Source organism: Nocardia sp. NPDC051052 (assembly GCF_044456045.1).
Lineage (GTDB): Bacteria > Actinomycetota > Actinomycetes > Mycobacteriales > Mycobacteriaceae > Nocardia.
In genome coordinates this window covers 1-115,343 of record NZ_JBITFL010000021.1, presented here as the reverse complement: position 1 = coordinate 115,343, position 115,343 = coordinate 1, and the positions used below count along the sequence as shown (strand labels likewise).

The window sequence follows — 115,343 nt, the reverse complement described above, 5'->3', positions numbered from 1 at the left end:
ACTCCCAGGCAATTGAGGACGTTCGTTCGAATACTTCGGCTTGCTTGCCAGTCCGGTAATCGGCTAGCCACTATCGGATGTTCGCGAGATCGGCTGGCGGCCAACGGCTACGGCGCGGCCGAGTGTCTCGAACGCGGCAGGAGCGGACGTCCGTTGGGTTCGGACATAGGGTGAGACTCATGGAGCCAGACAGCAAACTGGAGGACTTACGGTCAGTGCTCTCGTGCGTTTTCGAGAAGCTCGGTGCCGAGAGCCTTACCGAGCCCGACCAGGTCGAGTTGGTGGCGCGCGCCGAGGTGGTTCAGGACCAGATCGAAGCGATCCAGGACGTCGTCGGCGATGAGGAGCGCATCCGCATGCGGACTACGCCTGTGCCGGAGCCATCGGGTGATCGGTTGTTCTGAGCCGCCGCTGAGCCGCTCGGGTCGGGGCATTATCGGATGTGGCAGCCCCCTGCTCGAACGAGAACCTGTAGCTGGATGAGCGTCGGCCGCTGTGGCACATCGCTGCGGAATTCGGTTGCGGAGCTGCGGCTCCCAGGTGTGAGGTAGGCACCGTGACTGAGCTGCTGATGCCGGTATTGGAGGGCGAAGGGATTCGGTTGCGGCCTTTCGCGACGGCAGACGTGCCCCTGATCGTCGATGCGGGGCAGGATCCGTTGATCCCGTTGATCACCACGGTGGTCGCCCACGGCGACCAGGCTGATGCACAAGCATTCATCCGGCGCCAGCACCAACGGGCAGCGACCGGAGATGGGTGGTCATTCGCCATCTCGAATCTCGACACCAATTCCGCGCTAGGGCAGATCGGGCTCTGGCGACGAGACATCGACCATGGCAGAGCGTCGGTTGGGTACTGGATCGGCCGAGGCTATCGGCGCTGTGGTTACGGCGGGCGGGCTCTGCGCCTGCTCAGTTCCTGGGGCGCGACGCTGGAGGAAGTGTCGCGGCTCGAATTGAATGTTGAGCCTTGGAACGAGGGATCCTGGCGTGCCGCGGAATCGGCCGGGTACCACCGTGAGGGCATGCTTCGCAGGTGGAAGAAGATCGAGGGCGAGCCCCGCGACATGTATATGTATTCGCGCCTTGCCTGACCGGGTCACCACGACGATTCGGGGCGCGGGCTCAATCAGCGGCCGAGCCGTCCGAGCACCAGCCACGCCGGGCAGCCGTCGAGAGCCACCAACCCCGCAGCGCGTCAGTCAGTACTCAGCCAAGATCGCGCGTCATGCGACAGTGAGGATGGTTCCGGTCGCCGTTGGTTCTGCCGACAGCCAAATGCCTGGAAATCGGTGCGGGGCTGGTGATCTGATCGGTGCATGGTGCAGAGCGCATACGACCAGATCGCTGAGTGGTATGAGAACACCTTTCTAGCCGGTCAGCGAGCGCAAGGCAACGGGGATCCGCTGGGTATCCGGCGCGCGCTTGCTGAGCTGCTGGGGAAAGGCGCCGGGCCGTGCCTGGACATCGGCTGCGGCACAGGAATTTTCGCCGGTCAGATAGCTGAGCTCGGGTGGGTACCGATCGGTGTGGATCTGTCCGGTCGAATGCTGAGATTCGCGGTCGGCAGGCTGTCTGTCGTTCGAGCGGATGCTGCCAGGCTTCCGATCCGGGATTCGAGCGTGTCGGCGGCGGTGGCCATCATGGTCCACACCGACATGCCGGACTATGCCGCAGTGCTGTCCGAGGTCGCCCGCATCCTGCGTCCGGGAGGCAGCTTCGTCCATATCGGTGTGCATCCGTGCTTCTGCGGCGGATTCGCCGACCGCAACGATCCTGAAGCCGTTGTCATCCGGCCCGGCTACGCCGAACCGCACTGGACCAGGGCGTCATGGACAGATCTAGGACTCCGCGACAAGGTGGGTGCCTCGCATACGCCGCTACCGCATCTGCTGCGAGCATTCGTCCAAAGCGGACTGATTCTCCGGGACTTCAGCGAAGGCGGCGGCCCAACACCGACTGTGCTGGCAGTGAATGCACACAAGGCGTCCTGAACTTTCAGGACACACGCTCATCGGCATGTCCGGACGTTGGGAAGCCCTACCAGTCCAACCGATCTGACCGAGTGACCAACGCCCGCGCAGCGGCATTAAGCCCCCTGCTCGAGCCGCATGCAGTGGTCGGGCAGTTCGAGACCGCTCCGTGGCGGCCGCTCAAACCAACCAGCTACTGCGTGCCCTGAGCGCCGGACGAACACGATGCCGGTCGCCGCCATACGACGACCGGCACCACCCCGTCAGACGAAAATCAGCCTCCAGCAACACTTCCGACAGCATCCAGCTAAGAGCAACCTGCACCGTGATTCCGAAAATAGTTGTCGCACAACATCATAGAGAGGAGTCGTCGCCACCCACTCAATCCCCGTGCTACGCCTCCATTTATGCAGAGATGCTTGTCCTCCTGGGCGCCGCCGATCGGTTACTCCGAGAGGAGGCGAATGCCCAGGGCAGTGGTGACGTACAGGACGTTGCGCCCCGATCGTTCCCGAGCGACGAGTCCACTGTCGCGCAATACGCGGAGATGTTGCGACACCGCACTGGGTGTCACACCGAACATGCGAGCCAAGTCCGCGGTCGTCGCCGGGGATCGCAAGGATTCGAGCAGGTTGCTCCGCGCTCGACCGAGTAAACGGACCGTACTGCCCGGGGGCGTTTGCTTTCCGGCAGTCCACAGCGCCCCGATGCCCCGTGCCGGATACCGCACCGTGGTCTGGGTAGAGGTGCGGTTCTTGATCAGGACGTCGGGAGGGCCGAGAACGACCGGGATGAGAACGAGCCCACCCGGACCAAGAGTCACTGGACGTTCGGCCTGAAATCGCGTCCGCTGCAGAATCAGTCGCCCGTCGCGCCAATACAGATCCGAGTGCAGATCGGCGAACAACCGCTCGACACCACCGCTGACCAGATGTTTGGCGCGATAGCTGACGTCTGCGTCGAGCACGGCCCGGATACGTGACCAGTGCGGCGCGATGAGCCGATCATGTGCCACCCGCAATTCCGCGGCGATCGCACGCAATCCCTCGATCGGCCGCACGGCGAGCGGGGCAACGCTGTCCGGGGGTGTTTGCCCGAACACGCGGCGAAGGCTAGCCCGCACCTGACCGGCGCTGGTGCGTCGCAGGGCTGCCAGATCATCAGCGATCGACGACTGGGTGCCCACCGGTGCCGGGACCAAAAACTCAGGCCAGGTCGCTCGCCCGCTCGCGATCAGCGGCCAGGTAAATGGAAGATCGAGCGGGTCCGTGGCAAGCTCGTCAGCCGCCCATCGCAACCATGGCAGGTTGCTGGCCTGCCGCTGGCGGCCCGCCAGCTGTTGCAGACCGGAAATCGTCTCCGACAGAGGCGAAATCGCGAAGCGCGTCGCCGCCAACTCGGCAACGCCCAGCTCAATCCGCACCGTCATTACTCGAGTGTGTAGCACTGAGCTAAACAGTGTCGCGATGACGCGTGAACCCAGACGATCTCGACGTGACCCGGACAAACGCGGAACCACGCCTATCTCGCGCCTACTGGCGATCCTGGTGGGCGACAGGTATCAGCAACATCGGTGATGGCGCCTTCACGGCCGCGGTTCCGCTACTGGCAGTGACGATCACGCACGACCCTCGACTCGTGTCGGTCGTGGCTGCCGCGACGTATCTGCCCTGGTTGTTGCTGTCCCTGCAAGCGGGCGCTCTGATAGACCGGCGCGATCCAGTTGGCCTGATGTGGCGCTCGCAGGCGATCCAGGCAGCCATCGTCGGCGTCGTCGCGCTCCTCGTCGTATTCGGTCACGTCGACATCTTTGTGCTGGCCTGTGCGGGTTTCGGGTTAGGGGCATGCGAGGTCGTTTTCAGCATCGCGTCGCAGGCGATCCTGCCCGAGATTGTCGCGAAGTCGTTGCTACACAGGGCGAATGGCAATCAGCAGACGGCGGTAGCGGTCGGCAAGCAGTTCCTTGGACCGCCACTGGGTAGCCTCTTGTTCGCCGTTGCCGCGGCGCTGCCATTCGGGATGAACGCTGCCACCTTCGTTGTGTCCGCCGTGCTGCTATCGACACTGCCCAGGCGACGACGACCAGTGGTCGAGCATCGATCGATCGCGGCTGGCTTGCGCTGGTTGGCCCGTCACCGGCTGTTACGCACCCTCGCACTCCTGCTCGGCGCCAACACGTTCTGCGGCCAAGTCGGCAACGTCGCGCTCATCCTGCTCGCGACTCAGACGTTGCGGGTAGACACCGCCGGCTACGGTCTGCTGCTCGCAAGCGCCGCGATCGGCAGCGTGCTCGGCGGCCTGATCAACGCACGCATCGTCGAAAAAATCGGCGCACTCCCCGCGCTGCTCTGCGCACTCGCCACGAACGTCGTTGTCTTCGTTGGCATCGGGTTGAGCCCGAACGGGTTCGTGCTGGGTACCATGCTGGCCGTCAACGGCTTCGTCGTCACGCTCTGGAACATCGTGGCCGTCAGCCTCCGGCAAGAAATCGTGCCGACCGAACTGTTCGGCCGAGTGAGCAGCGTCTACAAGATGGTCGGGTGGGGATTGATTCCGCTCGGCGCGCTGACCGGCGGACTAGTGGCACACCTGCTCGGACTGCGCGCACCTTATCTCGTCGCAGGCGGACTCCGGGGGATCGCTTTACTGCTCGCGATACCCGCACTACTCCACGCGATGCGTGACCAGCCTCGACACACATCAGATAGGAATTCGGACTCGCCTGAGCCGAAATAAGCTGCCCGTGAATATATCTGAGGAGCGGCCCGCCGTTGTCGTGGCTGCCGTCGACGATGAACTTGTCCCCTATCGCGAGCACCACGCACACCGCTGATCGCCTTTCGACGATCAGCGGTGTCGGCCGTAGTCAGATGGTCAGGCGGGCGGTGTCGGTCCCGCTGACGCTGAGAGTCAGTGGCGCCGGGCGTAATTCGACGGTGTGGGGTGCCGGGTCGACCAGGTCGAGGAGCCGGGGCAGGTAGTCGGTCAGCACGCCGCTGTTGTGTGCCGCCAAATCGGTTTCGGAGGCGTACTTTTCGATCACGGTGAGGCGGAGCGGGTCGGAGTCGGGCTCGACGTAGACGGCGTAGCGGTGTAGGCCCGGTTCGCTGCTCAGCACCGGGGGAATCAGCTCCGACAGCAGCGCGAGAAGTTCCCCGCCCCGCCCCGGCTTGGCCTGCAGACTGGCGATGACGACGATTTCGGACAAGGTGATCTCCTATGTTGTTGTGGCGGTGGATGTTCAGCTACCGAGCACGGGCAGGCGCAGCGCGGACGGTGTCGCAAGGCCGTGGTGCAGGGTGTGCTGTGCGGGGACGGCCTCGTCAAGGGTGCCGAACTCGGGAATGGTGCGGGTGTGCAGGTTGCGGCTGAAGCGCGGGAAGCTGAATCCTGCTATCTGTACGCGGATTTGGTGGCCGATGCCGAAGCGGTGCGCGACGTCGTTGAGGGTGACGGTCACCCGGGCGGGTTGTTCGGTGTCGAGCCAGTCGGTGTCGCCGCCGTCGCGGTAGCGGGCCCGCTGGGCTCCCTCGGCGACGTTGCGGGCGAAGCCGTCGGGCTCGACGTCGACCAGGGTGACGCACACATCCGCGTCCGGGGCGCTGCTGGTGAGGAAGACAACCAGTTCGGGTTGCCCGGCGATGGTCAGCTCGTCGGTCAGGGGATCGCTGGTGTAGACGAGCACATCGTCGCGCCCGTCGACCGCGCGTTGGTCCTGGATGCCCTGCGGCACCGCCGCGAGATCGCCATCGAACATGATCGCTCCGCCGTGCGTGGGGAACGGGTCGTGCGGGTCGGCGGTGAAGACGTCGGAGGTCGCGGCGGCCGTTTCGTGTTGTGCGCCTGAATGTTTCAGCCGCCCGTCGCCGGTGGCGGTACGCGCGTCGCCACCGGAGGCGAGGGCCCATTCTTCGACGGCCGTCGCCGGGGGCCAGGCGGGCGCGTACTCCCAGGTGTTCGAGCCACCCACGAAGTAGGCAACCCGGCCGGGTCCGGACAGGTACCGGGCGGCAGTGGGGTAGGCCGAGCCGTCGCCGCCGCGCAGGTGGCGGTCGAAGAACGCGGCGAGCACCGGATTCCAGGTGGGCACGCCGCCCGCGGCGTTGGGCAGTACGCGGGCACCGACCTCGCCGGCGGGGCCGTAGGTGCCGAAGTGGGTCCACGGTCCGGCGATGAGGGCGGCGTTCTCGTTGTCGGCGAGCTCGGTGGCCAGCCGGAACTGGGTGGGGCTTGTGAAGTCTTGGTAGCCGGTGATCTGCAGGAACGGGATGGTGACGCGTTCGGGTTCGGTGAGCAGCGTGGGCCGGTCCCAGAACGGATCGTGCGGTGAACGCAGCCAGTCGCGCCAGAAGGGCGCGACGCGGCCGTCGTCGAGCGGGCTGATATCGGTCAGCGGCAATCGGCCCACGGTGGCGCGGCGGTCGGCGAAGGCCTCGGTGAGCCACTGGACGACCTGTTCCCGCTCAGCCACGTCCAGTGCGGTGTGGTCGAGGCCCTCGAGGCACAGGCCGAGGCCGTAGGTGGTGAGGAAGCCCAGTTCGAAAACGCCGCCCGGCCGGGCGGTGTGGCGCATGTCGGCGGTGGCGACCAGGGCGACCGCGGCTTTGAGGCGCGGGTTGCGGGCGGCGACGGCCTGCAGGACGGCCATGCCGAGGTAGGACGAGCCGTAGATCCCGACGTTGCCATCGCTCCAGGATTGCGTTGCGGCCCAGTCGATCGCGTCGGAGGAGTCGTCGTATTCCTGTGTGATGAAGTCGAATTCGCCGCCGGACTCGAACCGGCCGCGGGTGTCTTGGACGAGCACCACGAAGCCCTGGCGGGCCAGCCACAGCGGGTCGGCCACGATCCCGGAAACCCGGTAGGGATCCCTGCGGTTGTAGGGGGTGCGGTGCAGCAAGACCGGCCAACGGCCGTCCTCGGCCGGGCGGTAGAGGTCGCCGGTGAGGGTGACGCCATCGCGGGTCGTCATCTCGATTCCTGCGTCGATGCGGGGTGGGTACATGGGTGATCTCCTCGAAGGTCGCTCTCGATCCGGATCGGCTCAGACGAGCCAGGGCCAGGCGTCCGCGGGTGTGCGTCGCCACGGCCTCAGCAAGTGGAGAGGACCGGTCGACCAGGATGTGCAGCTTTCCGCGCGTGATGAGATCGACGCTGTGCCCAGCGAAACGCAGTGCTTTCACGCTCCGACCATAATGCTATCCGTTAGTGTTTTGCAACGGATAGTGTTAAGTTTCTGATGCTACTTTGTATCTGATAGCATTATCGGATGACTGTGCCGACCGGACGTCGTGAGCGCAAGAAGGCCGCGACCCGCCAGAAGATCGCCGATACCGCACTGGCGTTGTTCCTGGAACGCGGATACGACGCGGTGGGCATCCGCGACGTTGCCGCCGAGGCCGACGTGGCCGTCACCACCCTCTTCTCCCATTTCGCGTCGAAAGAGGCCCTCGTCTTCGAGCAGGACGAGGACTTCGAACAAGCTCTCGTCCGAACGGTCACCGACCGGTCACCGGATCAGCCGCTACTGTCCGCGCTGCGCCGCGAGATCCACGCCATCGTGCGGCACTGCGCGTCGCCCGATGCCGCACCGATCTGGCAGATGATCGACCGCACACCCGCTCTGCGGGAATACGAGACGTCTATGCGACTGCGCTACGCGGAGTCGCTGGCCGCGGCGATCGCCGCAGGTCCGGATCCGGCACCCACCATGACGGCCTGCCGGGCGATCGCGAGATTCGTGATCGACGCACATCCGCTGGCCCGTGAAGCGCCAGACCCGGAGGCCGCGGTAAACGAGATCTTCTCGATGATCGAGGCGGCCTGGGAAGTCGCCCTCTCCGCGTGACCGCTCCCCCGGGTTGCCGGGGGCCGAAAACGCCTACGAGCCAGGCGTTTACGATGTCGACCGACACTCAGGCGATGTCCACGAGGACCTTGCCGACCACCCCTCGTTCGACGGCGTCGTGTGCGTTCCCGGTGTCGGTGAGGTCGTAGTGGTGCAGGGGCAGTCCGGCCGGTTCCCCCAACCGCAAGGCACCCTCGGTGAGGGCCTTGGTGATGTCGTCGACGGCCGCCCGTAGCAGCGTCTCGTCCAGGGTGTAGAGCAGGGCGAAGTCGAAGCGCAGATTCTTGGCGAGGGCCGCGCGCACCGGCAGCACCAGATCGGCGCCGCCGTCGTCGGCGTAGACCGCGATCGTGCCGTGGACCCTGGCCACCGCCAGGTTGAGGGCGATATTGGCAGCCGGTGCGACCTCGGCGATCAGATCGACCCCGGTAGGCGCGAGGGCCGATATCTCGGCCGCCGCGTCGCCCGCACGGTAGTTCACCACGTGGTGCGCGCCGGCGGCTCGGGCCAGCGTTGCCTTCTGTGCGGAACTGACGGTCGTGATAACGGTCGCCCCAGCCCAGCGAGCCAGCTGGATCGCCGCGTTGCCCACCGCGCCCGCGCCACCGGCGACGAGCACAATGTGCCCCGCCAGCGCACCGGCCGCGAGCCGGGACACGACACCGGAGGTCAGCAACCGATGCGCGGTGACGAACGGCACCCCCAACCCGGCCCCCAGCTCGAAGGAGGCGTTATCCGGCAGCGGCACAACATGATTCGCCGGTTGCGCCGTCAGTTCCGCGGTGGTGCCGTACGCCCGGCCGTGCCGAGCCATCAGCAGCCACACCCGATCGCCGACCCCGACGTGATCGACACCGGGACCGACCGCCTCGACGATGCCCGCGCCGTCGTGGCCCGGTGCGACCTCGCCGTAGGGATCGCTCATACCCACTCCCGCACGGCGTTTCCAGTCCGTCGGATTCACCCCCGAGCAGACGACACGAACGACCACTTCCCCCGGGCCTGCGGTGGGATCGGGGCGTTCGACGAGCCGCAGGACAGTGGAGGGACCGGTCTCGGAATGAACGACTGCTCTCATCCATCCACCCTAAGACTGACCGTTAGTAAACCGCAACGGATAGCTATTTGTACTCGGTATCATCAGCGGGCCGCTCGCAACCCGCCACACACCGGCTCCGAATACGCAACCGCGGGCTGAGGCCTCGTCAGTCCGCGATGGGGTTGAGCGCGGCCTGTCGTGCGAGATTGTCGATGAGCAGCCCGAGGGCGAAGTCGAACCGTTGGTGTCCGGTGCCCGAGGTCAATTCGGTCACGTACTTCCTGGTGTTCGGGAAGGTGGCCTCGGGCAGAGCGCTGAAGCGGGCCACCAGTTCCTCCGAACTCAACACCCACGTCGCGTCCTGGGATTTCTGCCGCTGCAGGACCAGGGAGTTTTCCAGCGCATAGCCCGCGACATAGAGGGACAGCACATCCATCCCCCAGGCCGCGATCTGTGGCTCGATGCCCGCCGCGAGCAGGATCGAGAAGATCCCCTCGGCCACTCGTAGGGCTTCGAGGTTGGTGGGCACCATCGCGAGCGCGGCCCGGGAGATGCCCGGGTATTTCAGGTACTGGTCGCGCAGCTGGGCGTACACGTCGCGGAGCTGCTCGCGCCACCGGGCCGGATCCGGCGTCGGCAGCACAATCTCGGAACACAGCCTGCCGACCAGCAGGTCGTCGATGTCGGCCTTGTTGACGATGTGGGCGTACAGCGAGGACGGCCCGGTTTCGAGCACGTTCGTGACGCTGCGGATCGTCAACGCGTCATACCCCTGCTCGGCCACCACCTGCAACGCGGCATCGGTGATCCGCTCGACCGTGATGGGCGCTTTCCGTGCCGACTGCCGCACAGCCCCGGCGTCAGGCTGGGCATGCCGGGCCGCCCGCCGCCGCTTGGGATCGCTTGCCATGCTTCGGACTATAGCTCGAAACGATCTAAGTTCGTAATGTAGAACTTAGATCGCTGGAACAGTTGATCGACGACTCCCGTACAGCCGTCGCAACCCTCAGCAGAATGCGCCCCGCGATCGACTCGCGGCTCTCCTCCGGAGAGATACGCGCCTCCACCATGCAGGAGCCAGCGGCCCACTCGCGTCGACTGGCTCGCGAAGACGCGGGAACCCTACTCCTGCAAAGTATCCGACGTGGCCCGGTGCAGATCGGTGCCATCGACTCGACACTCTGACGCTGTGCTGGCCGGCATCCGTTCGAAGTAGTCGCCGACGGCGAACCGCTTGCTGAGGTTGACCGACACTTCGTCGCGATCCTGATATTCCGATGCCTTGATGACCCGAAATTCGAAACTGACCCTAGTCCGGCCGGATGTATTCTTCACATTGCCATGCAAGAGGTCGGTTGCCTTGAAAATAAGAGCCGAGCCGACCGAGACGACGGCCGGTTTGAAGTCGCGGGCTCCGTGCGCTGACTCCAGCCATACACAATTTCGTTCGTTCACAGTGGTCAACGGTATCCAGATATTGGTCTCGCTGGCATGATGTCCGACGTCGCTGTCACGATGCCACTCGGCCACAGCGACATCGCCGGGCAACTGAAAACGAAAATTCGGCCGCGATTGATAAACGAGGCCCTCGCCGAACAATGGTCGAACCCAGTCGGCAACGAATCGGGTATAGACGTCGTAAAATTCCTGGCCGATCTTGTACAGCAGCCGGTGCAGGTCTGTTGCCTGCTCGTTTTCGGACGTCAGTCGCGGCGCATTGTGGTACTCGTGCAGATCTTCCAGTGCCTCGACACCTAGATGTGTGCGCATGAGCTGGTCGAACGGATACTTCCGCATATCGTATGGCAGGTCTTGCCAGGCGCGCTCCGACAACACCCCATGCCCTTCCATTGCCCGAATGCCACCGACACTGGACCCACGTCGGTCGACTACGGGCCGGAGGCAGTCTAACGGACGCTATAGGGCATCCCTGCCGAATCAAACGGGCGCGTCGCCGCGCCTGATCACAGCCGACGACCGATCCCTGCGCGGCCCCTTTGGAACCGCAGCGCCTGCGTCGCGGCACACACGAGGGTACTGACCTAACTATGTCGTCCCACCCGCCGCGACCGTAGCCACGCGGAGTAGTACGGGATACCGAACGGTCGGAACCAAATTTTCTGTACAAAGAACTGCCAGGCGGCGACGGTGACGCCGACCATGCCGATCCCGGTTACCGACAGCACCCACTCCCGGTCATGACTGCGAGCCAAGGCGATCATTCCCATGAGCGCCAGCACCAACGCGGCGAGGAAACCGAAGCCAACCAGGACATCCACTAGGCGGCGACGAAACTTCGCGTTGCGGTGGTGTTTACGGACCTCCTCCATCAACTCATCCGAGAGTGCCGTTTCCGCGATACGGGACGCCAACTTGATCTGGGATGCCGAGATCCACATGGTGGAAGCCAGTATGAGTCCCTTGCCGCGCACCTTCGCCAAGAGCACTGGGCCCCTGTCGCTGTCGGGGCCGTCGTTGTACAGCAACGGTATCCAGTCCGAGCCCCACCAGGTAAACCAGCCGAACCATATCGAAGTCGATATACCGTTGCGCGGGTCGTACCGTATTCCACCCCGCGCCCGCCCATCACTGTTCTTCGGTATGAATTCGTCTGGGACATAACCGAAGATCTCGTGTGGTCGCGGCTTGCACAGGTTCAGCTCGGGGTCCAGCGGATCGGACAGTCCGCGCAGAATCGGATGGTTTTTCCGTGCGCGATCCCGCCGCGCCCTGGTGCCGTGAGCGGTTGCCCGACTGGGCCAGTCGGTGACGACCCGAAGCTCACCCGCCCCGAGCACGGCATCGTAGGACTCTTGCACGGGACGCGACTGGGCCGTCTGCGACTCGATGAAAACGATCGCCTGCCCTTTCATCAGTTCACCCACATGGGCCCTCGCCTGCGTTCGCAAGTACGTCAATGTCGCATCGGACCTGTACAGCGGATCGCCATTGGCCGAGTCCCAGCTGATGACGAACAGCTTCGTCGCAGAGTACAGCTCGGTGGACGTCGGAAAGGTCGTGACAGTGTAGATCTCCGGATCAGGGATCGAATCTTGTGAATCCTCGGCCGACAGCCGAATATCTTTCCAGAAACAATATCGGGATGGCGGCGGATTCCGCATATAGGGAGTAGGTAGCTGAAAATTCAGAATACCTCGCGCACCTGCGGCGGTTTCGCCGGGATCGGCGATGACCACAATCCTCTTGTGTGGCAAATCGGACATACCGTAACCAACCTCCGAAGGGGCGAAGTCCAGCGATAGACTCCGCGGCCATTCAACGAGTCTAAGGCCTGATTGCCCGGCACCGCTGTCGTTCTCGCAGCCGACGCTCGCGACAAGCGACTCAACAGTATTCCAGAAGTGGCGCCAGCAGCCGTTCGCGCAAACCCGCTCCAGGTGCCACAGAATTCAGCGTCAGCGGCAAACTCCGTAGGTGCGGGTTCATAGGCTTGCGGCAAACTTGATATCTAGGGGCGGGCCAGCGCTTCAGCTGAGATAGGGGGCGGTTGGCAACCGGTTGGACAGGTTTCGGACAGTCCGGTCTGTGAAGATGTCTCTCAGTTCAACTGTGACTCCAATGGACTCCGCTATCCGGCCGACGAGGCGCATGACCAGCAGTGAATGGCCGCCCAGGTCGAAGAAGGAATCGTCGATTCCGACCTGGTTCACGTCGAGTACCTCGGCGAATACGGCGCAGAGTTGTTCTTCCCGGGGTGTTCTCGGCGCTCGATACGTGCCAGAGGTAAAGACCGGGGCGGGTAGGGCTTTGCGGTCGATTTTTCCGGTGGTGCCCAACGGGAACGCGTCGAGCACGGTCAGCGCGGCTGGCACCATGTACTCGGGGAGCAGATTCGATACGTATTCCCGTACCGCCGAAACCTGCACTCCCGCATCGTGATCGACCGGTATCAGATAGGCCGCCAGTTGATTGCCGACGTGGCTGTCTCTGGCCGCCACCACTGCCCGCGCCACCGAGGGATGACTGGACAGCGCCGACTCGACCTCGCCGGGTTCGATCCGGAATCCGCGTAGCTTCACCTGGTCGTCGGCGCGTCCCGCGTACACCAGTTGTCCGTCGGGATTCCAGCGTGCCAGATCTCCGGTGCGGTACAACCGTCCACCCGGCCGCACCGCGAACGGGTCGGCGACGAACCGCGTCGCGGTGAGTCCGCCGCGACGCAGATACCCGCGGGCCAATCCGGCACCGGCTACATACAACTCACCCACTACGCCGCGCGGCACCAGGCGCAGCGCGGGGTCCAGCACGTACACCCGCGTGTTGTCCACCGGTCTGCCGATCGGCACCGATGCCGCATCGGGCGCACTGTCGGCCGCTGCCCACGTACTGTCGGCACTGACCTCGGACGATCCGTAGAAGTTCAGTAACCGACTGTCCGGCAACACCTTCGAGAACTCTTCAGCGACCGACATCGGCAATGGTTCGCCACTGCTCACCCACAGCGTGCAGCCGGCCGCACGGCTGATGCGACCGTCGGCCACCATGACGGCCAACAGGCTCGGCACCAACACAATTCGCGTTACCTCGTACCGCTCCATGAGGGTGAGCAGCTCGGCGACATCACGCGCCTGATCCCCGTCGGCGACCACAACGGTGCCGCCGTGCGCCAACGGCCCGACGATTTCGAACAGGGAGTCCAAGAAGCTCAAAGACGTTTTTGCGCAGACGACTTCACCCGGCTGCCACGGCAACATCCGCTGGCACCAGGCCAATCGGTTCGCCACACCGGCATGGGTGCCGACGACACCCTTCGGCTCGCCTGTGGAACCGGACGTGTAGACGACATAGGCCGCGTTGTCCGGATCGACAGATGGCAGGGGCGCCCCATCGGCATGATGGTCGCGCGCCACCGCCATGGACGCTGTGTCGAGCACCGTGACGGGCCGTGCATCCGTCATCATGTATCGGATCCGCGATGCGGGGTATTCCAGATCCACTGGCAAGTAGGCGGCCCCGGCTTTGAGCACGCCGAGCACCGCGATCACCATCTCGGCGGACCGCGGCAACTGCACTGCCACTACGTCTTCGACGGCGACGCCTTGCGCGGCCAGCCAGCGCGCCAGCTGGCCGACCCGGGCATTCAGCTGGGCGTAGGTCAGCTCGACGGCACCACAGATCAGTGCCGTCGCGTTCGGGGTCGCGGCTACCTGCGCGGCGAACATGTCCGGCAGCATCGCCGTCGGCGCTGACGCCGCGGTGTCGTTCCAGGTATGCAACTGCCTGCTCTCGCCGGGCAGCAATACCTCGAGGTCCGACACCGCCATCGCCGGGGCTGCGACGACCGTTTCGAGTACGCGCAGGAATCGGTCGGTAAACAACTCGACCGTCCGCTGATCGAACAGATCGGTCGAATACTCGACCGTACCCGCGTAGCCCGCGCCGGCCTTCTCCGCCAGCGCGAAGAACAGGTCGAATTTGGCGGTTCCGGTGTGTGCCGACACCGGCGAGACATCGACACCGTCGATTTCGAACGTGTGAGACATGTTGTTCTGCAGCGAGAACACGACCTGGCACAGCGGGTGGTACGCCGTCGAACGCACCGGATTCAGCAGCTCTATCAGCCGCTCGAACGGCAGATCCTGATTCTCGTACGCCCGCAACGCCTTTCCCCGCACCTGATCGAGAACATCCTGGAACCGGACTCCCCTGGAGAACTCCACCCGCAGTACCCATGTATTGACGAAGAATCCGACCAGGTCGGCCAACGCCGCATCGGTCCGGCCGGCGATCGGGGTGCCGATCGGAATGTCCTCCCCCGCACCGATTTTGTGCAGCAGAACAGCGAAGGCCGATTGCAACACCATCGACGCGGTCGCTCCGCTCCCCCGCGCCAGCCGTTCCACCGCCGACCGCAACTCGGCACCGACGGCGAACTCGAGCATGCCGCCTCGCGAGCTCGCCACCCTCGGCCGCGGACGATCGAACGGCAACGTCAACTGCTCGGGCAGACCCGCCAACTCCTTGCACCAGTACTCGAACTGCAGCGAAGACACACTCCCCGGATCCGCCGGGTCCCCCAGCAAGTCCCGCTGCCACAACGCATAGTCCGCGTACTGCACCGGCAACTCCGGCCATTCGGCCACTCGCCCTGCGCATCTGGCCGCATAGGCAGCCGAGAGGTCCCGCATCAACGGGCCCAATGAACCGCCATCCGACGCAATATGGTGGACCACCAGAACCAGCACATATTCATCGATGTCGGTGCGGAACACACTGGCCCGCAACGGAATCTCCGTCGACAGATCGAACTGTCGACACGCGGCATCTTGGATCGCCGCTTCCACATCCGCGACATCCGACACGATCGCCGGCACATGAACGTCCGTGAGTGCGCGCTGCACTGGCACACCATCGACCTCGGCGAACACCGTCCGCAGGCTCTCATGCCTGCCCACCACGTCTCCCACCGCCGACACCAACGCCTCGACATCGACCCGCCCGGCCAATCGCACCGCCAACGGCACGTTGTAGGTCGCCGACGCGCCCTCGAACCGATGCAGGAACCACATCCGCTGCTGCGCAAACGACAACGGGACACGCTCCGCACGCGATCGCCCGATCAACGCTGGCCGCAACGGGGCGCTCGCGTCTAAACAAGCTGCCAGCAACGTAGGTGTCGGCGCGTCGAACACCGTCAGCATCGGCACCTCGATCCCCATGACCACCCGAATCCGGCTGACCAGACGAGTAACTATCAGCGAATGCCCACCCAGCTCGAAGAAGTCGTCGTCGGCACCGACCCGCCGCGCACCGAGGACCTCCGCGAAGAGTTCGGCAAGGATCTGCTCGTGTGGTGTCGCGGGCGCCCGATACGGCGCACGATGTGTTGTGCCGGTTGTTAATTGCTCGCTCTCGAGGGTGCCCGGACTGCCGACCCGCTTGAGCGACGCCAGCTCAGCGACCCTCGTCGCCGGATCAGCCACGACCGCTTCCAGCAAGCGCACGAACAGGTCGACGAACATGCGGACGGTGCGTTGGTCGAACAGATCGGTCGAGTACTCGACAACACCTGCGTAGCCACCGGCGTTCAATTCTTCGAACGCGAACAGTAAGTCGAACCTCGAGGTCCCCGTGTCCACCGGCAACGCGTCGACCTCGACACCCGGGAGATCGAACTCGTGAAACATGTTGTGCTGCACGGTGAACATCACCTGGAACAGTGGATGATAGGCCGTCGACCGCACCGGATTCAGCAGCTCGATCAACCGCTCGAACGGCAGATCCTGATTCTCATAGGCCCGCAACGCTTTACCCCGCACCTGATCGAGAACATCCGCGAACCGAACATCCCCTGACACGTCGACTCGCAGCACCCACGTGTTGACGAACAACCCCACCAGGTCGGCCAGCGCCGCATCGGTCCGACCGGCGATCGGCGTCCCTATCGGAATATCCACTCCCGCACCGAGCTTGTGCAGCAGAACCGCATAGACAGCCTGCAGCACCATCGACGCGGTCGTGCCCCGACTCTGCGCCAATACCGCTACCGCCGAACGTAATCCGGCATCGATCGTGAACTCGACGACGCCACCCCGTAAACTCATCGTCTTCGGCCGCGGCCGATCGAACGGCAGCATCAATCGCTCCGGCAGACCCGCCAACTCCGCGCGCCAGTACTCGTACTGCGCCGCCGACACACTCTCCGGATCCGCCGCATCCCCGAGTAGTTCCCGCTGCCACAACGCATAGTCGAAGTACCGCACCGCCGACACCGGCCATTCGGGCGCCTGCCCCGCGCACCTGGCCGCATACGCAACCGAGAGATCTCGGATCAGCGGCCCCAGAGACCCACCATCCGAGGCAATATGGTGCACGACAAGCACTAACACGTGCATATCGGCGCTTTGCCGAAAGACACTGGCTCGCAACGGAATATCGGCCGATAGATCGAATCGATAACCCGCCGCACCCCGCACCGCACCAACCACCTCCGATTCACCGACATCGGACACCTCGACCGCCAGCTCCGCGACATCGAGCACGCGCGGCTCCGGCACACCATCGACCTCGGCGAAAACCGTCCGCAGCGTCTCATGCCTGCCCACCACATCCTCGATCGCCGACACCAGCGCCTCGACATCCATCCGCCCGGTCAACCGCACCGCCAACGGCACGTTGTACGTCGCCGAGGCCCCATGCAGCCGATCCAGGAACCACATCCGCTGCTGCGCAAACGACATCGGAACAGGCTCGGGACAGACGTGTCCGATCAGTGCCGGACGGATAGGCAGACTCGCATCGAGCCGAGTCGCCAACAGCGCGGGAGTCGGCGCATCGAACACCGTCAGAATCGGCACCTCGATCCCCATGACCACCCGAATCCGGCTGACCAGCCGAGTAACCGCCAAAGAGTGCCCACCCAGGCTGAAGAAATCATCATCGGCACCCACCCGGTCCACGCCGAGGATCTCGGCGAACAACTTGGTAAGCGCCAACTCCGGCAACGACTCCGGCGCCCGATACCCAGCACTGGCCACGAACCGTGGCGCGGGCAGCGCCCGCATATCCACTTTGCCGTTGGCAGTCAACGGGAGCTCGCCGAGCACCATCATCGTCGCGGGCACCATGTACGACGGCAGCGCATTACTGAGGGCGGCGCGTACGGCATCGGTGTCGATGGCACAACCCGCGGCCGCGACCAGATAGGCGACGAGTTGATCGCCGAGATGCTCATCGGTGCGGACCACCACGATCGCCTGTCCAACCGAATCCAGCGCGGTCAGCGCTGCCGCCACTTCGCCGGGCTCGATCCGCATCCCGCGTAGCTTCACCTGAAAGTCGTTGCGGCCCAGGTATTCCAGTTCACCGGCTGACGTCCACTTGGCCCGGTCACCGGTGCGATACATCCGTTCACCCGGCACGAACGGATCCGCCACGAATCGACCCGCCGTCAGCTCCGGCCGCCTCACATAACCGCGCCCCACCTGAGCGCCCGCCAGATACAGCTCACCGGCCACCCCCACCGGCACCAACCCCAGACCCGCGTCCAACACATAGGCCCGCGTGTTGGACACCGGACGACCGATCGGCACCGCCAGCACATCCAGCGCGGTCACCTCGTGAGCGGTGACATCTACCGCCGCCTCGGTCGGACCGTACAGGTTGTGCAACCGCGCACCGGTCAGCTCCCGCGCTAGCTGCGCAGTGCCACCTGGCAACGCCTCACCCGAGGCGAAAATGTCACGCAGACTCCGGCATTCAGCGGCCCTGGGCTCGGCGAGGAATACCGCGAGCATCGACGGCACGAAATGCACAGTGCTGACCCGCTGTTCAGTAATGACCCGCACCAGATACCCCGGATCCCGATGCCCGCCGGGCTTGGCGACCACTAGTCGCGCGCCGATCTGCAACGGCCAGAACAGCTCCCACACCGACACATCGAACGTCACCGGCGTCTTCTGCAACACCACATCGTCCTGGCGCAGCCCGTACTCCGCCTGCATCCAGACCAGACGGTTGACTATCGCACCCTGCGACACCGCGACCCCCTTCGGCCGTCCGGTCGAGCCGGAGGTGAAGATCACGTACGCGGTATGGCCCGCCCGCAGTCGCCGCTCGGCGGCGGTGAGCGGCGCCTTGCCGAAGCCGGACAGGTCGAGTTCATCGATGCGGACCTGGCGCCCATAATCGGTCGGTAGGTCGGCGCCCGAGGTCAGCACGACCACCGGACGCGCGGTGTCGAGAATGTAGTCGATGCGTCCAGCCGGATGGTCAGGATCCAACGGCACATACCCGCCGCCAGCAATCAGCACGGCGTATATACCGACCACCAGATCGATAGAGCGCGGCATACCGATGCCCACCAGCGAATCGGGCCGCACACCCAGCGCAATAAGATACCGCGCAAGCTGATTCACCCGATCGGCCAAGTCGCCATAGGACAGCGTGGCCCCCTGGAACGTCACCGCCGCCGCCCCCGGAGTCCGCCTTACCTGCGCCTCAAACATTGATGCCAACGTCGCCGTGCTATCCACCTCGTGCACAGCGTCGTCCCACGCCCGAACAAGCAGTGCCCGCTCACCAGGGTCCAGTATCTCGACTTCGCCGACCGTGATTGCCGGGTTGCTCAGTACGGTCTCGAGCACCAGCATGAACCGGTTGGCGATCAACCTGACGGTGTGTTGTTCGAACAGGTCGGTCGAGTACTCGACAACGCCCGCGTAGCCGCCGGCGTGCTGCTCCTCGAGCGCGAAGAACAGGTCGAACCGGGCTGTCCCTGTGTGGACCGGTATCGAGGCGACATCGATACCGAGGAGGTCGAACTCGTGAAACATGTTGTTCTGCAATGCGAACATCACCTGGAACAGGGGTTGATGTGCGGTCGACCGCATCGGGTTCAACAGCTCTATCAACCGCTCGAACGGCAGATCCTGATTCTCATAGGCGCGCAACGCCTTTCCCCGCACCTGATCCAAAACATCCTCGAAACGAAGACCTCTCGACACATCCACTCGCAGCACCCACGTGTTCGCGAAGAACCCCACCAGGTCGGCCAAGGCCGCATCGGTCCGACCAGCGATCGGGCTGCCGATCGGAATATCTTCTCCCACACCGATCTTGTGCAGCAGAACCGCGAAAGCGGACTGCAAGACCATCGACGCTGTCGCCTCCAGACTCCGTGCCAGTCGCTCTACCACCGTTCTCAGCTCGGTATCGATGGCGAACTCGACGACACCGCCCCGCGAGCTCGCCACCTTCGACGGCGGCCGATCGAAGGGCAGCATCAACCGCTCGGGAACGCCTGCCAGCTCCTTACGCCAGTACTCGAACTGCAGTGACGACATGCTCTCCGGGTCCGCCGGATCCCCCAGCAACTCCCGCTGCCACAGCGCATAGTCCGCGTATTGCACCGGCAACACCGCCCAATCCGGTGCCCGCCCCGCACATCTGGCCGTGTACGCAACCGATAGGTCCCGCGCCAACACCGGCAACGACCCACCGTCAGTCGCAATGTGGTGCAGCACCAGTACCAATACACACTCACCGACACCGTCGCGAAACACACTGGCCCGCAACGGAATATCAACCGCCAGATCGAACCGATAGCAAGCCGCGGCCCGCACTGCCGCGCCGATATCCTCGACCTCCGACACCAGCACGTCGACATCTGCCACCTCGACCACCCGCTGCACCGCCACACCCTCGACCTCGGCGAACACCGTCCGCAGGCTCTCGTGCCTGCCGATCACGTCGCCGAGCGCCGACCCGAGCGCCGCGAAATCGACCCGCCCGGTCAACCGCACCGCCAACGGCACGTTGTACGTCGCCGACGCCCCATGGCACCGATACAAAAACCACATCCGCTCCTGAGCAAACGACAGCGGAATACGCTTCGGACGAGCGAGAGCGGTCAGTGCCGGACGCACGGAAACACCGGCATCGAGACGAGTCGCCAACAGCGCGGGAGTCGGCGCATCGAACACCGTCAGGATCGGCACCTCGATCCCCACGACGACCCGAATCCGGCTCACCAGGCGCGTGGCCAGCAGCGAATGCCCACCCAGCTCGAAGAAGTCATCGTCGGCACCGACCCGATCCACCCCGAGGACCTCGGCGAACAGCTCGGCCACGACCCGCTCCTCCGACGTAACGGGAGCCCGGTAACCATGACTGGAGCGGAACTCTGGAGCGGGCAGTGCACGAATATCCAACTTGCCGTTGGCGATCAGCGGAAACTCATCGAGCACCACCACCGTCGGCACCAGGTGCTCAGGCAACCGATCCTGCGCATAACGACGCAGTGCCGTCGCCAACAGCCGCCCACGGGGATTGCTCGCGTAGCCAGCCGGCGCTTGCAACGGCCCATCCGGCAGATAGACGTCGGTCAGCGGCCCGCGATCGGCCCGGCCGTTAATGAAGACCGCGTCCATCCGACCCTTTCGCGTCGACCAGGTAACTGCCGTCGTATAGCCATACTCGTGGCCGAGCAGGTGTAGTTCTTCGGGCAGCATTCCGAGGGAATCCGTTGGCAGGCCGCCGGTTACGAGGGCGACGGATCGCATATCGCGTCCGATTCCCTCGTGCGGGATATCCGTGAGACGAAACGACCGCGCATCGTCCGCGGCCAGGGCCGATCTCAGAGCGGCACGATCAGCGAACCGGATCCTCGGCTCGGCTGCCAGAGATACAGCGTCCGTTGGCTTTTTGCGCAGCACAACGTCGTATCGGTAACAGGTCAACTCATTGACCACGTTGCCGCGCTTCAACTGGATATCGACGGCTGCTATCTCGTCGACCACCTGCGCGAGGGCACTGAAGTACTCGGGCGCCAGCAACAGCTCCTCTTCGGCCTGCGCGGCGGCGCGGACCCGAGACCGGATGAATTCCGGATCGGCATCGCGATGTCTGGCCGCCTGCACCGCGGTCGAAAACTCCTCCAGAAGAGCCCAATTACGGATGTCGCCGAGGAAGATCGCCCCGCCCGGCGCGAGCAACGCCAGCGCCTGCTCGAGCACTCGGCGCAGGTAGCTTTCGCTCGGAAAGTACTGCACCACCGAGTTCAGGATGATCGTGTCGAACCGGTCTCGTGGCAATCCGCGCGTGTCGTGTGCCGCACGCATTTCCACGATGGCGCGTTCGGCCCACCCGATATCGGCCAATCCCTGCCGCACATTCCGGATCGCCGACTCGGAAACGTCGGTGCCCCAGTACTCTTCGCATTCGAGCGCGAGTTCGGACATCAGCAGCCCGGACCCGACCCCGATCTCGAGCACCCGGCGCGGGCCCAGCGCGCGAATACGGTCGACGGTCGAGTCTCGCCACTGCCGCATATCGTCGATCGGTATCGGCGCATCGGTGTAGCTGTCATGCCATCCCGCGAAGTCCGTACCCAATGCGGCCCCACCACCCGAATACACTTCGTTGTAAAGGCGCTGCCAATGGTCGACCATCTCGGCTTCGACGTTGTCAGCTGAACCGAACGCACCACCGTCCGGATCGACGGTGACATACCCGAGAAGCTGTTGATCGCCATGCCGAGCCTGGACCGTGACCACGGCGCGAGTCACCGCCGGGTGCGCGGACAGTACGGCTGCTATTTCACCGGGTTCGATACGGATCCCCCGAATCTTCACCTGAAAGTCCGTGCGCCCCAGGTACTCCAGTTCCCCAGCAGCGGTCCACCGCACCTGATCCCCGGTGCGATACATCCGCTCACCCACCACGAACGGGTCGGCCACGAAACGTTCCGCCGTCAGATCCGCACGCCCCACATACCCACGCGCCAACTGAACACCCGCCAAATACAGTTCACCGGTCTGAACCGGTCGCAACCGCTCATCCAGCACATAAACCCGGGTGTTGCACACCGGACGACCTATGGGCACCGACACCACATCCGCCGCACTCACCCGGTGATACGTGACATCAATCGCTGCCTCCGTTGGACCGTACAAATTGTGCAACCGAGCGCCGGTCAACGAAACAAACGCCTGCGCCACCGATCCCGGCAACGCCTCACCCGAGGCGAAAACGTCACGCAGACCCCGACATTTGGCCGCCTTCGGCTCGGCAACGAATATCGCCAACATCGAAGGCACAAAATGGGCGACCGTGATACCAGCATCCACGCTCAGATCGGCCAAATACCTCGGATCACGATGCCCACCCGGCTCAGCGACCACGAGACGCGCGCCAACCTGCAACGGCCAGAACAACTCCCACACCGATACATCGAACGTCACCGGCGTCTTCTGCAATACCACATCATCAACGCCCAGCGCATACTCCGCCTGCATCCACATCAGCCGATTCACGATCGCCGCATGCGACACCGTCACCCCCTTGGGCTGACCGGTCGAACCGGAAGTGAACATCACATACGCGACATTCGATGCCCGCAATTCCCCCAATCGCTCCGCATCGGAGACAGGATCCGACGAAAACCCCGACACATCAACACAATCAACCTCCACCACCCTGGCACCCGCATCGAATCCCGCACCCGCCACGACCAAGACGCACACCGCATCCGTCGCATCGAGCACAAATCGACCACGCCCGGCCGGATGTTCCGGATCCAACGGCACACACCCGCCGCCGGCCACCATCACCGCATACATGCCGACCATCAGCTCGAAAGAACGCCCCATCGCCACACCCACCAGCGATTCCGGCCCCACCCCCAGCGAAATCAAATATCGGGCCAACCGATTCACCCGCCCGGAAAACTCCCCATACGACAAAGACGTCCCCTCGAACGTCATCGCGATCGCCCCGGGAGTCCGCGCGACCTGCGCCTCGAACAGCGACACCAACGTCACCACATCGCCGATCGCGCCGTCCCACGATCCCCCGATCAACGCCCGCTCAGCAGGATCCACCATGGGAGATTCCTTCCTCCGCTGCCAGCTCGAGAAGGCAGCGGGACCCTGATCGCATACTCCGGTATGCAACCATTCATCCCTACCCTCGGCCGCGGGTGAAGCCCCGAATTCCTGCGAATATCGACCGCTGATCGGCCGCCGCGGGAATCAGCGGAAGAAGTCCCGCAGTTCCGCCGCGACGAGTTCGGGCTGCTCGTCGGTGAAGGCGGCGGTATGCCCGACACCGGCCAGCGTCATGTACTCGGCATCCGGCAACACGGTGTGCAGTCGATCCAGCGCGTCCCGCAGATAGCCGACACTCTTGCTGCCACCGAGTGGCAGTGTGTCGCAGCGCAGTTCGGCAACCCGGCCCCACTGATCGCCGACACTGCGGACGATCTCGAATTCTGTCGAACGCACTGTATTACTCCGCATGCGACCAGCCTGAACTCCGCCGATTGCATCGCCCTTGCATCGTGATGGCGTCCCGACTACCGCAACATCATGAGCACCATCGCCCTGCGTCGAGTAACACCACACGGACAGAACCGCACCACCGGCGCCGGTAATCTGATTCAAGGGCTGCGATGCCGAAACCGTGTGGGGGTAGTTGATGAACGAGAAAACGGTCCGGCGGCCGAAGGGGCTCGGTAAGCGCGCGTGGGTGACCACGAAACTGGCTCGCCGCGTCCTGCGCGCGCTGGCCTGGTCGAATGTCGTGCGCGTCACCGTGATCGGCCGCGAAGCCGTGCCGAAGACCGGCCCGGTGATCGTGGCCAGCAATCACATCTCGATGCTGGACGCGGTCTTCCTCTGGGGTGCGCTGCGGCGCCGGGCCATCGCCATCGCGATGGCGGAGCTGTGGTCGTGGCCGGTGGTGGGGTGGCTGGTGCGACGGCTCGGCCAGATTCCGGTGTTGCGCCGCGACAGCGAGTCCGGCCAGACCGCGCTGTCCCAGGCCGAGCAGATCCTCCGGCACGGCGGTGTGCTGCTCATCTATCCAGAAGGCCGACTCGTCGCACCCGGCGAGCAGGAGCCCTACAAGCCCGGTGTCGCGAAACTGGCGCTGGCGACCGGAGTTCCGATCATTCCGGTGGGAACCACCGGAACCAATCGTGTACTGCCCATGCGACGCACCCGTGGCAGCGGCCCCGCCTTCGACCGCAGCCAACAGGTGACCATCCACTTCGGCGCCCCCATCGACCCCGCCGACTTCGATGATCCCGAAAAGCTGCTCGACCAGCTGCGGCAGCAGATCGAAAACCTGCGCGCAACGGAATGATGTACCGGCGCAACGCTATTCGTTGGCACTGCCGATCGGCGTCGGCAGGAATCCGGACTTCATGAAGGCGCCGATGTAGGTGTCGAGCACGCTCTCATCGATCGGCAGGCAGCTGATCGCGCTGCCGGCGAGCGCTCGTCGCGTGTTGGCGCAGTCCACCACGAGGTCGGCCGCGCCTGCCGCATAGTTGTTGCCGAGTAGGGCGGCGCGGACCAGGGAGTCGTCACCGGCCAGGTAGCGGGTGTTGGCTTGGTCGGCGAGGCGAAGTCGGACGGTCTCGAGTGATTCGGTCTCGATGGGCAGACCGTGGGTGCGCAGGCGCTCGAAGATGTCGCGGATCGCCAACGGGGTCTCGTTCACCAGGTGATATGCGGTGTCGCGGGTGGAGGCGAGGGATATCTCCACGATGGCGCGTGCCACGTAGGTGACCGGCGCCAGCGAGATCGTCGCGGCACCGACGTCGGGAGCCATGCCGAGAATCGCGGCCGCGCGGATCATGTTCCAGAACGAGTCGTCGGCGCTGTTGACACCGATTTGCAGGTCACCGGAAACCAGTCCGGGCCGGTAGATCCTGGCGGGCACACCACGTTCGCGTGCCTGCAGGACCAGTTGCTCGGCGGCCCATTTGCTGGCCACGTAGCCCTGCGCGGGCAGCTCGTCGGCGCTGATCCGGGTGCTCTCATCGACCGAGGCGCCGGGGTGGACGGTGGAAATCACCGTGTTGATGGTGGAGACGAAATGGACCGGCTTGACCCGTTGAGTTGTCGCCAGGCGCAACACCTCTCGGGTTCCCTCGACGTTGGCGAGACGCAGGCGAGCGTACGGCTCGAGGTGGTTGACGTGCGCCCCGTTGTGGTAGATGACGTCGATCCGTTCGGCCAGCCACGCGTGGTAGGTTTCGGAGAGCCCGAGCGACGGTTTGGCGAGATCGCCGAGCACCGGCATGATCCGCGCCTCGGGCACGTCACCCCACAGCTGGTACCGCTGCAACGCGTGGGAGATCCGTTCGCGCGCAGCGGGAATGGTGTCGGCACGGACCAGACACCAGACGACGGCGTCGGTGCGATCGAGCAGTTCGCGTAGCAGGTACGCTCCCACGAAACCGGTCGCGCCGGTCAACAGCACGTCGCGCGCGGCTCCCTGGCGGATCGGTTCGACGCCTACGCTCGAAACCTCCGGTCCGAGTACCGCGTCCGCGGTGATCATGGCCGGGCTGTGCACCGGCGCATCCGCACCGTCGATGCGCGCGGCAAGGCTGCGCACGGTGGCGGCGCTGAACAGCGTTGCGACGGGCAGCTCGACGCCCAGCCGAGCCGACAGCGCGTGCTGCAGTGTGAGGGTGAGCAACGAGGTGCCACCTCGCGCGAAGAAATCGTCGTCGGCACCGATCTGGCCGACTCCGAGCACCTCCGCGAACACCTCCGCGACGATCCCCTCTGTCCGCGTGGCAGGCGCGCGACAGGTCGCGGCTTCGAAGGTCGGCTCCGGCAATGCCTTTCGATCCAGCTTGCCGACCGGCGTCAGCGGAATCTCGTCGAGCGGCACGATCGCGGCGGGCACCATATGCCGTGGCAAACTACGCTCGGCGTACTCGATGAGCCGATCCGCATCGAGCGCACGGCCAGGCACCGCACGCACATACGACACCAGAACCGTTTCCCCGGTGGCGGTTTCGTGTCCGATGGTGACCGCGAAGTCCGCGTCTTCGTGACCGGTCAGCACCGCGTCGATTTCGCCGAGTTCGATGCGGAAGCCGCGGATCTTCACCTGGAAGTCCGTGCGCCCGACATACCGCAGATCCCAGGGGATTCGCGCGAACGTGGCAGCGTCCGCCCGCTGTTCCGGCGGCGCGTTCCAGCGCACCAGGTCGCCGGTACGGAACATTCGCGTACCAGGCTCACCCCACGGATTCGCCACGAACCTATCCGCCGTGAGTCCGGCACGGCCGTGGTAGCCGCGGGCCAAGTTCCCTCCGGCCAAATACAATTCGCCGGTAATGCCGGGCGGCACCGGATGCAACCGCGCGTCCAGGACCAATGCCGATACACCGTGCACCGGCCCGCCGATGGTGATCTCCCGGCCTGCCGTTTGCGCACCAAGGGTCACGGCGATGGTGGCCTCGGTCGGACCGTAGGCGTTGAGGTATCGGCGGCCTGGCTGCCACTTCGCCACCAACTCCGGCGTCGTGACATCACCGCCGATCAGCAACGTCTCGGTCGGCACACCGGTGGGATCGACGGTGCTCAGCACCGCGGGGGTGGTGCTGCAGTGCGTCACTCGCTCGTCACGCAGCACCGCCGCGAACTCCGGCCCGCCGAGCACGCTGGGCGGCAGGACGACCAAGGTCGCGCCGACCGACAATGTACACAGCCACTCCAAGGCCGCCGGATCGAAACTCGGCGAAACCGAGTGCAGCAGACGATGAGTCGGCTCGAGTCCCAGGGCATCCACGGTGTGCTCGATCAACCCGGACAGACCGGCATGGGTGACCATGACGCCCTTCGGCACACCCGTCGAACCGGAGGTGTAGATCAGATACGCCGGATTGTCCGGGCGCAGTGCGGAGATCCGGTCGGCGTCGGTGACCGGCGCGGCCGATCGGCGCGCGCACACCACCTCGATGGCGGGGTGATCGATCACCAGCCAGGTGACCTCGTCGGGCAGCCGATCGATGTACTCGGCGGTGGTCAAGCCGATCACCACCGCCGAATCGGTCACCATATGCCGCACCCGTTCCACCGGATAGGCCGGATCGACGGGCACATACGCGCCACCGGCCCTGCTGACCGCGAGCGCCGCCGCCAGCATCTGATAGGAGCGCGGGAAGGCCAGCGCGACAAGCCGTTCCGGACCTACCCCGAGGCGGATGAGGAATCGCGCCAGCCTCGACGAATATTCGTCGAGTTCACCGTATGTAATCGAGCGCCCCTGATCACGCACCGCGATCCGGTCGCGCCCGTACCGCACGCCGCGCAGCAGCAGATCCGGCATCGGTGTCGTCGCCGCGGCGCGGTGGACCCGGGTGAGCGCCGCGTACTCGTCCTCGGCCAGCAGTGCGAGATCACCAACCGGCTGATGCGGCCGCGCGACGATCGCCGCGAGCAATCGCACGAACCTGGCGGCCATCACCCGAATGGTGGCTTCGTCGAACAGATCTCGTGCGAAGGAGAACTGTGCGGCCATACCCTCGGCCGTCTCCCGGATCGCCAGCGACAGGTCGAACTTTTCGATGCCGGTCTCGAAATCGACTGCGGCAACGCGCAATCCTGGCAAGTCGAAGGTGGCATCCGGCAAATTCTGGAAGACGAAACCGACCTGGAACAACGGATTACGAGCCGTCGACCGATCCGGGTTCAGCGATTCCACCAGTCGCTCGAACGGGATATCGGCGTGCTCGAACGCCCGCAGATCTACCTCGCGCACCTGCTCCAGCAGCGCACCGAAATTCTGCTGTCCGCAGACCTTGGTGCGCAGCACCAGCGTGTTGACGAACATGCCGATCACCGCGTCGAGTTCGCTCTCGCCGCGCCCGGCCACCACCGTGCCGACCGCTATGTCGTCGGTGCCCGACCAGCGGGCCAGGAAGGTCGCCAGCGCGGTGTGCAGCACCATGAAGACCGTTGCGTTGTGCGCACGGGCGAGCTCGGCCAGTCCGTGCGGTATCTCGCCGTCGATCGAGAACAGCACGTGTCCACCGGCGAACGACCGCAGGGGCGGGCGGGGCCGGTCGAAGGGCAGCTCGAGCTCATCGGGCAACCCGGCCAGCGTGGTACGCCAGTAACCGACCTGCCGCGAGATCAGGCTGTCCTGGTCTGTCTCGGCGCCGAGCGAATCTCGCTGCCAGATGCTGAAATCGGCGTACTGGACCGGCAGCGGAGTCCAATCCGGTACCGCACCGGCCGATCTGGCCGCGTAGGCCAGCATCATGTCGCGGGTCAACGGCGCCATCGACCAACCGTCACTGCAGATGTGGTGCGCGACGAACACCAGCACGTGCTCGGTTTCGGTGTCTGTGTCGACCCGAAATAGGCTTACCCGCAAAGGAATCTCGACCGCAACGTCGAACCCGGCGGACGCCACTTCGACAATCCTCGGCAGCACGTCGGCCACCTCGACAACTTCCGGCGTGAGGTCGACAGCCGCTTGTTCGATGAGCTGGATCGATTGGTAGGCAACACCATTGTGCTGCGGGTACACCGTGCGCAGTATCTCGTGCCGGGCGATCACGTCCCCGATGGCCCTGCGTAGCGCCGCTACCTCCAGAGCACCGGTCAACCGCACCGCGACGGGGATGTTGTAGACCGCCGACTCCTTGTCGAACTGGTTGAGAAACCACATTCGCTGCTGCGCCATCGACAGCGGAATCCGCTCCGGCCGCGGCCCTGCCACCAACGCCCGGCGGCTTCCGGTTCCCAGATGACGCCCTACTTCGGCAGCTAGGGCGGCTACCGTCGGCGCCGTGAAAAGCAGCCGCGCGGGCACCCGTGCGTCCAGTGCCGCACCGAGCCGGGCCGCGACCTGCGTGGCAAGCAGCGAGTTGCCTCCGAGCGCGAAGAAGTTGTCGTCCAAACCGATTCGGCCGACATCGAGCACCGCCGCGAACACGTCGGCCACCGCTTCTTCGACGGCACTCGCCGGCGCGCGGAACACCGCGTTCTCGGCTACCGGCGCGGGTAGCGCCTTGCGATCGAGCTTGCCGTGCGCGGTCAGCGGTATCGCGTCGACGAAGACGAAGGCCGACGGCACCATGTACTCGGGCAACACTCGAGCCACCTCGGTGCGCAACGCCGCCACCGCCGGCGGTCCGACCAGATAGGCCACGATCCGCCGGTCGCCCGGGACATCCTCGCGAACGACAACGGCTACTTGGCGAACGCCTGCCGAGGCCGATACCGCGGCCTCGATCTCGCCGAGCTCGATGCGGAATCCGCGCACCTTCACTTGATCGTCGGCACGCCCCAGATATACGAGATCGCCGTCGGCGTTCCACGAGGCCAGATCGCCGGAGCGATACAGCCGGGACCCGTCGGAGACAAAGGGATTGGCCACGAACCGCCCGGCGGTCAAGGCCGGATTGCCGAGATACCCCCGCGCCAGTTGCGTACCGGAGAGGTATATCTCGCCCGCTACCCCTGTCGGCACCGGGCGCAACCGGGCGTCCAACACCCAGATCCGCAAACCCGGTATGGCAGAGCCGATTACGCTGCGGCTGCTGGCCGAAACACGCTGCATCGTCGCGTGGACGGTCGTTTCGGTGATGCCGTACATGTTCACCAGCTGCGTTCCGCCGTGCCAGGCGCGCCAATCGTCGAGCCGGTGGAACTCCAGTGCCTCGCCACCGAACACGATGTACCGCAACGACAACGGGGCGATATCGGCGTCGGCCGACGTCGCGCGGTCCGCCTCGGCCAATTGATAGAACGCCGAGGGGGTTTGGTTGAGCACGGTTACCCGCTCGTCGCGCAGCAGCTCCAAGAACTGGTCGGCCGCTCGCGAGACGTCGTAGTCCACCACGACCAAGGTGCCGCCGTGTAGCAGCGGTCCCCAGAGCTCCCACACCGAGAAGTCGAACGCGTAGGAATGGAACATCGTCCAGACGTCACGGTGGTCGAAGGTGAACTGCGACCGAGTATTCGAGAAGAGCGTCACGACATTGCGGTGCGGAATCTGCACCCCTTTGGGACGCCCGGTCGAACCGGAGGTGTAGATCACATACGCGAGGTTGTCCGGGTGCAGCGGGCTTGTCCGGTCCGCGTCAGTAACCGGCGAGCCGTCCGAGTCGTTAGAGTCGTGCACCGTGATCGAGGGTGCCGCCGTAGGCAGGGTGATCCCCTGCTGCGTCACCACACACGCGGGCTCGGCGTCGGCGAGCAGGTACGTGATCCGGTCCGCCGGATACGCCGGATCGACCGGCAGATAGGCGCCGCCCGCCCGCACCGTCGCGAGCAGCGCGACCACCAGGTCCAGTGATCGGGGCAATGCCACCGCCACCAGCTTCTCCGGACCGATGCCTAGCGCGATCAGCCTGCGCGCCAATCTGTTTGCCCTAATATCCAATTCGCGGTAGGTCAGGGTCGCCGCGCCGAATTTGACCGCGGTCGCGTTCGGGTGCGCCGTCACCACCTTGTCGAACAGCTCGGTGAGCGTCATATCCCGCTCGACCGACGCGGAGCGCGGGAGCAGGGTGGCGAAGAACTCGCGGAGCGGTCTCGGCGCGTGCCCGTGCGGGCGCGCGACGATCGCGGCCACTGCTGCCTGCGTGACCGGCACAGCGTCGAACACGCCGGTCGAGCCCGCGGTCACGTAAGCGATGTCGTCGTCTTGGATAGGACGCAACCGATCCTGGTACGTCACCGGATCGCCCGACAGCTGGGCGAGTTCGCCCCGCACGGCGGCATCATCGACAATCAGCCATTCGATCGAGCCGAGATTGCGGGCCGCACTCGATCCGGACCACGGCGTACCCGCCATCAGACCGAGTGCGGGTCGGGTGTCGGACAGCAGATACTCGGCCTGTCGCACCGGTGCGTTCGGGTCAAGCACGACGAAGCCCGCGCCGGTTTTCGCCACCGCCCACAGCGCCGACACCGCCTCGATCGGCGCCGCGATGGCCACCGCGACGAGATCCCCCGGACCGACGTCGCGACCGATCAGCAGCCGCGCCAACCGCGACGACGCCTCGTCGAGCTCGCGATAGCGCAGCACCGCCCCCGGCCACACCACGGCCGCACCGTCCGGATCGGCCTCCGCCGCCACCGCCAACAGCCGAGGCAGGATCGCCGCCTTGGTCCGTCGCGGATGGACTGGCCGCGTGCGCACTGGTTCTCGCACCGGCCCGGACGCGTTATCGGTCACACCTATCTCCCCTACACATTCGATTACCCCAGCAGAGTGCTCATAGTTCGTCGCCGGTTATTGGTCACCTGACCAGTTCGTGACACGGAGACATTTTCGGGTCGGTGGCGTCGCCGTCGCCCCAACCGTCGGATTCTTATCATGAACCCGCCGATCTACCGCATACCGAGCTTTCCAATTGAAAATAGCCAGTCATTAGCTCTTTCCTTGGAATAGTAACCAAAATAGTTCACATTCCGCACCGGAAGGGCGTCTGAGCGCCACTCGGCTTCAGCGCGTCATGATTTGGTGCGACAACCGGGTTCGCCGTTGCCAGCTAACCCGAGCATCGTCGCAGCCGTGTCCTAACCGTATCGATCCAGACCGAGCTCTCGTAAGCACCGGACGGACTGACATGCGCGATCGGCCCCAGATCGGATTAACGACTGGAGTCCTATTTGCAAACAGTTACCTGCAAGTCACATTGCTTACTATTTGCCACACTCCAGTTTACTGGGATACTCCGTGACTCAACGCACATATACCCTTTGGATATAATTAGGATTCTATGATGGTTTGATTACGCCGGTCAATCCGATGGGTACTGCACTCCCCTAAATTCAGTCAGAACCTTTCACACCGCTCTACGTACGCTCGTCGAGACCATCCGCTCACCACGAGCCTGCTCGATCGAGCCACCGTCGAGACCCTCGACACCCGGCCAGTCCGACGTGGGTACAGTCACTGAACGGCACTGTTGTGTAACAGATTCGCCTCGCCGGAAGACGGAGTGTGTGGGGATTGGGGCGGCCCGCGCCGGTCGAAGCACAGCCGATAGGGAGTACTAGATAGATGCATGTTCGATGAAGCTTTCCGCACTACGCAGCACCGCAGCCTTGCGAACCACCGTTCTCGCGCTCGCCGCCACGCTGTCGGTCAGCCTGCTCGGCGGAACCGCCTCGGCTGAGCCGCAGAAACCGTCGGCCGTCTCCTCCATCACCAAGGACGGGCGCACCTGGCACCTCAAGGTTTATTCCGCCGCGATGGGCACCGACGTCGCGGTCGACGTGCAGCGTCCGGCCGACGAGTCCAAGCCCGCGCCGAACCTCTACATGCTCAACGGCCTCGACGGCGGTGAGGGCACCGCGAGCTGGCAGGCGCAGACCAAGGCGCTGGAGTGGCTGTCCGACAAGTCGGTCAACGTCATCCAGCCGGTTGGCGGCCGAGGCAGCTACTACACCGACTGGCTCAAGGCCGACCCGGCACTCGGCGTGAACAAGTGGAAGACCTTCTTCACCGAGGAGCTGCCGCCGCTGCTGGACAAGACGCTGCAGTCCACCGGGCTCAACGCGTTGACCGGTCTGTCGACGTCAGGCACCTCGGTGTTGCAGCTGGCCGAGGCCAAGCCCGGCCTGTTCAAGACCGTCGCCGCCTACAGCGGCTGCGCGCAGATCGCCGACCCGGCGGGTAAGCAGTTCGTGAAACTCGCCACCGAGACCTGGGCGGGTGGCAACACCGAGAACATGTACGGCCCCGACAACAGCCCGCTGTGGGCCGAGAACGACCCGGTGATCAACGCGGAGAAGCTGCGCGGCACCCTGCTCTACGTCTCCAGCGGCAGCGGCATCCCGATGCTGGACGACGTCAAGTACTACCTCGGTAGCTCGCCCGGCCCCTCCGGCGCGGTCAACCTCAGCCTGGGTGTGATCATCGAGGCCGCCGTCAACGGATGCACGAACAACCTCAAGAGCCGGCTGGACTCGCTGAAGATCCCGGCGACCTACCAGTTCAACCCCGTCGGCACCCACTACTGGCCGTATTGGGAAGAGGCACTGCACAATTCCTGGCCGCTGCTCGCTCAGGGCATGGAACTGCCGCACTGACGACCACACGGGAGGAGTCCGATCGGACTCCTCCCGTAGTCGGTGGTGTACCTCGACCGGCTGAAAATTATTGCCTGTCAACACCTTCGGCCGATGCCTCACCGCCGAACATCGCGGCGGCCGCTCGGCCATTGCTCTGATTCTCGGCGACATATGGACGCAGTTCCGTCTCGTACGCGGTGAACGCGCTCGGGTAGTCGCCGTCCGCGTCAGCCAATGCCCTGGCCAGCGTCCGGGCCCCGATCAACGCCTGCGAGGTGCCCGCACCACTGGTCGGCGCCGCGCAGTATCCGGCGTCGCCGAGGAGTGCGACCCGGCCGCATGACCAACGATCGAGGCCGACCTGGCAGGACGAGCTGAAGTAGAAATCATCGGCAGCGGTCATCGCCTCGAGCAGATGCGGTGCCTGCCAACCATTCCCGGCGAATGCCGCACGCACTGCGCGCTCCTGCTCCGCCCGATCGCGCCGGTCCAAGGCGGGCGAGTCGGTGGCGAAGGAGAGGCTGACGGTCAGCCGGTCGCGGTCGGCGGCACTGAAGAGGTAGATCGCCGTGCTGCCCGCGGACTGCAACAGTCCGGAGTGGTCGAGGCCGAGGTAGTTGGCAGTGGTGAATCCGGCACCGGAAAGCCCTAGGTGACAGACCATCTCGTCATGCGGGCCGAAAGCCAGTTGCCGAACCTTCGAGTACACCCCGTCCGCGCCGAACACCAGATCGAACTCGCGAGCAGGCCCGTGCTCGAACTCGACCGTGACGCCGGACTCGTGCTCGGTCAGGGCGGAAATCGAGTCGCCGAATACGTATTCGACACTGGCCGCGGTGATTTCGTGCAGGATCCGGGTCAGCACCCGCTTCGGCACTTCGAGTTCACCGGCGAACGCCTCGGCGGGGAGTTGCCCGATCTCGGTACCCGCCTCGTCCAGCAGCGCGGTGCCGTGCATCTCCGTCTCGTGCTCGCGGATCGCGGCGAGAATGCCCATCTCCGCCAGGACGTCCAACGCGGCGCCGCGGAAGTCGACGGCATAGCCGCTGTCCCGGGGAACCGGCGCGCGCTCGACCACGGTCACCTCGTATCCATCGCGGTGCAGGAAGTAGGCAAGGGCGGGTCCGGCAACGCTCGCCCCGGAGATCAGGACCTTCGACTTCGTCATGAGATCGACAGTAGCGAACTTTTGCCCATTTGGTCAATCCATATGGATAAACCATTTGGTCAAGTCATTCGGTATGCTGTGACGCATGGGTAACCGAGAGGACCTGCTGGCCGGGGCGAAGGCGTGCTTGATCGAACGCGGCTGGGCGCGCACCACCGTCCGCGACATCGCCGCCGCGGCCGGCGTAAGTCATGCCGCGATCGGCTACCACTTCGGCTCCAGGGACGCACTACTCACTCAGGCTCTGGTACAAGCGGTGGACGAGCTCAGCGACGAACTCGCCCAGGTCCCCGCCGACAAGCCGGAGCAACGCTGGCAAGCACTGATCGACAGCTTCACCACCCATCGCGCCCTGTGGGTAGCCCAGCTCGAGGCGATGGTGCAGGCCGAGCGCTCCCCCGAGGTGCGCGCCCACCTCGCCAAAGGCCAGCGCGAGGGACGCGAAGGAATGGGCGGCTCGGTCCCACTGGCCCTACTGACCGGCCTGATGATGCAATGGCTACTGGACCCCGAACACGCCCCCTCCGGCGCGGACGTAACCACCGAACTGCGCGCATTGAGCTGAACGCATCCGAAATGCATTGCTGGACAACTGATCACGGGGAACTGGTGTCACGGCCCACTCGGCCGATGCCAACACCAGTTCCCCGTGATCAGTCGACCGACTCCAAAGAGGTGCCGTCGTACGAACGGGCCTGCCATAGGGCCTATCGTCACTGCGATGAGCGCACACTTCGAGGAACTGGGCTGGCAGCAGACGGCGATGGGGGAGATCAGTTTGCGGCGGCGGTTCGAGCCGACGGCGCGCGTCGACGTTTATGAGGTGAAGCTCGGTGACGAGTACCTCATGTCGAGTCTGTTCACTGTTGCGGAGCGTGAACTCGCGCGGTTGGGGTTGGCGCGGACCGGCGGCGAGGACTTGGACGTGATCGTCGGGGGTTTGGGATTGGGCTACACCGCGCACGAAGCGTTGCGGGACAAACGGGTTCGCAATCTCACGGTTGTCGAATACTCGGACGCAGTCATCGATTGGCACAACCGCGACTTGCTGCCCGACACCGCCGGATTGGCCGCAGACAGCCGAATCAACCTGGTATGCACCGACTTCTTCGCCGCGGCGGCGGGCACGGCCGGGTTCGACCCGGAAAGTCCGGGCCGAACCTACGACGCGATCCTGCTCGACATCGATCACTCACCACGCCACGTCCTGCACCAACCGCACACCGCCTTCTACACCGAAGACGGCCTGCGGGCGCTGTCCGCACATCTCGCCCCACACGGCACTTTCGCCCTGTGGTCCGACGACGCCCCGGACGATCAGTTCCTGTCGATCCTCGGAACTGTCTTCACCGACGTCGAAGCCGAACAGGTGCCGTTCGACAACCCGCTGACCCGAGGCCAGTCGACCAACACGATCTACCTCGCCAGTCGGCGCTGACCGTAATCAACCGCGACTGCGCAGGATATTGATCGGCCACCAGAACCAGCGACCGGACAGCGCCGCGATGGCCGGCACCACGAATGACCGAACTATGAGCGTGTCGAGAAACAGTCCGATGCCGACGGTGGTACCGATTTGGGCGATGTTGTGCGCGTAACTCACCAGCATCGCGAACATCGTCACGCCGAAGACAAGCCCCGCAGTGGTAACTACCCCACCGGTATTGACCATCGAACGGATGATTCCGGTTTTGATCCCGGCCGCCAACTCCTCCTTGAATCGGCTCACCAACAGCATGTTGTAGTCCGCACCAACGGCGACCAGGAAGATGAACGACACCGGCGCCACCGACCAGTGCAACGGATTGCCGATAAGGTGTTGCCAGATAAGGACAGTCAGCCCCAGGGCGGACAGATACGACAGGGCGACGGTGCTGATCACCGCGACAGCCGCGACAAGGCTACGCAGCAGAATCAGCACCACACAGAACACGAACGCGAACGCGGCCACCACGCTGGTGATGAAGTCCTCCCGCGCGAACGCCTCGATATTGAGCAGCGTGCCGCCGGGACCGCCGATGCTGACCGTGCTTCCGGCCAGCGACGTGCCTTTCATCGCCTGCAACGACGCCGGAATGATCTTGGCGCTGAGGTCCATGGCGTCCCGGCTGAAGCCCTCCATCTGCGGCGTCACCACCATCCGCGTCACCTTGCCGTCCGGCGAGAAGAAGAACGGCAGAGCGCTTTTGAACAGTGGACTGTCGAAAGCTTGACTCGGCAGGAAGAAGAATCCGTTGGGATCGCCCGCGGTGAAACCCTTACCGACTTCGTCGAGGAACTGGGTGATCTCCGATATCTGCGGAAGCAAAATATTCAGCGTGCCCCGCAGCGGCGCGATGACGCCGTTCACCTGCGTGATGAAACTCTGCAGGCTCGCGATTTGGGCACCGAGCTGCGGAAGTGCTTGCGAGGCAGCGCGAGCGCCGCTGACGAGACCGTCGACGGTGTTGTCGAGCTGTCCGACATCGTCGAACAGCGAGAAGCCGGTGAGTGCGGCCTGGCAGGCACGGACATCTTGACAGTTCGGGATCGAAGTAACGAATTGCTTTGCGGGCCCGGCGGTATCGCGCAGCGAGTTCAGTTTCTCGACGACACCACCGACAGCCGACTGCAACGCGACGGCACTACCGTTCACCTGAGCGAACCCCTGCTCCCCGGTGTCGAGCGCGGCCTGCACGCCTTTGACCGTGAGATTCAACTGGTCGATCTGCCCGGCGAGGCCGGTCAGGTCGTCGAGGCGCGGGGCGAGCATGCTCTTCAACTGGGTGAAGCGATTGCCGATGTAGCCTGCCTGATTGGTCAGCGTGCCCTCTTCGAGCGGCGTGGTCAGCGGACGCGTAATGCCCTGCACCGCACTGACTCCGGGGACTTGCAACACCGCGTTGGTCAGTTTCGCGAGCGCGATCAGATCCGCGGGATTGCGCAGATCGTGATCCGATTCGACGAGGAACATGCTCGGCGACATGATGTTCGGCGGCAAATGCCGGTCGGCCGCGGCGAAGCCCAGGTTGGCAGGTGAATCGCTCGGCTGGGCGATGCGTTCGTTGAAACTCGGCCGGAAGGTCGGCAACACGAGTATCGCCAGCACGAGCACAGTAAGACTGGCGACTAGTACCGGCCCGGGCCAGCGGACCACGGCGGTCGCGATCCGCCGCCACCGACGCTGCGACGACTGCGCACGCGGCTCCAGAAAACCGAGGCGGCTGCCGAGCGCCAGCAACGCCGGCCCCAGCGTCAATGCCGCTGCGAGAGTGACGCTTACGGCGATCGTGCACGGCAAGCCGGAGGTGCTGAAAATCGCGAGCCTGGTGATGGACATGCAGGCGGTCGCGCCGGCGACGGTCAAGCCCGACGCCACGATGATGTGCAGCACACCGTGCAGCGCTGTGTAATACGCCGTTTCCGGATCCTCGCCCGCACGCCGCGCCTCTTGATAGCGACCGAGCAGGAAGATGCCGTAATTCGTCCCCGCACCGAGCACGATCACCGCCAGCAACGCGGAGGCGAAGATCGAGACGCCGATCACCTCGTGGTCGCCCAGGTAGGCCACCACGGGCCGGGCCACCGCCAGACCCATCCCGACGGTCAGCAGCGGCATCGCCACCGTGATCGGCGAGCGATAGACGCAGAGCAGAACCACACCGACCAGCCCGGCACACACCAAGATGAGCAGCAGCATCGAATCGTTGATCGCGACGAGCTCATCGTTGACGACCGCGGACGGGCCCGTCAGGTGCACCGCGATTCCGGGTGGCGGTGGGGTGTCGGCGATGATGTCCCTGGCCGCCTGGGTGGATTCCATGGCCAGCGCCGTGCCCATATTTCCGGCCAGGTTGAGCAGCACATACGACACTTTGCCGTCGGAACTCTCGCTCGCCGGGGCGAAGGTCGGATTCGACCACAGGTCCATCGCGGCGTTGACGTGCGTTTTGTCCTTGCTCAGCCGATCGAGCAGCGTCGTGTAATAGCGGTGCGCGTCATTGCCGAGCGGCGCGTCCCCTTCGAGCAGCACGTAGACGAAATTGTTCGTCCCCGCCCCGCCGAAGGAGTTGCCCATCTTGACGATCGCCTGCACCGAGGAGGCCTCGTCCGGCAGAAAAGACTTGGCATGCCCGTTGACGACGGTCTCCAGTTGGGGGACAAAAAGATTGAGCCCACCGGCGACCAACAACCACACCGCGATGATCGGCAGCGAGAACATATAGAGCAGCCGGGCCACCAACGGTCGGCCGGACCGGCGGCGGGCAAGCGTCCGGTCGAACGGCACCGACAACTCCGCGCGCATCCGGACGAGCACCTCGCGCGTGCGGATCGAGGCGCGCGTCATTCGCTCGTTCATGACACCGGCACCGTGCAGTTGACCGCGGCGAACCGTCCGTTCGACACCTGCGCATCACGGGGCTGCCCATCGATGACTATCCGGCACGAGACCTGGTCGGCCTCCGACTGCGCGACCACACCCGTCGACAGCGTCAGCCGGTGGGTGCGCAGCGAGGTCCGCCACGGCAGGTCGGTCGAGACGTCCTTGACGTTGCCCTGCTCGTCCAGATACGACAGCCGCACCGGCATTCCACTCGGACCGTCGATCTCGTAGTCGACGACCTTCTCGCTCGGCCGCCCCAGCACCGGTGGCGCGCTCGAATGCCCGATCGCCAAGTCCGGAATCTCGCTCAGTCGCAACCGCGCGATGAATACCGCGGTAACGGCCAGAACCAGGAATACCACGCCGTACACCCAGGCACTCTTCATGACTTTCTCCGCTATCTGTTCGAGCCCTATGTCCTTTTGCCAGCACATCGGCAGCCAACTCGACAAGTCACGGATCTCTGTCGTCAGCGGTACATTGCCGTGACGCACGGTAACAGACACTATTACATATCAGCAATATGGCATAAGCCATACAGCAACAGCGCTTTGACCAGGGAGTTTGGTTCGTCAGAGAATCCGACTGGTACTGGCATTGGCCGAAACCGTCTATCTTCGCCGCGTCGAGATCGGGGTGAATCAGGCCGAGCTTGCCCGGCGCGGGAGGTTCACGCATACCAACGCGGCGTAACCGGCGCTTCGCCAGTCGAGCTGAGGTGAGGCTGCCCCGGAGTCAGGCCATTGCCGGATGACACCGTAGACGCGAAACATGTTGGAACCGTGGGCGTCCCAGCGACTACGGCGGGGCAATGCGCACATCCACCGGCGACCGAACGCCGATCCGGCATAGGGTTCAGTTATGACGAGCAACCCGTTCTTCGAGCGCAGCGCGCTGCCCTACCAGTTGCCCCCGTTCGCTGAGATCGGCGAGGAGCACTATGTGCCCGCGTTCGAGCGCGGCATGGCGGAGCAGCTTGCTGAGGTCGCCGCGATCACCGCCGGGGAGGGCGAGCCGACGGTCGCCAATACCGTCGAGGCACTCGAACGGTCGGGTGCGTTGCTGACCAGGGTGTCCAATGTCTTCTTCAACATCTCGTCGTCGGATTCCAGCGCGGGCACCGACGCGATCGAGGCGGAGATGTCCCCGAGGTTGGCCGCGCACCGGGACGCCATCCACCTCGATCCGGCGCTCTTCGCCAGGGTCGAATCGCTCTACCGGCGCCGCACCGAGCTGGGTCTGAATGCCGAGGAACGGCGGCTGGTCGAGCAGTATCACCTCCGGTTCGTCCGCGCCGGTGCCGGACTGGATGCCAAGGGCCAGGACCGGTTACGCGAGCTCAACACCGAGATTGCCGCGGCGACAACCGAGTTCGGGCAAAACAACGTGGCCGCCAGAAACGCCGCGACGGTGATCCTGGACAACGCGGACGAACTGGCCGGACTCAGCCCCGCGGCGGTGACCGCCGCGGCCGAGAATGCCCGATCGGTCGGCCGCGAGCATGCCTGGGCGCTGAGTCTGCAGAACGTCTCCAACCAGCCTGTTCTCGCCTCGCTGGCCGACCGGGAGGTGCGCCGCCGAGTGATGACGGCCTCGCTGGGGCGCGGCCTGACCGAGGACCATGACAACGGCATCCTCGCCGTCCGCATCGCCACCCTGCGCGCCGAACGCGCCGCATTGCTCGGCTACCCCGACCACGCGGCATACGCGGTGGCCGATCAGACCGCGCGGACCCCCGAGGCGGTCGAAGAGATGCTCGGGCGTCTCGTCCCGCCCGCGGTCGCCAACGCGGAACGTGAAGCGGCCGAACTGGCTTCGACGAGGCAGGGCGACGACGAACTCCGCTCCTGGGACTGGCAATTCTGGTCCCAGCGGGTGCGCGCCGAGCGGTTCTCGGTGGACGCCGACGCATTGCGCCCGTACTTCGAACTCGAGCGGGTGCTGCGCGACGGCGTCTTCTTCGCCGCCGAACTGGTCTACGGCATCACGTTTCGCGAGCGCGACGACCTGGTCGGCTACCACCCGGAGGTCCGGGTCTTCGAGGTACTCGACTCCGACGGCAGCGCACTCGGCCTGTTCCTCGGCGACTTCTTCGCCCGGCCCGCTAAGCACGGCGGCGCCTGGATGAACGAGCTGGTCAGCCAGTCCCGGCTGCTGGACGCCCGGCCGGTGGTGGTGAACAACCTCAATATCGCGAAGCCGCCGACCGGTGAACCGGCCCTGCTGACCTGGGACAACGTCAGGACCCTCTTTCACGAGTTCGGGCACGCGCTGCACGGGCTGTTCTCCGATGTCCAGTACCCGTTCTTCGCCGGAACCGAGGTGCCCCGCGACTTCGTCGAGTTCCCCTCGCAGGTGAACGAGATGTGGATGTCGCATCCGGCGGTGCTGGCGAACTACGCGAGGCACCTCGACACCGGCGAGCAGATGCCCGCCGACCTGGTCGAACGCATGTCGGCGGCCGAACGGTTCGGCGAGGGCTTCCGGACCGTCGAGTACCTCGGCGCCGCGCTGTTGGACTGGGCGTGGCATCGCGTATCCGGAGCCGAGGCGCTGGCCGGGGCGGACGCCGAGACGTTCGAGGAGGAGGCGCTGCGCAAGGCGGGCGTCGCGATCGAGGCGATCCCGCCGCGGTACCGGACCGGCTACTTCGCGCACATCTTCGCGGGCGACTACGCCGCGGGGTACTACTCCTACATCTGGAGCGAGGTGCTGGACGCGGACACGGTGGATTGGTTCGACGACGGTGCCGCGTCGATCCGGGAGAAGGGCACGGCGTTCCGGCGCGAACTGCTCTCGCGCGGCGGGTCGGTGGACCCGCTGGCCGCCTTCGCGGCCTTCCGCGGCCGTGCGCCCGAGATCGAGCCGCTGCTGACCAGACGCGGACTGATCAGCTGATGCGGGTGCGGCAGTGGCGCGACGGTGGGCGCCAGCTGCGCACGCGGGCGGGCTCGGTGTTCGTCCGCTCCGCGCCCGGTGCCGGGCCGACCGTCGTGCTGCTGCACGGCTATCCGTCCAGCTCATATGACTTCCGCGAGGTCGTCGAACGGCTCGGCGGCCGGGCTTGGCTCGCCATCGACTTCCTCGGGTTCGGGCTGTCGGAGAAGCCGCGACCGCATCACTACAGCCTGTTCGAGCAGGCCGACATCGTCGAGGAGGCGGTCGCCGCTACCGTGACAGGTTCGATCGTGCTGCTGGCGCACGACATGGGCACCTCTGTCGCCACCGAGTTGCTCGCCAGGGACATCGACGGCGCGTTGACCTGCACCCTCGACCGCGCGGTGCTGAGCAATGGCAGCGTGATCCTGGAGAAGGCGTCGCTGCGGCCGATTCAGAAGATTCTGCGCGGCCCGCTCGGGCCGGTGGCGGCGCGGCTGGCGAACCGGCCGGTCTTCACTCACGAGTTCGCGCAACTGTTTTCGGCAGCGCACCCGCTGACCAAGAGCGAGGCCGAGGCGCAGTGGGAGTTGCTGTCGCACGCCGGCGGCCACCGGATCGCGCACCTGCTCACCGCCTACCTCGCGGAACGGGTGACGCACGCCGATCGCTGGCACGGCGCGGTCCGCGACTGGGATAAGCCGCTCGGCTTTCTGTGGGGCACTGCGGATCCGGTAGCCACGGTGGCCGTCCTGGACGGACTGCGGGCGTTGCGTCCGGCGGCTACAGTGGTCGAACTCCCTGGCCTCGGCCATTATCCGCAGCTGGAGGACCCCGAGGCCTTCGCAGCTGGCGCGCGGTTGCTGCTCGATATCGATAACTCTTAGGTGAATTCGATTGCGGCGTAGCCTGTTTGGAAACGCTCGACTCGGGAATCTCGCGAAAGACCCGGCCAGCCGGTGCCGGGAGATCGATCCAGAGGAGTCATGCTCGTGTCACGAACCGCACTCGTCTTCGCCGCCGCTTCGGCCGCCGCACTACTCGGGACCGCCACCGCCGCAGCCCAAACGGACCGCACCCCGCCCGCGATCGGCGGTGGTTCCGGCATCTTGGTCGACTCGCGCGTCGGGTGCACGCTGACCACCATCGGCCGGGACAGCGCGCAGCGTCTGGTCGGGTTGACCGCGGGACACTGCGGGGAGCCGGGCGCGACCGTCGTGGTGGAGGGCGATCCCGACGGTGCGACGGCGGGGCGGTTCGTCTATTCCGATCACACCCTGGACTACGCGGTCATCGAATTCGATTCGGCGCGGGTGACTCCGGTGAACCAGGTCGGCGGCACCACCATCACCGGCCTCGGCGGGCCCGCCCTGTTCCCGAATGTGGTGTGCAAACGCGGCAGCACCAGCGGGACGAGCTGCGGCGTGGTGTGGGGCGATGTGCGCGCGACCGCCACCGAGACCTGGACCCAAATGTGCGTGATGAAGGGCGATTCCGGCGCGCCGGTAGTGGTCGGCAGCACGCTGGTGGGCATGGTGAACGCCTATCTCGGCGTCGGCTGCTTCGGCCCGGAGGTCGGTACCAACATCACCTCCATCATGCACGACCTGAACACGCGCGGCGAGATCGGCGCTGGGTACCAACCGCTTTGAGGTCTACGGCAGGAATCGCGCCATCTGCGGAACCGCTTCGGCGACATGATGCGCGTAGATCCCTTCACCGATCCCGACGAAGTACCAACACTGCGGTGTGCGAACGAGTTTGCCCATCGCCAGGCCGGTGTGCGGCCCGCCGCTCAGCACGTAGCGGGTGATCTCGGCGCCGGACGTGGTGTCGACGAGACGGAAGTACGCGTTCTCGATCTGCGCGAAACTCTGTTCCGAGTAGGAGGTTACGAGGAAGATCACCGACGTCACCTCCGGCGCCATATGCGCCAGGTCGACGGTGATCACCTCGTTGTCGCCGGCACCGTCACCCGTGGGGCTGTCGCCGCTGTGCGAGATCGATCCGTCGCGCGAGACCAGCTGCTCGTGGTAAACCGCGTCGAACAGGACCTCGCCCGCGAAAAGTAAAGCCGCCGAGTTCAAGTCGATCCTGCTGCCCGGGGTGACCGTGCCGTCGACATCGACCAGCAGGCTTTGCTCGGACGGATCCCAGCCCAAGGAGGCCGCGACATGCTCGGGCAGCGTGCCATCGGGATTTTGCAACGGAAAGGACAACCGTGTCCCCTTTCGCAGGGGCGAGCACGGTATCCAGCTACCGCAACGCCTAGCCAACTTCGAAACATGTACGGGCTCAGCTCAGGTCGTCACGATAGCTCCCGTCGCGCCTGCTCGACGTCGAGCGGCTCGTCACCGTTGACGATGCCGGGGGCATCCTTTCGACCGTTGCCGTTTCGGACTCGGCCCGCATATCCTGCCGACCAGTCTGTAACAGCCCGTTATCGGCGGCATACCCGCGACCATCGCCTTCAATCGTCGGCTGTCGACCGGATTCACATCCGTCGCGCTCCCGCGAACGGCATGGACGAGAGCGGCGCGAGTTCGACTCCGGTGCTTTCGGTTCCGGCGTGGATGACGGTGCCGTTGCCCGCGTAGAGACCGGAGTGACCGCCGCCGTAGAACGAGACGAGGTCGCCGACGCGCAGTTCGCTCTGCGACACCGGGGTGCCGGTGGCGAGTTGTTCGCCGCTGGTGCGCGGCAGGTCGCGACCCGCTCGCCGGTAGGCCCATTGCACCAATCCTGAGCAGTCGAAGACGTCCGGACCTGCCCCGCCACTGCCGTAGGGTGCGCCGAGTTTGGAGCGTGCGGCGCTGAAGGCACGCTCGGCGACCGAATTATCGATATCGGGAATGTCCGGAATGGTGACCTCGCCGGGAATTTCCGGAATTCCGATATCCGGCAGGCCGATCGGCCGGGCCGGAGCCGGCGCGGCGGACAGTAGCAGAGATCCCGTCGCCGCGGTCGCGACGACGAGTATCGTCATGACACGAAACCATTTGCCCTGTTCAGAGCCACGATGTCGAACTTCTTCGATGGATGCCATGGTGCGTTCCTCCGACCTCCGCCGACTCGGTGCGGAAAGATCACCGAGCCGTGAATGGATTTCGAGAACACCGGGTGTCTGTGATTCCATCGGATCCGCTAGCCATGCTCCGGCACCATTCATCGGACAGCAAGCGCGACACGCTACCTATAACGAAATAATCACCGATCGCATTTCTGTGCAATCACACGCAGATATCTGGGCAATCTCCCACCAGGCCACCACCTACTGTCGTAGCCATGGCAACTCCCGACTTCATCCGAACCATCCGGGCCGACGCGGGTCGGCAGCTGCTGTGGCTGCCCGGTGTCGGCGCCGTGGTCTTCGATGACGACGGCCGACTACTGCTCGGCCGCCGCGCCGACACCGGCAACTGGGCGATCCTCGCTGGGATGCCGGAACCCGGCGAGCAGCCCGCGGCGTGCGCGGTGCGAGAGGTGTTCGAGGAGACCGCCGTTCACTGTGTCGCCGAACGCATCGTCCTGGTCCGCGCCATGCCCGCGCACACCTATCCGAACGGCGACATCTGCCAGTTCATGGACATCACCTTCCGATGCCGGGCTGTCGGCGGCACGGCGCGGGTCAACGACGACGAATCGCTGGAGGTCGCCTGGTTCGACGTCGCCGCGTTGCCGGAGTTACCCGAGCACGATCTCCTGCGCATCGAACACGCGCTGTCCGGCGAGCCGACCTGGTTCGAACCCGCGCCCTGACGGCCTGTTCCGCGCTGGCACCGATCTGTTGCCCGCGCTACTGCTGTTCGCAGGCCGTGACGGAACCTCTCGACCCCTGGCCTTTGATGGTGCAGGTGTTCTTGCCCGCGCTGCCGTCGACGAGGTTGTTGTTCACGTCGATGGAGATGGTGTCGTCGTCGTTGCCGCCGAAGATGCTGCCGTTGTTGGCGATTGCGGTGATGGTGTCCTTGCCGGTGCCGATGTTGGGGTCGGCGCCGCTGGCGAAATCGCTGCCGTCGCCGAGTACGACGGAGTCGGTGGTGCCGACGGTGCCGACGTCGATCTTGTCGTCGCCGTTGCCGCCGATCACGGTGGCCGCGCGGGAGTTTCCGTCCTTGTTGAGTGAGGTTGCCGAGAGCACGTCGTTGCCGTCACCACCGAACACACTGGCGCCGAGGTACATGTCACCGGCCTTGATGGTGTCGTTGCCGTCGTCGCCCCACAGCGCGGCGCCCGAGCCACCGAGGGTGCCGCCGGTGATCGTGTCGTCGCCGGGCCCGCCGTGTATCCAACCACCGGTCATCTCGTCCACGGTGATGGTGTCGCCGCCCGCGTCCGCGATGGGCGCGAAGGCATCGCCGTAGATGTCGGCCGCGCCGACGGTTCGATGGATCGCGATGGTGTCCTTGCCCGCGCCGCCGAACACGGCATCGGGCGCGTCCGGCGCGGTGGCGCTGGGTGGCCGCTCACCGAGACTGACGGTGTCGATGGTGATGGAGTCGTCGCCCTCGTCGCCGGACACCCGGCCGCCGTGGGCGCCCGCAGTGGTCTCCGGCTTGGCGGGGTCCGGTTGGTAGAAGTAGCCGAGGCTGCCGACTTTGATCACGTCATTGCCCGCACCACCCACGACCGCGCCATGGCGCCCGACATTGCCGCCCGGGCCCTTCGGGATGGCCGCGTCGCAAGCGGCGGGACGGTCTTGCCCGCCGACCGTGATCTCGTCGTCGCCCGGACCTCCGTCGAGGACGCCGCCGTTCACGTCGTTGGCGCCGATCCCCTCCGCCGGGCAAATGAACCGGCCGACATTGCGCGCCGAGATCTTGTCCTTGCCCGCACCACCCAGCACCACCGCCCCCTCGAGCACATCACCCTCGATCACGATCGTGTCGTCGCCATCCCCCGCGTCGAGCACCACTCCGGCCGGGAGATTGTCGGTACAGGTAATGGTGTCGTTGCCCGGCGTCACCGCCCCGGTACACCCTGCGGGCAAACCCTCGGCCCGCACCGGGCCCGCCGCCAACACCAGCCCCGCCAGCAACGCGAAAACCCCCACAATCGAACGTGCACCGCGCGCCCGAATGACCACAGTTCATCCCTCCGTCTCACCGAAAACCTGCCCGGCCTACACCACCGCCATTCCGTATTCGTACCTGCGAGGCATCCGGATCGGCGGCACACACATCGCGGGGAAGGATCGAGGGAGGCAGCTCGTCGGCACTCGGGGGGTGAATCGAACTTCGGATAGTTCGCGAAGAGGGGCGGGGCGAAACGGTACGACGCTCGGGTCGAGCTGTTAGTCCACCGGATCCGTCTCGTAGACGGGGATCCCCCTGGCGTCCAGCATCTGGATGATGCCGACGAACTGATCGCGATCTCCGACGGCCTCCGGAACGTATTCGTTGATCTCGGCGTGGGTGATGTACTTCTGCTCGTGACCGAGGGTGATCAGTTCCTTGATTCCAGCATGGGGCATACGGTGATCTCCAGGTCTCGGGTAGCCGTACTGCTGTCGGCTCAGGGACGCCAACGCTATCAGCGGCGCGCAGGTCATCGCTGAAATATCGACGGAATCTCGAGGTTTCGACGACGGCGGCCCAGCACCGCTACGCCGCCGCAACCCGGGGCAATGATTCGGGACTCTCGATAAACACGGCACGCGATTACCCGTTCAGGTCGGCGGGCGCGGGTGCGCGGTTCGGTACGATTTCTCCTGATCTCCGCTCGCCCTGTACCGAGAACGCCGAGTTTCCAGCGTGCATTTCTGAGAACCATCGTTGTTCGATTCGAGGGGAGTATCAGTTGCGACGGATTGGTGTGCTGCTCACCGTTATCGGAGTCGGCCTCGGCTGGCCATCGGCCGGTGCCGAGCCGCCGATACCGGCGACGGCGCGCCAGCCGCTGTATCCCGACAGCAGTTTCTATCCGCGGCTGGTCCGCCTCGAGCACAGTGGTACGGCCAACGGCACCATCGTGGCGAGCATCAATACGTTGCGGCAAACCGGCGCGATCATGGCAAGTACCGACGGCGGCACCACCTTTCGGCGGCGCGGCAGCATTACCGATTCCGTCTCGAGGAAGAGCGGCCAGCTGTGCTGTTCGGCGCTGTTCGAACTGCCGACGGCGGTCGGCGATATGCCCGCGGGCACCCTGCTGTGGGCCGACACGGTGTTCTCCGACGTGCTCGACGTGGTGCTGCGGCATGTCGAACAACGGCTCTGGGCCAGCCGGGATCAGGGCGCGCACTGGGAATTCGTGTCCAGCATCGCGACGTCGAACAGCCTGTTCAGTTTCACCGACTGGGGACCGCTGTTGCCGAGTGCGTGGGAGCCGAGCCTATCGATGTCGGCGGACGGGCAACTCGTCGCCTTCTACTCCGACGAGACCGACAGCCACGAACACAGTCAGAAATTGGTGCAGGTCCGTTCCCCCGACGGCGTGCACTGGGTGAACCAGACAGACACGGTGGTCAGCGACGTCCAATACGTGCGGCCCGGCATGGCCAACGCCATCAGATTGCCGGACGGCACCTACTTCATGAGCTACGAAATCTGCAACACCGACAAGGTGCATCAGTGTCTGACCTATTTCCGGAGGTCGACGGACGGTTGGAATTACGGCGATCCGCGGTTCCTCGGGACCGTGGTGCGCACCGCCGCCGATGGTGGCTATACCCAGCACGCGCCTTATCCGGCCTGGAGTCCAGGGCCCGGCCCGAACGGCACCATCCTGCTGTCCGGCCAGATGGCGTCGAGCGTGGACGGCACGGTGACGCCGAGTACCGGCCGGACCCTGTTGGCCAACGACGCGATGGGCGAAGGCAATTGGTATGAAATGGCCGCGCCCATCGTCATCGGCGGCATCACCGACGCACCGTGCAAGAACTACAGTTCGGCACTCCTGCCCGCGACGGACGGCAAGTCGGTCATCGAAGCCGCGACCGATCTGGACAGCAACGGAGATTGCCGCGCGTATTACGCCTCGGGCCCACTGCCGGGCCCGCCCACGCCGCCCGCCCCCGCGGGCAAGTAGCGCCCTATTTGGCGATGGTGAAGCTGGTGCCGTCCTTGGCGATCGGTCCCGGGTGCAACTCACCATTCGTGGCGCCGATCGAGTAACTCACCGGTTTGAAGGACGACAACGGCTTTCCGTCGACCTTCACATTGGTGAACACGACCGGGCTGAAGCCGGGCAGCGCACTGTTGAGCTGACCTTCGACAATGACCTCCGCCGTCTGCGCGGGAGCGTCGGAATGCGCGACCGTGGTCCGCGTCCAATTCTGCGTCACGTTCGCGACCGTCATGGTGTAGGCCCGACCGTCGAAGTCGACCGAGGCCTGCATTTTGTCGCCGGGGGCCGACGTCACGTCCGGGTAGATCACCGGGTTCGCCGGATACGCCTCCCACAGCGCCATTCGATACGTCTGCTGCGCACACATCGCGGCGCCGGGTGCCGAGCCGGTGCCCGTGGCCGCACACGTACCGGCCGCGGCCTGACCCATTTGCGTGTTCACGCCCTCGGCGGCCTTGATCGCGTTGCGGAACCACGCGGGATTATTGGCCACCGTCGCGCTCGCCAAGTTCACGATCGCCAGTCCGGGCAGCGACGCCAACGCGCCCGCGGCGCTCACGCAAATGGCCTCGGAACCGGTTTGCATCAACGGCAATGCCTGCTTTCCGTTGACCAGTGTCCCGTTCAAACCGACCCACGGCACCACGCGCTGAATCACGCCCGTGTCGGAGCATTGCACTTCGGGTTCGATCCACTCCGCGGAAATACTCTTGAAGTTCCCGGTGACCACATACCCGGCCCAGTTCGTGCCGCGAATGCGCGGCGGACTCGCGTCCGTCTTCGTGCTCGGCGGCGCCGCATTCGGTGCCGTAGTCGGCGTCGGTGTGCCATCCGCGGTTGCCAAAGACGGCGAAACCAGCACTGCCACGATCGCCCCCACCACCGACGCGGCGAGACGGTTTCGAATTCGCGTCCGACCCGGGGTAGTCATCATGAACAGGGACAATAGCCGAAAAACATCACCGTCGCGCGATGCCGCGCGGCAGTATTTTCGCAGGTAGCGCACGGTTTCGGTGAACGCCGGAAGGAGCTGACCTGCACCGGTTGAAGATCGGCGAACCCGGCGTGTCGCCACTCCCTATTCACATCGCGCGCCGCGACACGCCGTACTCATTCCGCTTCGTGAAGCGCGGGCATCAACGGTCCGCGGGTGCACCGGCTGTCAGATCCGCCATCGCCGCGGCGAGATCGGGCACGACAAAAGAACGTAATAGATGGGGACGCCACTTGCGGGGCCGAGGCCGGAATCCCGACCGTTAATTCCACCGCACGCAAGTCAATTACGCGCGGGTGGTTGTCGTACCCGAGCCGAACTCATGACTATACCCCTATGCGGCAGTTCTATTCATTTCGCGGACACTCCGGAGCGGCTACGCGGCTAAGCCCGCTCCTAGTGATTTGCTGAATTGGCACGACCGGCTTTGAGATTCAACCATGGATACGAAAGGACCGAATCAACGATGCGGTACTTCATTCCTACCCTCGCAGCAGCCGTCTGTGCCCTTTTCTTCTGTGTCGCTCCGGCACACGCCGTCGCTACCGACTGCGCGGCACCCGACGCGCCGCCGATTTGCGCGACACCGTCCAGCGCCTGGAAAACCCAGCCGGCCGGCTCGGTCCTTTCGATGCCGCGGGCCGCCGTCAAGGCGCTGGCGATGACCATGGTTCCGCCGCACCATTTCTGGGCATTCGACAACATCATCACGCGCGAGAGTGGCTGGAATGTCTTCGCCGTCAATCCGGAAAGCGGCGCCTACGGCCTCGGTCAGGCATTGCCGCCGGAAAAGATGGGCACCCACGGTGCCGACTGGCCGTTCAATCCGGTGACGCAGATCCGCTGGACCTACGACTACATGAACAAGCGCTACGGCAGCCCCATCGGCGCCTGGGAATTCTGGCAAGCGCACCACTGGTACTGACGATCCCACGCCAGGTCGAAGGCGTCCTGCCCCACCCGCCCGGCCGTCGCGCACCCCGCCGTCATCGGCATACCGCACGAGCAACGGCCGAAGCCGTGCACGCCGTCGTGGATGTCTCTGATATGGCCTACAGCACCGGCATTCCACTCCTACTCTTGATCCGTGCGCCGGCTCCTCCCTCTCTTGCTGCTATCCCTCGCCGCCTGCGGTGCCGAACCGGCCGCGACACCACCGCCGACGACGACCACGGCCGCCCCGTACGTCCGCACTCCGCTGGACTGCGGCAAGCTGACCGTCGCCCCGCTGACCGTCGAACCGGGCATCGGCTACATCATCGGCACCCACGCCGAGTGGCTGCCCAAGGGCCAGTACATCCGCATCCGGGTGGCGATCACCAACACCGACAGCACTTTCCACACCACTCGCCCCACCGACTACCAGCTCGACGACGCCGCCGACCGCCCCCACCAAACCAGCGTCGACGCGATGGAAATCAAGCGCCAGCCGAACGAGCTCAACATCGGCGCGGGCAACCGGCTGGAAATGGACCTCTGGTACGACATCCCGGTCGATACGCAGCCAAAGCTGCTCCGCGACAACACCTGCACCACCAACATCCCGCTCCCCGGCTAGTTTTTCGATCGTCGGGGTCACGGGGTGGGGATGCCCGACCACAGGTCGCAGTGGTGATTTCGGGCGGCGTCGGTGGTGGTGATCTTGTCCGGCTCGAGGACGAGGGACTGGTCGCCGGTGTGGCGGGGCCAGTCGGGGAGCCCGCGAGAGTTCGGGTCGCCGGTGCGGACGAAGCTGGACCAGTAGTGGACCATCTTGTCGGACAGGATTTTTTGGGCCTGCGTCGCTGGCGCCGGAATCTGCGCGAGGTCGAACAGATAGGGCACTTCGAAGGCGTGCGATGCGCCGTAGGGGAACGGTGGTGGCGAGGGTAAGCCGGGCAGCGGTGCCGCGTTCTGGTCGGCGAATTCGTAGGCGTAGACGGGACCGGTGCGGATGAGGGATTTGGTCGCGTCGGCGATGGGGCAGGCGAAGACATGGTCGGTCATCACCGCCGACCAGGCCAGCACCGGTTGGGCGTAGGCGTCGAGCGGATACTGTCGGGCCACCGCGTCGGCACGGGGGCCGAACATCGTCAGCAGCTGCGGGTATTGCTCAGCGGTGATCGTCCGCGCGCCGATGAAGCTGGTGTACTCGTCGTGGTTCGCGCCGATCAACACCGGCACCTTCGCGGCCTTGCCCGCCCGGAACGCGGCCAGTGGGTCCTCCGGCAGCAGGGGTTGGCCGAAGACCGGGCCGGGCAGATCGTTTCCGTCCGCTCCGGTGTACTTCAACGGCGTTGCGGCGAGCTTGTCCGCGGGAATGGCGCGCAGGCACTGCGCGGTCGCGGCATCGGTGCCGGGGCAGCCGAGCGTGGTCGCGTACTGCTCACTCTTGTCGACCGCGGTCTGCCGGTCGACCTGTATTTCGCAGGGCCCGCTTTCCAGAATCGCGCCCTGGAACAGCCGTTCCGACTGGGGCGACACCAGGTGATCGCAGACCGACATCGCGCCCGCCGACTCACCGGCGATGGTGACCTTGGCCGGATCACCGCCGAACGCGGCGATATTGTCGTGCACCCACCGCAACGCCGCCTGCTGATCCATCAGCCCGAAATTGCCGACCTGCCCGTCCTCGTGCGCCATCGCCGAATGTCCGAGAAAACCCAGTGCACCCAGCCGGTAGTTGATCGTGACGACCACCATGTCACCGGCCCGCACCAGCCGCGAAGGGTCGTAAATATCGCCGCTGCCAGTAACAAAGGCGCCACCGTGGATCCATACCAGTACCGGCCGCTGCTGTGCGGTGGCACCACTCGGCGTCGACACATTCAGGAACAAGCAGTCCTCGCTGCCCCCGAAACCGCCGGTCTGCAAGGGCTGCGTGCATTGCGCCCCTGGTTTGGTCGCGTCTCTCTCCTGGGACCAGACGGCCGGGGGCGCAGGCGGCTTCCACCGCGACTCCGCCGTCGGCGGTGCCGCGTAAGGGATTCCCGAGAACGTTCGCGTGTCCGCCGAGAGCTTCCCGCGCACCGGACCGGACTGGGTCCCCACCACCACCGAATCGGTCGACGGTCGATCCTTCTCGTTGCTACACGCGGTGATGCCACTGAACACCACCGCCGTGGCGGCGACCACCACCGCGATCCGCAATCCGCGCCCTCTCGCACACCACCGGAACTTGTCGGAGCGGAAGGCGTGCATCGCGGAGCCTCTCTGTCGGGGGCATGTCAGCGCTCACTCGGCGGGATCGGTCGCCGGTTTCGCACCGATGAGCTCACTGAAAGTCTGCACGACCTGATCGTGGTATTCGCGAACCAGTGTCTCGATCATGCCGATTTCGGGGAGGTCGATGTCGGCCCTCGACTGCCAGATGTCCAGGAGCTTGCGGCAGAGCACGACGTGGCCGGCGGGCTCCAATGGATCGTAAAAGGCTTGCCCCGCTTCGGGAATGGAAATCAGCATCTCGCCGACGGTGTTGAACAGGCTCAGGAATCCCGGCTTGCCGAGGGCGGCGAACACGCAGCGCAGCATGTGCAGTTCGGCGGCCATGATGTCGGTCAGCTCGGACGTGTCGTCGCCGACCAGCAATTCGAGGCGGTCGAGCGCGTGCACGGCCCGCGACATGTCGTAGCGGCGCGGCGCGGCGGCGACCGCGCTGATGGCCTGCATGAGCAGCATGTGGTCGACGTCGATGATGTCGGCGAAGATCGTGGCGGCGCGGTCGGGCACCCGATGGGCGAACCGGAACAGGAACCGCCACGTGTCGATGCCGCCGTAGAGCTGAATGTCGCGAACGAGGTAGCCGAGGCCGCGGCGCGCCTCGACGAAGCCGAGCGCGGTGAGCCTGCCGAGGGCACTGTTGGCGGTCGGCGTGCTGACGCCGAACTCGGCGGCGACCTGGCGCACCGACGGCAGCAGTTCACCGGGCTGGTAGCTGCCTGCCGCGATGCGATAGGCGAGCTGCTCGGTGATGTCGTCGACGACCGTTGGTGTTGCCACGCCGGGATTCTTCCAGGCTGCCCGTCGAGGCAGCGCCGCCTGGGCGCGAACTCCTATGCTCCCGACGCGAGCTCGCTACCGACCCGATCGGCGACGACGTGCGCCTGCTCGTAGCGGTAGTCGTCGAGCGGGAACTTGCGATTGCCGCGGCTGGCCTCGAAGAAGCCCGACGGACGCAGATAGGTGCTGTCGCCCTGGGAGTTTCGGTAGTAGGTCGGCACGTGCCCGTTGAGTTCGTTGAAGTAGAACCGCACTGCCTCCGCCCGCGCCAGCGTCTTGCGGTGGTAGGCGTCGTGCGCGTCCTGGCGCACCTCCACGGTGCTCGCCCCCCGGCGAATGCCTTCCTTGATGGCGCGCACGGCGTGATCGGCGGTCATCTCGACGAAGGCGTGCCAGCCGCTGCCGGTCCACGAGTACGGCCCGACCAGGGTCCACCGGTTCGGCAGGCTCGGCACCGAAACGCTCTGGTAGGCCTGCATGCCGTGCTCGGTGTAGAACTTGCCGAGATCGAAACCGTTGCGGCCGACGATGGTTCCCGGACGGTATGTCTCCGGATCGGAGAACACCTCGTAACCCGTTGCGAGCACGATCATGTCGAAGATGTGCTCGACGCCGTCGCGGGTCTTGATGCCGCGCGGGGTGATCTGCTCGATCGGGTCGGTGGTCAGCGTGACGTTGTCGCGGTTGAACGCCTTGAGGTATCCGTTGGACATTGTCGGGCGTTTGGCGACGACACCGAAGGTCGGCGCCAGCTGTGCCTGGGTGGCCGGGTCGTCGATGATCATCTTCAGATATCGGCGGTAGGCGGCGATGGTCCACCGGTCGAAGGCGGTGACGGTCGGGCGCACCACCCGCATGGGTGCCGCGACGGTGGCCCGCAGCACCAGGTCGGCAAGCACGAGGACACCGCCGTGCACCGCGGCCTGGAACCCTGGCACCCCCAGCATGCGCTTGCCCACCTCGGGGATGGCGAAGTCCGGCTTTGGCAGCGACCACACCGGAGTGCGTTGAAAGACACCGAGTTCGGCGACCTCGGGAGCGATCGACGGAATGATCTGCACGGCACTGGCGCCCGTGCCGATGATGCCGACCTTCTTGCCGGTGTGGTCGTAGTCATGGTCCCAATCGGACGGTCGCTGGAGCTTGCCCTCGAACGACTGCCAGCCCGCGATGCCCGGATCCTCCTTGGGCCGAACGAAAGCGCCGACCGCGCTGATCAGGAACCGCGCGGTGATGGTCGTTCCGTCGGCGATGTGCAGCTTCCAGTAGTTGTGCGTGTCGTCCCACTCTTCACGAACCACGTTGGTGTTGAAACGCACATGCGGGTAAAGCCCGAACTTGCGGGCCACGTCCATGTGGTACCGCTTGACCTCCGCGCCGTACGGAAACACCCGGCTCCACCCGGCGTTACGGGCGAACGAATACTGATACGCGATGGCCGGAATATCCACGCCGAGACCGGGATAGGTGTTTTCCTGCCAGCTGCCGCCGACCTCGTCGGCCCGCTCGATGATGACGAAGTCGCCGACGCCGGCCTGCAGCAGTTTCACGCCGGCCGCGAGTCCGCCCGGCCCGGCACCGATTACCGCGACCTGATGATCGGGCGTACTTACCTCATCTGACAGAGGAGTCGAAAAGCTCACGGTCGTTGTCTTTCTCGTGACGGGTTGCGGGAAGATCCCGGAATTCACCATTCACGGTTCTCCGGGTTGTCGACACCATGGTCGGCACCTGATCGGCGAGGCGCTCGAGCCGGTCGAGCAAGCGTCTCCTTCTTCCCGGCTGCATGGCCGTTGTCCCCACTGTGTAACACAGTATAGATTGTCTGGGACACTAACACGAGGGCGTACCGCATCAGCAAGGCCGCCGCGCAGACGCGCACCGGATACCTGCGCCGCTCGCCGGTCTCGGCGAGGAGCGGGCATTCGCGGCAGGATTCGAGACAGACCCTTCCCCACGGAAGCTTTTGCCGCCGCGGCAAGGCGTCTAATGCATTGGATTGCAGTGGTTTTCATCCCACAGCTCCGACGCACCGAAGTTATCCGAAACGAATCCGTTTCCAGCTCAGGGGAATCCCCCATTTGGCCGTCCATCGTGGGACGTACCCTTCCGGTGGATCGCGGTCAGGCAACCCCCCGACCCCCGTCCATGATTCGACTCGCACGCCGCTCGCCCCCCACCTCGGCTATTACGTCCGATCGGTCGGACTTATTGCGATAGGATATCGACATGACGAACAGGCACCCCGCCGACGGGCGCCGAGCACGCGGCGACCGATCCAGAACGGCCGTGCTGGACGCGGTGGTTTCGATGGCCTCGGTCGCCGGGCTCGGCGCGCTGAGCATGGGCCAGGTCGCGGCCGAGGCGGGCGTGAGCAAGTCGGGCCTGTTCTCGCTCTGGCGCGACAAGGAAGAGCTGCAGCTGGCGGCCATCGAACGCGCGCGAACGCAGTGGGCGGACATGGTCGTCGCGCCCGCGCTCAAAGCCCCGGCGGGCGTCCGTCAGCTGTGGGCGCTGCACGAATCACGCCTGGCGTTCTACACCGACCTGGTACTGCCCGGCGGCTGCTTCTTCGTGGCCATTCAGCACGAATTCGATGACCAGCCCGGGCCGGTGCACGACCGCCTCGTCGCCCTCGCCCACGAGTGGGATGCGTTCGTGCACTCCATCATTCGCACCGCGCTCGACGCCGGGGAATTGCGGCCGGATACCGACCCCGGCGTCCTCGCCTACGAACTCGAGGCGCTGGGCTACGCCGCGGTCACCCGCGCCCGGCTGCTGGATGGCGATGCCGCGTTCGCTCAGTCACGCGCCGCCATGCTTGGGCGGCTGCGGGCGTACTGCACCGATCCCTCGATTCTCCCCAAGTCTTGAGCTAAAACTTTACGACCGATCGTTCTTATTGTAGGGTGGAACCGTACAGCGGATAGCGGTCGGCGGCAGCGCCGGCGGGGGCAACTGAATGCATACCCACCCTCATCGCGTCGCCCAACGAGCGAACTTGCGCGCGGTGATGCTCCGAAAGGAACCGCACATGCCAACCATGCAGCCCGCATATCACATCGGAATCGTCGTGGCCGACCTCGACAAGGCCATGGCCGAGCTGGGCAAGCTCGGTCTGGAGTGGCACGCGCCGATCAGGAACAACAGCGACGTGTTCAGCAATGGCGAGACCAAGAACATCCAGCCGTGGATGGCCTACTCCAAGCAGGGACCGCCCTACCTGGAACTGCTCGAACAGATGCCGGGCACCATCTGGGCCGAGACCGGCCTGCATCACCTCGGCGTCTGGACCGACGACATCCCTGAGGAGTCGAAGCGACTCTCCGCCGAGGGCATTGCGCAGCTGATCTCGTCCCACGACAACATCTCCGACTCCGCCTCCGCCTACCACCAAACCACCGACGGCGTCCGCCTGGAACTGATGGACATCGGTCGCGTCGGCCCAGGATTGGCGGTATATCTGAGCGGCACCGCCGACGACTACCTCAACAACCTGCGGACACCCGGGTAGCCGCCTGATCGATCCGGCTCGGCGAGGGCGTATGTTCGGGAGGTAATTTCCCTGCCGTCGACAGGCAGAAGGGGTGGTGCGAGAGTGCAGGCCGAGCCAGCGAGACCCGCCGAGAAGGGTCCCGTGATATCGCCGGATTCGACCAGTCTGCGGACGTTTTCGACGAGCAAGCCCCCTGGCCTACGCTGCGTGGGTCAGGTCGATTTCGCGACGCACGACGCGTGGGAAACCGCGCTGGCCGACCTGCCTGCTACCCGCGACATCCACTTGGAATTGTCCGAGCTGACCTTCATCGACACGCGCGGCACGCTGATACTGGTGGAAGCCACGAATCAGGCGGCGAAGGGACGCAGGGTCGTGCTGCACAACCCGCCCGTGACGCTGGTCCGCATCCTGGAGCTGTTCTGGCCGTCGCTTCCGACAATCGAGGTAGATCGCGCATGACCAGCACCACCGCTGACCCCTTCGTGCATCCGGCGCTGTTCTACAGCGACACCGAGGAGTACCTGGCAGGCACCGTCGGGTTCATTCGCGAAGGATTGGCCAACAACGAACCCGTCGCGGTGTCGGTCCCCGGACCCAACCTGGAACTGATTCGCGCCGAACTCGGCGCCGACGCCGAGTCGGTGCGGCTGATGGACATGACCGTCGAAGGCCGCAACCCTGGGCGGATCATTCCCGGTGTACTCCGCGCCTTCGCCGACACCTACCCGACCGGACGGGTGCGGATCATCGGCGAACCCATCTGGGCGGGCCGCTCCGCGACGGAGTATCCGGCGTGCGTGCAGCACGAGGCGCTGATCAACGCCGCGTTCACCGGCCGCGAGGTCACCATCCTGTGCCCCTACGACACCGAACGCCTCGACCCGACCGTGCTTGTCGACGCGCACGCGACCCATCCGACGCTGATCGACAGCAGCGGCGAGCGGGCAAGTAGCGCCTACGATCCCGACCGCATCGTCGCCTCGTACAACAAGCCGCTACCGCCCGCGCCGCCGATCGCCCGCGTCATCGCCTTCGACGTCACCTCGCTCACCGAGGCCAGGCACCGGGCAGGCGAGTTCGCCAGCCAGGCGGGCATGACCCCGGACCGCGTCATCGATCTGGAATTGGTCATCGCCGAGACCATCACCAACTCGGTGGTGCACGGCGGCGGCAGCGGCACGCTGGCGCTCTGGATCGACGGCAGGCAACTGCGCGCTCAGGTTCGCGACGGGGGTCACATCACCAACCCGCTGGCCGGCCGGGTGCCACCGCAACCCTTCCAATTCGGCGGCCGCGGACTGCTTTTGGTCAATCACCTCACCGATCTGGTCCGCATCCACACCGGCGTGCACGGCACCACCATCCAGATGGATCTGCGCCTGGCCTGACCCGTGCGGTGGCCATCATCGACCGGTGAACTTCGCCTTCCGTCGCTCGACGAACGACTGGATACCCTCCGCGCCGTCGGCCGTCGCGAACAGCTTGGTGACGTCGCCGACCAGACGTTCGGCCGCGGCGGCGTTACCTTCGTCGCGGGCCCGGTGCGCCGAGGCGAGGATCGCGCGAACGCCCAATGGCGCTGAGTTCTCGGCGATTTCGGTGGCCAGGGTGCGTGCCGCGGCGAGGGCCGTGGCCGCGTCGGGGGTCACCTGCTGGAGCAGTCCGATGCGGAGCGCCTCGGCGGCATCGAATTCGGCGCCGGTGAGGACCCAGCGCATGGCGTTGCCCCAGCCCGCTTCACGCCAAAACCGCAGTGTCGCACCGCCGAACGGGTAGATGCCGCGCCGGACCTCCAGCTGACTGAACCGGGTGCCCTCGGCGGCGATCCGGATGTCGGCGGCCAGCAGCAGCTCGATACCCAGCGTCATGCACCACCCCTGTGCCACGGCGATCACCGGCTTGGTCCAGTTGTAGTTCAGCCGCCACGGGTCGAGGCCGTCCTCGGGGTAGGTGATCGCGCCGGTCGCCAGCGCGGGGGCGACGTCGACCAGGTCGAGGCCCGCGGTGAAATGCTCGCCGTGCCCGAACAGCACGCCGGCGCGCAGCTCGTCGTCGTTTTCGAGCAGGGCATACGCGCGCGACAGCTCGCCGAGCATCTCGAGGGTGAAGGCGTTGCGCTTCTCCGGGCGGTTGAGTCCGATGAGCAGGACATGTCCGTCGCGTTCGACGGTAACGGTGTCGGCCATGGGCTTCAGTCAACAACAGCGATATTGATTATGCAATAGTCCATAATCGATGCCACGGCCCGCTGCTCACGAGCCCGATTCGACGCGAATCTCCCCCACCAGACGCTGGAAGGTACTGGCGACATATTCGATGCGGGCATCCTCGAGCTCGGGCCGCGGGTAGGTCGAGCGGAAGATCGCCTCACCGTCGAACATGTGCACAATCGAGGTGGCCAGCAGGCGGGCGACCTCCGGGGGAACGGCGGGCGACAGGGCCGCGATCGCGACCCGCTCGACGTCGTCGAGCAGCGCCCGGGCGACGGGGGCGAGCCTGGCCCGCAACTCCGGCTCGGTGCGCGCGGCGACGAGCAGCTCGAACCAGACCGTGTTGGTTTCCTGGCGGATCTGATTGCGGGCGCGGTGCAGGATGTGCGTCAAATCCAGTGGCTGGTCGGCGTGTTCGCGCGCGCGGATATTATCGAACGCACGCATGTGCCTGCGGCCGACCTCTTCGGCGGCAGCGACGACCAAGTCGGTCCGCGAATCGAAGTGCCGGAAGATGCCACCCTTGGACACACCGGCCCGGCGGCTGATCTCACCGAGCGAGGCATTGTGATAACCGACCTCGGCGATGGCCTCGATGGTGGCCTCGACGAGCTTGCCGATGGTGGCGGCGCGGCGCTGGGCTTGAGTTCGGCGCGGCGCGGTCACCGCTCCTGGGACCTGAGGAATCGTCCGGTGCGGCCGGTGCCGAGGATCGGCGCGGCCGTGCCGTCGCCGAAGACGTACTTGCCGCCGATGAAGACGGCCGAGACCGCCCCGTCATTGCGATTCACCATGCGAGACAGGTTGTCATACTGCGCGACCGTGCTTTCGGCGTAGGCGTCCAGCGAGGCATCCAGCTGCGCCGGGTCGATGATCACCAGATCCGCGCGATCGCCCTCGCGCAGATGGCCCGCGTCGATGCCGTACCAGTCGGCGAGCTCACCGGTGAGCCGGTGCACCGCGCGCTCCAGCGAGATGAACGGCGCGCCGGCCTGCTCGGCATCGCGCACGCGGCGCAGGAAGCGGAGCCCGAAGTTGTAGAACGCCATGTTGCGCAGGTGCGCGCCCGCGTCGGAAAAGCCGAGCTGCACACCGGGATCCGCGCCCAACCTGGTCAGGAACTTCGGCCGATGGTTGGAAATCGTGGTGCGCCAGCGCAGTTTGGTGCCGTGCTCGACCACCAGGTCAAGGAACGCGTCCACCGGATGCACGCCACCACGGTCAAGACCCACCTGCCCGAATGTCTGGCCGACCACGGAATCGTCTGGGCAGGAGACGATTTCGGCATCGAAGAAGTCGCGGTGCCAGACCCGCATCCCGAACTTCGAGTCGTAGTCCTTGCGGAACCGTCGCCGGTACGCCTCGTCCTGCATCAGCGCATTGCGCTCGACCTGGTCGGCGAGATGCAGCGCCGCGGCACCCGAACCGAACTCCTCGAAGATCACCAGGTCGATGCCGTCGGCATACACCTCGAACGGCACCGGCAGGTGCTGCCAGCGGAAGTCACCGCCCAGCGCGTTCAGTGCGCGCGCGATCGGTCCCATGATGTAGACCACGGCCGGGTTCGCCTTGATGTCCGCGGCCGACAGCAGCGTGGTCTTCAAGCGCTTGCGGAAGATGCCCAAGCTGCTCAGCGCCATCGCGCCGATGCTGCGCACCGAGCCGACATCGGGGCCCGCCTGCAGCACCCGCCGCCGCCGTCGCAGAATCGCGTTGAGACGGCGGCGTTCTCGCGCCTTGGCGTAGGTGGACGGCAGCGTGCGCGAACGGCAGGTATCGCCGTCGAGCTTGTCGAAAAGCAGCTGCTGCGCCGACATTCCGACGAAGCCGGCGTCGAGCGCCTCGGTCAACGCCGCTTCCATCGCCGCCTGTTCGGCCGCCGTGGGCCGGACCTCTTTACGGGTGGCGCGGTCGAGCCCCATCTGCGCCGTGCGGATATCCGAATGACCAAGCATCGCAGCGATATTCGGGCCGAGCGGCAGCTCCTCCAACGCGGCGACGTACTCGCGCGCCGAGCGCCAGGTCTTGGTCTCCTCGATCGCCTCGATCACGTGCCGCCGCGGGATCGCCTCCACCCTGCCGAACAGATCACCCGCCTCGGTAGCGCCGACGTGCACGGTCGACAGCGAGCAGGACCCGAGCAGCACCGTCGTCATGCCGTGCCGCACCGATTCGGCGAGCTCGGGCGTCTTGAGCACCTCGATGTCGTAGTGAGTGTGGATGTCGATCATGCCGGGGACCACCCACTTGCCCTCGGCGTCGATGACGTTCGGGCAGCCCGTCTCGTCGAGCGGCTCCGCCGACACCGCGACCACCCGGTCGTCGCGAAGTCCGAGGTGGCGCGTGCCGGAGGGCGAACCGGCGCCGTCGAACCAGCGCCCGGCCTTGATGATCGTGTCGTAGCTCACTCCTACATTGCAACCGATCGGTTGCTAACCGTCAAGGCTCAGTTCTCACACCGCGCCAGGACAGCAGGCGAGGAATAATTTGCTGTTCCGTAACTCTGAGCTCGCCATACGGCAACCAGTACCCGGCATTCTCATTCGACTGAATGCGGGAACAGGTTGGCGGCGTTTACTACCCAATTGTCCAAATAGTTGCTGAATAGGATGAGCGGACGCAGCTTCTCGGCGGATATCCCCCTTGCTTTCCACATTCGTGACACTGACATGGAGGGCTCATGCCCACGCTCACACCGGGACGTGCCGATCATCCGCTCGCCCTGCCCACCGAGGCCGAGATCGCCGAGGTGCGTGCCGTCGTCGCGGCCGCCGGGCTGATCGCGCCGACCACACGTTTCGTCTACGTCGGACTGGACGAGCCGGACAAATACGAGATCTACCAGTGGTCCGGCGCGTTGGATCGCCGCTTCCGGGTGCTGCTGCACGACATCGACCGCCCGAACGCCATCGATCTGGTCGTGTCGCTCAGCCGCCGGGCGGTGCTGTCCCAGCGCACCCTGGACGCCATCATCGACGGTCAGCTTCCCGTGCTCGACGAGGAGTTCGAGCTGGTCGAAGCGGTGCTGTCGACCGATCCGGGCTGGCTGGCCGCGCTGGCCGCCCGCGGCCTCGACGTCGCGCAGGTGCGGGTCGCTCCGCTGTCGGCGGGCGTGTTCGACTACGTGGGCGAGCAAGGCCGCCGGATCCTGCGCGGCTTGGCCTTCCATCAGCAGCACGAGAAGGACCATCCCTGGGCGCACCCGATCGACGGGCTCGTGGCGTTCGTCGACGTGATGACCCGCGAGGTGTTGCGGGTGATCGACACCGGGCCCGTCGACGTGCCGCGGGAATCGGGGAACTTCGACGACCCTGTCGTCACCGGCCCGTCGCGCACCACGCAGAAACCGATCGAGATCACCCAGCCGCACGGACCGAGTTTCACCGTGCGCGGCAACCTCGTCGAATGGGAAAAATGGTCGATGCGAGTGGGTTTCGATGCCAGGGAGGGACTCGTCCTGCACCAGATCGGATTTCACGACAATGGCCGGATCCGGCCGATCATCCATCGCGCGTCCATCGCGGAAATGGTGGTGCCGTATGCCGATCCGTCGCCGATCCGCTCCTGGCAGAACTACTTCGACACCGGCGAGTACCTCGTCGGCCGCTATGCCAACGCACTCGAGCTCGGCTGCGATTGCGTCGGCGACATCACCTATTTCGACGCGGTGATCGCCAACGAGACCGGCAACCCCAGCGTGCTGCGCAATGCGATCTGCCTGCACGAGGAGGACTTCGGCGTGCTGTGGAAGCACACCGACCTGTGGACCGGGTCACGCGAGGTCCGCAGGCAACGCAGGCTGGTGATCTCGTTCTTCACCACGGTGGGCAACTACGACTACGGCTTCTTCTGGTACCTCTACCTCGACGGCACCATCGGCTTCGAGGTCAAGGCGACCGGAATCGTCTTCACCGCAGCCTATCCCGGCATCGATCACCCGTTCTCCACCCAGGTGGCGCCCGGTCTCGGCGCGCCCCATCACCAGCATCTGTTCAGCGCACGCCTCGACATGATGGTCGACGGGCATCGCAACCGGGTCGAGGAGGTGGAGAGCGTGCGCGTGCCGATCGGCCCGGACAACCCGCACGGCAACGCTTTCACACTGCGGCGAACAACACTCGCTCGCGAATCGGCGGCACAGCGGCTCGCGGACAACCGCGTCGGGCGCGTCTGGCGCATCAGCAATCCCGAGGTGTACAACCGTCTCGGCCTGCCCGTCTCTTACGTGCTGTACCCGGAGGGCAAGGAAACGCTGCTCGCCGCCGACGAATCGCCGATCGCCCAGCGAGCCGCCTTCGCGACGAAGAGCCTCTGGGTCACCCGATACGACCCCGCACAGCGTTATGCCGCAGGCGATTTCGTGAATCAGCACCCCGGCGGCGCGGGACTTCCGGAGTACGTGCGCGCCGATCGACCGCTCGACAACGAAGACCTGGTCGTGTGGCACACCTTCGGCCTCACCCACTTCCCACGACCGGAGGACTGGCCGATCATGCCGGTCGACTACACCGGATTCGTGCTCAAGCCGGTCGGCTTCTTCGACCGTAATCCCACCCTCGATGTCCCTCGCACCAGCTCCGGCCATTGCGAAGAGCCGACCAGTTGCCATGGAGCCCCCGATGACTGAAACATCCACTGCCGGTGCCCGATTACGCGGTTCGATCGGGGTGACGGGGATCGTCTTCCTCGTCATCGCGGCCGCCGCGCCGCTGACCTCCGTCTGCGGCGCCTTGCCGCTCATGATCGGCCTCGGCAACGGAGCGGGTGCACCGGCGGCCTACCTCGTCGCCGCGGCCGTGCTGCTCGTCTTCAGCGTCGGATACGCCGCCATGAGTGGCCATCTCGACGAGGCGGGCGCCTTCTACGGCTACGTCCGCAGCGGTCTCGGCGGCAGCGCAGGCCTCGGCGCGGCCGGGCTGGCATTGCTCACCTATACCGCCATTCAAGCCGGGATATACGGGCTCGCGGCATCGACCGTCGAAGGACTCGTCGTGCATTACGGCGGGCCCGACTTACCCTGGTACATCTACGCTTTCGCGCTGATGACCCTCGTCGCGGTGCTCGGCTACCGGAATATCGAGCTCGGCGCCAAAGTCCTCGGCGTGCTGCTCGTGGTCGAGATCGGCATCATCGTCGCGTTGTCCGCCGCCGTGCTGAGCCAAGGTGGCGCGCACGGCATCGATACCGTCTCCTTCACCCCGTCGGCCTTCTTCGACGGCTCCCCCGGCGTGGCGTTGATGTTCGCCATCGCGTCGTTCATCGGCTTCGAGGCCACCGCGATCTACGGCGAGGAGACCCGCGACCCGCGGCGCACCATCCCGCGGGCCACTTACATCGCGGTGCTCACCATCGGCGCGTTGTACGCGGTGGCCAGTTGGGCAGTCGTGCTCGCGTTCGGCAGCGACGATGTCGCCGCGGCCGCGGGCGACGACCCCGAAGCGCTGACCTTTACCGCCGCGCGGATGTTCCTCGGCGAGACGTCCGCCGACCTCATGTCGATCCTGCTGGTGACCAGCCTGTTCGCGGCCCTGCTCGCGTTCCACAACGCGATCTCCCGGTACGGCTACGCGCTCGCCCGCGACGGCGTCGGGCACCCGGCCCTCGGCCATATCCATCCGCGCCACGGCTCCCCGCACAAGGCTTCACTCACCCAATCCCTGTCGGCGGCACTGGTCGTCGGTACCTTCGCCCTCGTGGGCGCGGACCCGGTCCTGCAGCTGTTCACCTGGATGTCCGGCCTGGCCACCGTCGCTATTCTGCTGCTGATGACGCTCACCAGCGTCGCCATCATCGTCTTCTTCCGCCGCACCGGCGTGGATCGGCGCCGCTGGCACACCGTCGTCGCGCCCGTCCTCGGCACCGCCGGGCTGCTGATCATCACCGCCCTGGTCATCGACAACTTCAGCACCCTGGTGGGTGGCTCGGCCATCGTCGCTACCACCCTGCTCGGCACTGTCGCGGCGACCTTCATCCTCGGCGTCGCGATCGCCCAGCGACGCCTAGCCGCAGCCTCCGTCAGCTAACGATTCGGCGTGGCGTGCGGCCGACTCGGTAGCGCGCGGACCCGACTCGGGACACACTTGACGGCGTGAATCGCATGCCATTCGGGCCGATCGCCGACGACCGGGCCGGTCGACGGTGACCGCCCTCGCCCGCGGCGAGAACCGGCCCGCGCCCGCCGACCGGATGACGGTGACCGTCAGCTGCGCGGCCGGGGTCGACGTCTCCGCCCTGCTGCTCGGCGCGGACGGCCACGTCCGGACCGACGCCGACTTCGTGTTCTTCAATCAGCCGGTCGGTCCCGGCGTCATCTACCGGCACGGCAGCGGTCGTGGCGACATGGTCGACGTGCAGACCAGCGCGCTTCCGCCGGACGTCGACAAGGTGGTGGTCACCGCCAGCCTCGACGGCAGCGGCCCGCCGACCTTCGCCGGCGCGGGCACGCTGCTCGCGACGATCGGATCCGATTCGGGGGCACTGACTTTCCCGATGGACGGGCTCACCACCGAAACGGCCGTGGTGTGCGTGGAGATCTATCGCCGCGGCGGCGCCTGGAAGGTGCGCGCGGTCGGCCAGGGTTACGACAACGGGCTGGCCGGCATCGCGACGGCGTTCGGCGTCAACATCGACGACGAACCCGAGGCACCCAATCCACCTGCCGCCGCGCCGGTTTCGCCGCCCGCACCCGCGCCGAACTACCCGCGGCAGGCCGCGCCCCCTTATCCTTCGGCCCCCGCTTACTCACCGCCCGCGCCATCATCACCTCAGCAAGGAGCACTGCCGATGCAGAGCGATCTGTTCAACCCCAGCCACGCCGAAGTCTCCGGCGGCGGCATCCAGAAGCAGGGCGGCAAGATGATCAAGGTCGCCGTCAACGGGGAGGTCATGGCTCGGGCCGGTTCCATGGTCGCCTACCAGGGCGACATGCAGTTCAAGGCACTCGGCTCCGGCGGCATCGGCCGAGCCATCACCCAGCGGCTCACCGGTGAGGGTGTGCCGCTGATGAACGTCTCCGGCCGCGGCGATCTGTTCCTCGCCGACAGCGCCGCCGACGTGCACATCATCGACCTCGACGGCACCGACGGCCTCACCATCAACGGCTCCAATGTGCTCGCCTTCGACACCAGCCTGTCCTACCGGGTCCAGCGGGTGCAGGGCGCCGCCGGAGTCGCCAGCAACGCCGGGCTTTTCAACTGCGTGTTCACCGGGCGCGGCCGGATCGCCATCACCACACACGGCTCGCCGGTGGTACTCCAGGTCGACCAGCCGACCTACGCCGACCCGCAGGCGGCGGTGGCCTGGTCGTCGAGCCTGCAGACCGGGATCAAGCGCAACGACTCGTTCGGCCTCGGCAGGTTGATCGGCCGCAGTACCGGCGAGGGGCTCACGCTGGCCTTCTCCGGGCGCGGCTTCGTCATCGTGCAGCCATCGGAGTTGCCGCCCGGCGGGCTCATCGGCGGCACCGGCGGCGGCCAGCAGGCCGGGCAGAGCGGCGGTGCGCTCGGCGGGCTGTTCGGCTGAGGCAACTGTTCGGATTGTGAAACATCTGCGCGCCGCGATTGACCCGGCGCGCAAGGTCCGCGATGATCGCTACCACCTCGGATCCTCCAGTTTCTTGCGACGAGGTACTCCTATCACTCTGGCATTTCGGCACGCAGCGTGGCGGCAAGGCGAAGAGAGGCCTGAAATTTGATGAGCAGCAAGCGTTTTAGAAATTGGTCGGCGAGATTCGTGGTTATGGCCGGGGTCGCGGCCGCCGGATTCGCAATGACGGCAACCGCACAGGCCGAACCGCTATGGCCGGGCGGACCGGACATTCCCGGCGTACCTGCCATCATTCAGCCGCCGCCGCCCGCGCCGGTCTACGCGCCGTGCACCGCGGCGAAGGTCCGCGCGTGCATGCGGCTGTCGACCAAGGAAATGTGGCTGATGGAGGATGGGAAGACCATCTACGGCCCAAAGCCGATCGAAATCGGCAGGCCGGGATACGAATCCCATGTCGGCGTCTTCGACGTCGATTTCAAGCGTGAACATTTCTGGAGCACGATGCACAATGCGCCGATGGAGTGGGCCGTCTTCTTCGACGGCGATATCGCCACCCACATCGGACCGCTCGATTCGAACTCGCACGGCTGCATCCGGATGAACCCCGACGCCGCCGAGGCGACGTATCGCCACCTCGAGCCCGGCGACATCGTCGAGGTCGTGGAGTGAACTCGTAACACCATTCATTACGGAAACGGGATGCCCCGACGGGCATCCCGTTTTTGTTTGCCCGGCAACGGTGGGTGCCCTGCGGTGAGCGACTATTCGGAACTATGGGCAATGCCGCTCGGTTGCGCGCGTCGGCACTCGGGCCGACCGGTTTTCGGTCATCCTTGATCAGAAATCCGGGCGGATCCCGGCCTATACCCGAGGAAGCGAGTCGATCGTGCGAGTAGTAGCCGAGGTTCTGGTCGGATTGGTGGCGGCGCTGCACGTCTACATCGTGGTGATGGAGATGTTCCTGTGGACGACGCCGCGAGTACGGGCGGCGTTCGGCAGCACGGTCGAATTCGCCGAGCAGACCAAGGTTCTCGCCGCGAATCAGGGACTCTACAACGGCTTCCTCGCGGCCGGGCTGATCTGGGGAATCATCGCGTCGGACCCGGTCGGGTACGCCGCGATGATCTTCTTCACCGCCTGCGTCGTGGTCGCCGGAATCTACGGTGCCGCCACCGCCAGCCGCCGCATCCTGCTGGTGCAGGCACTGCCCGGCGCGATCGCGCTGATCGCGGTGCTGGTGGCGGGCAGCCGGTAACGCGCTGAGCGGCACGCCACCGGGTGACCATCCGCCGCCCGCGGGGCCGGGGTCAGGGAACGGCGAGGTCGATGCAGCCGGGAGTGGGGTCGACGACGACGCAACCGGACGGCGGGCGGGTGGGGTGGTAGTCCGCTGAGACGCCGCCCGCCGCGATGGTCTCGGTGTAGGTGGCGACGGCCTTGGTCGGGCGGCGCTCCAGCTTGGGATCGTTGCGCACGTCGACCGCGTAGAGGCCGAATCGTGGGTTGTAGCTGCCCCATTCGTAGTTGTCGGTGATGCTCCAGTAGTTGTAGCCGATGAGGTTCACGCCGTCGGCCTTGGCGCGCTGCAGCCAGTAGACGGTGTCGCGCAAATGGTCGCTGCGGTTGTAGTTTCCGGTTCCTGGGACGTTGTCGTCGTCGGAATTGGCGTTCTCCGTTGGCATCCCGTTCTCGACCACGTAGATCGGCATGTTCGGCTTGCCGAACTTGCGCGCCTCGTCCGCATAGCGTTTGACCGCGTAGTAGATTCCTTCGGTCCGGATCGGCAGATTCCACATCCCGGGCGACCCGACGGCCGCGATGGACCGGACGGTGGCGGGCGGGCTCGAGGCCGGCGGCTCGTAGGCGAAGTAGTAGTCGACGCCGATGTAGTCGAGCCGGTCGCGGATCTTCGCGAACAATCCGCCGTTGACCTGGTCATCGATACCGGCGACGTAGCCGATATTGCTGGTCACCTGCGCGTCGGGCCGCACGTCGTGAATGTATTCATAGATCTTGTTGTGCGCCTCGGCGACCAGGTCTTCCATGCGATCCTGATTGGTCGCGTTGTTGCGGACCTCGTGCATGATGTAGGCGACTGGCTCATTGATGGTGACCCACATCGGATTTCGCGGAGCGTATCGGTCGACCACCTTGCGCATGTTGGTCAGCCAGGCTGCGAGCATCTCCGGGTTATCCCAGCCGGTGTCCGGGGTATCCGAGTGCGGCCCATGGAACGCGCCGTCGTAGGCCCAGCCCGGGTACACCCAGTGATCGAGGGTGAGCATCGGGCGCATGCCAGCACTGATGATCTTGGCGATCACCTTGTCGTAGAAGCGGAATCCGTCGGCGTCCCACTCCAGTCGGCTCTTCGGTTGCAGCCGCGCCCACTCGATCCCGATTCGGAATACCTTCACTCCGAGCGACTTCGCCAGATCGATATCGGTGGCGTATCGATCGTAGAAGTCGATCGAGCTCTGATACTTGTCGAACTCGGGGTGGTTCCCGATGTAGCGCACCCAATTGCTATCGGGCGCATCGTTGTTCGGCGACGGGCTGGTGGTCGGTGGCGCATGGCCTTCGGACTGGAAGCCGGACGCCGCGACGCCCCAGAGAAAGTCGGGCCCGAGCGCGGCGGTCCCCGCCACTGGCTCCGTCGGGTCGGCAACACCCACGCCGGGCACCAGCAGCGCGGCCATCGCGACCGCGAGCGCTACCGCGGCACGCCGAGTCGATGTGCGCATAAACCGAGAACTTAACCGACTAATTGCTGAACCCCCGGTAGGCCCGGTCCCTGCGGCGAGTATCGGCCGGGGAGCGCGCCCATTCGGTGGCTAGTTCATCGACAGCCGGTGGCCGATCCGCGCGATCGTCACGGCCGGCGGTGCGCCGTACGCCCCGTTGCTGGCGGCCGCGGCGGCCTCCTCCGCCGCAGCCGCGGCATCGGCGACCGTGCTGTCGTCGGGGGCGAACGCGGCGGCCTTCGCGGCGTCGAGCGCGGCGGCGCCCGCGTCTTGGACGGACACCGCCGCGTCGGCGGTGACGACCGCGTAGAAGGTTGCCTTGATCGCGTGGTTGGCGGCGACATAGGCGTGCCAGGCCGCGTCGCGGGTGGTGTTCGAGGCGGCCACGGCACGCGCGGCGCCGTGCGCGCGGGCGACATGGTCGACGGCCCTGTCCCGGTTCACCGCTCGCTTGGCCGCGGCGCTGGCGCGGCCCGCGGCACTACTCGCCCTGGCGTGTGCCTGGGCAACCAGCTCTCGGGTGGCGTCGAGCTCCAGCACGGCGGTCGCCCGGGCACTGCCTGGTAGCAGGGGAATAACCTTGCCTACCAACGGAACCCGCCGATGTGCTCGAGCTGCTCGGTGTCGTCGTCCGCGTCGAACCAGTCCGAACCAGCGGTCTCCGGCCCCGCGTCGGATTTCCAGAAAGCCAGGGAATCCGTTCCGGCGCAGTAGATGACGACGGCCAGCACCGCCAATGCCGCCAGTTCCTTCGACATTCGCGCCACAGCGAACCTCCTCGATCGACGATTGTGTGCCGGCGAGCCCCGGCGGGGGCGGTAGCACAGAATGCGGAGTGCGCGCGCATCTCCGGTTTGTCCGAATTCCCGCCGGACTCAACGAAAATGCGCGCGTGCCGCCTAGCCCAAGATGCCGAAGGTAAGAATCCCTACGAGGTTCTCCGTTACCGCGAGCACGCTGTTCACTAGACCGAAGAGACCACTCAACATGACTTGCTCCTGTGATACGCCATTGACGGATCGGTGTCATTTGTCGAACGAGAGCACGAGCTGGATCGCCGAGGAAGGCTAGCGCACCAGTCCCCAAAAGGACAAAACACCTGCGCCAGCGTGTTCATCGCCGAGACGTTCCGCCGGTCACAAGCGTTGCCCCAGCTCACAGCCGTATCGAAACCAGTCCAAAATTTCTTCCATCCGAACGTACTTGGGTAACGAAGACACTATCGACGCCTGCCACTGACGGTTCCCGACATTGTCAGCGTTGGACGCCCACCCGGGTTGTTCGCGCCGCCTGGAGTTTTCGCCGCGGAGCACCACCGACATTTCAGACCCAGCGTCGGATTTACCGCAGAAAGACTGACCGGGCGGCTTGTAACCACAGCAAAACGAAAGGCAAAACATGATTGCACCGCTCCTCACCGCCGTCGTCACCGCCCTCACCTCGGGACTCACCAGCGTCGTAACCGCGCTTCTCGGCGGCTGATTCGACACGGTCCGGGGTGGCGGCGAAGCCCACCCCGGACCGGCGGACGCCGGAGACTCTCCCGACCAGAACCAGCCTCAGGCCATGCGGATCAATATGAAGGTGGGTACGTTGCGTCGAATGCTATTCTCCAGAACAGGTATTCGGAGACTAGGAACCCTCGTCGCAGGTACGGCCTTCGCCATGAACGCGGGAGTCGGCCTGGTCGCGGCACAGCCGACGGCTGGCCAATCACTGCGCTGCCCAGCCCTTTACGCCATCGGCGTACCCGGCACGGGCGAATCATCCCCCGATGCGAACCCCTCCGATGATCACGGCATGCTGTCGTCGATCTTCCTGCCGATGCTGGCGGCCGAGCCCGACCAGACCGATCGGGCCTACGTGCCCTACGATGCCGGCTTCGGCGGTGCCGTGCCCGGTGGCCCGGTTCCCTACGCACAATCGGTGACCGGCGGCTTACAGCGGCTGCGGTCGATGGCGCAATCGGTCGCCGAGCGATGCCAGAACACTCGCCTCGCTGTCGTCGGCTACTCCCAGGGCGCGCACATCGCCTCCTTGTTCGCCCAGGAGATCGGCCGCGGTGCGTCCACCATCCCGGCCGACCGGATCGCCGGCGTCGCCCTGCTCGCCGACCCCACCAGATACCCCGGTGCGTCGCTGTTCCCCGGTGCCGCAGGCAAACTCGCGCCCGATCCCGCACCGGGCACGGTGGCCGCGGAGCTGTCCGCGCTGCAGGCGCAGCCCGCCCCCGCGGCGGGCGGCGGGATCGGACCGCTGCGCGACCTCGCCCCCGACTTCGGCGCGCTCACCGGTCGGGTCGCGTCGTTCTGCATCGACGGCGACCTCGCCTGCGACTCCCCCGCGAACGCGCCGATCCTGCACATGATCACCAACATCGCGGGCCAAGCGCTGCTGCCACTGGACGACCCGCTGACCGCGCTGTCCTCGATCGCCGACGCGCTGGCGGCCACCGCGGGCAAGACCGCTACCGACGTGGTCGACAAGGACCTGCACGGGCTGACCCCGGGCAGTCTCGTGCTGTCGCCCGACAAGTCGCTGAGCGAGCGGCTCGCCGAGGCCTCCGACCCGCGCTCGACGATCGACGACCCGACCGCGCAGTCGGCCGCCGTGCGACTGGCGACCATCACGCTGAATACCCTGACCAGCATCGTCGGTGTCGTCCTCAGTCCCGAAGACGTCTGCCAGATCGGCACCATCGGCGCGAAGGATCCGCTGGCCGGGTTGGCCGCGTTGGCCGCCAAGATGTTCGCCGCGATGCCGAAACGCTCCGCCGCGCCGCGGTTCACCCAGGTCGTCACCCAGGCGTTCGATGCCATCGGACGGCTGGTCAGCGACAATCTCGAACTCGTCGACACCCAGGTCTGGTCTAAATATCAGGACGCGGTGGCCAGGCACGGCGCCTACGCGTTCACCGCGGTCGCCGCGGACCGCCCCTCGGTGCGATTCGTCTCCGACTGGTTCATCGCGCTCTCCCGCGCGCTACCGGCGCCGACCCAGCCCAAACCGGTTGTCGCCCAACCGGACAGCGTGCTCGCCTCGATGCCCGGTCAAGATGCGCAAGTCCCGCCGACCGCCAAACCCGCGCCTGCACAACGCAACCCGCAGCAGCCCAAGGACGCCACCACCAAGGTGGGCAAGGCCTTCCGAGCGGACAAAACTGGGCCGACCCGCGGTCACCTCCGACCGGAATCCGTGACAGCACAGGCCAAGAGACTCGAGGCAAGCCGGCACGTCGTCTGGGCGTTGCTGCTCTCGGAGAGCGCACTCCTGCTCTACACGGGGCGTCGGCGAATCGTCCGAACGGGTTGGGACACCGACTTTCTCGGCTGAATCGACAGCAGGCGGACCCGATCGCTCGTGGGAGCGAAGTGGACCCGCCTGCCGCCGGATGAATCAGTAACGCGTGCGGATCAACTCATCACCCGAGCGGTTTGGCCTTCGGTGCGCCGCCGCCGGGGCTCGGCTTGGGTCCGAGGAAGAGATCGAGCCACTCGTCCGAGGTTTTGCCGAGTGGCCCCATCTCGGCACCACCGTGCGGGGGCCGAAGGAAGTCCCGCAATGCGGAATCGAGCGCGGCGGCGACTTCCGGGTCGGCGGCGGGCGTCTCCCCTTCCGCCTTGCCGCCCTTACCGTTGCCCTGCTTGCTCTCGGCGCCCTTGTCGCCCGGCTTCTTGCCGCCTTCCGGCGCGAAGAGGCCGAACAGGTCGTTCTGCTCGGCGGGTGCGGTTTCGCTGGGCTTTGACCCCGGTGCCTGCGGCGTGGGGGCGGCATTCGCCGCGCCGGTGGCAACGGCGAGCGTTGCCGCGACGGCGAGCAGACCGGTCACCGCGGCGGTCGCGCTTCTGTGAAACATAGGTAACCCCTTGTCGTATCGAATGCGGTACATGCGGCCGGCAACAAGTCAGACACGTGTCGGCACTACGGCATATTCGGATCCACGGCGGGTCTGGATCGGAGAATTCGGCACGAATATTCGCCGTGGCCGATAAATTGCCCGATTACCCGGGGCTGCGCCACAAATACCCGCCGCTGAAGACACGACCGATGAGGCCCGGGGATCACCCGGACCTCATCGGACTGTGTGTACAGCGATAGCGAGCCGCAGGGGCGACCACGACTCACTCTGCGGAACTGTCCCGAAGTTCGTGGGACCCCACCAGATTACCTAGCCGAGAGCAATCCCGTGGCGATTCCGGATGGAATGATCTACCGACCGAAGGCCCGTCCATAAACGCAACCTTGCATTCGTGAAAAAGTGACACACCAATGCGTGCGACGCTTGACGCGAATCAGTAACAAGAACCACCGCCGACCCTGAATTACCGCTACGTCGCCACTTTCCGGCCGGTCTATCTGATGTATCCCGCCCCGATCTGAACTATGGCTCGTGCGGATCGTGTCCAGCGAGGGCGTTATAGATGTCGCAGGCGGCGATCAGGGCTTTACGGGTATCCACCTGACGGGCGGGGTCATCAACGCTGGTCACGCTGCGCCAGTCGACCCAGGCGGCGGCGAGTTGGTCCACGGCCTTGCCGACGCCGTCGACGCCGGGGGCCGCGTCGTCGATGCCTTCGATCAAATATCGGCGCAGGGTGCGGGCCGCGCGCTCGATCGCGGGGCTGTTGACCCGGCGCGAGGCAGGCGGGGTCAGGTCGGTCGCGGCCCGATGGCGGTGAATCCACTCGTCCACCGCGGCGAGCAGGCAGGCGGCGCGCAGTATCGCCGCCGCCGGATGTCGTTCGGGGACAACGTCATGCATCGCGTCCAGCAGTTCGCGGGCGGTTGGCAGCGCGGGCGACGGCTGCGACCCCAGTTGCGGTCCATCTGCGAGCTCGGGCATGGTTCCGACTCCATACATTTGGCGTTCGGCGAACGAGCGAGACACGGGCGGGCCTACCCGGTCGGTGACCGGAGTGCTGTGCCGGGCGGATCCCTTACCTGAACTGAGGGTCGCAGGTACGCGGGTGGGTTGTCTTGGGCTATACGCCAAGGTTTGCCGCGTAACTTGTTCTCCGACACAGCCATTCGCCCAACCTCCGAGCTCCGGTAGCAGCCGGGGCCGAGTACGACGTGCCGACGCGGGTTCAGGATCACGAGACGACACGTTCCGGCCGAGCCGCCGAGCGAAACCCCATCTACGGCGTGTCGGCGAGTCGATAGCAATATGCTCTGGATAATCCCGAAGGTGGCATTCGTGACGGTGAGTCGCAGGTCCGCGCTGGCGTTGGCGGCAGGTTTGCCCTTGAGCCTGCTGGCACTGAAGCATGCCGCGGCCAAAGCACCGGTGATGCGGTACACGATGACCGCGTTCACCAATGACACTGAATCCGATTTGTACGTCTACGAATCCACCGACGCGACCAACTTCCAACTACTGCGCGGCCCCGCCTACCGTCCCCCGGCCGGACTGCTGCGCGACCCCTGCCTCTTCCGGCACGTCGACGGCGTCTACTACCTCACCTACACCACCGCGTGGGAGGGCCAGGCGATCGGCTTCGCGCGCAGCACCAACCGCGTCGACTGGCAGCACATGTACGACTTCCCGATCCAGGTGGACGGCCTGAATGTGACGTCGAGCTGGGCTCCGGAATGGCTGGTCGACGCGCAGGGCCGGGTCAATGTCATCGTGTCGCTGTCCGACGGCTGCCGCTTCACGCCGCACGTGATGACCGCGACCGACCCTTCGCTGCAGTCGTGGACTCGGTTGACCCCACTGGCCGGGCTCGGCCCCGTCCCCGGTTACGTCACCCCCGCCGACCGCCCCACCTGCGATCGTTTCGGCTACGGCTACATCGACACCACCATCGTCCACCACGACGGTGTCTACTTCGCCTTCACGAAGAACGAAACCAGCAAACTCATCGAACTCGCCATCGCCCCCGCACCCCTCGGCCCGTATTTATTTGTCGAGACCGGAGATTGGGCAGGCTGGGGTGCCCCTCGCGAGGGCCAATGCGTCATCCCGCTCCCCAACGGCGGCTGGCGAATCTTCTTCGACGACTACGACGAGAACAACCCGAGGTACTTCTACAGCGATAGCGCCGACCTCCGCGGCTGGACAGCCCCCACCGAACTCCCCGGCCTCTCGGGCACTGTCCGCCACTTCACCGTCATCCCCGAAATCGCCTGAGCCGTAGGCGGTCCGACAGCAGCACCCGGCCGCTGCCGAACGCACGTATCGACTAGCGGGTCTTGTCCAGCAGTTCGAGGATTTCGGCGGTGCTGCCGGTCTCGGCGAAGCGCGGGAGGACTCGGTCAACGCTGTGCCGGTGGACGGCTTCGTCCATGTCGGTCGTGGCGTCGGTGGCCAGGGTGACGTGGTAGCCGTGGTCGTGCGCGGCGCGGACGGTGGATTCGACGCCCATGCTGGTGGCGACGCCGGCCAGCACGAGCTGGGTGATGCCGCGGCGGCGCAGGTGCAGTTCGAGGTCGGTGCCGTAGAACGCGCCGACATTACGTTTGGTCACGATGAGATCCTCGGCGTGACCGGCCAATTCGTCGACGATGACGTCCCAGCCCTCGGGGCGAGTGCCGCCGGTACGGCGCGGCGCGTCGGTGCGGCCCTGCGCGAAATCCGAGCCGTCGGGAGCTCCGCTCACCCGCACCAGGATGACGGGCAGCCGGTGGGCGCGGAAGGCATCGGCGAGTTCGGCCGCGCGGGCGATGATGTCGGGCATCGAGTGCGGCGCGCCGGATATCGCGGCGGTGCCCTTCTGCAGGTCGATGAGGATGAGCGCGGTGCGCGCGTCGAGCGTGCTGAGTGCCATGCTGTTTCTCCTAGTTGGGTGTCGTGGCTGAGATCGAATCCCGCTCTGGTGGTCTGGATTTGGGTCGGCTGCCGCGGCGCACCGCGATCGCGGCGAGGACCGCGCTGAAGGCGAACACGATGACCAGGCCGGTATGGAACGGACCGGACCGGAGATCAACTGCGGGAAGAACTCTCGCCCAGTCAAGGTCTGCTGCTGCGGGGAATCAGAGGTGGTGCGCGAGTCGCTCGATCAGCGGGGCGGCCGCGGCCAGCTGCTTCAACTGCGCGGGCGTGAACTCCTCGGCGAGCACCCTGGCCATCAATTCGGTTTTCGCACTGCGTTTTTCCGTCAGTACCCGCGAACCGGCGGGCGTGACGGCGAGGACGACGCGCCTGCGATCCGCCGGGTCCGAGTTGCGCGCGATCAGGCCGCGGGCTTGCAACGCGCTCAGCGTCGCCCCCATCGCCTGCGGCGTGATCTGTTCCTTGCGTGCCAGTTCCGCCGAGGTGGCCGGACCCTCGCGATCCAGCCGGGACAGCGCGGTGCGCTCGGGCATGGTGAGCGCGTCCGCCAGCTGCAGATGACGTAATCGGCGCAGTAGCGCGCCGACCCCGGTCAGCAGGGCGGCGGCAACGTCCGCGGCATCCAGATCGTCGGTCACATACTAAGGCTACCTGATCAACTCACTTTATCAACCTACCTTAGTAACTCAGAACAGATTGCCCAGGCATAACCAAAGAGGCCAAACCGAGCGCGAAATGACCTGAATTCGGCTTACGGAAGGCGGTTCGAAGGACGAAAATCGAAGATGCATCCGGCGCCGGGCGCTTTGCTCCCTTATCTCGGGTACGCGCAGAACGGCTGGTCGGCCCAAAGGAATATGGCTGGTCGCCGGGGCCGGGTGCACCTCGACCGTCGCTAGGGAAGGCCAACCTTGCCCACGCAACTGGACCACCGGGAGATGGCGGACGCGCGACAAAGCGTGCGAACCATGAGGCAGAGTCTCCGCAGTGAGGCACGAGCCGGTCGCATTTGCCAGGTGAGCGCACCGGGCCGCGTCGACGCCGTCACGTGACCGTGCAGACCGCTGAAGGACCGAGACCGCGAGCGATGTCCATCGAAGACGGCAGCACCCGACCGCTGCTGCCGGACTGGCACGAATTGTCCGCCGCGTTGCGCTTGCACACCGGCGACCGCCCCGGCGACCACCTCGTCATCCAACTGGCCAGAGCCTTGGCGCAGCTGCACCACACGCGCCGCGCACAGCCCGAGCGCCTGGTGGAAATCGACTGTCGCCGTAGCGAAGTCGTCACCGTGATCGACGACTGGGTGGCCAAGCAGGTGACGCCGCGGCGCGCGAAGGACCGGCCCGCCGAGTCGCTCGGTAGCACCGTCGACCGAATGGCCGCCGCCCAGATCCTCGCCGACCATCTGCTGATGACCGCCGAGAACGTGCCGGAGCAACGTGTGCACGCGGCGTGGTCCCGGCTCGCCGCGCTCGCGATCCAGTGGACCGATCTCGCGCACGACATCGAGTCACGCCGACCCCGTTCGATCGGACGCCGATAGTTCCGGCGGCCGCTACGACGGAATGGTCCAGAGGTAAGCCGAAATCGGCGGGAGTTCCGTGGTATCGACCAGGGGGTCGACACGTAGCAAGCCGAGGAATTCTTCCAACGACGTATAGCGCACCAAAATGTCCTCCAGCAAGCGGCGCGCGGCGTCCTCTGGTTTCATGACGGGGTTATGCCCACGAGTCCGCTATACAAACCGACCAATACGTTTCTGCGGTGCTCGGTAGTTCGCTGATCGACGATCCGTTCATTACGGCCCTCCATGAGTTGGGTCAGCGCTGAATGGAACGTGCTCAGATTACCTATCCGTGGTCCGCGGAGTCGCATTCCTCAGTGTGCGTCGCGAACTTTTCAGACCGGAAAAACAATCCATGGATGCCGACCAGTCGGTAATAGCGCTCGACGACTCGGCCGAACCCGAAGTAGGCAGGACTACTTGACATCTCGTCGCACCGATAGGACGAATGCGCCGCGCCCGGGCAGCCCGCGCAGCACAATGTGGGCTATGACTGCCTTGGATCAGGAAGCCCTCGACTGGCTCGTCCAGTTCGGGGCACAGGCGCGCAGCGACGAGCAGACCCAACAGCTGGTCGACCTGGTCGACGGCAAGATCAACGAGGTCAACGCGCAACTGCCCGGCGACGCCGAACTCGCCGAGATGCTGCACGCGGCAACCCGCGCGCACTGGCGCAGTTTCCTCGCCATGGTGAGCAGGGAGGTATTCGAGGTGCACCCGCCCGCGGAGGTGCTCGCGCTGTCGCGGACCGTCGCCAGGCGTGGGTTCGGGATCGACGTGGTGATGCGGACCTACCGGGTCGGGCAGGCCATGCTCTGGCAGTTCATCACCGACTTCCTGAACAAGGCGATCGAGGACGACCAGCTGCGCAGCGCGGTCCTGCTGCTGTTCTGGGATCGGGTGCTCGAATGGACCGACACCTGCGTGGAGGCGTCCGTGGCGGTCTATACCGACGAGCGCGAGCAGTGGCAGCGCGGCGCGCTGGCCCGCCGGTTCGGGCTCGCGGGTTCGCTGCTGCGCGGCGACGCGATCGACATCGACCACGCCGAGGCGCAGCTCGGTCACTCGCTGCGCAGGCACCAGACCGCGATCGTGCTGTGGGCCGACGACTCGGCCACCATCCCGGATCCGGTGCGCACGCTGGAGAAGTTCGGCAACGAGATCGCCGCGCTGCTCGACGCGCCGCGTCCGCTGATGCTCTCGTCCGGCGTGCGCGGCATGTGGGCCTGGATCGCCACCTCGGGCGTGCCCGACCTCGCGGCGCTGCCCACGGTCGGGCAGCCCGGGCTGCACGCGGCCATCGGTTCGGCGGCGCCGGAAATCGCCGGATTCCGGCAGAGTCACCGCGAGGCGCTCGCCGCGCAACGGGTGGCGATCGCCACCGATTTCGCACCGACGGTGATCCGCTACGCCGACGTCGAATTGGTCTGCCTGACCACCGGCGACGGCAGCGTCGAGGCGATGCGTGTCCTGGCGGCAAGGGAATTGGGCGCGTTGACGACCACCGACGAAACCACCGCCCGATTGCGCGAAACGCTGCTGGCGTACCTGGCGAGCGGGCGCAACGCACCGGCAACAGCGCAGCAGTTGAACGTGCACCCCAACACTGTTCGCTATCGCATCAACCAATCCGAGGAATTGCTCGGGCATTCCATCGAAGAACGCGCGACCTATATCGAATTGGCGCTGCGTTGCGCGCAGACCTACGGCGATAAAATCCTTACCCCGCAGCCGGATCGAGCCATTGCCTGAATAATACGAACGCGGCACGATTGTCCCTCAACCGTCGATATCGGCCAGAAAGCTCTGCACCAGTGCGGTAACAACGCCGGGCTGCTCCAGAACGCAGCAGTGCCCGGCATTTTCGATCACCTCGAACCGCGCCTTGGGTATCAGCTCCGTGAGCCGCCACGCGTCCGCGATCGGGGTCACCGCGTCGTCGGCGCCGACCGCGACCAGGGTCGGCGCGGTGATGCCGCTGATCTCGCGATCGGCCGGAGCGCGACCGATCGCGCCGCGGATCGCCCTGCGGGTGCCTGCGCGGTCGATGCGATCGAGCCGCTCGGCCCATTCATCGATGGTGTCCGCGGCGGCCGGATCGGCCAGGAACGCGGGCCCGAACAGCAGCCGCGCGACCTTGCCACGAACTACGTCGACGCCGAAAAGGCGTACCGCCCAGATGAGCCGGGTGTAGCTGCCGACCATGCTCCGGTCCTGGGAGCCCGCGCCGGTGGACAGCAGCGTGAGTGACCGCAGCAGTTCGCCGCGCCGGGCGGCGACCCGTTGCCCGACGAAACCGCCCATGCCGATGCCGACCCAGTGCACCGGCGCGAGGCCGAGCGTCTCGATCAGCCCGACCGCGTCGGCGGTCAGCGTGTCCATGTCGTAGCCGCCCGAGGTGGGCTGGGTGCCGCCCTGCCCGCGCCAGTCGATCGCGATACAGCGGTAGTGCTCGCGCAGCACGGCGATCTGCGCGCGAAACATCCAGCCGCCGAACAGCAGACTGTGCCCGAAAACGATGACGGGAGCGTCGGATCGGCCGTTCGGGTCGCCGGTGTCGGTGTATCCGATCGGTACGCCGTTCACCTCGATGGTCCGGATGACCGTGGAGAGCATCACCGCTGCACCCGCGGCGTGGCCGCGTCGTCGGAGCGAAAGGTCTGGTCGGCGGTGCGATCGACAACGAGCGTGAGCAAGAGGGGCTCCTCGGGGGTGGCCTCAACCGAAAACCGGGATAGCGCACTTATGAGCGTGGCAGAGGTGCGGGCCGCAACGCTTGGCCCAGCTGCCAACGCTGTCGAGGTGCGTTGGTACCGAGCACAACCCGCACTGTCAGCGCCTCGCCGCGGCCACCGGCAGGAAGATCGAGGAAGCCGAAATCGAAAGTCACGTGAGTACCCCGAGTTTCACAACGAGGCAGCGGAGGAATAACGCATCCCGGACGAACCGGGCACGTGCCGTGCCGACCGCTGCCGGATCTGTCCTGATCGTCCTAGAAGTTGTGCAATGTGCACAATTCGTGACCCGGTAAATTAGCACTTTACCTCTGGACCCGTGACCAGTTGTAGCATTTGCTGTTACTTAGCCTTACAGACATTCTGGTGGGTAATACGCGGCGCGCCGTATACCGGAGCGAGGTCGCGGCCGGAATACTTTCTGCGCCCGACAGATCCATTTGTTGGATCTCATCAACACATCCCACCAGCGAAAGAAGCTCAATGAATAGCGTTGCACCCGGAAAGCTCGGGCGATTCCGCAGTGCGGCGTTCATCGCCCTTATCGCGACTTCCATTCAAGTAGCTGTTGGAATACCAGCAATGGCGGCACCGGCCGGGCAAGACCCGGCCGCACAGCAGGTTCCAGTGCAACCCCCGCTGCCGTTCCCGATACCGCCGTCGCCGCCGGAACTCGATCCGGGATTCTATGCGCCACCCGCCGACCTCATCGCTTCGAAGCAGCCCGGCGAAATCATCGCGGCCCGCGAGGTCCATCTGGCGTTCTATTCGGTCATTCCGTTCAATATCGATGCCTGGCAGCTGTCGTATCGGTCCACCAACACCAGGGACGAGCCGATTGCCGCCGTCACCACGCTGATGAAGCCGCGCGGCGACAACGGTGGCGCGCCACGCCCGCTGCTGTCGTACCAGTTCCCGCAGGACTCGAACGCGCAGTACTGCGCGGCATCCTATGTGCTGCAACAGGCTTCGGTGCCGGGCAATATCGCCGGCCAGTTCGACATCCCGTTCGAGTTCGTGCTGCCGCTGACCGCGCTCGGCGCGGGCTGGGCGGTGGCGATGCCGGACCACGAGGGGCCCGACTCCGCCTTCGCCGCCGGTCCGCTCGGCGCGCGCATCACCCTCGACGGCGTCCGGGCGGCGGAGAACTTCGCGCCGATGGGCCTCACACCGCAGACCAAGGTGGGCCTGGCCGGGTACTCCGGCGGCGCGATCACCACCGGGCACACAGCCGAACTGGCCGCCTCCTACGCTCCGGAACTCGATATCGTCGGGGTGTCGGAGGGCGGCGTCCCGGCCGACATCAAGGCGATGTATCAAATGGCCAGCGGCAATCTGGGCGCCGGACTGATCTTCTCGGGCCTGCTCGGCGTCGCGCGGGAGTATCCGGAGCTGGCCGCGTACAACGACCAGCACATGAGACCGATCGGCAAAGTCCTTGCGCCGGTGAAGAACTCGTTGTGTCTCTACTCCGCCGCGTTGCTCCCGTTCATGAACCTGACCGACGGCATGTACGACGTGCCCAACGCGCTCGACGATGCCGTCCCCACCAAGGTGTTCGACGCGCTCCGGATGGGTCATTCGGTGCCGAAGATGCCGATGTTCATCTTCAATTCCAACCCCGACTGGATCGCCCCGGTCGGCCCGGTCAACACGCTGGTCGACGAGTACTGCCGAGACCCCAGCGCCCAAGTCCACTACACCCGTGACCACTTCAGCGAACACATCACGCTGGAAATCGACAGCATCGCGCGGGTGCTGCTGTGGATGAAGGACCGGTTCGACGGTGTCCCCGCCGAGCCGGGCTGCTCGATCCACGACGAGGGCTCCATGGCGCTGGATCCCGCCAGCTGGCCGATCTGGCTGCAAGGCGCGGGCACGGTGCTGGCCGGGCTGCTGCAACAGCCCATCGGCAGCCGATAGCCCACCCGATATTCCGTCGCGATCCCGGTCCGACCGTGCCACAGTCATGGGATGACCGGGCAGCGGACGGCGGCACTCGCCCACCAGATCGTCGCGCCGACCGGAACCACCGGCGCGACGATCGGCATTGCCGTTGGCGCGCTGATGGTTTCGACCTCGGGCGTGTTCATCGCGTTGGCGGGCGCGCCGACCGAGGTGTCGACGTTCTATCGCTGTGCGCTGGTGTTGCCGGTGCTCGCGGTGTTCGCCTGGCTGGAAAGCCGCCGCAATGGTCTGCTCGACGCCCGCGAGTGGGGGTTCGCGCTCCTGTGCGGTGCGTTCTTCGCCGCCGACATGTTCTGGTGGGGCGCGGCGGTGCTCGAGGCGGGCGCCGGGCTCACCACCGTGCTGGTGAATGTGCAGGTGGTGGTCGTGCCGCTGATCGCGTTTCTGATCGACCACGAAAGGCCGAGCAGGCGTGTGCTTTTCGCGCTGCCGGTGATGGTCTTCGGCCTTGCCGCGGCCAGCGGTCTCCTGCAGCAGGGCAGCACCGGCCCGGCGCCGGTGGCTGGTGCCGTACACGCCATCGTGGCGGGCATCTGCTACTCCGGCTTCCTGTTTCTGTTGCGACGCAGCGGAAGACGGGGACGCAACCTGCAGACCTACGCGGTGTCGATCGTTGTCCCCGCCGTTGCCGCACTCGCCTGGGCGCTGGTGCGCGGGTTCCCGTCGACGCTGCATATCGGCGGGGCGGCGCTCGGCTGGATCGCGCTCACCGCGCTCACCAACGGGGCCATCGGCTGGCTGCTCGTCGCCCGGTATTCGCCCATGGTGCCCAGCGCGATCGGCGCGGCGCTGCTGCTGACACCGGTCGGCTCGCTGCTGCTCGGCGCGTTGATCCTCGGCGAGCGACCCGCGCCGGTCCAAATCATCGGCTGTGTAGTGATTCTCGCGGTCGCCTACGGCGCCTCGGGGGTCAGAAAAGGGTCATCGGCTCGGTAGACGCGGGTTCGGGCAGCGCTGCCAGCTCCGGCACCTCGGCTGCCACCTCCGCGTGAAAGCGGCGAGCGAGCGTCACGCCCTGCGCGTTGTCCGGAGTGTGGATGAAGACGGTGGGCGATCGACCTTCGCGCAGCCAGTCGGCGACCGTGCCGATCCACGGCTGCCAGCCCTCGACGGTGCGCTCCGTCGAGTCGCGGCCGTGGTACCGAACAATCGGGAACTCGGTGAGCGCGCGGGTCCGGCGCGGCAGGCGCGGCTTCTTCGAATACGCCTCCTGCTCGGCGACGGTGACCGGGGGTCCGTCGAAAAGCGTTGTGGTGTCGAACGGTATCCATTCCGCGCCGACCCGACCGAGCACGCTCTCCAATTGCCTGGCGGCCCGCTCGTTCTCGAAGAACGCGGGATGGCGCACCTCGACCGCGGAACGGTAATGCGCGGGAAGCCGCCGCAGAAACAGCGCGAGCGCGCCGAGATCGTTCGGACCGAACGAGCCGGGCAGCTGCACCCACAGCGCGTGGGTCCGGGGGCCGAGCGGTTCGATCGCCGAAAGAAACGCCCGCATCTCCTCATCGACGCCGCTCAGCCTGCGCTCGTGCGTGATCGACTTGTGCAGCTTGATCACGAACCGGAAGTCGGGCGCGGTCTGCGCGGCCCACGACTCCACCGTGCGCCGGGCCGGTATCGCGTAGAAGGTGGTGTTGCCCTCCACCGCGTTACAGCGCTCGGCATAGGCCGCCAGCCGGTCCCCCGAAGCCGGTTGCCATTCCTGCCATGCCGCGTGCGTCCACATCGCACAGCCCACGTGAAGCCGCATGCCAGCGACGGTAGTACAGCGTGCCGACACGAACCGCGGCCGCAGGCCGGGAATGAATGCGCCAACCCGGTGGTAGAACCAAGCATGCAACTCGACGACGATGCTCGCGCGCTCATCGGAGCCGGCGCGGACGCCACGCTGGTCACGATCAACCCGGACGGCAGCCCGCAGGTGAGCGTGGTGTGGGTGGCGCTGCAATCGACTCCGGACGGCGACGAGCTCGTCACCGCCCACCTCGGCGAATACAAGAAGGTACGCAACGTCCGCCGGGACGGCCGGGTCGCGGTGACGATCCTGTCGGCCGAGCGTGGCGAAATCATGCGGCCCTACCTCTCGGTCACCGGAACCGCCCGCATCGTCGAGGGCGGCGCCCCCGAGCTCCTCGCCGAACTGGCCAAGACCCTGGCCAGCCCCGATGCCGGCTTCCCGCCTGCCGACGCACCGCCCGGACTGCTGACCCGCATCCGGATCGACAAGGTCGGCGGCATCGGGCCGTGGGCGTCCTGATCGACCGCTGACGGGCCGGTCGGCTCGTATCGACGGAATGTGACGTTGCACCGGTCGGCCAGGAACCGGCGGCGAAAACTGGTTCGGCTGCATACAGTTTCGGTAACGCCGTTGCGGGCACTCGGCTATCGCGGAGTGCCCGCGCAACGTCTTGATTCTGAGGAGATCCTCCGTCGTGGTCCGTCCAGACAACTTCACACGTTCCCCCCAAGCACCTACCAGCACCCCAGCCCGCACCGGTCCCACCGTGGTGTGGCCCGACCCCAGCCCGCTCGCCTCCTGGTGGCTACAGGTGATGCGGCCCGGGTCCGGCGAGCGCGCCGCGTTCGACGCGGTGTGATGACCCAGGTGGCGGTGTTATCCAGGACCGCCGCGTAATTCGGACAGGGCGAGCACCTCGGCGCCCAGCGCCGCCGACGCGGACACGATGTCGGGGAACGCGCGCAGGTGCGGAGTCAGGGCAAGGTCGTTCAGCATCGACTGCGCGGCCTGGACGCGCATGCGGGCCGGGATCGGGTCCCAGTCGGGGTGCAGTCCGCGCAACAGGTGCACCCACTCGGCGATGTAGGCGCGTTGCGCGGCCTTGGCGCGCCTGCGGTCCGCGTCGGGGAGGTGTCTGGCCTCCGAGACAAGGGTCTGCATGAGGTACGGATTCTCGAAGACGAAGGCGCCGTAGCCCGCGAGCAGGCGTTCGAGCCCGTCGCGCGGATCGGCGGCCTGCGCGAGTGCGCGGTTCATATCGATGCGGAGCCATTCGTCACCACGGACGATGGCCGCCATCAGGATGTCCACCTTCCCCGGGAAGTGGTTGTAGACGCTGGGACCGGCCATGCCGACGGCGGCACCGATGTCGTCCATGCTGACGCTCATGAAACCGCGCTCGGCGAAGAGCGTGGTCGCCTCGGTGAGAATCGCTTCGCGACGCGAGCGCGCGGCGAGCGGCGGTGGCACCACCTGCCGATCCCGCCGCTCCCCCAGCTCCGGCGTCTGTGCGGAAATCACCTTGGTAATGAATTCGCCGAGCAGCGTGCTGAATTCGGGCTCGGGCAGCGAGAGCCCATGGAATGACACGCTATTGGCGACCGCCAAGGCGGCCCAGGCGAGCAGGTCGGCCGCCGCCGGATCCAGTTCCGGACGGCGGGCGGCGATGATCTCGGCGAGCCGGGCACCGATCTGCCTGGCCTGGGCGCGAAACGCGGCCCGGTCGTCGTCGGACAGGTGCCGGGCCTCGCGCCGCCACAGCACCCCGACGTCGCGGCGGGCCAGCACGGTCGCGGCCAGGGTGCCCGCGAGGTCGCCGGGTTCGCGCGCCGCCGTGTCGACCGCGGTGGCGAACGCGGTCAACGCCTCGTCCACCACGGTGGCCAGCAGGCTCTGCTTGCCACGGAAATGCCGGTACAGCGCGGACGGTCCGATGGCCACCGCCTCGGCCACCTCGCCCATCCCCACATTCGCGTATCCGTTGCGGCAGAACAGCTCCGCGGCGGCGGCGACGATCAGTGCGCGCCGATTCGCCGGCCTGGTGCCACGGGCCGGACGGACCACGCCCGGCCCGTTCACCATTCGATATCGCTCCCTCAGGAAACTTGACTGTCGCTGGGATCCCAGTACTTCTTGCGAAGTTCGCGCTTGAGGATCTTACCGGCGCCCGACATCGGCAACGCGTCGGTGAACTCGACCGTGCGCGGCGACTTGTAGCCGGCGATCAGCGTTTTGCAGTGCGCGCGCAGCTCTTCGCCGGTGGCCTGCGCGCCGGGCAGCAACACCACGACGGCGTGCACCCGCTCACCCCATTCGTCGTCCGGCACGCCGATCACCGCGCAGGCGGCCACCGCCGGATGGGCCGCGAGGGCGTTCTCCACCTCGACGGAATACACGTTCTCGCCACCGGTGATGATCATGTCCTTGATCCGGTCGACGATGAACACATAGCCGTTCTCGTCCATCCGGCCACCGTCGCCGGTGTGCATCCAGCCGCCGCGCAGGGCGTCGGCGGTGTCCTGCGGCCGATTCCAGTAGCCGAGCATGACGCTGTCGCCGCGCACGACGACCTCGCCGACCTCGCCGCGCGGCACCTCGTTGTCGTCGGGGTCGACGATGCGCACCTCGACGTGCGGGGTGGCGCGGCCCGCCGAGCGCCGCAACGCCGGATTGTCGTGATCGGCGGGCGAGAGCAGCGTGGCCACCGGCGCCAGCTCGGTCATGCCGTACGCCTGGGTGAATCCCGCTGCGGGAAAGACCTTTCGGGCCCGGCCGAGGACCGCCTCGGAGATCGGCGAGGCACCGTAGGTCACCGTCTCGACCGTGCCGAGATCGAAGTCCGCGACGGCCGGATCGTCGACCAGCATCTGAATCATGGTGGGCACCAACAGCACATTGGTAACGCCGTGCTCGCTGATCGCCCGCGAGACCCCGGCCGGGGTGAACATCGGCACGATGACGTGAGTGCAGTTGACCAGGTTGCCCGCCGTCAGCATGGCGATATCCGCGAGGTGGAACATCGGCGCCGTATGCAGCACGGTGCCGCCCCGGCGCACGAATTCGCCACCGGCGGTGCTGCCGAGGGCGGAGATGACCATGTTGTCGTGGCTGAGCATCACGCCTTTGGGATGCCCGGTGGTGCCGCCGGTGTAGAAGACGCCGGCCAGGGTGTCGCCGCCGGTTCTGGTGTCCTCGACGGGCGTGTGCTCGGCGACGAGCGTCTCGTACCGCAGTACGTCGGCGGGCGGTTCGCCGTCGCCGCAGAAGATCACCGAGGACAACTCCGGAAACTGTTGCCGCAGTGCCGGAATCATCGCGGCGAAGGCGTCGTCGACGAGCAGCACCCTGGTATCGGATTCGCGCAGCGAGTACCCGATCTCGGCCGGGCTCCAGCGAATGTTCACCGGATTGACCGCCGCCCCGATCCACGGCACCGCATACAGATATTCGTAGTAGCGATCGGAATTCAGCGCCAGCATGCCGACCCGATCGCCGGGCCGGACACCGAGCGCCACCAGCGCACCGGCGAAACGCGCTATGCGATCGACGGATTCGGCGATGGTGCGCATCCGGTCGCGGTAGATCGTCAGCGGACGATCCGGATTCTGCTGCAGATTGCGGTGCAGGGATTGGGTCAGGTACATGGCGGTGCCTGGTCCTAGAGGTTGAAGCCGCCGCCACAGACCAGGGTCTGCGCACTGACATAGTCGGATTCCGGCAGGCAGAGCAGATACACCGCACCGGCGGCCTCGGCCGGCGTGCCGCCGCGGCCGAGCGGGATCATCTGCTCCATCGCGGCGAGCAGGTTCGGGTTCACGCCGACCTTGATCTCCTTGCCCTGCACGTCGATGGTGCCGCCGGAGCCCGCGGGCGCCTCGGTGAGCCGGGTCTTGATCAGGCCGAACGCGACCGCGTTGACGGTGACGTTGTAGCGGCCCCACTCCTTGGCGAGCGCCTTGGTGAGGCCGAGCACCCCCGCCTTGCCGGACGAGTAATTCGCTTGTCCCGCATTGCCGCCGGTGCCCGCCATCGAGGAGATATTGACGACCTTGCGGCACGGCACCGGCTCGCCTGCCGCCTTGGCCTGCTTCACCGCCGCCGCGATCACCGGCTGCGCGGCCCGCAGGATCCGGAACGGCGCCTTGAGGTGCACGTCGAGGATGGCGTCCCATTGTTCGTCGGTCATCTTCTGGATGACCGAGTCCCAGGTGTAACCGGCGTTGTTGATGATGATGTCCAGCCCGCCGAACTCGTCGACGGCGGTCTGCACGAAACGCTCGGCGAACCCGTCCTCGGTGACGCTGCCGACGCACGACACCGCCTGCCCGCCGGCGGCTTCGACCGCCGCGACGGTCTCCTTGGCCGGTTCGGCGTCGAGATCGTTCACCACGACCTTCGCGCCCGCCCCGGCCAGTTTCAGCGCGATCTCACGGCCGATGCCGCGACCCGAGCCGGAGACAATGGCGACCTTGCCATCCAGAGTTCCCATGTGCCGCAGATCCTTTCAGAGGGCGACGACGGCGTCGCCGGTGAGTGTGACGGTGCCGTCGGCGAGCGTGACGGCGAGGTTCAAGGTGGCCCGGCGTTCGCCGTCCACGGTGTCGATCGCGACGACCGTGCCGGTCGCGGTCGGCTGCGCGTGCACCGGTGTGATCGCGGCGAAGCGCACTCGATAGCTCCGAATCGCCTGCGGGTCAACGCAATCGGTGAGCAGGCGGCCGAGGTAGGCCATCGACAGCATGCCGTGCGCGAACACGTCGTCCAGCCCGGCGGACTTCGCCACGTCGAGATCGATGTGGATCGGGTTGTGATCACCGGACGCTCCGGCGAACAGCGCCAACGTGGTTCGCGAGATCGGCCGCACCCGCAGCGGCGGCAGCTCGGTGCCGAGGTCGATGGCGGCGAGGTCGGTCATTTCGCGGCCTCCGGGTTGCGCACGACGATCACGGTTTTCAGCTCGGCGACCAGGGTGCCGTCGGCGCGGGTGACGATGGAGGTCTTCTCGATGAACTCCAGTGCGCCGCCCTTCTTGCTGTAGACGTTGCCGATGGTCGGCGTCGCGGTCAGCACGTCACCCGCTACGGCGGTGGCGTGATAGGTGAACGATTGTTCGCCGTGCAGCACCCGGCGCAGATCGATGCCGAGATCGGCCAGCCAGCTGAAGGAATCGGGGTTGTCGAGTTCGATGCCGAACAAGAATGTCGGCGGCACGGGGAGATTCGGGTAACCCGCGGCTTTCGCCGCGTCGAGGTCGGTGAAGATCGGGTTCCGCTCACCGATCGTCTCGGCGAAGAACCGGAGCCGCCCGGCCTCCACCGTCAACGTGCTCGGCGCCAACCGCTTGCCGATTACGCTCTGGTCCACGGGCATTCGATCAACTCACCTTCTCGTACAGGGTCACCACGGCGGCACCGCCGAGCCCGATGTTGTGCTGCAGCGCCACCGTCAGGTCGTCGGCCACTTGACGGCCCTCGGCCTGGCCGCGCAGCTGCCACACCAGCTCGGCGCACTGGGCGAGCCCGGTCGCGCCGAGCGGATGCCCCTTGGACAGCAGCCCGCCGGACGGATTCGTCACCACCCGACCGCCGTAGGTGTTGTCGCCGTCGTTGACGAACTTTTCCGCCGTGCCCGCCGGGGTGAGCCCGAGCGCCTCGTAGGTGAGCAGTTCGTTGGCGGTGAAGCAGTCGTGCAGCTCGACCACGCGGATGTCCTCGGGTGCCACTCCCGAGGCCTCGTAGACCTGCTGTGCCGCGGCTTTGGACATGTCGTAGCCGACGATCTTGGTCATGTCCTTCTCGGTGAAGGTCGACGGGAAGTCGGTGGTCATCGCCTGCGCCCTGATCACGATCGAGGGGTCGATGTGGTTGGCCCTGGCGAAATCCTCGCTGACGAGGACGGCGGCGGCCGCGCCGCAGGTGGGCGGGCAGCACTGCAGCCGGGTCAGCGGGCCGTAAATGTGCGGCGAGGCAAGCACTTCGGCCACCGTCACCGGATCCTTGAACACCGCGTACGGATTGTTGGCGGCGTGCCTGCGCGACTTCACCGAGATCTTCGCGAAGGTCTCGGCCGAGGTGCCGTACTTTTCCGCGTACTGCCGCCCGGCCCCGCCGAACATCTGTGCCGCGAAGGGCGATTCGTCGCGCTCCTGGATCTCGTCCATCACCTCGTCGAACCGCGCGAACGGGCTCGGCCGGTCGGCGTAGCCCCTGGCCAGCGCCCCGCGCTGCATCTGCTCGAACCCGACGGCCAGAACCGCCTCGGCGGCACCGGATTCCACCGCCTGGCGCGCGAGGAACAAGGCCGACGATCCGGTCGAGCAGTTGTTGTTCACGTTGATCACCGGGATACCGGTCTGCCCGAGGCCGTAGATCACGGCCTGCCCGCAGGTCGAGTCGCCGTAGACGTATCCGGCGTAGGCCTGCCGGATCTGGGCGTACTCGACGCCGGCATCGAGTAGCGCGGCCCGCGCCGCCCTCGTGCCCATGACGTCGTAGGTCTCGCTGCGGCTCGGCGTGGTGAACGGAATCATTCCCACCCCGGCGACGACGGCGCGTCTGCTCATGTCGTTCCCATCAACGGCGACTAGTGGATATTCACTTATTGCACATGATGTCGTCGTCGGCCGCAAGATATTGGATAAATATGCTGGTCAGTGACCTGCATTACGCTAAGTATCATTCACTTGACTGTCGTCGGGTCCCCGAAAACGACGCGAGCCCCCGCATCTCTCGAAGAGATGCGGGGGCTCGCGTCATGTCCGGCGTCAGGCGTGCGGCGGAGTGACCTCCCCGACAGCAGACGCGGAGCCGTCTTCGGCCCTGCTGAATACCGGCTGATGATGTACGTCACTGCTTTCGGCAGGCGTATACACCTGAATGGGAATGGTGTCGTGGCTGAACAGCCCGGACCCTTGCCCGCTTTCCTGACTCATCCGTCGAGCCTCCTCCGATCGGCCGCGAATAGCCAATCCCCCCTATTCAACCCCGTCCGCCGACAGAACCGCGCATGATCCCGCTCCACTGGGATGTTGTCGTGTCCCGGCCCCGGGTATCCGCCGCGGTCATGTGCCGTTGTCCTGACGTCCTCCTGCTGTTGCCGTGGCGGTGTCCGAGACGCTGGTAGCGTCGAGGCTAGATCGAGGTCGGTGCACCTGAGCAAAGCCGAGCACGACCCGCGTCGGCGGCCTGACCGCCCTTTCCTGCCCTGCGCAGCCGATCCCTCCGAAGAGGACCAATGGCTATCACCGATATCGCCGTGTACACGCACCTGAGCAAGGAAGACATCGAGGCGCTCGGCTCCGAACTCGACGCGATCCATCGTGACGTCAGCGAATCGCTCGGCGACCGCGACGCCGCCTACATCCGGCGCACCATTCGATTCCAGCGCGGCCTCGACATCACGGCCCGGCTGCTGATCGCGGTGCACCGGAACAGGGCGACCTGGCTGCTCGGCACGGCGGCGCTGGCCGCGGCCAAGTGCATCGAGAACATGGAGATCGGGCACAACGTCTCGCACGGCCAGTGGGACTGGATGAACGACCCGGAGATCCACTCCACCAGCTGGGAGTGGGACATGGTCGGCCTGTCGTCGCAGTGGAAGTACTCGCACAACTTCCGCCATCACGTCTACACCAATGTCATCGACATGGACGACGACATCGGCTTCGGCGTGATGCGGGTGACCAGGGATCAGCAGTGGCGCCCGAGCCATCTGCTGCAGCCGCTGCAAAACCTGATCCTGGCCACCACTTTCGAGTGGGGCATCGGCCTGCACGGCCTCTACGCGGCCCGGGACCGGGTCGAGACAAAGGCCGAAAAGGCCACTGTGACAAAGGCTTTTCTGAAGAAGATCGCGCGCCAGGCGCTCAAGGACTACGTGCTGTTCCCCGCACTGAGCGGCAAGCGCTGGCGCCGCGCCCTGGCGGCCAACGTCACCGCCAACGTCGTGCGCAACGCCTGGACGTACGTGGTCATCTTCTGCGGCCACTTCCCCGACGGCGCGGAAAAGTTCACCCCCGCCGCGCTGGAAGACGAGACGAAAGCCGAGTGGTACCTGCGGCAGATGCTCGGCACCGCGAACTTCGACGCCGGGCCCACTCTCGCCTTTGCCAGCGGAAACCTGTGCTACCAAATCGAACACCATCTGTTCCCCGATCTGCCGAGCAACCGCTACGCCGAGATCTCACAACGGGTTCGCGCGCTGTGCGACAAGTACGACCTCCCGTACACCAGCGCGTCGCTGCTGCGTCAGTACCTGCTCACCATGCGGACCATCCACAAGCTCGCGGTGCCCGACCGCTTCCTGATCGCCACCTCCGACGACGCTCCGGAGACCGCCTCGGAGCGCAAGTTCCAGACCGGTGCCGCCCTCGCCGTCGCCGAAATATCAGGCGCGACAACGGGTTTGCGTACCGCGCTGCACAATGGCCGGCTGCGGCTCGAGCTAGAGGCAGGCCTGAAGGGTGGCCGGTTGCGCCGGACCGCTTCCCGGGTCCGTGCGAACATCGCCGGCTCGCTGCGCGCGCCCGTCGCCACCGCCGGCGTCACCGGGTAATCGTCAGCGCGCCTCGGCTTCGTCCCGCCGCCGTTTCGAGCGCAACCAGCCGAACGTCAATTGCACCGCGCGCTGCCAGTTCTCGTACTCGTCCGCCCGATGTGCCGGGTCCATCTGCGGCATCCATTGCGCGGCGAGGCGCCAGTTGTTGCGCAGGCCCTCCAGGTCCGGCCAGTAACCGACGGCGAGCCCAGCCGCGTAAGCCGCACCGAGCGAGACGGTTTCGGCGTTGAACGGACGCATGACGGGGACGTCGAGCACGTCGGAAACGATCTGCATGAGCAGGTTGTCGGAGGTCATGCCGCCGTCCACGCGCAGCGCCCTGGCTTGTAAACCGGAGTCCGCGTTCATGGCGTCGACCACCTCCCGGGTCTGCCACGCGGTGGCCTCCAGCACGGCACGGGCGATGTGGCCCTTGGTGATATAGGACGTCAGCCCGGCGATGAGGCCGCGGGCGTCACTGCGCCAATGCGGTGCGTACAGCCCGGAGAACGCGGGCACGATGTAGCAGCCGCCGTTGTCTTGCACTGTGCGAGCGAGGGTTTCGATCTCGGGCGCGCTGGCGACCAGGCCGATGTTGTCACGCACCCACTGCACCAGCGAGCCGGTCACCGCGATCGGCCCCTCCAGCGCGTACACCGGCTTCTCGTCGCCGATCTGGTAGCCGATGGTGGTGAGCAGGCCGTGCGAGGACTGCACCAACTCGCGGCCGGTGTTCATCATCAGGAACCCGCCGGTGCCGTAGGTGCACTTGGTTTCCCCACGCGCGAAACAGGTTTGGCCGAACAGCGCGGCATGCTGATCGCCGAGGGCGGCGGCGATCGGGATGCCGGGCACCACGCGACGGGTGGTGCCGTAGGACGCGGTGGAGGGCTGGATATGCGGCAGCATCGCCGCGGGGATGCCGAAGAAGCTCAGCAGTTCCGCGTCCCAGGCGAGGGTGGCGATGTTCATCAGCAGCGTGCGGCTGGCATTGGTGACGTCGGTGAGATGCAGGCCGCCGTCGACCCCGCCGGTCAGATTCCAGATCAGCCAGGTTTCCATGGTGCCGAACAACACCTCGCCGCGCTCGGCCCGATCACGCAGTCCCGCAATGTTATCGAGCAGCCAGCGCAGCCGCGGCGCGGCGAAGTAGGTGGCCAGCGGCAGCCCGCTCAGCTCCCGAATGCGGTGCGCGCCAGGCCTTTCCTGGTATTCGCGGACCAGGTCCTCGGTGCGCACGTCCTGCCAGACGATGGCCCGCCGGATCGGGGCGCCGGTGCGGCGATCCCACACCACGGTGGTCTCCCGCTGATTCGCGATGCCAAGGGCGGCAACCTGATCGGCGGTGATACCGGAATCGCGCAGCGCCTGCGGCACGATCCGGTCGACATTGCGCCAGATCTCCATCGCGTCCTGCTCGAGCCAGCCCGGTCGCGGATAGTGCTGCTTGTGCTCGCGTTGCGCGACGCCGACCAGGCGAGCGCGCTGATCGAACAGAATGCACCTGGTCGAGGTGGTGCCCTGATCGATCGCCAGCACGAACCGTTGGGTCATCCGCGTCCTCTCCTGCCATGAGTCAGTGGGTCAGTGTCCGGCGCCCAGATCTCGCGAGACCGCATGGGCGGCGTCACGCACGTGCCCGACCAGGGCGGGACGGTGTCGTAATTGCGGGTCGCAGAGCCGGTCGACCGGCCCGCTGATGCCGATGGCGCCCACCACGAGTCCGCCGTGCGCGCGGATCGGCGCCGCGATGCCGGCCTCACCGGGGCGATACTCCTCGGTGTCGCCCGCCCAGCCCACCTGCCGGACCGAGGCGAGCGCGCGGGTGAGCACCGTGCGATCGACGATGGTGCGCCTGGTGAGCGAGGGCAGCGTTGCGCCGCGCAGGGTGGCCATGAGGTCGGCGTCATAGGCGAGCAGCACCTTGCCGAGTGCGGTCGCATGTGGCGGCAGCAACTCGCCGAGCTCGAGTGCCTGTTCGGTTTTGTCGGGGCGGAATACGTGATGGACCACCACGACGCTGCCATCCACCGGGGCGCCGATGCGGACGGATTCGCCGGTTCGCGCGGCCAGCGCGTCGGCCCAGTTGATGGCGCGGGAGCGCAGCTCGTTGGCGTCGAGGTAGCTGGTGCCGAGATGGACCAGCGCGGCGCCGAGTTGGTACTTGCCGGTCGCCGGATCCTGCTCGACGAAGCCGACGCCCTGCAGGGTGCGCAGGATGCCATGCGCGGTCGGTTTGGCGAGACCGAGCGCGCCCGCGATTTCGCCGACACCGAGTCGGCCCGCACCGCGGGCCAGCAGCCGCAGAATGGCCGCCGCTCGCTCGATCGACTGGATCGGACCGGGCATGTCCCGAAACTAGCCGCCGGATTCGACAATGTCGAACATGCGGTGAACAAAAAGCAACACCCCCGGGGTCCTGTGTGACGTGCGTCATGCCCGCTTCCTCGGCCGCCCGACAGTAGCGGTAGCAGCCGGGGGCGGCCAGGCCCACCGTTCAGCATTGTCGAACGCACGCTATGTCCGGGTTCGGGCCGCCGTCGTAACGTCGAACTTCGCAGGGTCGCGTCGGCGACCGCGGGCGAACGGAGACTCAACGATGAACTTCGGCTCGATCTTCCTGAGTGAAGCACTCGGCACAGGGATGCTGGTCTTACTCGGTGTCGGCGTAGTCGCGAATGTATTGCTGACCAAATCCAAGGGATTCGACGGCGGCTGGCTGTTGATCAACTTCGGGTGGGGTCTCGGCGTTCTCGCCGGCGTGTACGTCGCGTACAAAACGGGCGGCCACATCAATCCCGCGTACACGATCGGCGTTCTGTTCAGCGGCGCGAACGAGTACGCCCCCGGCGTCGAGGTCACCGTCGCCACCACCCTCGCTTACCTCCTCGGCCAGCTGGTCGGCGCGTTCGTCGGCGCGAATCTCGCCTACGTCGTCTACAAGCGGCACTTCGACGAGGAGACCGACGCGGAGAAGAAGCTCGGCGTGTTCGCCACTGGCCCGGCGATCCGCAGCCTGCCGTGGAACTTCGCCACCGAGGTGGTCGCCACCTTCGCCCTCGTCATCGTGCTGCTGGCCATGGGCCACACCGCGACCGGTCTGGGCCCGCTCGCCGCGGCGTTGCTGGTCGTCGGTATCGGTGCGTCGCTCGGCGGGCCGACCGGCTACGCCATCAACCCCGCCCGCGATCTCGGGCCCCGGCTGGCGCACGCGCTGCTGCCGGTGCACAAGGGTGCGGCGGTTCGAGTAGCTGAGCCCGCGACCGTCGGCGGCGGCTCGGCCGCGCCGCTCGCCGACCCGGGTCCCACCGATCCGCCTGGTCGCAAGAACTCCGACTGGAGTTATGCCTGGGTGCCGATCGTCGGCCCGCTGCTCGGCGGCGTTCTCGCCGGGCTGGCCGCACAGGTCCTTTTCTGAGTCACCTTCTCTTTCAGTAATTTTCTTCGAAAGGACCACGATGAGCCAGTATGTCGGCGCCATCGACCAGGGCACCACGAGCACCCGCTTCATGGTGTTCGATCACAGCGGCAACGAAGTCGCTCGCCACCAGCTCGAGCACCAGCAGATCCTCCCGCAGGCGGGCTGGGTGGAGCACGATCCGACCGAGATCTGGGAGCGCACCCGCGCGGTCATCCAGAGCACGCTCACCAAGGCCGATCTCCAGGCGAGCGACCTGGCCGCGGTCGGCGTCACCAATCAGCGCGAAACCACGGTGGTGTGGAACCGCAAGACCGGGCGCCCCTACTGCAACGCCATCGTCTGGCAGGACACTCGCACCGACCGCATCGCGGCCGAGCTGGAGCGCGCCGGACACGGCGACACGATTCGGCACAAGGCCGGCTTGCCCCCTGCCACTTACTTTTCCGGCGGCAAGCTGCGCTGGATCCTGGACAACGTCGCCGGTGTCGCGGCAGCGGCCGAGCGCGGCGAGGCGATCTTCGGCACCACCGACAGCTGGCTGCTGTGGAACCTGACCGGCGGCGTGGACGGTGGCGTGCACGTCACCGATCCGACCAACGCCAGCCGCACCATGCTGATGGATCTGGAGACCCTGGACTGGGACGACGAATTGTTGTCCATCTTCGGCATTCCGCGTTCCATGCTGCCTGCCATCGCGCCGTCGTCGAATCCGGAGTTGTTCGGAAAGACCAGGGCCGACGGGCCTTTCGGCGGCGAGGTGCCGCTGTCGGGCGTGCTCGGCGATCAACAGGCGGCCACGGTCGGTCAGGTGTGCTTCCGGCCCGGCGAGGCGAAGAACACCTACGGCACCGGAAACTTCTTGCTGCTCAACACCGGTGAGGACATCGTGCGGTCGCAGCACGGGCTGCTCACCACGGTCGCCTACCAGCTCGGCGACGCCAAGCCGGTGTACGCGCTGGAAGGATCGATCGCGGTGACCGGCTCGGCGGTGCAGTGGCTGCGCGATCAGCTGGGCATCATTTCCGGTGCGTCGCAAAGCGAATCGCTGGCCAGGCAGGTCGAGGACAACGGCGGCGTGTACTTCGTGCCCGCGTTCTCCGGGCTGTTCGCGCCGTACTGGCGTTCGGACGCGCGCGGCGCCATCGTCGGGCTGTCCCGGTTCAGCACCAACGCCCATCTGGCGCGGGCGACGCTGGAATCCATCTGCTACCAGACCCGCGACGTCGTCGAGGCCATGCAGGCCGACTCCGGCGTGCCGCTCGACGTGCTGCGGGTGGACGGCGGCGTCACCGCCAACGAGCTGTGCATGCAGTTGCAGGCCGACTTCCTCGGCGTGCCGGTGTCGCGGCCGGTGGTCGCCGAGACCACCGCGCTCGGCGCCGCCTACGCGGCCGGGCTGGCCGTCGGATTCTGGAGCAGCACCGACGAACTCGTGCAGAACTGGCACGAAGACAAGCGCTGGAACCCCACCGGTACCGAGGAGCAACGCGAACGCGGCTACGCCCGCTGGCAGAAGGCCGTGACGCGCACCCTCGACTGGATAGACGTAGACGACTGAGTCGCCGACGCGAATATCACTGGAACAAGGAGAGATTCATGTCAGCACGATTAGACCCCAGATACCGCGCGGACGCGGTCGATGCACTAGGCGACGACGAGATCGATGTGCTGGTGATCGGTGGCGGCGTGGTCGGCGCCGGCGCCGCGCTGGATGCCGCCGCGCGCGGACTGAGCGTGACCCTGGTGGAAGCCAGGGACTTCGCGGCGGGCACGTCCAGCCGCTCCAGCAAGCTCATCCACGGCGGGCTGCGCTACCTCGAGCAGCTCGACTTCTGGCTGGTGCGTGAGGCTTTGAAGGAACGCGGCCTGCTGTTGAACAAGCTGGCGCCGCACCTGGTGCGCCCGGTGTCGTTCCTGCTGCCGCTGCGGCATCGGGTGTGGGAGCGCGCGTACATCGGTGCGGGCGTTGCCCTGTACGACACGATCGGTGGTGCCCGGGCACTGCCCATGCACCGGCACCTTTCCCGCACGCGCGCACTGGAATTGGCGCCCGCGCTGCGCGAAGACTCGATGACCGGTGCCATCCGCTACTTCGACGCGCAGGTCGACGACGCCCGGCACACCATGACGATCGCCCGCACCGCGGCGCAGCACGGCGCGACCGTACTCACCCGCACCAAGGTCACCGGGCTGCTGCGCGACGGCGAGCGGGTCGTCGGCGCGCACGTCACCGATCTGGAGACCGGCTGCGAATACACGGTGCGCGCCCGCCGGGTGATCAGCGCTACCGGTGTATGGACCGACGAGATGAACCGGATGACCGGCGTCGAATTCCCGTTCCACGTGCGCACTTCCAAGGGCGTGCACATCCTGGTGCCGCGCGAGCGCCTGGACCTGGACACCGGCCTGATCATGCGGACCGAGAAGAGCGTGCTGTTCGTGATCCCGTGGCACCAGCACTGGATCATCGGCACCACGGACACGGACTGGTCGCTGGACAAGGATCATCCGGCTGCGAGCAACGCCGACGTGCAGTACATCCTCGATCACGTCAACGCGGTGCTGCGCGAGCCGCTGACCCGCGACGACATCGTCGGCACCTATGCCGGGCTGCGGCCGCTGGTGTCCGGCGCGTCCAGTGACACCGCGAAGCTCTCGCGCGAACACGCGGTGGCAGAACCTGTTCCGGGTCTGTTCGTGATCGCGGGCGGCAAGTACACCACCTACCGGGTGATGGCCGCCGACGTGGTGGACGCCGCGGTGGCGGGCCTCGGCCGCGCCATCGCGCCGTCGGTGACCGAGAAGCTGCCGCTACTCGGCGCGGTCGGCTACCAGGAGATGGCCGCCGACCTGGACAGCGTCGCGCAGCGCGCCGGGCTGCCCAAGGCCACCGTCGAGCATCTGCTCGGCCGCTACGGTTCCGCCGTGCACGACCTGTTCGAGCTGATCGCCGAGGATCCGGCGCTCGGCGAACCGCTCGCGGGCGCCGAGGAGTACCTTGCCGCCGAGATCGTCTACGCGGTAACCCACGAGGGCGCGCTGCATCTCGACGACGTGCTCACCCGCCGCACCCGCATCTCCATCGAGGCGTCGGACCGCGGCCTGATCGCCGCACCCGAGGTGGCCTTCCTGATCGGTGCCCGGCTCGGCTGGGATGCGGACACGGCCGAGTGCGAGCTCAGCCGCTACCGCGACCGAGTCGAAGCCGAACTGGCCGCCAACCAGGCCGCCGACGACGAGGCCGCGAACGCCGCCCGCCTGGTCGCCGTCGCCTGACCCGTGGCGCCCGGCGAACTCGAACCCGGTTCAGGCCTGCGTTTTCGGCCGACCATCGAGCTCGCCGGGCCGCGGCCGGTCGCGCAGGTCCAGCAAGCCGGCGGCCGTTGGCCGGAACCCGCAGGATTCGAGGTAGAAGGGGCGTAGGTGCTCCTCGAAGTCGACGTGTAGCCAGGTGCAGCCGGCCTGACGGGCGGCTCCGGCGGCGCGGCGGACGAGTTCGGTGCCGATTCCGGTGTGTTGATGGTCAGGACGCACCTTGGGGTCTAGCAGGAAGGCGTGGTCAGCGCCGTCCCAGGCGATGTTGGCGAATCCGATCAGTGCGCCGCCGGAACGAGCCGTGATCCAGCCGAGGCTGTGCCGGCGTACGCGGTCCCACCAGCCCGCCTCCGCGTCGCCACCATGGGACAACGTCAGTTCGACGACCTCGTCGTCGGCGAGTACACCTCGCCACTGATAGTCGATGTTCATGCCGCTCTTCAGCTTTCGTCCAGGGTGAACGCGCGCAGCAGCACGATGCCTTCCAGCCCGAGCAGGTAGGCCAGCGGATGTTCGTAGACCATGGGCGGTGAGGTTACGGAGCGACCTGTTCGGGATCCACCGATTTTCGGAACCGATCGTTGACCTCAACCCGCGTTCAGGGTGGACCATGGAAGTCATGACTCGATCCGCCGATTCTTGGAATGCCGCCTACGACAACGACATCGCACCGTGGGTTATCGGTGAACCACAACCCGCGATCATCGCGCTGGAGCGCGACGGCTGGATTCGCGGACGGGTGCTCGATCCCGGTTGCGGAGCCGGCGAACACACGATCCTGCTGACCAAGCTCGGCTATGACGTGCTCGGTATCGACCTGTCCCCCAGCGCGGTCGCGTTCGCCCGCGGTAACGCTGCCGCACAAGGCGTTCCAGCGGCCCGGTTCGACGTCGCCGACGCCATCGCCCTCGGGGACAGCGGCGACTCACCGGCCTACGACACGATCGTGGACAGCGCCCTGTTCCACATCTTCGTTACCGAACCCGACGCCCGCGCAGCGTACGTGCGCAGCCTGCGCGCGCTCTGCAAGCCGGGCGGGCTGGTCAATATTCTCGCGCTGTCCGACGCCGGACCCGGATTCGGGCCGCAGATCAGCGACTCGCTGATCCGCGAAGCATTCGTCGACGGTTGGGAACTGGAGGATCTGCAGAGCACCCACTATCGCGGCAGGGTTACCTCAGTCGTTCTCGAGCAGCAGCCGGATCTCGGCGTGCCCGAGGGCGGCCCCATCGACGTCGCGGCGTGGCTGGCCCGAATCCGCCGCGTCTAGATGTCCATACCGCCGTGACCATCGGGGGTCGACTCATCGGTCTCGAGATCTGCCCCTTTCGGATGCTCATCGGCGTGCGTCGGCTTGGCGTGCTCCTCCGCGAAGTCCGGTTCCTGCTGCTGTATTTCGGCCGTCGTCCGGTCCTGCTCTGGTCCGCTCATGCCCGCCGGATACCCGTCCGCGACGCGAGCATGCAGATGCATGTCGTGCCAGCCGTCGGCGTGCAGTCCGGCGCTGCGCATGGTCCCCTCCAGGGCGTAGCCGAGCTTGGCGGCGACCCGGCACGACGGCTGGTTCGCCACCGAGTGGCTCAGCTGGAGGCGGTGGAACCCGACCTCGAAAGCCCAGGTCGTCAGGGTGGCGACCGCGCGCGGCGTGACGGCCTGCCCGCGCGCGGCGGGTGCGGTCCAGTAGGCGACCTCGGCCTGCCCGCCGTCCAGCTCGAAATCCTTCAGCGCGGCTCGGCCGACCAGCCGTCCGCTGGCGACCTCGGTGACCGCCCAGTGGGCGCCGACGCCAGCGCTCCACGTCCCCGCCCACCGTTCGATCCAGTCGCGCGCCTCGGCGACGGAGTCCGCGCTGCGGACGTGCCAGCGCTGGATCGAGGGATCGGTGTAGGCCTCGAGGACCGCCGGCGCGTCTTCAGCGGTCCACGGCCGGAGCAATAGTCCATCGCCGGTATCGAGCACCGGCTGCGCTGTCCGCGTGAACCTTTCGGCGGCGACCAAACCGTCCGTCAACTGTGGCATGCCGTCGATTCTTCCCGTCGGGGGCACGCTCGACGCAAGAAACGTGCTCATGGCCGGTCGGGTTCGCAGGGAGGTCGCGCGTGCCGAATGGCCGACGTACCAGGCGGTCTCAATGATTTAGGGTCGAACTATGGAGACGTTGGATGTGGCCGAGGCCGAGCGGGTTTCCGCCTTATTGGCGGCAGAGGCCAACGCCGTTGGGTTGTTCGACGAGGTGGTCGCGCGCGGGATCATCGCGCCGGGCGCGCGCGAATCGGTGGTGAGCGATCCGGCCAAGCTGGCGTTGCGGGACGCGCTGGAGCCGTTCTGGGAGCAGGGGCGGGCCTACTTCGACGCGCACCCCGATATCACCGGCGACCAGCTCTACACCTGGGTTGCCGAGCAGGCGGCCGCGCAAGGGTGGGAGCTGACCGCGGCGATCGCCGGGCATCTGGTCGGCGAGTTCCCGCACAAGCAGATCTCCGGCACCGAGCTCACCTCCTACGTCGCGGCGGGCTCCACGCCGCCGATGCGCCGCCTCGATCCCAAGGGCCGGGTCTGCCATTGGATTCTGGAGATCCACCTGGTGGACCGGGCCAACAATATCGGCGGGTTCTTCGAGCAACTCCTCGATATCCGGCCCGCGGCGTAGTCGCTCAGTGCTCGGCCGCGGCGGCGATGTCGTCGAGGTCGCGGCGGAGCATGCGACGGGTCGGGCCCTCGAAGAGCTTGCCGATGAAGGCGGCCATGCGGCCGACTTTGCCGTGCGGCCGTCCCTCGAAACCCAAGGCCAGCAGGGTATTGGCGCCCTGCGCCGTGAGGGTGAAGATCGAGCGGTAGTGGGTGCCGTGCGAATCGGCTTCCGTGGTGTAGGACTGGCCGGGCACGATGGCCGTCACGGTCATGGTCTCGGTGGCTTCCTTGCCGAACGCGACCCGGGTTTCCCGCCACGAGGTGCCGACCTCGAACCCGGTACCGCCATCGAGGCGTTCCAGCCGGGTGATACCCCTGATCACCTCGGCGGTGCGGTCGAGATCGGTGATCACCGCCCAGACTTGGTCCGGCGGCACGGCGATTTCGCGGGTAACCGTGATCATCGACAAAACGCGCCTCCTCCTACCGCGGACACTCGACCGCGTTCGGTCGAACTACGAGCAAGTTCTATCAGAGCCGCTGTAGGAGAGTCGCGACAACCCGATTTGCTCTTGGTCGCGCGATCGAGCGGTGTCGCTCAGTAGGATCTTTGAGGTTGCACTCGAGGTCGCGTTCGGGACAAGAGCATTCGGGTCCAGCACTATCACGAGGCGGTCGTCGCGCAGGCCGTCGGCCTGATGGCCACCCTCGGTGTCCAGCACCCGGCCGACCTGACCCCGCACCTGCTCCGGAAACGGGTGTCCACCACCGCCGTTCGCTCCTACGCCGAACTGTACGAATGGCTCACCCGGGTGAGCTGCTCGCCGACACCCCGGTGGCCTGGCGTGAGGACTGGAATTACGCCGCGGCCGATTCGTTCCGGATCAACGCGCCGCATCCGGCCGCGCGGTGAGTCAGGTGCGGGTCTCGCTCGGGGCGCTCAGGTAATCGCGGTGTGCGTCGACGCCGTATCCGGGCACATTGATGCCGGGCACGTCGGCGCCGAGCGCGATGATCTGGTTCAACGTGTTGTGATGCTGCCGCACCTCGGCGATCTGACCGTTCTCGAAGCGGATCTCGCTGAGAAACGTTGCGTGGTAGAGACGTTGGCTCTCCAACGCGGTGAAGTCGCCCTCGATATCGGCGAACCAGGCGTGCGGCGCGGCGAACGCGCGCACGGCGATGCGGCACAGGCTGCCGGGTCGCCACAGCTCGGTGCTCCACCAGAGCATGCTTTCGCCGAGCTCGTCGCGTCCCTCGAGGGTGTCCGGCAGGCCGGGCAGCTGCCACGGCGCGTGGAACCGCACGTCGGCGGTGACCAGGTCCAGGATCTGCTCATGGTCCTGTAGGAAGAGCAATTCGTAGAAGCGTTCGATGGCGGCGCGTTCGACAGCCGCGTCGGGTAGCCCGGCGGCGCTGTTGCTCCGGGCGCCGATCCGTCTCCGGTCCTGCCGAGCGGTTGTCATGCTGATCATCACAAGCCCTTCCCAATCGTGCCGGTCGATCGCTTGAAGATGAGTCAGCAAATCATGAGCAAACATGAACCGTCAATGAGTAGCCCTCGAATCCGCTGTGGCGCTCGCCACTGGTCAGGCGCCGCGCCCGGGATACAGCCGACTGTTGCCGGGCATTGTCGGCGGCCATAACCTGGAATTGATTGTGTGCCAGGTCGGGCTGTGCCGTCGAGGTCGGGGCTCGGCGACCACGGGGGAAAGAAGTACCGCGTTTCGTGATCGGGGCCCGTAGCTATGTCCATGATTCTCTATCTCCTCTTACAACCATTCCTCGGCGACGACGTCGCCCAGCAGCTGGCGACCCAGTTCCGGCTAGGCCCCGACAACTGACGGCCCCACACTGGCGAAAGCACCTCCTCGCGGGCCGGTAAACTGCTGAGCGGGACAGTAAGTCGAGGGTGCGCAGCGGGAAGCGCACGGCGAACACAGGAGAAATCATGTCGAGTCGCCGCTTCCGATCCAGCGTTGCCGGGATAGTCATCCTGGTCACCGCGTTGGTGGTTGCCGGTTGTTCAGCGTCGGAGTCGAAGAAGCCGGGATCGGCCGACCCCGCGCCGCCCGCTATCTCCATCACCCCGGCGTCGGGCGCGAAAGATGTCGATCCGAAAACCCCGGTCCAGGTGTCCGCGGGCGACGGCGTGCTGACCTCGGTCACCATGACCAACGAGAAGGGCAAGCCCATCGAGGGCATCTTCACGCCGGACAAGACGGCGTGGAAACCCACCGAGCCGGTCGGCTACGGCCACAGCTACACGATCACCGCCGAGGGACTCACCATCACCGGCCGTAGCGGGCCGCTGACCTCGACGTTCGCCACGCTGACGCCGAACAACCAGACCAAGGTGTACTTCGAGACCACCGGCGGCGGGCTGCTCGACGGCGGCACCTTCGGCGTCGGTGCGGTGATCGCCGCCCACTTCGACGAGGACGTCCCGGACCGCGCGCTCGCCGAGAAGCGGCTGCAGGTCACCACGACCCCGCCGGTGGAGGGCTCCTGGTACTGGCTGGACAACCAGCACGTGCACTGGCGGCCGAAGGAGTACTACCCGTCCGGCACGAAGGTCACGGTCGCGGCCAATATCTACGCGGTCGATCTCGGCGGCGGCCTGTACGGCCAGGAGGACACCAAGGCGTCGTTCACCATCGGCGCGTCGCACGTCTCCATCGCCGACGACAACACCAAGCAGGTCCAGGTCTTCGAGGACGGCAAGATGATCCGTTCCATGCCGACCTCGATGGGCATGGGTGGCAGCGAGAACGTCGGCGGCAAGACGATCACCTTCTGGACCCAGCCCGGCGTCTACACCGTGATGAGCAAGGCCAACCCGGTGATCATGGACTCGTCGACCTTCGGCCTGCCGGTCAACTCCCGGCTCGGCTACAAGGAATCCATCAACTGGGCGACCCGGATCAGCACCGACGGCATTTACCTGCACGAGCTGGCGTCCACGGTGTGGGCGCAAGGCAACACCAACACCTCACACGGCTGTCTGAACCTCAGTCCGGCGAACGCGCGGTGGTTCTACGACTTCGCGGTGCCCGGCGACGTGGTCGAGGTCCGCAATACCGGTGGCGCGCCGCTCGACGTCTGGCAGAACGGTGACTGGGGCGTGCCGTGGGATCAGTGGCAGGCAGGCAGCGCGCTGAAGTAGCAAGGCCAGCACCTGCCGACTGGCCCCCGACAAGCCGGGGGTGCGCCTCGTAGCGTCGAGGGGTGGACGAAAACCTTGCGATCGACCTCGCCGAGCTGCCCGTGCTGCTGGACGCGGTACACGAGTCGGCGACGGACCTGTTGACCGGAATCGGCACGCGGCCGGTCGCGCGGGTACCGAAAGAGGTGGGGCCGGAGGAGCTTCCGGAACACGGCGTCGGTTTGCGACTGGCCCTCGCGCGGTTCCGCGAGCGCTGGGAACCGCAGTTCTCCGGCAGCGCGGGCCCGCGCTACTTCGGCTTCGTCACCGGCGGTGCCACCCCAGCGTCGGTCGCGGGCGATTGGCTGACCGGGGTGCTCGATCAGAACGCGATGTCGGGCGAGGATTCCGCGGCGACCGAGCTGGAGCATCAGACGGTGGGCTGGATCGGGCGGCTGTTCGGCCTGGAACAGCACACCGGAGCCTTCGTCAGCGGCGCGACCATGTCGAACTTCGTCGGCCTGGCGATCGCGCGGGAGTGGCTGGGCGAACAGCAGGGGATTTCGGTGGCGCAGGCCGGAATCGGCGCGCTGGGGCCGGTGCGGGTGCTGTCGGGGACGCCGCATTCCAGCATCGTCAAGTCGTTGTCCATGCTCGGAATCGGCCGCGACAGTATGCGATTGGTGCCGACCATGCCCTGCCGGGAGGCCGTCGACGTGGACCGGCTGGCCGAGGCCCTCGCGGCGCTGAACGGTCGTCCCGCCATCGTTGTCGCGAACGCGGGCACGGTGAACACCGTCGACTTCGATGATCTGCGCGCGATCGCCGCACTGCGCCAACGGTATCCGTTCTGGCTACATGTCGACGGCGCGTTCGGCGCGTTCGCGGCGCTGGCGCCGGAGCATGCCGCGCTGGTCGACGGTCTCGGCGAGGCCGATTCGGTCTGTATCGATCTGCACAAGTGGCTCAACGTGCCCTACGACGCGGCGGTCCAGTTCACCCGGCACCGGGATCTGCAGCTGCGGGTCTTCCTGAATTCCGCCGCGTATCTGACCGCGCCAACGGGCACACCGGATTTCGGGCACCTGGTGCCGGAGAATTCGCGGCGGCTGCGCGCGCTCGCCGCGTGGTTCTCGCTCACCGCGTACGGCCGCGACGGGCATCGAGACATCGTGCAGCGCAACATCTCCTGCGCCAACAGCCTCGCCGGGCAGCTCACCGCGACCGGGCTGCTCCGGCTCGCCGCCCCGGTCCGCCTCAACGTCGTCTGCTTCACGCTGGCCGACCGGCCCACCGCCGAGCGCGTCGACGCGCTGGCCGCCGCCATTGCCGAGACCGGCGAAACATTTGTGACACCAACGGTTTACGACGGCCAGCACGCTCTGCGCGCCGCGTTCAGCAACTGGCGGACGACGCACGCCGACGTGGACCGGGCGGCCAAGGCGATCGCCGCCGCGGCACTCGCGCTGTCCTGATCGTCAGCCGGCCGCGTCCGTCGCTGGCGGCGGGTGGAAGCCCGGGCCGGGCTGTGGCTCGACGTCGCGCGGGTCGATTTCGGTGCGGCAGTGCGCACACACCGTCAGCGGCGTGATCGCGTGACCGCAGGTGCGATGCTCGAGGATGAGCGGCGGTCCGTCCGGGTCGGCCAGGTGCCGGTCGCCCCACGCCGACATGGCGATGATGATCGGATACAGCTCACGGCCCGCGGCGGTGAGGTGGTAGTCGACTCGGCCACCGCCCTCGTCGGTGCGGTCGAAGATGCCCGCGTCGATCAGCATGCGCAGGCGGCCGGTGAGCAGGTTGCGGTTGGTGATGCCGATATTGCGGGCGAAATCGCTGAACCGGCGCACGCCGAAGAAGGCCTCGGCGATGACCAGGATGCTCCACCGGTCGCCGAGCAGCTCGACGACGCGGGTCACCGAATCGTCGGCCGGGCGTCGGATGGTCATCCGCATTTCCTCGCATTCGCCATTGGTATTGCATTCCTACTGTCGGTATCGGAATAATACTACTTATCCGAGCGCGGCAAAGGCACGACCGGTTGTCGCCGGGTCGATGAGGTGGGAGCCCCATGACGTCAGCAGAACAGTCGATCGCCGACTACATCCGTTTGCTCGATCCGGCCGAGCGGCCGAATCCCTATCCCCTGTTCGCGCGGTTGCGGGAGCGCGGGCCGTTCCGGATCGGCACCGCACCGGTCGTCATCGTGCCCGGCCACGCCGACTGCGCGGCCGTGCTGCGCGACCCGAGGGTGAGCGTCGACCGCTCGCTGGGAAAGCTGCAACTCAGCTCGATGCTGATCTACGACTCATCGAAAACCACCTCGGAGCAGGCGAAGCCGTCTTTTCTGTTCCTCGACCCGCCGGACCACACCCGGCTGCGGCGGCTGGTGTCGAAGGCCTTCACCCCGCGCGTGGTGCAGCAGCTCGAACCGCGGATCACCGAGCTCGTCGACGACATCCTCGACAAGCACTCGACGGCAGGGACATTCGACGCCGTCACCGAGTTCGCCTATCCGCTGCCGGTGACCGTCATCTGCGAACTGCTCGGCGTGCCGCTGGAAGACGAAGCGCAACTGAGTCATTGGTCGTCGTTGCTGTCGCGCACGCTGGACCCCACCTCGCGTCACGCGGCCGAGCACCAGGTCGATCCGGCCGAACTGCAGCGCGCCGGAACCGAACTCAGCGGCTACTTCGAGCGGCTGACCGAACGCCGCCGCGCCACCCCGGGACCGGACCTGCTTTCGCAGCTGCTCACGGCAGAGGACGCCGGCGACACGCTCACCCACGACGAGCTGATCTCCACCTGCGCGCTGCTGCTCGTCGCCGGGCACGAGACCACGGTCAACCTGATTGCGAACGCGACCCTCGCACTGCTGCGCCGCCCCGCCGAACTCGCCGCGCTACGCGCGAATCCGGAACGGGCACAGGGTGTTGTCGAGGAGACACTGCGCTTCGATCCGCCGGTCCAGCTGATTCCGCGGATCGCCGCCGACGACCTGACGGTGGGCGAGCTCGCCGTGCACCGTGGCGATCTGGTGGTGATGCTGATCGCCGCCGCGCAGCGCGACCCGGCCGCGTTCCCAGACCCGGACCGGTTCGACCCGTCGCGCGACAACCGCCACCTGGCCTTCGGGCTCGGCGCGCACTTCTGCCTCGGCGCGCCACTGGCCCGGTTGGAGGCGCGGGTGGCGCTGACCAGGTTCAGCCAGCGCGTCGAAGCACCGCGCCTGCCCACGGATCCGCCGGTCTATCGCGAACACGTGAACCTGCGCGGCCCGGCGCACCTGCCGATCGAATACGCCGCGATCCGGCCGCGCTAGCCGTCGTAGGACGTGTGCGGCGTCCAGTCATCGAACGGCCGGACCGCGGCGGCGTGCAGCGCCTCCGCGACCCGTTCCCTGGTGAACGCACCCTCGCCGAGTACACCGTTGATCTGCACCGCCACGGCCCGAAAACCCTTGGGCGCCAAAGTGGTATCCAGGCTGGTGACCAGATTGCGGACCGCCGCCTTCTGCACGCCGAGCGAGGCGGCCTGATTCCACGGCTTGTCCGCCGCCGCGCTCCCGGTGACCAGCACCCGCGCGCCCTCGGCGAAGAACGGCAGCGCCGACTGCACGGCGGGCAGCAGCGCGGCGGCGCCGACGGTGAAGTCTTCGATCAACTCCGCCACCGACAGCTGCAGCGGGTCCGACTGCCGGAACATGCTCGGGTTGAAATGCAGCACGTCGATCCGGCCGTGCTGCTCCCCCACCGCGGTCACCACGCGCGCGACGTCCGCCGGGTCGGACAGGTCGACGCCGACCCCCTCCGCGTCGAATCCCTCGCCGCGTAACTGTTCGGCCAGCGGCTCGGCCTCCTCCGGCAGGCGGCAGGCCAGAAACACGGCATAGCCGTCGTCGGCGAAGAGTCGGGCAACGGCCAATCCGACGCCGGGACCGGCGCCGAGCACGAGAAGCACGGGAGCAGACATGATCTCGAGCCTAGAGCCGTCGCGGTGATCACGGCCAACAGTTGCTGGGTAGGCGCCCGCGATCGCTGCTATTTAACGCCGGTGATCTGGGTATTACGCGCGCGTGCGTACTCTCGAACGAGTCGGACGAAGAACAAGACGGCGAGGAACGATCCGTGGCGCGAGTGCCGAGAAAAGTGCGGGGCACAGAGTCCGCGGCGTTGAACGATGACGACACAGTGGAGTTTGCCCGGGTCACCGACCCGCCCGAGCGGCCGGCGCGCCATCGGCGTGCCGCGCCGAAAGCACGCCGAGTCGCGGCAAAACCCCACCGGGCCCGGCAGGCGGCGAAGGGCGCGGTGCGGGTCGTCGTCTCGGTCACCGCCCTCGCGGTGCTGTCCGGTACCGGGTTCGCCTGGTCGGCCAAGGTCGACTTCAACAACGGGTTCGGCCGCACGGAGGCGATCGGCGAGGACGCACCGCACTCACTCGGCGGCGACCTCAACATCCTGCTGATCGGCCTGGACACTCGCAAAGATCAGAACGGCAACAACCTGCCGAAGGCGATCCTGGACCAGCTGCACGCGGGCGACGGCGACGAGGGCGGCTACAACGCCAACTCGCTCATCCTGCTGCACATTCCGGCGAACATGCAGCACATCATCGCGTTCTCCATTCCGCGCGACGACTACGTCGCGGTCTCCAACATTCCCGGCTACGACCACGTCAAGATCAAAGAGGCGTACGGCCTGAAGAAGGCGGCGGCGGAGGCCAAGCTGATCGCCAACGGCGAGAAGGATCAGGTCACCCTGGAACACGCGGGCCGCGAGGCGGGGCGGGCGTCCATCGTGTCCGCCGTGCGCAACCTGACCGGCGTGCCGATCGACCGGTTCGCCGAGGTGGCCCTCGCCGGCTTCTACCACCTGGCCGATGCGCTGGGCGGCGTCGACGTGTGCCTGAACAAGGCCGTCGACGACAGCTACTTTTCCGGCGCCAAGTTCCCCGCCGGGCCGCAGCACCTCAACGGTTCCGAGGCACTCGCGTTCGTCCGGCAGCGCCACGAGCTGGAGAACGGCGACCTCGACCGGACGCATCGGCAGCAGGCATATCTCACCTCGGTCGCCAAGTCGCTCAAGGATTCCGGGACGCTGACCAATGTCAGCAAGGTGACCGAGCTGATGAAGGTGGCGCACCAGGACGTGGTGCTGTCCGACAATTGGGACCTGCTCGATTTCGCGCAGAACCTCGGAGGCGCGGGCTCGATGTCGGTCGAGTTCCGGACGCTGCCGGTACTGCGCTACGACACCATCAACGAGCAGGACGTCAACATCATCGATCCGGTCGCCATCAAGAAGGAAGTGCGGGCCGCGTTCGGGATCGAAACGCCGAGCAGCACACCGGCACACACGCCGACCAGCACGGTCGATGTGAAGAACGCGGGCAGCGGGGCGGGCGTGGCCGGAAAGCTGTCCACCGCGCTGACGAAGCGGGGCTACCGCGAGGGCGAAGTCGGGAACCTCGGCACCACCATGACGACGACCACGGTGACCTATGGCACGGGCGCCGAGGCGGACGCCACGCAATTGGCCGAGACGCTCGGCGGACTCACGGCGACCGCCTCGTCGAACGTTCAATCCGGCCACATTCAGGTCGTCACCGGAACTGACTTCACGATGCCCGCCGAGTTGACCACGAGTTCGGACTCGACCACCTCGACAACGACATCGCCCACGCCCACCACCACGGGCGATCCCGCACCCGATTCCGGCAAGCCGGTTACGACGACGATCGGCAGCACGATCCCCTGCGTGAACTGACCGCTATTCGACGAACGCCTTGATCCGGTTCAGCGTCTCCCGCATCCCGTTGACGTTCGTCTTGTTGCGCGCCCGACCAGCCAGCAACCAGTACACCCGCAGCACAGGATTGCTGTGCAGCTGGAACGACTCGGTGACATCGGTGCCGCCTTCGACCGGCTCGAACCGATAGCTCCAGGTATTGATCGCCATCCCGCCGGGCCCGAGCACCGTGAACGTGAACTCGCGCCCCGGCTCGCACGCGTTGATCCGGCACACGGTCCAATACTTCAGACCCCAGCCGTTGCGGTTGACGTGCCCGCGAAACTTCACCCCGACGGCGGGTCCGGTAGCGCCGCCGAGCCATTCGGCCGCGAAGGTCTCCGGACTGAACCGTCCGGTGTTCGTGATATCGCTGACCAGCTCCCATATCTTGTCGGCGGGCGCGGCCATTCGCACTGTCACACTGTCCTGCATGCTCGAACGCTAGCAGGAGTAAGCACATCGCTACCGAGTGTCGGAAACGGGCGTCAGCGCGTCGAAGGCCGCCGCCCAGCGGTCGGGATCGGGCAGCAGTGCGCCGGGCGGCAGTTCCCAGTAGGCCGCGAGCAGGTCGTAGCCGAGATGTGCGGTGGCGGCGTGCGCCGGCCAGTGTGCGCTGGTCCACCGCGGATCCTCGGTGGCCGAATCGATTCCGGTGCGGGCGACCCCGACCAGTTCGAATTGCAGCTGCTGGATCAGCGCGACCGCGGGGGCACCGGCGGGCTGGGTGCGCGACAGTTCCAGCAGAGCACGAGCGACGTCGCAGACGCGAATCTCGATCCAGCGGAAGGTGCGCCGATGTGCGCGCGGCGCGACGACGTGCGGGACGAGCACCGCGACGCCGACACCGAGCACGGTCTCGATGAAGCGATCTCGGATCAGCGGTGCGACGGCACCGTCGGGCGTCGAACCGACCGCGAGCAGTGCGATCGGCGTGATGAAGATCGCGGCGAGCGCGTAGTTGCGCGGCACGAACAGCTCCATGCAGAACACCAACGCGGCCACCAGCGCGATAAGGGCATAGCCGGTGAGCGCGAGCTGGTGCACCACACCGAAGAGCACCAAGCCGACGACCGTGCCGACGAAGCGGTGGATGCCACGCACCTTGCCGCGGACTCGATCCGGTCCGATCTGCAACACCATCAGCGCGGTGAAAACCGCCCAGTGCGGGCGGTCCTGGCCGAGCAGCGCGCTGAGCCCGCCGGCGAGCAGGCAGGCGATGCCGACGCGGAAAGCGCTGATGGTGGCGTGCGCATCGAACGACAGCGATCGGCGCAGCCGGAACCAGACGCCCGGGCGGACGAACGAGATCAGTGGGTCGACAACCAGGTCGTTGGTGTCGTCGTAGGCCGGACCGGCGAGGCGACGGCGGGCCGCGACCAGAGTCGCCAGGAGCTCCGAATCCGGTGCCCTGCTCGGCAGTCCCGCGTCGTACACCGCGGCCCACGCCTCCGCGACCGCGCCGCCCGCCTGATGCCGCAGGTCGATGGCGGGTCGGCCCGACTCCCGCGCCGACAGATAGGCGTCGACCGCACGGATCGCGGCCTCGACGGCAACCCGCTCGGGCTTGCGACGATCACGCAGTACGCCGGCCATCGACGCGAGCACGGACGCGCCGACGCCGAATGCGGTGCAGGACAACAGCGTCGTCGTCGATACGCCCACCTCGGCGGCCATCATGGCGCCGCCGCAGGCGATCACGAAGAGCAGTGCGCCCGGCGGGCCGAGTCGTAGCGCGTCGATCGCGTAGACGGCAACTACCGCGACCATCGTCAGCAGGGACACCGTGAGCAGCGAGGCGCCGAGTCCGCCGGAAAGACCGTGCCCAAGCATGGCACCGACGGCACACGACGCGAGCAGCGCGAAGCCTGCGGCGAGCACCACCCCCGCGCGCATGCGATAAGCCCTGCGCTCGCCGTACATCACCGCGAAGGCACCGAACAGCACGAACAACGCTTGCTGCGGATGCCCCGTCGCGACGACCACCGCGGCAGGCAGCGCGAAGGCCAGCGCGGACCGCAGACCCGGGCTCCAGCGCCGCCCCGCAGGCGGAAGCGCGAACAGCAGCGCGCCGATTCGCCCCGGCGGCGGCAGCGGGTCGGAGACCGACTGGACCATGTACTTCCTTCCGGTTCGTCAAGCGGGGTTGCCGTTCCACCGTATGCGCGTGACGGCCACCACTGGACAGACGGTCCACCGCGTGCCGCGCGGCTAGATTCGAAGAGTGACCCCTGACGCTCCGACCACCCGCCTCCATTCCTTCGCCGACGACGCGCTCGGCGAGCACGACGCGGTCGCACTGGCCGAGCTGGTGCGCAGCGGGGAACGCAGTCCACGCGAGCTCGCCGCGGCGGCGGTCGAACGGGCGCGCAAGGTCGAGGAGTTGGCGGCGGTCGCGTACGAGAGTTACGAGAAGCCGCTGCTGCCCGCTGAGCGGACCGGCCGGTTCTACGGGGTCCCGACGTTCGTGAAAGACAATGCCGACATCGTCGGGATGCCGACCGGCCAGGGCGCTCTAGCGTTCAAGGCCAAAACCGCGCGGGAGAACGGCGCGTATGCCCGCCAATTCCTCAGTGCCGGAATGACAGTGCTCGGCAAGAGCACCCTGCCCGAGTTCGGGTTCAACGCGACCACCGAGCCGCCCTTCGCACCGCCGACCCGAAACCCTTGGCACACAGGCTATTCGGTGGGCGGATCGTCCGGCGGGGCCGCGGCACTGGTCGCGTCCGGCGTGGTGCCGATCGCGCACGGCAACGACGGCGGCGGATCGATCCGCATTCCGGCGGCCTGCGCCGGTCTGGTCGGACTGAAGCCGAGCCGGGGACGGCACGTCGATTCGGCGATGGCGCGCAAGCTGCCGGTCAATATCGTCAGCGAAGGTGTGCTGACCAGGACGGTGCGCGACACTGCCGCGTATACCGCTGCGGCGGAACAGTATTGGCATAATCCCGGGTTGCCGCCGATCGGATACGTCGAGGGGCCGGGGTCGAAGCGGCTACGCATCGCGCTGCTGCTGGAGAACATCGGCGGACCGGTACCCGCTGGGCCGATCCGCGACGCCGTCGAAAAGGTCGCTGTCACACTGGAAGCCCACGGACACCAAGTAGAGCCGGTGCCGATGCCTTTCGATGCCACACTCGAGACAGCGTTCATGCAGTACTGGGGCCTACTCGCCACCTTCATCGCCGCCACCGGCAAACTGGCCGACCGCCGCTTCGACCCCACCCGCCTAGACGACCTGACCCTCGGTCTACGCCGCTACTTCATGCGCAGCGCATGGCGCACCCCCATCATGCTGCACCGCCTGCGCGCCGCCGCCGCCACTTACCAACGCGCCCTTGGCCCTTACGACGCCATACTCCTGCCCACCCTAGGCCGCGAAACCCCCGAACTCGGCTACCTCAGCCCCACCGTGCCCTTCAACGACCTACTAGACCGCCTCCGCACCTACGTCTCCTTCACCCCCATCAACAACATCACCGGCACCCCCGCCATCACCATCCCCGCCGCCCGCACCCCCACCGGCCTACCCATCGGCGTCCAACTAGCCAGCACCCAAGGCAACGAACGCCCCCTCCTCGAACTCGCCTACCTCCTCGAAGCCGAACACCCCTTCCCCCACCTGAACCACTAATCAAGACAAACCATTTCGCCGCCACCCAACCTCCAACAGCAACCATTCAACTCACGTCAACGCACACCCTGGCCCAGGCGTTCATCGAGGTGAGTCATATGGCGGCTCAACGATCTCCGATAGCAGCCTTTCGACTCACGTCAACGCATACACAGGCCCAGGCGCTCATCGAGGCGAGTCATACGGCGGCTCAACGAGCTTCGATAGCGACCATTTGGCTGACGTCGGCGCACACTCGGGGACAGCCTTTCGTCGAGGTGAGTCATACGGTGGCTTAACGATCTGCCGATGGCAGCCTTTTGACTCACGTCAATGCATATGCAGGCCCGGGCGTTCATCGAGGTGAGTCTTATGGCGGCTTAACGATGTTGGATAGCGACCATTTGGCTCAGTTGATCTTGAAAATGTTCGAAACGTCACCACAGCCAGGTGACCACCTCGGGAACGTGAGTTCGCGCGCCTGACGTGCACCTACAGCCGGGTACG

The 115,343-nt window shown here is 66.3% G+C and carries 96 protein-coding genes (1 of these 96 running past the window's edge); 45 read left to right on the top strand and 51 right to left on the bottom strand.

Annotation, left to right across the window (positions count from 1 at the left end; translation table 11 throughout):
- From ACIBCN_RS42235 to ACIBCN_RS42220, 4 genes are all read left to right on the top strand, one after another.
- Positions 1-16 carry the 3' portion of a hypothetical protein gene (locus ACIBCN_RS42235; RefSeq protein ID WP_396998215.1) on the top strand. It extends 857 nt beyond the left edge of the window, so the window shows 16 of its 873 coding nt (coding positions 858-873); its start codon lies off the left edge, out of view; its stop codon occupies positions 14-16.
- 163 nt (positions 17-179) lie between these two features.
- Complete coding sequence (locus ACIBCN_RS42230; protein ID WP_396998213.1) at positions 180-404, top strand: hypothetical protein; 225 nt, start codon at positions 180-182, stop codon at positions 402-404.
- A 152-nt stretch (positions 405-556) separates the two neighbouring features.
- Positions 557-1,093: a GNAT family N-acetyltransferase gene (locus tag ACIBCN_RS42225; protein WP_396998211.1), complete on the top strand. Its 537-nt coding sequence runs from the start codon at positions 557-559 to the stop codon at positions 1,091-1,093.
- A gap of 225 nt (positions 1,094-1,318) precedes the next feature.
- Positions 1,319-1,993 carry a class I SAM-dependent methyltransferase gene (locus tag ACIBCN_RS42220; RefSeq protein ID WP_396998210.1) on the top strand — a complete coding sequence of 225 codons (675 nt, stop codon included), beginning with the start codon at positions 1,319-1,321 and terminating at the stop codon, positions 1,991-1,993.
- Between the two features lie 424 nt (positions 1,994-2,417).
- Here ACIBCN_RS42220 and ACIBCN_RS42215 read toward each other — a convergent pair whose 3' ends face one another.
- On the bottom strand, positions 2,418-3,491 hold the full coding sequence (locus ACIBCN_RS42215; protein WP_396998209.1) for an ArsR/SmtB family transcription factor: 1,074 nt from the start codon (positions 3,489-3,491) through the stop codon (positions 2,418-2,420).
- Between ACIBCN_RS42215 and ACIBCN_RS42210 the strand changes: the two genes are divergently transcribed.
- On the top strand, positions 3,446-4,708 hold the full coding sequence (locus tag ACIBCN_RS42210; RefSeq protein ID WP_396998208.1) for an MFS transporter: 1,263 nt from the start codon (positions 3,446-3,448) through the stop codon (positions 4,706-4,708). The two genes, ACIBCN_RS42215 and ACIBCN_RS42210, sit on opposite strands and share 46 nt — an antisense overlap.
- Before the next feature lie 130 nt (positions 4,709-4,838).
- Here ACIBCN_RS42210 and ACIBCN_RS42205 read toward each other — a convergent pair whose 3' ends face one another.
- Together ACIBCN_RS42205 and ACIBCN_RS42200 are read right to left on the bottom strand one after the other, a co-directional pair.
- Positions 4,839-5,180: a putative quinol monooxygenase gene (locus tag ACIBCN_RS42205; RefSeq protein ID WP_396998206.1), complete on the bottom strand. Its 342-nt coding sequence runs from the start codon at positions 5,178-5,180 to the stop codon at positions 4,839-4,841.
- A gap of 33 nt (positions 5,181-5,213) precedes the next feature.
- A complete protein-coding gene (locus ACIBCN_RS42200; RefSeq protein WP_396998205.1) occupies positions 5,214-6,941 on the bottom strand; it encodes a CocE/NonD family hydrolase in 1,728 nt (575 codons plus the stop codon).
- A gap of 297 nt (positions 6,942-7,238) precedes the next feature.
- Here ACIBCN_RS42200 and ACIBCN_RS42195 point away from each other — a divergent pair, with 297 nt between their 5' ends.
- A complete protein-coding gene (locus ACIBCN_RS42195; RefSeq protein ID WP_396998204.1) occupies positions 7,239-7,817 on the top strand; it encodes a TetR/AcrR family transcriptional regulator in 579 nt (192 codons plus the stop codon).
- Between the two features lie 67 nt (positions 7,818-7,884).
- On the opposite strand, the gene ACIBCN_RS42190 is transcribed toward ACIBCN_RS42195, so the two are convergent.
- The 6 genes from ACIBCN_RS42190 to ACIBCN_RS42165 form a co-directional block, all read right to left on the bottom strand.
- A complete protein-coding gene (locus tag ACIBCN_RS42190) occupies positions 7,885-8,895 on the bottom strand; it encodes an NADPH:quinone reductase (RefSeq protein ID WP_396998202.1) in 1,011 nt (336 codons plus the stop codon).
- A gap of 127 nt (positions 8,896-9,022) precedes the next feature.
- On the bottom strand, positions 9,023-9,766 hold the full coding sequence (locus tag ACIBCN_RS42185) for a TetR/AcrR family transcriptional regulator (RefSeq protein WP_396998201.1): 744 nt from the start codon (positions 9,764-9,766) through the stop codon (positions 9,023-9,025).
- A 212-nt stretch (positions 9,767-9,978) separates the two neighbouring features.
- A complete protein-coding gene (locus ACIBCN_RS42180) occupies positions 9,979-10,707 on the bottom strand; it encodes a hypothetical protein (protein ID WP_396998200.1) in 729 nt (242 codons plus the stop codon).
- A gap of 191 nt (positions 10,708-10,898) precedes the next feature.
- On the bottom strand, positions 10,899-12,080 hold the full coding sequence (locus ACIBCN_RS42175; RefSeq protein ID WP_396998198.1) for a hypothetical protein: 1,182 nt from the start codon (positions 12,078-12,080) through the stop codon (positions 10,899-10,901).
- A 264-nt stretch (positions 12,081-12,344) separates the two neighbouring features.
- The gene (locus ACIBCN_RS42170; protein ID WP_396998229.1) at positions 12,345-23,198 is read right to left on the bottom strand and encodes an amino acid adenylation domain-containing protein; all 10,854 of its coding nucleotides are present in this window, start codon (positions 23,196-23,198) and stop codon (positions 12,345-12,347) included.
- Positions 23,199-23,348: 150 nt separating this feature from the next.
- Positions 23,349-23,600, bottom strand: a complete 252-nt coding sequence (locus ACIBCN_RS42165) for an alpha/beta fold hydrolase (RefSeq protein WP_396998197.1) — start codon at positions 23,598-23,600, stop codon at positions 23,349-23,351.
- Positions 23,601-23,793: 193 nt separating this feature from the next.
- Here ACIBCN_RS42165 and ACIBCN_RS42160 point away from each other — a divergent pair, with 193 nt between their 5' ends.
- Complete coding sequence (locus tag ACIBCN_RS42160) at positions 23,794-24,462, top strand: lysophospholipid acyltransferase family protein (protein ID WP_396998195.1); 669 nt, start codon at positions 23,794-23,796, stop codon at positions 24,460-24,462.
- A gap of 15 nt (positions 24,463-24,477) precedes the next feature.
- Here the strand turns inward: ACIBCN_RS42160 and ACIBCN_RS42155 are convergent, their stop codons facing one another.
- A complete protein-coding gene (locus tag ACIBCN_RS42155) occupies positions 24,478-31,317 on the bottom strand; it encodes an amino acid adenylation domain-containing protein (RefSeq protein WP_396998193.1) in 6,840 nt (2,279 codons plus the stop codon).
- Between the two features lie 842 nt (positions 31,318-32,159).
- On the opposite strand from ACIBCN_RS42155, the gene ACIBCN_RS42150 reads away from it, so the two are divergent.
- Complete coding sequence (locus ACIBCN_RS42150; RefSeq protein WP_396998191.1) at positions 32,160-33,179, top strand: alpha/beta hydrolase; 1,020 nt, start codon at positions 32,160-32,162, stop codon at positions 33,177-33,179.
- A 67-nt stretch (positions 33,180-33,246) separates the two neighbouring features.
- Here the strand turns inward: ACIBCN_RS42150 and ACIBCN_RS42145 are convergent, their stop codons facing one another.
- Positions 33,247-34,329, bottom strand: a complete 1,083-nt coding sequence (locus tag ACIBCN_RS42145) for an FAD-dependent monooxygenase (protein WP_396998189.1) — start codon at positions 34,327-34,329, stop codon at positions 33,247-33,249.
- 85 nt (positions 34,330-34,414) lie between these two features.
- On the opposite strand from ACIBCN_RS42145, the gene ACIBCN_RS42140 reads away from it, so the two are divergent.
- Positions 34,415-34,894, top strand: a complete 480-nt coding sequence (locus ACIBCN_RS42140) for a TetR/AcrR family transcriptional regulator (protein ID WP_396998187.1) — start codon at positions 34,415-34,417, stop codon at positions 34,892-34,894.
- 156 nt (positions 34,895-35,050) lie between these two features.
- A complete protein-coding gene (locus ACIBCN_RS42135; protein ID WP_396998185.1) occupies positions 35,051-35,767 on the top strand; it encodes a spermidine synthase in 717 nt (238 codons plus the stop codon).
- A gap of 6 nt (positions 35,768-35,773) precedes the next feature.
- Here ACIBCN_RS42135 and ACIBCN_RS42130 read toward each other — a convergent pair whose 3' ends face one another.
- On the bottom strand, positions 35,774-38,614 hold the full coding sequence (locus ACIBCN_RS42130) for an RND family transporter (RefSeq protein ID WP_396998228.1): 2,841 nt from the start codon (positions 38,612-38,614) through the stop codon (positions 35,774-35,776).
- Positions 38,615-38,664: 50 nt separating this feature from the next.
- A complete protein-coding gene (locus tag ACIBCN_RS42125) occupies positions 38,665-39,078 on the bottom strand; it encodes an MmpS family transport accessory protein (protein WP_396998184.1) in 414 nt (137 codons plus the stop codon).
- Between the two features lie 475 nt (positions 39,079-39,553).
- Here ACIBCN_RS42125 and ACIBCN_RS42120 point away from each other — a divergent pair, with 475 nt between their 5' ends.
- The 3 genes from ACIBCN_RS42120 (at position 39,554) to ACIBCN_RS42110 (ending at position 43,221) form a co-directional block, all read left to right on the top strand.
- Positions 39,554-41,590, top strand: coding sequence for a M3 family metallopeptidase (locus ACIBCN_RS42120; RefSeq protein ID WP_396998182.1), 2,037 nt, complete (start codon positions 39,554-39,556; stop codon positions 41,588-41,590).
- On the top strand, positions 41,590-42,456 hold the full coding sequence (locus tag ACIBCN_RS42115) for an alpha/beta fold hydrolase (protein WP_396998180.1): 867 nt from the start codon (positions 41,590-41,592) through the stop codon (positions 42,454-42,456). Before ACIBCN_RS42120 ends, ACIBCN_RS42115 begins: the two co-directional genes overlap by 1 nt.
- A 99-nt stretch (positions 42,457-42,555) precedes the next feature.
- Positions 42,556-43,221: a serine protease gene (locus ACIBCN_RS42110; RefSeq protein WP_396998178.1), complete on the top strand. Its 666-nt coding sequence runs from the start codon at positions 42,556-42,558 to the stop codon at positions 43,219-43,221.
- 3 nt (positions 43,222-43,224) lie between these two features.
- On the opposite strand, the gene ACIBCN_RS42105 is transcribed toward ACIBCN_RS42110, so the two are convergent.
- The gene (locus ACIBCN_RS42105; protein WP_396998176.1) at positions 43,225-43,845 is read right to left on the bottom strand and encodes a TerD family protein; all 621 of its coding nucleotides are present in this window, start codon (positions 43,843-43,845) and stop codon (positions 43,225-43,227) included.
- Between the two features lie 218 nt (positions 43,846-44,063).
- Positions 44,064-44,555, bottom strand: coding sequence for a C40 family peptidase (locus ACIBCN_RS42100; protein ID WP_396998175.1), 492 nt, complete (start codon positions 44,553-44,555; stop codon positions 44,064-44,066).
- A 299-nt stretch (positions 44,556-44,854) separates the two neighbouring features.
- Between ACIBCN_RS42100 and ACIBCN_RS42095 the strand changes: the two genes are divergently transcribed.
- Positions 44,855-45,328, top strand: coding sequence for an NUDIX hydrolase (locus ACIBCN_RS42095; RefSeq protein ID WP_396998173.1), 474 nt, complete (start codon positions 44,855-44,857; stop codon positions 45,326-45,328).
- Between the two features lie 37 nt (positions 45,329-45,365).
- Here the strand turns inward: ACIBCN_RS42095 and ACIBCN_RS42090 are convergent, their stop codons facing one another.
- Together ACIBCN_RS42090 and ACIBCN_RS42085 are read right to left on the bottom strand one after the other, a co-directional pair.
- The gene (locus ACIBCN_RS42090; protein WP_396998171.1) at positions 45,366-46,655 is read right to left on the bottom strand and encodes a calcium-binding protein; all 1,290 of its coding nucleotides are present in this window, start codon (positions 46,653-46,655) and stop codon (positions 45,366-45,368) included.
- 207 nt (positions 46,656-46,862) lie between these two features.
- Entirely contained in the window at positions 46,863-47,042 is a 180-nt protein-coding gene (locus tag ACIBCN_RS42085) for an RNA polymerase sigma factor region1.1 domain-containing protein (RefSeq protein ID WP_150403419.1), read from the bottom strand.
- Positions 47,043-47,368: 326 nt separating this feature from the next.
- On the opposite strand from ACIBCN_RS42085, the gene ACIBCN_RS42080 reads away from it, so the two are divergent.
- Entirely contained in the window at positions 47,369-48,598 is a 1,230-nt protein-coding gene (locus ACIBCN_RS42080) for an exo-alpha-sialidase (protein ID WP_396998169.1), read from the top strand.
- 4 nt (positions 48,599-48,602) lie between these two features.
- Here ACIBCN_RS42080 and ACIBCN_RS42075 read toward each other — a convergent pair whose 3' ends face one another.
- Entirely contained in the window at positions 48,603-49,571 is a 969-nt protein-coding gene (locus tag ACIBCN_RS42075; protein WP_396998167.1) for a G1 family glutamic endopeptidase, read from the bottom strand.
- A gap of 691 nt (positions 49,572-50,262) precedes the next feature.
- Here ACIBCN_RS42075 and ACIBCN_RS42070 point away from each other — a divergent pair.
- Both ACIBCN_RS42070 and ACIBCN_RS42065 read left to right on the top strand, forming a co-directional pair.
- Positions 50,263-50,556: a transglycosylase SLT domain-containing protein gene (locus tag ACIBCN_RS42070; protein WP_396998165.1), complete on the top strand. Its 294-nt coding sequence runs from the start codon at positions 50,263-50,265 to the stop codon at positions 50,554-50,556.
- A gap of 162 nt (positions 50,557-50,718) precedes the next feature.
- The gene (locus ACIBCN_RS42065) at positions 50,719-51,189 is read left to right on the top strand and encodes a hypothetical protein (RefSeq protein ID WP_396998163.1); all 471 of its coding nucleotides are present in this window, start codon (positions 50,719-50,721) and stop codon (positions 51,187-51,189) included.
- Between the two features lie 17 nt (positions 51,190-51,206).
- Here the strand turns inward: ACIBCN_RS42065 and ACIBCN_RS42060 are convergent, their stop codons facing one another.
- From ACIBCN_RS42060 to ACIBCN_RS42050, 3 genes are read right to left on the bottom strand one after another with little or no spacing between them, the layout of a single operon-like run.
- Entirely contained in the window at positions 51,207-52,811 is a 1,605-nt protein-coding gene (locus tag ACIBCN_RS42060; protein ID WP_396998161.1) for a carboxylesterase/lipase family protein, read from the bottom strand.
- 33 nt (positions 52,812-52,844) lie between these two features.
- Positions 52,845-53,609 carry a FadR/GntR family transcriptional regulator gene (locus tag ACIBCN_RS42055; protein WP_396998159.1) on the bottom strand — a complete coding sequence of 255 codons (765 nt, stop codon included), beginning with the start codon at positions 53,607-53,609 and terminating at the stop codon, positions 52,845-52,847.
- Between the two features lie 53 nt (positions 53,610-53,662).
- Positions 53,663-55,252 (bottom strand): flavin-containing monooxygenase, encoded by a 1,590-nt coding sequence (locus tag ACIBCN_RS42050; protein ID WP_396998158.1) that lies wholly within the window; start codon positions 55,250-55,252, stop codon positions 53,663-53,665.
- A 586-nt stretch (positions 55,253-55,838) separates the two neighbouring features.
- Between ACIBCN_RS42050 and ACIBCN_RS42045 the strand changes: the two genes are divergently transcribed.
- The 4 genes from ACIBCN_RS42045 to ACIBCN_RS42030 all read left to right on the top strand — a co-directional run bounded on the left by ACIBCN_RS42045 (position 55,839) and on the right by ACIBCN_RS42030 (position 58,496).
- The gene (locus ACIBCN_RS42045) at positions 55,839-56,483 is read left to right on the top strand and encodes a TetR/AcrR family transcriptional regulator (RefSeq protein WP_396998156.1); all 645 of its coding nucleotides are present in this window, start codon (positions 55,839-55,841) and stop codon (positions 56,481-56,483) included.
- Between the two features lie 160 nt (positions 56,484-56,643).
- A complete protein-coding gene (locus ACIBCN_RS42040; protein ID WP_396998154.1) occupies positions 56,644-57,123 on the top strand; it encodes a VOC family protein in 480 nt (159 codons plus the stop codon).
- Positions 57,124-57,312: 189 nt separating this feature from the next.
- Positions 57,313-57,567 carry an STAS domain-containing protein gene (locus ACIBCN_RS42035; protein WP_396998152.1) on the top strand — a complete coding sequence of 85 codons (255 nt, stop codon included), beginning with the start codon at positions 57,313-57,315 and terminating at the stop codon, positions 57,565-57,567.
- A complete protein-coding gene (locus ACIBCN_RS42030) occupies positions 57,564-58,496 on the top strand; it encodes an anti-sigma factor RsbA family regulatory protein (protein ID WP_396998150.1) in 933 nt (310 codons plus the stop codon). Before ACIBCN_RS42035 ends, ACIBCN_RS42030 begins: the two co-directional genes overlap by 4 nt.
- Before the next feature lie 15 nt (positions 58,497-58,511).
- On the opposite strand, the gene ACIBCN_RS42025 is transcribed toward ACIBCN_RS42030, so the two are convergent.
- The 3 genes from ACIBCN_RS42025 to ACIBCN_RS42015 all read right to left on the bottom strand — a co-directional run bounded on the left by ACIBCN_RS42025 (position 58,512) and on the right by ACIBCN_RS42015 (position 61,726).
- Positions 58,512-59,294: a crotonase/enoyl-CoA hydratase family protein gene (locus tag ACIBCN_RS42025; RefSeq protein WP_396998149.1), complete on the bottom strand. Its 783-nt coding sequence runs from the start codon at positions 59,292-59,294 to the stop codon at positions 58,512-58,514.
- A gap of 66 nt (positions 59,295-59,360) precedes the next feature.
- On the bottom strand, positions 59,361-59,984 hold the full coding sequence (locus ACIBCN_RS42020; protein WP_396998147.1) for a TetR/AcrR family transcriptional regulator: 624 nt from the start codon (positions 59,982-59,984) through the stop codon (positions 59,361-59,363).
- Positions 59,981-61,726, bottom strand: coding sequence for an amidohydrolase family protein (locus ACIBCN_RS42015; protein WP_396998146.1), 1,746 nt, complete (start codon positions 61,724-61,726; stop codon positions 59,981-59,983). The genes ACIBCN_RS42020 and ACIBCN_RS42015 overlap by 4 nt, the downstream gene beginning before the upstream one ends.
- Before the next feature lie 272 nt (positions 61,727-61,998).
- Here ACIBCN_RS42015 and ACIBCN_RS42010 point away from each other — a divergent pair, with 272 nt between their 5' ends.
- From ACIBCN_RS42010 to ACIBCN_RS41990, 5 genes are all read left to right on the top strand, one after another.
- On the top strand, positions 61,999-63,945 hold the full coding sequence (locus ACIBCN_RS42010; RefSeq protein WP_396998145.1) for a primary-amine oxidase: 1,947 nt from the start codon (positions 61,999-62,001) through the stop codon (positions 63,943-63,945).
- A complete protein-coding gene (locus ACIBCN_RS42005) occupies positions 63,938-65,341 on the top strand; it encodes an APC family permease (RefSeq protein ID WP_396998143.1) in 1,404 nt (467 codons plus the stop codon). The genes ACIBCN_RS42010 and ACIBCN_RS42005 overlap by 8 nt, the downstream gene beginning before the upstream one ends.
- Before the next feature lie 115 nt (positions 65,342-65,456).
- Positions 65,457-66,839 carry an AIM24 family protein gene (locus tag ACIBCN_RS42000; RefSeq protein ID WP_396998141.1) on the top strand — a complete coding sequence of 461 codons (1,383 nt, stop codon included), beginning with the start codon at positions 65,457-65,459 and terminating at the stop codon, positions 66,837-66,839.
- A 171-nt stretch (positions 66,840-67,010) separates the two neighbouring features.
- Positions 67,011-67,532 carry a L,D-transpeptidase gene (locus tag ACIBCN_RS41995; protein ID WP_396998139.1) on the top strand — a complete coding sequence of 174 codons (522 nt, stop codon included), beginning with the start codon at positions 67,011-67,013 and terminating at the stop codon, positions 67,530-67,532.
- A gap of 217 nt (positions 67,533-67,749) precedes the next feature.
- Entirely contained in the window at positions 67,750-68,118 is a 369-nt protein-coding gene (locus ACIBCN_RS41990; protein ID WP_396998137.1) for a DUF1304 domain-containing protein, read from the top strand.
- Positions 68,119-68,170: 52 nt separating this feature from the next.
- Here ACIBCN_RS41990 and ACIBCN_RS41985 read toward each other — a convergent pair whose 3' ends face one another.
- From ACIBCN_RS41985 to ACIBCN_RS41975, 3 genes are all read right to left on the bottom strand, one after another.
- Positions 68,171-69,604 carry a family 1 glycosylhydrolase gene (locus ACIBCN_RS41985; RefSeq protein WP_396998135.1) on the bottom strand — a complete coding sequence of 478 codons (1,434 nt, stop codon included), beginning with the start codon at positions 69,602-69,604 and terminating at the stop codon, positions 68,171-68,173.
- 90 nt (positions 69,605-69,694) lie between these two features.
- On the bottom strand, positions 69,695-70,144 hold the full coding sequence (locus tag ACIBCN_RS41980) for a hypothetical protein (RefSeq protein WP_396998134.1): 450 nt from the start codon (positions 70,142-70,144) through the stop codon (positions 69,695-69,697).
- A gap of 44 nt (positions 70,145-70,188) precedes the next feature.
- The gene (locus ACIBCN_RS41975; RefSeq protein WP_396998133.1) at positions 70,189-70,371 is read right to left on the bottom strand and encodes a hypothetical protein; all 183 of its coding nucleotides are present in this window, start codon (positions 70,369-70,371) and stop codon (positions 70,189-70,191) included.
- Positions 70,372-71,269: 898 nt separating this feature from the next.
- Between ACIBCN_RS41975 and ACIBCN_RS41970 the strand changes: the two genes are divergently transcribed.
- Positions 71,270-72,937, top strand: a complete 1,668-nt coding sequence (locus ACIBCN_RS41970) for a cutinase family protein (RefSeq protein ID WP_396998132.1) — start codon at positions 71,270-71,272, stop codon at positions 72,935-72,937.
- Positions 72,938-73,025: 88 nt separating this feature from the next.
- Here the strand turns inward: ACIBCN_RS41970 and ACIBCN_RS41965 are convergent, their stop codons facing one another.
- Together ACIBCN_RS41965 and ACIBCN_RS41960 are read right to left on the bottom strand one after the other, a co-directional pair.
- Positions 73,026-73,460, bottom strand: a complete 435-nt coding sequence (locus ACIBCN_RS41965; RefSeq protein ID WP_396998130.1) for a hypothetical protein — start codon at positions 73,458-73,460, stop codon at positions 73,026-73,028.
- A 525-nt stretch (positions 73,461-73,985) separates the two neighbouring features.
- Positions 73,986-74,447: a hypothetical protein gene (locus tag ACIBCN_RS41960; RefSeq protein ID WP_396998129.1), complete on the bottom strand. Its 462-nt coding sequence runs from the start codon at positions 74,445-74,447 to the stop codon at positions 73,986-73,988.
- A 324-nt stretch (positions 74,448-74,771) separates the two neighbouring features.
- On the opposite strand from ACIBCN_RS41960, the gene ACIBCN_RS41955 reads away from it, so the two are divergent.
- Positions 74,772-75,737, top strand: a complete 966-nt coding sequence (locus tag ACIBCN_RS41955) for a glycoside hydrolase (protein ID WP_396998127.1) — start codon at positions 74,772-74,774, stop codon at positions 75,735-75,737.
- Between the two features lie 52 nt (positions 75,738-75,789).
- On the opposite strand, the gene ACIBCN_RS41950 is transcribed toward ACIBCN_RS41955, so the two are convergent.
- On the bottom strand, positions 75,790-76,374 hold the full coding sequence (locus ACIBCN_RS41950) for an isochorismatase family protein (RefSeq protein WP_396998126.1): 585 nt from the start codon (positions 76,372-76,374) through the stop codon (positions 75,790-75,792).
- A 205-nt stretch (positions 76,375-76,579) separates the two neighbouring features.
- On the bottom strand, positions 76,580-77,017 hold the full coding sequence (locus ACIBCN_RS41945; RefSeq protein ID WP_396998125.1) for a MarR family winged helix-turn-helix transcriptional regulator: 438 nt from the start codon (positions 77,015-77,017) through the stop codon (positions 76,580-76,582).
- Positions 77,018-77,466: 449 nt separating this feature from the next.
- Between ACIBCN_RS41945 and ACIBCN_RS41940 the strand changes: the two genes are divergently transcribed.
- A complete protein-coding gene (locus ACIBCN_RS41940; RefSeq protein ID WP_396998123.1) occupies positions 77,467-77,925 on the top strand; it encodes a DUF4254 domain-containing protein in 459 nt (152 codons plus the stop codon).
- 12 nt (positions 77,926-77,937) lie between these two features.
- Here the strand turns inward: ACIBCN_RS41940 and ACIBCN_RS41935 are convergent, their stop codons facing one another.
- Positions 77,938-78,093, bottom strand: coding sequence for a hypothetical protein (locus ACIBCN_RS41935; RefSeq protein ID WP_396998122.1), 156 nt, complete (start codon positions 78,091-78,093; stop codon positions 77,938-77,940).
- Positions 78,094-78,435: 342 nt separating this feature from the next.
- On the opposite strand from ACIBCN_RS41935, the gene ACIBCN_RS41930 reads away from it, so the two are divergent.
- Positions 78,436-79,698: a PucR family transcriptional regulator gene (locus ACIBCN_RS41930; protein ID WP_396998121.1), complete on the top strand. Its 1,263-nt coding sequence runs from the start codon at positions 78,436-78,438 to the stop codon at positions 79,696-79,698.
- Between the two features lie 27 nt (positions 79,699-79,725).
- Here the strand turns inward: ACIBCN_RS41930 and ACIBCN_RS41925 are convergent, their stop codons facing one another.
- Positions 79,726-80,562 carry an alpha/beta fold hydrolase gene (locus ACIBCN_RS41925; protein ID WP_396998227.1) on the bottom strand — a complete coding sequence of 279 codons (837 nt, stop codon included), beginning with the start codon at positions 80,560-80,562 and terminating at the stop codon, positions 79,726-79,728.
- A gap of 701 nt (positions 80,563-81,263) precedes the next feature.
- Between ACIBCN_RS41925 and ACIBCN_RS41920 the strand changes: the two genes are divergently transcribed.
- Entirely contained in the window at positions 81,264-82,604 is a 1,341-nt protein-coding gene (locus tag ACIBCN_RS41920) for a lipase family protein (RefSeq protein WP_396998119.1), read from the top strand.
- A 51-nt stretch (positions 82,605-82,655) separates the two neighbouring features.
- Positions 82,656-83,585 carry a DMT family transporter gene (locus ACIBCN_RS41915; RefSeq protein ID WP_396998117.1) on the top strand — a complete coding sequence of 310 codons (930 nt, stop codon included), beginning with the start codon at positions 82,656-82,658 and terminating at the stop codon, positions 83,583-83,585.
- On the opposite strand, the gene ACIBCN_RS41910 is transcribed toward ACIBCN_RS41915, so the two are convergent.
- Positions 83,560-84,399 carry a DUF72 domain-containing protein gene (locus ACIBCN_RS41910; RefSeq protein WP_396998116.1) on the bottom strand — a complete coding sequence of 280 codons (840 nt, stop codon included), beginning with the start codon at positions 84,397-84,399 and terminating at the stop codon, positions 83,560-83,562. The genes ACIBCN_RS41915 and ACIBCN_RS41910 overlap by 26 nt on opposite strands.
- Before the next feature lie 84 nt (positions 84,400-84,483).
- On the opposite strand from ACIBCN_RS41910, the gene ACIBCN_RS41905 reads away from it, so the two are divergent.
- Together ACIBCN_RS41905 and ACIBCN_RS41900 are read left to right on the top strand one after the other, a co-directional pair.
- A complete protein-coding gene (locus tag ACIBCN_RS41905; protein ID WP_396998115.1) occupies positions 84,484-84,906 on the top strand; it encodes a PPOX class F420-dependent oxidoreductase in 423 nt (140 codons plus the stop codon).
- 175 nt (positions 84,907-85,081) lie between these two features.
- Positions 85,082-85,246, top strand: coding sequence for a hypothetical protein (locus tag ACIBCN_RS41900; protein WP_396998113.1), 165 nt, complete (start codon positions 85,082-85,084; stop codon positions 85,244-85,246).
- 17 nt (positions 85,247-85,263) lie between these two features.
- On the opposite strand, the gene ACIBCN_RS41895 is transcribed toward ACIBCN_RS41900, so the two are convergent.
- The 7 genes from ACIBCN_RS41895 to ACIBCN_RS41865 form a co-directional block, all read right to left on the bottom strand.
- Positions 85,264-86,469: a TetR/AcrR family transcriptional regulator gene (locus tag ACIBCN_RS41895; RefSeq protein WP_396998112.1), complete on the bottom strand. Its 1,206-nt coding sequence runs from the start codon at positions 86,467-86,469 to the stop codon at positions 85,264-85,266.
- A gap of 14 nt (positions 86,470-86,483) precedes the next feature.
- Positions 86,484-88,031: a long-chain-fatty-acid--CoA ligase gene (locus ACIBCN_RS41890; RefSeq protein ID WP_396998110.1), complete on the bottom strand. Its 1,548-nt coding sequence runs from the start codon at positions 88,029-88,031 to the stop codon at positions 86,484-86,486.
- Between the two features lie 14 nt (positions 88,032-88,045).
- The gene (locus tag ACIBCN_RS41885; protein ID WP_396998109.1) at positions 88,046-88,876 is read right to left on the bottom strand and encodes an SDR family NAD(P)-dependent oxidoreductase; all 831 of its coding nucleotides are present in this window, start codon (positions 88,874-88,876) and stop codon (positions 88,046-88,048) included.
- A gap of 15 nt (positions 88,877-88,891) precedes the next feature.
- Positions 88,892-89,302 (bottom strand): MaoC/PaaZ C-terminal domain-containing protein, encoded by a 411-nt coding sequence (locus ACIBCN_RS41880; protein ID WP_396998107.1) that lies wholly within the window; start codon positions 89,300-89,302, stop codon positions 88,892-88,894.
- On the bottom strand, positions 89,299-89,757 hold the full coding sequence (locus ACIBCN_RS41875; protein WP_396998105.1) for a MaoC family dehydratase N-terminal domain-containing protein: 459 nt from the start codon (positions 89,755-89,757) through the stop codon (positions 89,299-89,301). Before ACIBCN_RS41875 ends, ACIBCN_RS41880 begins: the two co-directional genes overlap by 4 nt.
- Before the next feature lie 4 nt (positions 89,758-89,761).
- Entirely contained in the window at positions 89,762-90,949 is a 1,188-nt protein-coding gene (locus tag ACIBCN_RS41870) for a lipid-transfer protein (RefSeq protein WP_396998103.1), read from the bottom strand.
- Between the two features lie 201 nt (positions 90,950-91,150).
- On the bottom strand, positions 91,151-91,318 hold the full coding sequence (locus ACIBCN_RS41865) for a hypothetical protein (RefSeq protein WP_396998102.1): 168 nt from the start codon (positions 91,316-91,318) through the stop codon (positions 91,151-91,153).
- Between the two features lie 302 nt (positions 91,319-91,620).
- Between ACIBCN_RS41865 and ACIBCN_RS41860 the strand changes: the two genes are divergently transcribed.
- Positions 91,621-92,940: a fatty acid desaturase family protein gene (locus tag ACIBCN_RS41860; protein ID WP_396998101.1), complete on the top strand. Its 1,320-nt coding sequence runs from the start codon at positions 91,621-91,623 to the stop codon at positions 92,938-92,940.
- A 3-nt stretch (positions 92,941-92,943) separates the two neighbouring features.
- Here the strand turns inward: ACIBCN_RS41860 and glpK (ACIBCN_RS41855) are convergent, their stop codons facing one another.
- Together glpK (ACIBCN_RS41855) and ACIBCN_RS41850 are read right to left on the bottom strand one after the other, a co-directional pair.
- Entirely contained in the window at positions 92,944-94,476 is a 1,533-nt protein-coding gene (gene glpK / locus ACIBCN_RS41855) for a glycerol kinase GlpK (protein ID WP_396998100.1), read from the bottom strand.
- Between the two features lie 30 nt (positions 94,477-94,506).
- On the bottom strand, positions 94,507-95,271 hold the full coding sequence (locus tag ACIBCN_RS41850; protein ID WP_396998098.1) for an IclR family transcriptional regulator: 765 nt from the start codon (positions 95,269-95,271) through the stop codon (positions 94,507-94,509).
- 250 nt (positions 95,272-95,521) lie between these two features.
- Between ACIBCN_RS41850 and ACIBCN_RS41845 the strand changes: the two genes are divergently transcribed.
- The 3 genes from ACIBCN_RS41845 to glpD are packed head-to-tail and all read left to right on the top strand — an operon-like array spanning position 95,522 to position 99,619.
- Positions 95,522-96,340 (top strand): MIP/aquaporin family protein, encoded by an 819-nt coding sequence (locus tag ACIBCN_RS41845; RefSeq protein ID WP_396998096.1) that lies wholly within the window; start codon positions 95,522-95,524, stop codon positions 96,338-96,340.
- Between the two features lie 40 nt (positions 96,341-96,380).
- Complete coding sequence (glpK, locus tag ACIBCN_RS41840) at positions 96,381-97,901, top strand: glycerol kinase GlpK (RefSeq protein WP_396998094.1); 1,521 nt, start codon at positions 96,381-96,383, stop codon at positions 97,899-97,901.
- 38 nt (positions 97,902-97,939) lie between these two features.
- Entirely contained in the window at positions 97,940-99,619 is a 1,680-nt protein-coding gene (gene glpD / locus ACIBCN_RS41835) for a glycerol-3-phosphate dehydrogenase (protein ID WP_396998092.1), read from the top strand.
- 30 nt (positions 99,620-99,649) lie between these two features.
- Here the strand turns inward: glpD and ACIBCN_RS41830 are convergent, their stop codons facing one another.
- A complete protein-coding gene (locus ACIBCN_RS41830) occupies positions 99,650-100,090 on the bottom strand; it encodes a GNAT family N-acetyltransferase (protein WP_396998090.1) in 441 nt (146 codons plus the stop codon).
- A 187-nt stretch (positions 100,091-100,277) separates the two neighbouring features.
- Between ACIBCN_RS41830 and ACIBCN_RS41825 the strand changes: the two genes are divergently transcribed.
- Complete coding sequence (locus tag ACIBCN_RS41825) at positions 100,278-100,928, top strand: class I SAM-dependent methyltransferase (RefSeq protein WP_396998088.1); 651 nt, start codon at positions 100,278-100,280, stop codon at positions 100,926-100,928.
- Here ACIBCN_RS41825 and ACIBCN_RS41820 read toward each other — a convergent pair.
- Positions 100,925-101,677, bottom strand: a complete 753-nt coding sequence (locus ACIBCN_RS41820; protein WP_396998086.1) for a GNAT family N-acetyltransferase — start codon at positions 101,675-101,677, stop codon at positions 100,925-100,927. The two genes, ACIBCN_RS41825 and ACIBCN_RS41820, sit on opposite strands and share 4 nt — an antisense overlap.
- A 139-nt stretch (positions 101,678-101,816) precedes the next feature.
- Between ACIBCN_RS41820 and ACIBCN_RS41815 the strand changes: the two genes are divergently transcribed.
- A complete protein-coding gene (locus ACIBCN_RS41815; protein ID WP_396998226.1) occupies positions 101,817-102,308 on the top strand; it encodes a hypothetical protein in 492 nt (163 codons plus the stop codon).
- A gap of 4 nt (positions 102,309-102,312) precedes the next feature.
- On the opposite strand, the gene ACIBCN_RS41810 is transcribed toward ACIBCN_RS41815, so the two are convergent.
- Positions 102,313-102,753 (bottom strand): SRPBCC family protein, encoded by a 441-nt coding sequence (locus ACIBCN_RS41810; protein WP_396998084.1) that lies wholly within the window; start codon positions 102,751-102,753, stop codon positions 102,313-102,315.
- Positions 102,754-103,203: 450 nt separating this feature from the next.
- The gene (locus tag ACIBCN_RS41805; RefSeq protein ID WP_396998082.1) at positions 103,204-103,755 is read right to left on the bottom strand and encodes a nuclear transport factor 2 family protein; all 552 of its coding nucleotides are present in this window, start codon (positions 103,753-103,755) and stop codon (positions 103,204-103,206) included.
- A 485-nt stretch (positions 103,756-104,240) separates the two neighbouring features.
- Here ACIBCN_RS41805 and ACIBCN_RS41800 point away from each other — a divergent pair, with 485 nt between their 5' ends.
- Positions 104,241-105,455: an Ig-like domain-containing protein gene (locus tag ACIBCN_RS41800; protein WP_396998080.1), complete on the top strand. Its 1,215-nt coding sequence runs from the start codon at positions 104,241-104,243 to the stop codon at positions 105,453-105,455.
- Positions 105,456-105,517: 62 nt separating this feature from the next.
- On the top strand, positions 105,518-106,909 hold the full coding sequence (locus ACIBCN_RS41795) for a pyridoxal phosphate-dependent decarboxylase family protein (protein WP_396998078.1): 1,392 nt from the start codon (positions 105,518-105,520) through the stop codon (positions 106,907-106,909).
- A 3-nt stretch (positions 106,910-106,912) separates the two neighbouring features.
- Here the strand turns inward: ACIBCN_RS41795 and ACIBCN_RS41790 are convergent, their stop codons facing one another.
- Positions 106,913-107,383 carry a winged helix-turn-helix transcriptional regulator gene (locus ACIBCN_RS41790; protein WP_396998076.1) on the bottom strand — a complete coding sequence of 157 codons (471 nt, stop codon included), beginning with the start codon at positions 107,381-107,383 and terminating at the stop codon, positions 106,913-106,915.
- 122 nt (positions 107,384-107,505) lie between these two features.
- Between ACIBCN_RS41790 and ACIBCN_RS41785 the strand changes: the two genes are divergently transcribed.
- A complete protein-coding gene (locus ACIBCN_RS41785) occupies positions 107,506-108,756 on the top strand; it encodes a cytochrome P450 (RefSeq protein WP_396998074.1) in 1,251 nt (416 codons plus the stop codon).
- On the opposite strand, the gene ACIBCN_RS41780 is transcribed toward ACIBCN_RS41785, so the two are convergent.
- On the bottom strand, positions 108,753-109,406 hold the full coding sequence (locus ACIBCN_RS41780) for an SDR family NAD(P)-dependent oxidoreductase (RefSeq protein ID WP_396998072.1): 654 nt from the start codon (positions 109,404-109,406) through the stop codon (positions 108,753-108,755). The two genes, ACIBCN_RS41785 and ACIBCN_RS41780, sit on opposite strands and share 4 nt — an antisense overlap.
- A 218-nt stretch (positions 109,407-109,624) precedes the next feature.
- On the opposite strand from ACIBCN_RS41780, the gene ACIBCN_RS41775 reads away from it, so the two are divergent.
- A complete protein-coding gene (locus tag ACIBCN_RS41775; protein ID WP_396998224.1) occupies positions 109,625-111,202 on the top strand; it encodes an LCP family protein in 1,578 nt (525 codons plus the stop codon).
- 3 nt (positions 111,203-111,205) lie between these two features.
- Here ACIBCN_RS41775 and ACIBCN_RS41770 read toward each other — a convergent pair whose 3' ends face one another.
- Both ACIBCN_RS41770 and ACIBCN_RS41765 read right to left on the bottom strand, forming a co-directional pair.
- Complete coding sequence (locus ACIBCN_RS41770) at positions 111,206-111,658, bottom strand: SRPBCC family protein (protein ID WP_396998070.1); 453 nt, start codon at positions 111,656-111,658, stop codon at positions 111,206-111,208.
- Between the two features lie 30 nt (positions 111,659-111,688).
- The gene (locus tag ACIBCN_RS41765; protein ID WP_396998068.1) at positions 111,689-113,341 is read right to left on the bottom strand and encodes an FUSC family protein; all 1,653 of its coding nucleotides are present in this window, start codon (positions 113,339-113,341) and stop codon (positions 111,689-111,691) included.
- A gap of 106 nt (positions 113,342-113,447) precedes the next feature.
- Here ACIBCN_RS41765 and ACIBCN_RS41760 point away from each other — a divergent pair, with 106 nt between their 5' ends.
- Entirely contained in the window at positions 113,448-114,857 is a 1,410-nt protein-coding gene (locus ACIBCN_RS41760) for an amidase (protein WP_396998066.1), read from the top strand.
- Positions 114,858-115,343 lie beyond the last annotated feature (486 nt).

Excerpts from the sequence above, each read along its gene's own strand:
- glpD (WP_396998092.1), top strand. The coding sequence starts at position 97,940 with ATGTCAGCACGATTAGACCCCAGATACCGCGCGGACGCGGTCGATGCA.
- ACIBCN_RS41985 (WP_396998135.1), bottom strand. The coding sequence starts at position 69,604 with ATGCGCACATCGACTCGGCGTGCCGCGGTAGCGCTCGCGGTCGCGATG.
- ACIBCN_RS41965 (WP_396998130.1), bottom strand. The coding sequence starts at position 73,460 with ATGTTTCACAGAAGCGCGACCGCCGCGGTGACCGGTCTGCTCGCCGTC.
- ACIBCN_RS42195 (WP_396998204.1), top strand. The coding sequence starts at position 7,239 with ATGACTGTGCCGACCGGACGTCGTGAGCGCAAGAAGGCCGCGACCCGC.
- ACIBCN_RS41935 (WP_396998122.1), bottom strand. The coding sequence starts at position 78,093 with ATGAAACCAGAGGACGCCGCGCGCCGCTTGCTGGAGGACATTTTGGTG.
- ACIBCN_RS41785 (WP_396998074.1), top strand. The coding sequence starts at position 107,506 with ATGACGTCAGCAGAACAGTCGATCGCCGACTACATCCGTTTGCTCGAT.
- ACIBCN_RS42030 (WP_396998150.1), top strand. The coding sequence starts at position 57,564 with ATGACCAGCACCACCGCTGACCCCTTCGTGCATCCGGCGCTGTTCTAC.
- ACIBCN_RS42040 (WP_396998154.1), top strand. The coding sequence starts at position 56,644 with ATGCCAACCATGCAGCCCGCATATCACATCGGAATCGTCGTGGCCGAC.
- ACIBCN_RS41960 (WP_396998129.1), bottom strand. The coding sequence starts at position 74,447 with ATGCCCGAGCTCGCAGATGGACCGCAACTGGGGTCGCAGCCGTCGCCC.
- ACIBCN_RS41875 (WP_396998105.1), bottom strand. The coding sequence starts at position 89,757 with ATGCCCGTGGACCAGAGCGTAATCGGCAAGCGGTTGGCGCCGAGCACG.
- ACIBCN_RS41930 (WP_396998121.1), top strand. The coding sequence starts at position 78,436 with ATGACTGCCTTGGATCAGGAAGCCCTCGACTGGCTCGTCCAGTTCGGG.
- ACIBCN_RS41845 (WP_396998096.1), top strand. The coding sequence starts at position 95,522 with ATGAACTTCGGCTCGATCTTCCTGAGTGAAGCACTCGGCACAGGGATG.
- ACIBCN_RS41920 (WP_396998119.1), top strand. The coding sequence starts at position 81,264 with ATGGCGGCACCGGCCGGGCAAGACCCGGCCGCACAGCAGGTTCCAGTG.
- ACIBCN_RS41910 (WP_396998116.1), bottom strand. The coding sequence starts at position 84,399 with ATGCGGCTTCACGTGGGCTGTGCGATGTGGACGCACGCGGCATGGCAG.
- ACIBCN_RS42005 (WP_396998143.1), top strand. The coding sequence starts at position 63,938 with ATGACTGAAACATCCACTGCCGGTGCCCGATTACGCGGTTCGATCGGG.
- ACIBCN_RS41895 (WP_396998112.1), bottom strand. The coding sequence starts at position 86,469 with ATGGTGAACGGGCCGGGCGTGGTCCGTCCGGCCCGTGGCACCAGGCCG.
- ACIBCN_RS41905 (WP_396998115.1), top strand. The coding sequence starts at position 84,484 with ATGCAACTCGACGACGATGCTCGCGCGCTCATCGGAGCCGGCGCGGAC.
- ACIBCN_RS41830 (WP_396998090.1), bottom strand. The coding sequence starts at position 100,090 with ATGAACATCGACTATCAGTGGCGAGGTGTACTCGCCGACGACGAGGTC.
- ACIBCN_RS41870 (WP_396998103.1), bottom strand. The coding sequence starts at position 90,949 with ATGAGCAGACGCGCCGTCGTCGCCGGGGTGGGAATGATTCCGTTCACC.
- ACIBCN_RS42115 (WP_396998180.1), top strand. The coding sequence starts at position 41,590 with ATGCGGGTGCGGCAGTGGCGCGACGGTGGGCGCCAGCTGCGCACGCGG.
- ACIBCN_RS41925 (WP_396998227.1), bottom strand. The coding sequence starts at position 80,562 with ATGCTCTCCACGGTCATCCGGACCATCGAGGTGAACGGCGTACCGATC.
- ACIBCN_RS42145 (WP_396998189.1), bottom strand. The coding sequence starts at position 34,329 with ATGACGAAGTCGAAGGTCCTGATCTCCGGGGCGAGCGTTGCCGGACCC.
- ACIBCN_RS41865 (WP_396998102.1), bottom strand. The coding sequence starts at position 91,318 with ATGAGTCAGGAAAGCGGGCAAGGGTCCGGGCTGTTCAGCCACGACACC.
- glpK (WP_396998100.1), bottom strand. The coding sequence starts at position 94,476 with ATGACCCAACGGTTCGTGCTGGCGATCGATCAGGGCACCACCTCGACC.
- ACIBCN_RS42200 (WP_396998205.1), bottom strand. The coding sequence starts at position 6,941 with ATGACGACCCGCGATGGCGTCACCCTCACCGGCGACCTCTACCGCCCG.
- ACIBCN_RS41950 (WP_396998126.1), bottom strand. The coding sequence starts at position 76,374 with ATGGCACTCAGCACGCTCGACGCGCGCACCGCGCTCATCCTCATCGAC.
- ACIBCN_RS42160 (WP_396998195.1), top strand. The coding sequence starts at position 23,794 with ATGAACGAGAAAACGGTCCGGCGGCCGAAGGGGCTCGGTAAGCGCGCG.
- ACIBCN_RS42070 (WP_396998165.1), top strand. The coding sequence starts at position 50,263 with ATGCCGCGGGCCGCCGTCAAGGCGCTGGCGATGACCATGGTTCCGCCG.
- ACIBCN_RS41970 (WP_396998132.1), top strand. The coding sequence starts at position 71,270 with ATGAACGCGGGAGTCGGCCTGGTCGCGGCACAGCCGACGGCTGGCCAA.
- glpK (WP_396998094.1), top strand. The coding sequence starts at position 96,381 with ATGAGCCAGTATGTCGGCGCCATCGACCAGGGCACCACGAGCACCCGC.
- ACIBCN_RS42110 (WP_396998178.1), top strand. The coding sequence starts at position 42,556 with ATGCTCGTGTCACGAACCGCACTCGTCTTCGCCGCCGCTTCGGCCGCC.
- ACIBCN_RS42175 (WP_396998198.1), bottom strand. The coding sequence starts at position 12,080 with ATGTCCGATTTGCCACACAAGAGGATTGTGGTCATCGCCGATCCCGGC.
- ACIBCN_RS42185 (WP_396998201.1), bottom strand. The coding sequence starts at position 9,766 with ATGGCAAGCGATCCCAAGCGGCGGCGGGCGGCCCGGCATGCCCAGCCT.
- ACIBCN_RS41820 (WP_396998086.1), bottom strand. The coding sequence starts at position 101,677 with ATGCCACAGTTGACGGACGGTTTGGTCGCCGCCGAAAGGTTCACGCGG.
- ACIBCN_RS41880 (WP_396998107.1), bottom strand. The coding sequence starts at position 89,302 with ATGACCGACCTCGCCGCCATCGACCTCGGCACCGAGCTGCCGCCGCTG.
- ACIBCN_RS42095 (WP_396998173.1), top strand. The coding sequence starts at position 44,855 with ATGGCAACTCCCGACTTCATCCGAACCATCCGGGCCGACGCGGGTCGG.
- ACIBCN_RS41940 (WP_396998123.1), top strand. The coding sequence starts at position 77,467 with ATGTCCATCGAAGACGGCAGCACCCGACCGCTGCTGCCGGACTGGCAC.
- ACIBCN_RS41885 (WP_396998109.1), bottom strand. The coding sequence starts at position 88,876 with ATGGGAACTCTGGATGGCAAGGTCGCCATTGTCTCCGGCTCGGGTCGC.
- ACIBCN_RS42100 (WP_396998175.1), bottom strand. The coding sequence starts at position 44,555 with ATGACGATACTCGTCGTCGCGACCGCGGCGACGGGATCTCTGCTACTG.
- ACIBCN_RS42045 (WP_396998156.1), top strand. The coding sequence starts at position 55,839 with ATGACGAACAGGCACCCCGCCGACGGGCGCCGAGCACGCGGCGACCGA.
- ACIBCN_RS42150 (WP_396998191.1), top strand. The coding sequence starts at position 32,160 with ATGAAGCTTTCCGCACTACGCAGCACCGCAGCCTTGCGAACCACCGTT.
- ACIBCN_RS41890 (WP_396998110.1), bottom strand. The coding sequence starts at position 88,031 with ATGTACCTGACCCAATCCCTGCACCGCAATCTGCAGCAGAATCCGGAT.
- ACIBCN_RS41790 (WP_396998076.1), bottom strand. The coding sequence starts at position 107,383 with ATGACCATCCGACGCCCGGCCGACGATTCGGTGACCCGCGTCGTCGAG.
- ACIBCN_RS42220 (WP_396998210.1), top strand. The coding sequence starts at position 1,319 with ATGGTGCAGAGCGCATACGACCAGATCGCTGAGTGGTATGAGAACACC.
- ACIBCN_RS41825 (WP_396998088.1), top strand. The coding sequence starts at position 100,278 with ATGACTCGATCCGCCGATTCTTGGAATGCCGCCTACGACAACGACATC.
- ACIBCN_RS42230 (WP_396998213.1), top strand. The coding sequence starts at position 180 with ATGGAGCCAGACAGCAAACTGGAGGACTTACGGTCAGTGCTCTCGTGC.
- ACIBCN_RS41765 (WP_396998068.1), bottom strand. The coding sequence starts at position 113,341 with ATGGTCCAGTCGGTCTCCGACCCGCTGCCGCCGCCGGGGCGAATCGGC.
- ACIBCN_RS41810 (WP_396998084.1), bottom strand. The coding sequence starts at position 102,753 with ATGATCACGGTTACCCGCGAAATCGCCGTGCCGCCGGACCAAGTCTGG.
- ACIBCN_RS42075 (WP_396998167.1), bottom strand. The coding sequence starts at position 49,571 with ATGATGACTACCCCGGGTCGGACGCGAATTCGAAACCGTCTCGCCGCG.
- ACIBCN_RS41800 (WP_396998080.1), top strand. The coding sequence starts at position 104,241 with ATGTCGAGTCGCCGCTTCCGATCCAGCGTTGCCGGGATAGTCATCCTG.
- ACIBCN_RS41780 (WP_396998072.1), bottom strand. The coding sequence starts at position 109,406 with ATGTCTGCTCCCGTGCTTCTCGTGCTCGGCGCCGGTCCCGGCGTCGGA.
- ACIBCN_RS42140 (WP_396998187.1), top strand. The coding sequence starts at position 34,415 with ATGGGTAACCGAGAGGACCTGCTGGCCGGGGCGAAGGCGTGCTTGATC.
- ACIBCN_RS42125 (WP_396998184.1), bottom strand. The coding sequence starts at position 39,078 with ATGAAGAGTGCCTGGGTGTACGGCGTGGTATTCCTGGTTCTGGCCGTT.
- ACIBCN_RS42010 (WP_396998145.1), top strand. The coding sequence starts at position 61,999 with ATGCCCACGCTCACACCGGGACGTGCCGATCATCCGCTCGCCCTGCCC.
- ACIBCN_RS42085 (WP_150403419.1), bottom strand. The coding sequence starts at position 47,042 with ATGCCCCATGCTGGAATCAAGGAACTGATCACCCTCGGTCACGAGCAG.
- ACIBCN_RS42130 (WP_396998228.1), bottom strand. The coding sequence starts at position 38,614 with ATGCGCGCGGAGTTGTCGGTGCCGTTCGACCGGACGCTTGCCCGCCGC.
- ACIBCN_RS41770 (WP_396998070.1), bottom strand. The coding sequence starts at position 111,658 with ATGCAGGACAGTGTGACAGTGCGAATGGCCGCGCCCGCCGACAAGATA.
- ACIBCN_RS41995 (WP_396998139.1), top strand. The coding sequence starts at position 67,011 with ATGAGCAGCAAGCGTTTTAGAAATTGGTCGGCGAGATTCGTGGTTATG.
- ACIBCN_RS42060 (WP_396998161.1), bottom strand. The coding sequence starts at position 52,811 with ATGCACGCCTTCCGCTCCGACAAGTTCCGGTGGTGTGCGAGAGGGCGC.
- ACIBCN_RS41955 (WP_396998127.1), top strand. The coding sequence starts at position 74,772 with ATGCTCTGGATAATCCCGAAGGTGGCATTCGTGACGGTGAGTCGCAGG.
- ACIBCN_RS42180 (WP_396998200.1), bottom strand. The coding sequence starts at position 10,707 with ATGGAAGGGCATGGGGTGTTGTCGGAGCGCGCCTGGCAAGACCTGCCA.
- ACIBCN_RS42190 (WP_396998202.1), bottom strand. The coding sequence starts at position 8,895 with ATGAGAGCAGTCGTTCATTCCGAGACCGGTCCCTCCACTGTCCTGCGG.
- ACIBCN_RS41850 (WP_396998098.1), bottom strand. The coding sequence starts at position 95,271 with ATGCCCGGTCCGATCCAGTCGATCGAGCGAGCGGCGGCCATTCTGCGG.
- ACIBCN_RS42025 (WP_396998149.1), bottom strand. The coding sequence starts at position 59,294 with ATGGCCGACACCGTTACCGTCGAACGCGACGGACATGTCCTGCTCATC.
- ACIBCN_RS42120 (WP_396998182.1), top strand. The coding sequence starts at position 39,554 with ATGACGAGCAACCCGTTCTTCGAGCGCAGCGCGCTGCCCTACCAGTTG.
- ACIBCN_RS41915 (WP_396998117.1), top strand. The coding sequence starts at position 82,656 with ATGACCGGGCAGCGGACGGCGGCACTCGCCCACCAGATCGTCGCGCCG.
- ACIBCN_RS41860 (WP_396998101.1), top strand. The coding sequence starts at position 91,621 with ATGGCTATCACCGATATCGCCGTGTACACGCACCTGAGCAAGGAAGAC.
- ACIBCN_RS42135 (WP_396998185.1), top strand. The coding sequence starts at position 35,051 with ATGAGCGCACACTTCGAGGAACTGGGCTGGCAGCAGACGGCGATGGGG.
- ACIBCN_RS41805 (WP_396998082.1), bottom strand. The coding sequence starts at position 103,755 with ATGACAACCGCTCGGCAGGACCGGAGACGGATCGGCGCCCGGAGCAAC.